Source organism: Achromobacter piechaudii NBRC 102461, assembly GCF_001571245.1.
In the GTDB taxonomy this organism is placed as follows: Bacteria; Pseudomonadota; Gammaproteobacteria; order Burkholderiales; family Burkholderiaceae_B; genus Achromobacter; species Achromobacter piechaudii.
In genome coordinates this window covers 453,931-569,273 of record NZ_BCTK01000005.1, presented here as the reverse complement: position 1 = coordinate 569,273, position 115,343 = coordinate 453,931, and the positions used below count along the sequence as shown (strand labels likewise).

The 115,343-nt window shown below is 63.2% G+C and carries 100 protein-coding genes and 3 tRNA genes (2 of these 103 only partly in view); 48 read left to right on the top strand and 55 right to left on the bottom strand.

The window, feature by feature from the left end:
* The 6 genes from API01S_RS09285 to API01S_RS28800 form a co-directional block, all read left to right on the top strand.
* A protein-coding gene (locus API01S_RS09285; RefSeq protein WP_061304238.1) for a hypothetical protein crosses the window boundary here: on the top strand, window positions 1-98 show its 3' end. Its footprint begins 268 nt before the window's first position; 98 of the gene's 366 nt are visible here — the last part of the coding sequence; its start codon lies off the left edge, out of view; its stop codon occupies window positions 96-98.
* A gap of 420 nt (window positions 99-518) precedes the next feature.
* Window positions 519-884 carry a hypothetical protein gene (locus API01S_RS09275; protein WP_061304234.1) on the top strand — a complete coding sequence of 122 codons (366 nt, stop codon included), beginning with the start codon at window positions 519-521 and terminating at the stop codon, window positions 882-884.
* A gap of 149 nt (window positions 885-1,033) precedes the next feature.
* Window positions 1,034-1,915, top strand: coding sequence for a site-specific integrase (locus API01S_RS28805; RefSeq protein WP_254609282.1), 882 nt, complete (start codon window positions 1,034-1,036; stop codon window positions 1,913-1,915).
* Window positions 1,916-2,852: 937 nt separating this feature from the next.
* Window positions 2,853-5,471, top strand: coding sequence for a PD-(D/E)XK nuclease family protein (locus tag API01S_RS09265; RefSeq protein WP_156487092.1), 2,619 nt, complete (start codon window positions 2,853-2,855; stop codon window positions 5,469-5,471).
* Entirely contained in the window at window positions 5,468-8,644 is a 3,177-nt protein-coding gene (locus API01S_RS09260) for a UvrD-helicase domain-containing protein (RefSeq protein WP_061304230.1), read from the top strand. The genes API01S_RS09265 and API01S_RS09260 overlap by 4 nt, the downstream gene beginning before the upstream one ends.
* A 370-nt stretch (window positions 8,645-9,014) precedes the next feature.
* Complete coding sequence (locus API01S_RS28800; protein WP_084802401.1) at window positions 9,015-9,392, top strand: transposase; 378 nt, start codon at window positions 9,015-9,017, stop codon at window positions 9,390-9,392.
* Window positions 9,393-9,510: 118 nt separating this feature from the next.
* Here the strand turns inward: API01S_RS28800 and API01S_RS09255 are convergent, their stop codons facing one another.
* The 13 genes from API01S_RS09255 to API01S_RS09205 all read right to left on the bottom strand — a co-directional run bounded on the left by API01S_RS09255 (window position 9,511) and on the right by API01S_RS09205 (window position 24,677).
* A complete protein-coding gene (locus API01S_RS09255) occupies window positions 9,511-10,461 on the bottom strand; it encodes a phospholipase D-like domain-containing protein (RefSeq protein ID WP_061304228.1) in 951 nt (316 codons plus the stop codon).
* A gap of 505 nt (window positions 10,462-10,966) precedes the next feature.
* A complete protein-coding gene (locus API01S_RS28795; RefSeq protein WP_084802400.1) occupies window positions 10,967-11,128 on the bottom strand; it encodes a transposase in 162 nt (53 codons plus the stop codon).
* Between the two features lie 211 nt (window positions 11,129-11,339).
* Window positions 11,340-13,145: a TIGR04141 family sporadically distributed protein gene (locus API01S_RS09250; protein ID WP_084802399.1), complete on the bottom strand. Its 1,806-nt coding sequence runs from the start codon at window positions 13,143-13,145 to the stop codon at window positions 11,340-11,342.
* A gap of 177 nt (window positions 13,146-13,322) precedes the next feature.
* The gene (locus API01S_RS09245) at window positions 13,323-15,626 is read right to left on the bottom strand and encodes a phage/plasmid primase, P4 family (RefSeq protein ID WP_061304226.1); all 2,304 of its coding nucleotides are present in this window, start codon (window positions 15,624-15,626) and stop codon (window positions 13,323-13,325) included.
* 177 nt (window positions 15,627-15,803) lie between these two features.
* Window positions 15,804-16,013 carry a helix-turn-helix transcriptional regulator gene (locus API01S_RS29640; protein ID WP_084802398.1) on the bottom strand — a complete coding sequence of 70 codons (210 nt, stop codon included), beginning with the start codon at window positions 16,011-16,013 and terminating at the stop codon, window positions 15,804-15,806.
* A gap of 362 nt (window positions 16,014-16,375) precedes the next feature.
* Window positions 16,376-17,638, bottom strand: a complete 1,263-nt coding sequence (locus tag API01S_RS09240; protein ID WP_061304627.1) for a tyrosine-type recombinase/integrase — start codon at window positions 17,636-17,638, stop codon at window positions 16,376-16,378.
* Window positions 17,639-17,803: 165 nt separating this feature from the next.
* Window positions 17,804-17,888 (bottom strand) — tRNA-Leu (locus API01S_RS09235).
* A 120-nt stretch (window positions 17,889-18,008) separates the two neighbouring features.
* The gene (locus tag API01S_RS09230; protein WP_061304225.1) at window positions 18,009-20,435 is read right to left on the bottom strand and encodes a TonB-dependent siderophore receptor; all 2,427 of its coding nucleotides are present in this window, start codon (window positions 20,433-20,435) and stop codon (window positions 18,009-18,011) included.
* 97 nt (window positions 20,436-20,532) lie between these two features.
* Window positions 20,533-21,546, bottom strand: coding sequence for a FecR domain-containing protein (locus API01S_RS09225; RefSeq protein WP_061304626.1), 1,014 nt, complete (start codon window positions 21,544-21,546; stop codon window positions 20,533-20,535).
* Between the two features lie 24 nt (window positions 21,547-21,570).
* Complete coding sequence (locus API01S_RS09220; protein WP_006217891.1) at window positions 21,571-22,071, bottom strand: sigma-70 family RNA polymerase sigma factor; 501 nt, start codon at window positions 22,069-22,071, stop codon at window positions 21,571-21,573.
* 258 nt (window positions 22,072-22,329) lie between these two features.
* Entirely contained in the window at window positions 22,330-22,803 is a 474-nt protein-coding gene (secG, locus tag API01S_RS09215) for a preprotein translocase subunit SecG (RefSeq protein ID WP_050727928.1), read from the bottom strand.
* Window positions 22,804-22,824: 21 nt separating this feature from the next.
* Window positions 22,825-23,571: a triose-phosphate isomerase gene (gene tpiA, locus API01S_RS09210; protein WP_039882871.1), complete on the bottom strand. Its 747-nt coding sequence runs from the start codon at window positions 23,569-23,571 to the stop codon at window positions 22,825-22,827.
* A 128-nt stretch (window positions 23,572-23,699) separates the two neighbouring features.
* The gene (locus tag API01S_RS09205; RefSeq protein ID WP_061304223.1) at window positions 23,700-24,677 is read right to left on the bottom strand and encodes an NAD(P)H-quinone oxidoreductase; all 978 of its coding nucleotides are present in this window, start codon (window positions 24,675-24,677) and stop codon (window positions 23,700-23,702) included.
* Between the two features lie 142 nt (window positions 24,678-24,819).
* Between API01S_RS09205 and API01S_RS09200 the strand changes: the two genes are divergently transcribed.
* Window positions 24,820-24,907, top strand: a tRNA-Ser gene (locus API01S_RS09200).
* A gap of 71 nt (window positions 24,908-24,978) precedes the next feature.
* On the opposite strand, the gene API01S_RS09195 is transcribed toward API01S_RS09200, so the two are convergent.
* The 4 genes from API01S_RS09195 to API01S_RS09180 all read right to left on the bottom strand — a co-directional run bounded on the left by API01S_RS09195 (window position 24,979) and on the right by API01S_RS09180 (window position 29,277).
* Window positions 24,979-25,896, bottom strand: coding sequence for a hydroxymethylglutaryl-CoA lyase (locus API01S_RS09195; RefSeq protein WP_061304221.1), 918 nt, complete (start codon window positions 25,894-25,896; stop codon window positions 24,979-24,981).
* 30 nt (window positions 25,897-25,926) lie between these two features.
* Window positions 25,927-26,886, bottom strand: coding sequence for a Bug family tripartite tricarboxylate transporter substrate binding protein (locus API01S_RS09190; RefSeq protein ID WP_006217886.1), 960 nt, complete (start codon window positions 26,884-26,886; stop codon window positions 25,927-25,929).
* A 72-nt stretch (window positions 26,887-26,958) separates the two neighbouring features.
* Window positions 26,959-28,140, bottom strand: coding sequence for a CaiB/BaiF CoA transferase family protein (locus tag API01S_RS09185; RefSeq protein ID WP_061304625.1), 1,182 nt, complete (start codon window positions 28,138-28,140; stop codon window positions 26,959-26,961).
* 216 nt (window positions 28,141-28,356) lie between these two features.
* Entirely contained in the window at window positions 28,357-29,277 is a 921-nt protein-coding gene (locus tag API01S_RS09180) for a LysR family transcriptional regulator (RefSeq protein ID WP_061304219.1), read from the bottom strand.
* Window positions 29,278-29,594: 317 nt separating this feature from the next.
* On the opposite strand from API01S_RS09180, the gene API01S_RS09175 reads away from it, so the two are divergent.
* The 6 genes from API01S_RS09175 to API01S_RS09155 all read left to right on the top strand — a co-directional run bounded on the left by API01S_RS09175 (window position 29,595) and on the right by API01S_RS09155 (window position 34,710).
* Window positions 29,595-30,530, top strand: coding sequence for an RDD family protein (locus tag API01S_RS09175; RefSeq protein ID WP_231689323.1), 936 nt, complete (start codon window positions 29,595-29,597; stop codon window positions 30,528-30,530).
* A gap of 44 nt (window positions 30,531-30,574) precedes the next feature.
* Entirely contained in the window at window positions 30,575-32,110 is a 1,536-nt protein-coding gene (locus API01S_RS09170) for a tetratricopeptide repeat protein (RefSeq protein WP_061304215.1), read from the top strand.
* Between the two features lie 262 nt (window positions 32,111-32,372).
* Window positions 32,373-32,738 (top strand): hypothetical protein, encoded by a 366-nt coding sequence (locus API01S_RS29175; RefSeq protein ID WP_156487091.1) that lies wholly within the window; start codon window positions 32,373-32,375, stop codon window positions 32,736-32,738.
* 98 nt (window positions 32,739-32,836) lie between these two features.
* The gene (locus API01S_RS09165) at window positions 32,837-33,307 is read left to right on the top strand and encodes a hypothetical protein (RefSeq protein ID WP_254598556.1); all 471 of its coding nucleotides are present in this window, start codon (window positions 32,837-32,839) and stop codon (window positions 33,305-33,307) included.
* Entirely contained in the window at window positions 33,304-33,912 is a 609-nt protein-coding gene (locus API01S_RS09160) for a hypothetical protein (protein WP_061304211.1), read from the top strand. The genes API01S_RS09165 and API01S_RS09160 overlap by 4 nt, the downstream gene beginning before the upstream one ends.
* Before the next feature lie 249 nt (window positions 33,913-34,161).
* On the top strand, window positions 34,162-34,710 hold the full coding sequence (locus API01S_RS09155; RefSeq protein WP_254598569.1) for a PIN domain-containing protein: 549 nt from the start codon (window positions 34,162-34,164) through the stop codon (window positions 34,708-34,710).
* 60 nt (window positions 34,711-34,770) lie between these two features.
* Here the strand turns inward: API01S_RS09155 and API01S_RS09150 are convergent, their stop codons facing one another.
* From API01S_RS09150 to rpsO, 6 genes are all read right to left on the bottom strand, one after another.
* Entirely contained in the window at window positions 34,771-36,276 is a 1,506-nt protein-coding gene (locus API01S_RS09150; protein ID WP_006217876.1) for a tripartite tricarboxylate transporter permease, read from the bottom strand.
* Window positions 36,277-36,285: 9 nt separating this feature from the next.
* Window positions 36,286-36,708 (bottom strand): tripartite tricarboxylate transporter TctB family protein, encoded by a 423-nt coding sequence (locus tag API01S_RS09145; RefSeq protein ID WP_061304207.1) that lies wholly within the window; start codon window positions 36,706-36,708, stop codon window positions 36,286-36,288.
* 485 nt (window positions 36,709-37,193) lie between these two features.
* Entirely contained in the window at window positions 37,194-38,411 is a 1,218-nt protein-coding gene (locus tag API01S_RS09140; RefSeq protein ID WP_050727938.1) for a threonine ammonia-lyase, read from the bottom strand.
* A gap of 15 nt (window positions 38,412-38,426) precedes the next feature.
* The gene (locus API01S_RS09135; RefSeq protein WP_050727939.1) at window positions 38,427-39,161 is read right to left on the bottom strand and encodes a hypothetical protein; all 735 of its coding nucleotides are present in this window, start codon (window positions 39,159-39,161) and stop codon (window positions 38,427-38,429) included.
* 182 nt (window positions 39,162-39,343) lie between these two features.
* Window positions 39,344-41,506 (bottom strand): polyribonucleotide nucleotidyltransferase, encoded by a 2,163-nt coding sequence (gene pnp / locus API01S_RS09130; RefSeq protein ID WP_006217872.1) that lies wholly within the window; start codon window positions 41,504-41,506, stop codon window positions 39,344-39,346.
* A gap of 91 nt (window positions 41,507-41,597) precedes the next feature.
* Window positions 41,598-41,867 carry a 30S ribosomal protein S15 gene (gene rpsO / locus API01S_RS09125; RefSeq protein ID WP_006223612.1) on the bottom strand — a complete coding sequence of 90 codons (270 nt, stop codon included), beginning with the start codon at window positions 41,865-41,867 and terminating at the stop codon, window positions 41,598-41,600.
* A 308-nt stretch (window positions 41,868-42,175) separates the two neighbouring features.
* Between rpsO and API01S_RS09120 the strand changes: the two genes are divergently transcribed.
* Window positions 42,176-42,694 carry a hypothetical protein gene (locus tag API01S_RS09120; protein WP_050727940.1) on the top strand — a complete coding sequence of 173 codons (519 nt, stop codon included), beginning with the start codon at window positions 42,176-42,178 and terminating at the stop codon, window positions 42,692-42,694.
* A 69-nt stretch (window positions 42,695-42,763) separates the two neighbouring features.
* On the opposite strand, the gene pssA is transcribed toward API01S_RS09120, so the two are convergent.
* The 4 genes from pssA to API01S_RS09100 form a co-directional block, all read right to left on the bottom strand.
* Entirely contained in the window at window positions 42,764-43,537 is a 774-nt protein-coding gene (gene pssA, locus API01S_RS09115) for a CDP-diacylglycerol--serine O-phosphatidyltransferase (RefSeq protein ID WP_006217870.1), read from the bottom strand.
* Between the two features lie 167 nt (window positions 43,538-43,704).
* Window positions 43,705-44,721 (bottom strand): ketol-acid reductoisomerase, encoded by a 1,017-nt coding sequence (ilvC, locus tag API01S_RS09110; protein WP_006217869.1) that lies wholly within the window; start codon window positions 44,719-44,721, stop codon window positions 43,705-43,707.
* 75 nt (window positions 44,722-44,796) lie between these two features.
* Entirely contained in the window at window positions 44,797-45,288 is a 492-nt protein-coding gene (gene ilvN / locus API01S_RS09105) for an acetolactate synthase small subunit (RefSeq protein ID WP_006217868.1), read from the bottom strand.
* A gap of 11 nt (window positions 45,289-45,299) precedes the next feature.
* Window positions 45,300-47,069 carry an acetolactate synthase 3 catalytic subunit gene (locus API01S_RS09100; RefSeq protein WP_255221298.1) on the bottom strand — a complete coding sequence of 590 codons (1,770 nt, stop codon included), beginning with the start codon at window positions 47,067-47,069 and terminating at the stop codon, window positions 45,300-45,302.
* A gap of 440 nt (window positions 47,070-47,509) precedes the next feature.
* On the opposite strand from API01S_RS09100, the gene API01S_RS09095 reads away from it, so the two are divergent.
* Window positions 47,510-49,726 carry an FUSC family protein gene (locus API01S_RS09095; RefSeq protein WP_050727941.1) on the top strand — a complete coding sequence of 739 codons (2,217 nt, stop codon included), beginning with the start codon at window positions 47,510-47,512 and terminating at the stop codon, window positions 49,724-49,726.
* Window positions 49,727-49,781: 55 nt separating this feature from the next.
* Here the strand turns inward: API01S_RS09095 and yaaA are convergent, their stop codons facing one another.
* The 3 genes from yaaA to API01S_RS09080 all read right to left on the bottom strand — a co-directional run bounded on the left by yaaA (window position 49,782) and on the right by API01S_RS09080 (window position 52,745).
* A complete protein-coding gene (gene yaaA / locus API01S_RS09090; protein ID WP_061304205.1) occupies window positions 49,782-50,555 on the bottom strand; it encodes a peroxide stress protein YaaA in 774 nt (257 codons plus the stop codon).
* Between the two features lie 14 nt (window positions 50,556-50,569).
* Window positions 50,570-51,352 carry a 3-hydroxybutyrate dehydrogenase gene (locus tag API01S_RS09085; protein ID WP_039882856.1) on the bottom strand — a complete coding sequence of 261 codons (783 nt, stop codon included), beginning with the start codon at window positions 51,350-51,352 and terminating at the stop codon, window positions 50,570-50,572.
* 103 nt (window positions 51,353-51,455) lie between these two features.
* Window positions 51,456-52,745, bottom strand: a complete 1,290-nt coding sequence (locus tag API01S_RS09080) for a cation:proton antiporter domain-containing protein (protein ID WP_084802396.1) — start codon at window positions 52,743-52,745, stop codon at window positions 51,456-51,458.
* A gap of 307 nt (window positions 52,746-53,052) precedes the next feature.
* Between API01S_RS09080 and API01S_RS09075 the strand changes: the two genes are divergently transcribed.
* A tRNA-Ser gene (locus API01S_RS09075) sits at window positions 53,053-53,143 on the top strand.
* Between the two features lie 220 nt (window positions 53,144-53,363).
* On the opposite strand, the gene API01S_RS09070 is transcribed toward API01S_RS09075, so the two are convergent.
* The 4 genes from API01S_RS09070 to API01S_RS09055 form a co-directional block, all read right to left on the bottom strand.
* Window positions 53,364-54,959: a methyl-accepting chemotaxis protein gene (locus API01S_RS09070; protein ID WP_276525948.1), complete on the bottom strand. Its 1,596-nt coding sequence runs from the start codon at window positions 54,957-54,959 to the stop codon at window positions 53,364-53,366.
* Between the two features lie 350 nt (window positions 54,960-55,309).
* The gene (locus tag API01S_RS09065; protein ID WP_050727944.1) at window positions 55,310-55,927 is read right to left on the bottom strand and encodes a flavin reductase family protein; all 618 of its coding nucleotides are present in this window, start codon (window positions 55,925-55,927) and stop codon (window positions 55,310-55,312) included.
* Window positions 55,928-55,930: 3 nt separating this feature from the next.
* Window positions 55,931-56,887 carry a carbon-nitrogen hydrolase family protein gene (locus API01S_RS09060; protein ID WP_006217852.1) on the bottom strand — a complete coding sequence of 319 codons (957 nt, stop codon included), beginning with the start codon at window positions 56,885-56,887 and terminating at the stop codon, window positions 55,931-55,933.
* A gap of 16 nt (window positions 56,888-56,903) precedes the next feature.
* Window positions 56,904-58,556, bottom strand: coding sequence for an MFS transporter (locus API01S_RS09055; RefSeq protein ID WP_050727945.1), 1,653 nt, complete (start codon window positions 58,554-58,556; stop codon window positions 56,904-56,906).
* A gap of 170 nt (window positions 58,557-58,726) precedes the next feature.
* On the opposite strand from API01S_RS09055, the gene API01S_RS09050 reads away from it, so the two are divergent.
* Window positions 58,727-59,590 carry an IclR family transcriptional regulator gene (locus API01S_RS09050; RefSeq protein ID WP_006217850.1) on the top strand — a complete coding sequence of 288 codons (864 nt, stop codon included), beginning with the start codon at window positions 58,727-58,729 and terminating at the stop codon, window positions 59,588-59,590.
* A gap of 30 nt (window positions 59,591-59,620) precedes the next feature.
* On the opposite strand, the gene API01S_RS09045 is transcribed toward API01S_RS09050, so the two are convergent.
* On the bottom strand, window positions 59,621-60,604 hold the full coding sequence (locus tag API01S_RS09045; protein ID WP_061304204.1) for a Bug family tripartite tricarboxylate transporter substrate binding protein: 984 nt from the start codon (window positions 60,602-60,604) through the stop codon (window positions 59,621-59,623).
* 73 nt (window positions 60,605-60,677) lie between these two features.
* Window positions 60,678-61,805 carry a mandelate racemase/muconate lactonizing enzyme family protein gene (locus API01S_RS09040; RefSeq protein ID WP_061304201.1) on the bottom strand — a complete coding sequence of 376 codons (1,128 nt, stop codon included), beginning with the start codon at window positions 61,803-61,805 and terminating at the stop codon, window positions 60,678-60,680.
* 159 nt (window positions 61,806-61,964) lie between these two features.
* Between API01S_RS09040 and API01S_RS09035 the strand changes: the two genes are divergently transcribed.
* Window positions 61,965-62,843 carry a LysR family transcriptional regulator gene (locus API01S_RS09035; RefSeq protein WP_061304199.1) on the top strand — a complete coding sequence of 293 codons (879 nt, stop codon included), beginning with the start codon at window positions 61,965-61,967 and terminating at the stop codon, window positions 62,841-62,843.
* A gap of 48 nt (window positions 62,844-62,891) precedes the next feature.
* On the opposite strand, the gene API01S_RS09030 is transcribed toward API01S_RS09035, so the two are convergent.
* Together API01S_RS09030 and API01S_RS28785 are read right to left on the bottom strand one after the other, a co-directional pair.
* Complete coding sequence (locus tag API01S_RS09030; protein WP_061304197.1) at window positions 62,892-64,082, bottom strand: amidohydrolase family protein; 1,191 nt, start codon at window positions 64,080-64,082, stop codon at window positions 62,892-62,894.
* Window positions 64,083-64,146: 64 nt separating this feature from the next.
* A complete protein-coding gene (locus API01S_RS28785; protein ID WP_006217845.1) occupies window positions 64,147-64,344 on the bottom strand; it encodes a hypothetical protein in 198 nt (65 codons plus the stop codon).
* A gap of 185 nt (window positions 64,345-64,529) precedes the next feature.
* Between API01S_RS28785 and API01S_RS09025 the strand changes: the two genes are divergently transcribed.
* Together API01S_RS09025 and API01S_RS28780 are read left to right on the top strand one after the other, a co-directional pair.
* Window positions 64,530-65,027, top strand: a complete 498-nt coding sequence (locus API01S_RS09025; RefSeq protein WP_061304195.1) for an ASCH domain-containing protein — start codon at window positions 64,530-64,532, stop codon at window positions 65,025-65,027.
* A gap of 272 nt (window positions 65,028-65,299) precedes the next feature.
* Window positions 65,300-65,638: a hypothetical protein gene (locus tag API01S_RS28780; protein ID WP_006217843.1), complete on the top strand. Its 339-nt coding sequence runs from the start codon at window positions 65,300-65,302 to the stop codon at window positions 65,636-65,638.
* Window positions 65,639-65,867: 229 nt separating this feature from the next.
* On the opposite strand, the gene API01S_RS28775 is transcribed toward API01S_RS28780, so the two are convergent.
* The 4 genes from API01S_RS28775 to API01S_RS09010 all read right to left on the bottom strand — a co-directional run bounded on the left by API01S_RS28775 (window position 65,868) and on the right by API01S_RS09010 (window position 69,961).
* Window positions 65,868-66,116: a hypothetical protein gene (locus tag API01S_RS28775; protein WP_006217842.1), complete on the bottom strand. Its 249-nt coding sequence runs from the start codon at window positions 66,114-66,116 to the stop codon at window positions 65,868-65,870.
* Between the two features lie 230 nt (window positions 66,117-66,346).
* Complete coding sequence (serS, locus tag API01S_RS09020; protein ID WP_061304192.1) at window positions 66,347-67,693, bottom strand: serine--tRNA ligase; 1,347 nt, start codon at window positions 67,691-67,693, stop codon at window positions 66,347-66,349.
* 45 nt (window positions 67,694-67,738) lie between these two features.
* Window positions 67,739-69,079 (bottom strand): replication-associated recombination protein A, encoded by a 1,341-nt coding sequence (locus API01S_RS09015; RefSeq protein WP_006217840.1) that lies wholly within the window; start codon window positions 69,077-69,079, stop codon window positions 67,739-67,741.
* Window positions 69,080-69,169: 90 nt separating this feature from the next.
* Window positions 69,170-69,961: a deaminated glutathione amidase gene (locus tag API01S_RS09010; protein WP_061304190.1), complete on the bottom strand. Its 792-nt coding sequence runs from the start codon at window positions 69,959-69,961 to the stop codon at window positions 69,170-69,172.
* A 168-nt stretch (window positions 69,962-70,129) separates the two neighbouring features.
* Here API01S_RS09010 and API01S_RS09005 point away from each other — a divergent pair, with 168 nt between their 5' ends.
* The 9 genes from API01S_RS09005 (at window position 70,130) to API01S_RS08965 (ending at window position 79,850) form a co-directional block, all read left to right on the top strand.
* Window positions 70,130-71,398: an amino acid deaminase gene (locus API01S_RS09005; protein WP_061304188.1), complete on the top strand. Its 1,269-nt coding sequence runs from the start codon at window positions 70,130-70,132 to the stop codon at window positions 71,396-71,398.
* A 121-nt stretch (window positions 71,399-71,519) separates the two neighbouring features.
* Entirely contained in the window at window positions 71,520-73,079 is a 1,560-nt protein-coding gene (locus API01S_RS09000) for an ABC transporter substrate-binding protein (protein WP_006217837.1), read from the top strand.
* A gap of 104 nt (window positions 73,080-73,183) precedes the next feature.
* On the top strand, window positions 73,184-74,125 hold the full coding sequence (locus tag API01S_RS08995) for an ABC transporter permease (RefSeq protein ID WP_006217836.1): 942 nt from the start codon (window positions 73,184-73,186) through the stop codon (window positions 74,123-74,125).
* A gap of 1 nt (window position 74,126) precedes the next feature.
* Window positions 74,127-75,002 carry an ABC transporter permease gene (locus API01S_RS08990; protein WP_050727950.1) on the top strand — a complete coding sequence of 292 codons (876 nt, stop codon included), beginning with the start codon at window positions 74,127-74,129 and terminating at the stop codon, window positions 75,000-75,002.
* A gap of 2 nt (window positions 75,003-75,004) precedes the next feature.
* The gene (locus API01S_RS08985) at window positions 75,005-76,012 is read left to right on the top strand and encodes an ABC transporter ATP-binding protein (RefSeq protein ID WP_006217834.1); all 1,008 of its coding nucleotides are present in this window, start codon (window positions 75,005-75,007) and stop codon (window positions 76,010-76,012) included.
* Window positions 76,009-77,010, top strand: coding sequence for an ABC transporter ATP-binding protein (locus API01S_RS08980; RefSeq protein ID WP_050727952.1), 1,002 nt, complete (start codon window positions 76,009-76,011; stop codon window positions 77,008-77,010). Before API01S_RS08985 ends, API01S_RS08980 begins: the two co-directional genes overlap by 4 nt.
* A gap of 37 nt (window positions 77,011-77,047) precedes the next feature.
* On the top strand, window positions 77,048-77,920 hold the full coding sequence (locus tag API01S_RS08975; protein WP_006217832.1) for a MurR/RpiR family transcriptional regulator: 873 nt from the start codon (window positions 77,048-77,050) through the stop codon (window positions 77,918-77,920).
* A gap of 14 nt (window positions 77,921-77,934) precedes the next feature.
* Complete coding sequence (locus tag API01S_RS08970) at window positions 77,935-79,425, top strand: N-acyl-D-amino-acid deacylase family protein (RefSeq protein ID WP_061304186.1); 1,491 nt, start codon at window positions 77,935-77,937, stop codon at window positions 79,423-79,425.
* Between the two features lie 11 nt (window positions 79,426-79,436).
* Complete coding sequence (locus API01S_RS08965) at window positions 79,437-79,850, top strand: RidA family protein (protein WP_006217830.1); 414 nt, start codon at window positions 79,437-79,439, stop codon at window positions 79,848-79,850.
* Window positions 79,851-79,897: 47 nt separating this feature from the next.
* Here the strand turns inward: API01S_RS08965 and lolA are convergent, their stop codons facing one another.
* Window positions 79,898-80,521 (bottom strand): outer membrane lipoprotein chaperone LolA, encoded by a 624-nt coding sequence (gene lolA / locus API01S_RS08960; RefSeq protein ID WP_156487104.1) that lies wholly within the window; start codon window positions 80,519-80,521, stop codon window positions 79,898-79,900.
* Window positions 80,521-82,905, bottom strand: a complete 2,385-nt coding sequence (locus API01S_RS08955) for a DNA translocase FtsK (RefSeq protein ID WP_156329813.1) — start codon at window positions 82,903-82,905, stop codon at window positions 80,521-80,523. Before API01S_RS08955 ends, lolA begins: the two co-directional genes overlap by 1 nt.
* Before the next feature lie 42 nt (window positions 82,906-82,947).
* On the opposite strand from API01S_RS08955, the gene trxB reads away from it, so the two are divergent.
* The 5 genes from trxB to API01S_RS08930 are packed head-to-tail and all read left to right on the top strand — an operon-like array spanning window position 82,948 to window position 86,637.
* Window positions 82,948-83,907 carry a thioredoxin-disulfide reductase gene (gene trxB / locus API01S_RS08950; protein ID WP_006217827.1) on the top strand — a complete coding sequence of 320 codons (960 nt, stop codon included), beginning with the start codon at window positions 82,948-82,950 and terminating at the stop codon, window positions 83,905-83,907.
* Window positions 83,894-84,562 (top strand): Smr/MutS family protein, encoded by a 669-nt coding sequence (locus API01S_RS08945; protein ID WP_061304184.1) that lies wholly within the window; start codon window positions 83,894-83,896, stop codon window positions 84,560-84,562. The genes trxB and API01S_RS08945 overlap by 14 nt, the downstream gene beginning before the upstream one ends.
* Entirely contained in the window at window positions 84,559-84,888 is a 330-nt protein-coding gene (locus tag API01S_RS08940) for a DMT family transporter (protein ID WP_061304182.1), read from the top strand. Before API01S_RS08945 ends, API01S_RS08940 begins: the two co-directional genes overlap by 4 nt.
* Window positions 84,885-85,514, top strand: coding sequence for a hypothetical protein (locus API01S_RS08935; RefSeq protein WP_061304179.1), 630 nt, complete (start codon window positions 84,885-84,887; stop codon window positions 85,512-85,514). Before API01S_RS08940 ends, API01S_RS08935 begins: the two co-directional genes overlap by 4 nt.
* The gene (locus API01S_RS08930; RefSeq protein ID WP_061304177.1) at window positions 85,501-86,637 is read left to right on the top strand and encodes a hypothetical protein; all 1,137 of its coding nucleotides are present in this window, start codon (window positions 85,501-85,503) and stop codon (window positions 86,635-86,637) included. Before API01S_RS08935 ends, API01S_RS08930 begins: the two co-directional genes overlap by 14 nt.
* Here the strand turns inward: API01S_RS08930 and API01S_RS08925 are convergent.
* Both API01S_RS08925 and API01S_RS08920 read right to left on the bottom strand, forming a co-directional pair.
* Window positions 86,634-88,739: a sodium:solute symporter family protein gene (locus API01S_RS08925; RefSeq protein ID WP_061304175.1), complete on the bottom strand. Its 2,106-nt coding sequence runs from the start codon at window positions 88,737-88,739 to the stop codon at window positions 86,634-86,636. The two genes, API01S_RS08930 and API01S_RS08925, sit on opposite strands and share 4 nt — an antisense overlap.
* Window positions 88,739-89,053 (bottom strand): DUF4212 domain-containing protein, encoded by a 315-nt coding sequence (locus API01S_RS08920; protein ID WP_006217821.1) that lies wholly within the window; start codon window positions 89,051-89,053, stop codon window positions 88,739-88,741. The genes API01S_RS08925 and API01S_RS08920 overlap by 1 nt, the downstream gene beginning before the upstream one ends.
* A 1,159-nt stretch (window positions 89,054-90,212) precedes the next feature.
* Here API01S_RS08920 and kdpF point away from each other — a divergent pair.
* The 9 genes from kdpF to API01S_RS08875 all read left to right on the top strand — a co-directional run bounded on the left by kdpF (window position 90,213) and on the right by API01S_RS08875 (window position 100,744).
* Entirely contained in the window at window positions 90,213-90,302 is a 90-nt protein-coding gene (gene kdpF / locus API01S_RS08915; protein ID WP_039882847.1) for a K(+)-transporting ATPase subunit F, read from the top strand.
* The gene (kdpA, locus tag API01S_RS08910) at window positions 90,302-92,098 is read left to right on the top strand and encodes a potassium-transporting ATPase subunit KdpA (RefSeq protein WP_006217819.1); all 1,797 of its coding nucleotides are present in this window, start codon (window positions 90,302-90,304) and stop codon (window positions 92,096-92,098) included. The genes kdpF and kdpA overlap by 1 nt, the downstream gene beginning before the upstream one ends.
* Before the next feature lie 22 nt (window positions 92,099-92,120).
* Window positions 92,121-94,280 (top strand): potassium-transporting ATPase subunit KdpB, encoded by a 2,160-nt coding sequence (kdpB, locus tag API01S_RS08905; protein ID WP_061304172.1) that lies wholly within the window; start codon window positions 92,121-92,123, stop codon window positions 94,278-94,280.
* A gap of 33 nt (window positions 94,281-94,313) precedes the next feature.
* The gene (kdpC, locus tag API01S_RS08900; RefSeq protein WP_006217817.1) at window positions 94,314-94,925 is read left to right on the top strand and encodes a potassium-transporting ATPase subunit KdpC; all 612 of its coding nucleotides are present in this window, start codon (window positions 94,314-94,316) and stop codon (window positions 94,923-94,925) included.
* A 51-nt stretch (window positions 94,926-94,976) separates the two neighbouring features.
* Window positions 94,977-97,763, top strand: a complete 2,787-nt coding sequence (locus API01S_RS08895) for a sensor histidine kinase (protein ID WP_061304170.1) — start codon at window positions 94,977-94,979, stop codon at window positions 97,761-97,763.
* 11 nt (window positions 97,764-97,774) lie between these two features.
* Complete coding sequence (gene kdpE, locus API01S_RS08890) at window positions 97,775-98,467, top strand: two-component system response regulator KdpE (RefSeq protein WP_039882845.1); 693 nt, start codon at window positions 97,775-97,777, stop codon at window positions 98,465-98,467.
* Between the two features lie 104 nt (window positions 98,468-98,571).
* Entirely contained in the window at window positions 98,572-99,378 is an 807-nt protein-coding gene (locus tag API01S_RS08885; protein WP_061304167.1) for a TorF family putative porin, read from the top strand.
* A 142-nt stretch (window positions 99,379-99,520) separates the two neighbouring features.
* Window positions 99,521-99,841 carry a hypothetical protein gene (locus API01S_RS08880; protein WP_082305944.1) on the top strand — a complete coding sequence of 107 codons (321 nt, stop codon included), beginning with the start codon at window positions 99,521-99,523 and terminating at the stop codon, window positions 99,839-99,841.
* Between the two features lie 3 nt (window positions 99,842-99,844).
* Window positions 99,845-100,744: a dihydrodipicolinate synthase family protein gene (locus API01S_RS08875; RefSeq protein ID WP_006217812.1), complete on the top strand. Its 900-nt coding sequence runs from the start codon at window positions 99,845-99,847 to the stop codon at window positions 100,742-100,744.
* Here the strand turns inward: API01S_RS08875 and API01S_RS08870 are convergent.
* The 3 genes from API01S_RS08870 to icd all read right to left on the bottom strand — a co-directional run bounded on the left by API01S_RS08870 (window position 100,677) and on the right by icd (window position 105,108).
* A complete protein-coding gene (locus tag API01S_RS08870) occupies window positions 100,677-102,263 on the bottom strand; it encodes a methyl-accepting chemotaxis protein (RefSeq protein WP_006217811.1) in 1,587 nt (528 codons plus the stop codon). The genes API01S_RS08875 and API01S_RS08870 overlap by 68 nt on opposite strands.
* 219 nt (window positions 102,264-102,482) lie before the next feature.
* Window positions 102,483-103,730: an O-antigen ligase family protein gene (locus API01S_RS08865; RefSeq protein ID WP_061304624.1), complete on the bottom strand. Its 1,248-nt coding sequence runs from the start codon at window positions 103,728-103,730 to the stop codon at window positions 102,483-102,485.
* Window positions 103,731-103,851: 121 nt separating this feature from the next.
* A complete protein-coding gene (gene icd, locus API01S_RS08860; protein WP_061304166.1) occupies window positions 103,852-105,108 on the bottom strand; it encodes an NADP-dependent isocitrate dehydrogenase in 1,257 nt (418 codons plus the stop codon).
* 203 nt (window positions 105,109-105,311) lie between these two features.
* On the opposite strand from icd, the gene API01S_RS08855 reads away from it, so the two are divergent.
* Window positions 105,312-105,737 carry a DUF1841 family protein gene (locus API01S_RS08855; protein WP_006217808.1) on the top strand — a complete coding sequence of 142 codons (426 nt, stop codon included), beginning with the start codon at window positions 105,312-105,314 and terminating at the stop codon, window positions 105,735-105,737.
* 7 nt (window positions 105,738-105,744) lie between these two features.
* On the opposite strand, the gene API01S_RS08850 is transcribed toward API01S_RS08855, so the two are convergent.
* Together API01S_RS08850 and API01S_RS08845 are read right to left on the bottom strand one after the other, a co-directional pair.
* The gene (locus tag API01S_RS08850) at window positions 105,745-106,107 is read right to left on the bottom strand and encodes a c-type cytochrome (protein WP_039882843.1); all 363 of its coding nucleotides are present in this window, start codon (window positions 106,105-106,107) and stop codon (window positions 105,745-105,747) included.
* 10 nt (window positions 106,108-106,117) lie between these two features.
* Window positions 106,118-106,471, bottom strand: coding sequence for a c-type cytochrome (locus API01S_RS08845; RefSeq protein ID WP_006217806.1), 354 nt, complete (start codon window positions 106,469-106,471; stop codon window positions 106,118-106,120).
* Window positions 106,472-106,647: 176 nt separating this feature from the next.
* Between API01S_RS08845 and API01S_RS08840 the strand changes: the two genes are divergently transcribed.
* A complete protein-coding gene (locus API01S_RS08840; protein ID WP_006217805.1) occupies window positions 106,648-107,529 on the top strand; it encodes an AAA family ATPase in 882 nt (293 codons plus the stop codon).
* 25 nt (window positions 107,530-107,554) lie between these two features.
* The gene (locus API01S_RS08835) at window positions 107,555-108,727 is read left to right on the top strand and encodes a vWA domain-containing protein (protein WP_006217804.1); all 1,173 of its coding nucleotides are present in this window, start codon (window positions 107,555-107,557) and stop codon (window positions 108,725-108,727) included.
* Between the two features lie 15 nt (window positions 108,728-108,742).
* Here API01S_RS08835 and API01S_RS08830 read toward each other — a convergent pair whose 3' ends face one another.
* The 3 genes from API01S_RS08830 to API01S_RS08820 all read right to left on the bottom strand — a co-directional run bounded on the left by API01S_RS08830 (window position 108,743) and on the right by API01S_RS08820 (window position 110,641).
* Window positions 108,743-109,300, bottom strand: a complete 558-nt coding sequence (locus API01S_RS08830; protein WP_006217803.1) for a GNAT family N-acetyltransferase — start codon at window positions 109,298-109,300, stop codon at window positions 108,743-108,745.
* A gap of 113 nt (window positions 109,301-109,413) precedes the next feature.
* A complete protein-coding gene (locus API01S_RS08825; RefSeq protein ID WP_039882841.1) occupies window positions 109,414-109,791 on the bottom strand; it encodes a hypothetical protein in 378 nt (125 codons plus the stop codon).
* A gap of 250 nt (window positions 109,792-110,041) precedes the next feature.
* The gene (locus tag API01S_RS08820) at window positions 110,042-110,641 is read right to left on the bottom strand and encodes a GNAT family N-acetyltransferase (RefSeq protein ID WP_061304164.1); all 600 of its coding nucleotides are present in this window, start codon (window positions 110,639-110,641) and stop codon (window positions 110,042-110,044) included.
* Between the two features lie 97 nt (window positions 110,642-110,738).
* Between API01S_RS08820 and API01S_RS08815 the strand changes: the two genes are divergently transcribed.
* Both API01S_RS08815 and API01S_RS08810 read left to right on the top strand, forming a co-directional pair.
* The gene (locus tag API01S_RS08815) at window positions 110,739-113,495 is read left to right on the top strand and encodes a M16 family metallopeptidase (protein ID WP_061304161.1); all 2,757 of its coding nucleotides are present in this window, start codon (window positions 110,739-110,741) and stop codon (window positions 113,493-113,495) included.
* Between the two features lie 299 nt (window positions 113,496-113,794).
* A complete protein-coding gene (locus tag API01S_RS08810; RefSeq protein WP_050727970.1) occupies window positions 113,795-114,184 on the top strand; it encodes a DUF4148 domain-containing protein in 390 nt (129 codons plus the stop codon).
* 420 nt (window positions 114,185-114,604) lie between these two features.
* On the opposite strand, the gene dnaJ is transcribed toward API01S_RS08810, so the two are convergent.
* Window positions 114,605-115,343: the 3' portion of a molecular chaperone DnaJ gene (gene dnaJ / locus API01S_RS08805; RefSeq protein WP_006217796.1), read on the bottom strand. Its footprint extends 392 nt past the window's final position; only the last 739 of its 1,131 coding nucleotides appear in the window; its start codon lies beyond the right edge, outside the window; the stop codon is at window positions 114,605-114,607.

Below are 115,343 nucleotides of genomic sequence, written 5' to 3'. Positions count from 1 at the left end.
TCTCCAATCGCGCCGTTCAAGTGACCACGAAGGGATGCGACAGCTACTGCGGCATGAACGCTGCCGGTTCTATGGCAGGCAAGTACGGTCAGAAGTAACCCTCTCGCCTAGCAGCCCCCCCGCAGGAGCCAAGGCCACACACCTTGGCTCTTTTGCATTTCTGATGCCCAACGCCTTCTTGCCAATCAAAAGCGAAAGCCCATGCAAGCATCCCACTGTGACACTTCCTCGACTACGCAGCGCCGCGGTCTACCCATTTCACTTGGTCAAGTCGTGGCGACTCCGGGCGCGTTGAACCTATTACACCGCGCGAACCTGAACCCATTCCAGATGCTGTTGCGCCACCAGTCTGGCGATTGGGGCGACGTGCAACCCGAGGATGCCTTGGCCAACGAGGCAGCGGCTATACATGGCAACCGCGTCATATCCTCGTATGAAGTAGCGGGCGGGCGGCTATGGATCATCACTGAGGCCGACAGGTCCGCTACGACGCTCCTGCTGCCAGAGGAATATTGAACATGGACTCGAACCAAAATCCTGGTAAATCAGCCACGCATAGCGCCCCATTGCGAGACCTTTGCGCGGTGCTCTGCTTGCTGCCACAGGCCGCAGATCCTCGTATCGACTTCGCAGAGGCAGATCCTGAACTCCTGCTGGCATTGGCCTCACAGCTAGACCGCACGCTCGATTGTCTGCATCAAGGCATCACAGGACTTGGCGCGCTCCTCGCCTATGTCCCACTGGATGACGCAGGCGATGCCGCCGCGCCACGACAGTCCATTGCAAGTGTTGGTGCGCTACTGGCCGATCTTGGGCAGGTACTCCTGTATATCCACGAACTCTCTATCGCTTGTCAATTCCATCTGGCTGATTACGCCCCTTGACCTTGCCCCCAGCTTCCCGACGTCAATCGTGCACTGTCCTCGAGGACTCCATTCCGACCATGAAAAGCCCAAGCAGAAATGCCGCCACGGCATCAAAAACTAATGCCTCCAAGCCCTCTCGAAGCACTCCCGCGAACACTGCCGCGTCAATGACGGCAGAGCGTTACATTGATGCAGCCCGATCAGCCGCAACCAAGAAAGCATATGCGGCTGATCTCGCTCATTTTTTGGCGAACGGTGGAAAGGTGCCGGCGACGCCACAACAACTTTGCGCATACCTGGCCAATCTCGCGGCAACTTTGGCCGTAGCGACCATAGAACGAAGACTGATCGGCATCCACCGTGCCCATCTAGATCAAAACCTGACGTCTCCCGCCATTCATGTCAGCGTGCGACAGACCATGCAAGGCATTCGTAGAACCTTGGGCATCACCCAACGTCGTGTGCGGGCGATCGTCAAAGATGATTTATTGGAGATGCTTGCCCTGGTCGACCAACAGAAGCCGATGAGAGCCGCACGGGACCGGGCACTTCTACTGATTGGCTTCGCGGGAGCGTTCCGACGCGCAGAACTTGTCGCCATTCAGTATGAAGACATCACGGCGGTAGATGAAGGCATCGAGATTCTGCTACGTCGTTCCAAGACAGACCAGGAAGGGGTAGGACGAACCGTCTTTATCCCTCGCGCCAAAGGGACTAGATGCCCCGTCGCTGCCATAGATCAGTGGACGGCAGCGAGCGGCATAGGCTCCGGCTACATATTCAGAAAGGTGACTCGCCACGACACCGTAGGAAGTCGTCCACTTACCGGTCAATCTGTTGCGCTGATTCTCAAAGCGGCATACCGACGTGCTGGTGGCAATGCGGGCCTTGTAGCGGGTCACAGTCTGCGAGCGGGGTACGTAACGGCAGCTGCGATGGCTGGGCTGCAGCCGTTTCAGATTCAGCAACAGACGGGCCATCGTTCAACGACCACCTTGGCGCGATACATTCGGCCGGTAGAGCGGCGAAAAATACCAACTCTATTATAGACGACGATAGTTTTTACGAGGGGTTTCTCGTGCAATCGGGAACCTGCATTGTCACCTTCGTGCGCTTGCGCCCGCATTCACGGCAATTTCCTAGCCAACTCTCACAACTGCTGTCGGCGGGGAGCACACATGCCAGAAGTGAAAGCTAAGAGTCAAGCGGCGGCGTGGCCCCCGCTTGACTGAGGTGTCATGCTCTCAATGCTTACTCCGGCTGGAGACTAACGGTCGTATTTGAACTTGACGTTGTAGTTTATGTACGCATTAAGCCCATCACCAGACTGAGCCAGTTGCTTCATTCTCTCAACATGGTGCTGTCCGGCCGAGGCGTAGCTATAGGTATATGGTCTCGCTGCACCATCAAACCAAACCGTTATGGACGTCGCAGAAATCTCGTAGCCGACGACACCAGAATCATTGTTTATGTCTGCATATCTTTGCATTGCTGTTTCCTTTTTTGGCAATTGGAACGCGGGCACAACATAACGCTTGGATTCAGTGACTGCCGAAAGCACGTTGGTGCAATCGCGAGTAAAAACTCTCGTGAGGAAGCTCCACGTCGCTTTCCCTGAAAGCTAATTTCATCTATAGATGAAATTAGTTACATGCACTATAACTCAGCGTCGGAAACCACCAGCAGTCGCGCACCGCACGGGCTTAGCTGAAGCGGAGGAACCTTTAAAGGCCCGATTTCGAGGGTAAGTTGGCCGTCCACCATGAGGCCATTACCGTCTAACCGTTCCCGCCTAAGGATAGAAATGCATCGGGCGCAGGCCATTGGCCTCTTTGCTGCGAGATGGACTCAATGACCTGACTTCTCCCTCGGGAACTTTCGGGAGGACGTGAATAGTTTCTTTAGGTTACTCTTGTCAACTGGAAGCAGGGACAAAACGCAACAGAACGCCTGCATTCGATAGCCTTCTGGGGAGTCAGCTTCAGCATGCACATCACCTTTGGCCTGTCATTGGACGCCCGTCAGGGCCCGTCCTCGACGAACTTCTTTAACAGCCCAATGGTCGGCCGCCTCGGCTTCCTGTCTCTACTAGAGACCTACCTCGGTCTAAGCGCACCCGGGGCGTCCACGGCTAAACGCGTGGCCGTCTACTCCGGTTTGCTTCGAATCCATGACAACAATTCGCGCTTCTATAGTGACTCCCTGAAGATTGACAGCATCGGCACGGCCGCGCGCCTCCTGGCCTGGCGTGACGAGTGGAAACTCGGCGGTTGGAACGGCAGCGCGAATCCGGAGCACCCACCGCGAGTCCGGGAACTTGCCGCCATCGAGGTTGCGGCTCTCGAAACGCTGCCGTTCGGAGAAGCTGAGCGCTTGCACTTGGTGGCGCAAGGTCTAAGTGCTTCCGGCCCCGGCCCCATTAGGTCAGTTCGTCTGGTTGACCCGATCGAGGACTTCCCGCTGCTTTGGCGGCAGGTGCTCGAGCGCCTGCCCTCAGTCGCAGTCCGCCTTCCCGAACCACAGGGAACAGGTCAACTCCGTGCGGTGCAAGAACACGCCCTAACCGTTTTGGCCGGAGGTTATGCGGGCAATTTGGCAATTCAACCCGACGGAAGTATTTTGCTAGTGCACGCTCTCGCGGCCACGACAGCCGAACATTGGTTGAGTGCGCAACACTTGCACAAGCCCGGCGACCGGCTGATCCTGGCCGAAGAGGCCGGCGACTCACTAGACGTCTCGCTGTCCGCCACCGGCGGGGTCAACTGCGGATTCGAACGCCCTAGTCAGCTCCGCCCAGCCCTCCAGGCTCTACTCCTTGCCTTGGAGATGTGCTGGGAACCAGTCGACATGAACCGAGTGCTGGATTTCCTGACCCATCCAATCGGCCCGTTCAGTCGCCCTGCCAGAAGCAAACTCGCCCGTGCTGTCGCCAAGCAGCCCGGGATCGGGGGCGAGGCCTGGACAACGGCCAAGTCCAAGATCGCTGTAAGTGACGATGCCCAAGAAATAGCAGATGAAATCACCTTCTGGCTGGAGTCAGAGCGCTGGTCCCGCACCGAAGGTGTGCCCGTCGATGCTCTCATCGCCCGCGTCGACCGTATGCAGGAGGCGATGCGGCGCCGCCTATCGGGAGAGTCCGATGATGTAGCGGGTTCTACAGCAGCGCACCGCCAATGTGCGGCCGTCCATGACGCATTGATCGAACTAGCTAGGCAGGGCTTGGCTACGGTGCTACCTCGGCAAATCGAGCAGTTGGTCGCCCACGCTACGCCTGCGGGGGTAACCAACCCCGCTGCTGTTTCCCACGTCGGCTGCATGCGCTCGGCCAGCAAGGCAGCCGCATGCATCGAAGCAGCCGATGAAGTGGTCTGGTGGATGCCGTCGTCACCTGCCCTGCCCTCGCCCCTGCCTTGGTCACCTGCCGAGGTGAACGCTCTCACCCAATTGGGTGTGCAGTTGCGAGATCCGGCGCGTGAGCTCGTGTCATTGGCACTAAAGTGGCTGCGGCCGCTACTTGCCGCACGAAGCAGATTTGTCCTCGTCTGTCCTCCCCCGGGAGCAGAAGTGCATCCAATTCTCCAGCTTCTAAAACAGCTCGTACCGGACATCGAATCCGGTTCACTCGATCTGGACTCCGCCCTCGGCTCCGCACTTCTCGGGTCGACCGCCGAAATACTTCCGTCTCTGCCGCTGCCCGCTACTCCTCGACACATCCAACTGCCGCACCCCGTCCAACTCGGCGACGCTGCACAGTCGTTCACCACACTCGACGAACTCTTCAAAAACCCCGCCCTCTTCGTTCTGAAACGAGTGGCAGACCTGGAGCCAACCTCTGTTCTGGCGGTAGATGAGGACAACCGCCTTCTGGGCATCCTTGCTCATCGCGTGTTCGAGAAGCTCTTCGCGCACGCCGACGCCTTGACTTGGTCCAACCCCGCTGCCGTCGCCTGGTTCCGCGCCGAAGCAGACTCGCTCTTGCTGACGGAGGGCGCTGTACTACTCATGCAGGGTTCGGGGGTAACGCAGCAGCATTTCCGCAAGGTTTGTGAAGGAGCCATTTGCAGTCTTCTTGACCACCTTAGGTCCGCTAGTGCACTACAGGTTCAGACCGAGGTCGAATTCGCAGGAAACCTGGGTGACGTCCCGCTGATCGGCAAGATTGATCTCCTGGTCACGCTTGGCGGCAAGCGAACCGTCGCCCTGGACATGAAGTGGCGAAGCGACAACTACTACGCCGGGTTGCTTCGGTCCGGCGAGCACCTGCAGTTGGCGCTCTACTCTAGCCTCATTGAGCAAACACTCAGCGCCCCACCCTCTGCGCTTGGCTACTTCATCCTGGAAAGCGGCGCACTGTACGTCAACGCTGCAGACACCTTCCCGAATGCGCAGGTTAGAAGACCGCCAGACGGCGTAACCGTAACCACCCTACTGGACCGGGCACGCGCCACGTGGAACTGGCGCAAGCAGCAGTTGGACGGCGGAATCATCGACGTCGTTCCGGAGGGCTCCGCCGACGAGTTCCAAGGCCCTGAGGGCACCCTTTCGGTCAACGGTCCAAGCAAATGGGACCGAGACTACCTAGTCTTGTTGGGAGGCTGGCAATGATAAACAACATCGAGTTCATCAGCGCGGGCGCCGGCAGTGGCAAGACCTACAGACTGACCGAAACGCTCGCCCAAGCCCTCGAGTCCGGCGCAGCACGCCCTCACGCCATCTTGGCCACGACCTTCACAGTGAAGGCCGCTACCGAGCTGCGAGAACGCGCCCGCTCCTGGCTCCTTGAAAAGGGACGCATCGACCTGGCCACAGCTATTGGCCAGGCCCGCTTAGGCACAGTCAACAGCGTCTGCGGCCAGATGCTCAAGCGGTTCTGCTTCGAGCTAGGTCTCTCTCCCGACCAGACCGTTCTAGGCGAAGGCCAATCCAAGCGACTGCTTAAGGCCACGCTGGCCGAGTCGATGGATGTAGACGCACAAGCAGAACTGGTTTGGCTCACCGGGCGGTTCGGCATTGAGCAGGCGGACTGGTCCAAGTCTGTTGAGGCTATCGTAAAGGCCGCGCTCGACAATGACATAGCACCTGCGGCGCTTCGCGCAATGGGTCCCCAGAACGCCGACGCAATGCTCGGGAACTGGCCTTCTCCAACTACAGGACCGGACCCGACCGAGTCGCTGGAGGCCGCATTGGCCAAGGCGAACCAAGAGGTAGCCGCCTATGTCGAACAACAACAGGCTGCCGGCGCCAGAGTTGCAGACAACCTCGTCAAAGGCCTCGAGGTGCTGCAGAAACTGGATCGTCTCTTCCGTGAAGGCCGTTGGTGCTGGCCCGACTGGATTGGTGCAGCCGGGATTGATGCCGGCGCCAAGGTAAGGGACATCCTCGCACCAGTAAAAGCCGCCGCACAAGCCCACGAGTCTCATCCCGCCTTTCATTCCGAGGTCCGCCGGTACCTTGACTTGGCGTTCAACCTAGCCGCCAACGTTCTCGACGCCTACGAGCAGGCCAAGAAGACGCTGGGTGCCGTTGACTTCAGCGACCAAGAGGTTCTGCTGCTACGAGCGTTGCGGACCAAGCCAGCGATCCGTGAAGCCTTGGCGGCAGAACTAGACCTCATCATGGTCGACGAGTTCCAAGACACTAGCCCCCTACAACTGGCTCTCTTTGTTGAGTTGGCCAAGCTCGCCAAGAGGTCGGTGTGGGTCGGCGACCCCAAGCAGGCTATCTACGGCTTCCGCGGAACTGATGCGAGTCTTATTGCCGGCGTCTTAGCCGCCATCAAGGACTGGGGCGGAATCATCGGCAAGGCCCTGGACAGCTCCAGGCGTTCCATCGAAAGTCTCGTCTCGCTCACCAACGGCGTATTCGCCTCTGCTTTCGAGCCCGACCTGACGCCTGCTCAGGTTCAATTGCAGCCGCTGCGGAAGGATATTCCTGCCCAAGCAGCGCTGCTAAATTGGAACTTCGAAAGCAGCAGAAACGACTTGGACTACCTGGGCCTTGGGCAGGCCGTCCGAGATCTGCTGGGGTCCGGGTTCAAGGTCGAAGACAAAGACACCAAAGAACTCCGTCCAATTCAGGCCGGGGATGTCGGGGTGCTGTGTCGCTACAACGACCAAGTCGAGTTTGCCGTTACGTCGCTCACGCGCTGGGGCATCCCATCTGCCAGCCCCCGCTCTGGCTTATTGGGGACTGCCGAAGCCATCTATGTCATGGCCTGCCTACGGCGTATGAATGATCCGACCGACACTGTTGCCACTGCGCTGGTTCTTACCCTGGCCGGTGACACTCCGGTCGAAACCTGGCTCGCTGACAGGCTGCAGTACCTAGCCACCGATGGGACAAAGGCACACGAGTGGATGACGAAGGGCGACAGCGCTAATCTGCTTCTCGCCCGACTTGAAGAGCTGCGTCCTACGCTCTCGGCCTTGACGCCACAGGAAGCACTGCGACTTGCAGCCGCCGAGTCCCATGTAGTGCGGCTAATCGGCCAGTGGTCTACCTCCCCCCACGAGAGCCGCAACCGTCTCTCCAATGTTGAAGCACTGATCGAGTTCGGCAAGACTTTCGAGGACGAGTGCGCTGCCGCCAAGCGGCCGGCGACCGTCAGCGGCATGCTTCGCTGGCTGGATGAACTCGCCAGCGCAGAGGATGATAACCGGGCCACCTCGGCAGACAACTCCGTCGCGGTTCTCACCTATCACGGGGCCAAGGGGCTTGAGTGGCCAGTCGTCGTGCTGACAAGCCTCGACGCGACAGCACGCAGTTCGCTTTGGGGGGTGCGCGCGAGAACAGCCGGGGACTTTGACCCGCAGCAGCCGCTCGCCAACCGTTTCGTCCACTGTTGGCTGAAGACATGGGGCAAGCGGTCCCAGCCCCAAGCATCCCTCAACGCCGAAGCCAGCACCACTGGAAAAATCATGCAGGCCGAAGCCCTCGCGGAGAACAAGCGCCTTCTATATGTGGCCCTGACCCGCGCGCGTGACATGAACGTCGCGGTGTCGTTCGTTCGCAAGTCAGGGCCAGGTCGCGCCTGGATTGGCGAAATTCAAGGCGCAACCGACCTGTTGTTCGGCGATTCAGGAACCGTGACGACTCCCCACGGCAAGCGGCTATCCAGGCTATCGAAGTCGTGGAGCAAAGATGACTGCTCGGTGGAGCCACCCGCCAAAGCATCAGAAGCCTGCCACTGGTTCATAGGCCGTGCACGTTTGCGCGCCGAGCCATTGTGGCATCGACCGAGTTCCGCTTCGGGCGGTACGTTCACTGTTGCCGAAACCGACACTGTCGGCGTCCGACTGAGCTTGGCCGGCAAACCCGATATGGAATCGCTGGGCACGGCGCTGCACCTGTGCATCGCACGCGCTGGCGTGCTTGGCTGCGTTTCAGCCCCTGAGATCGAACATATATTAAAGACCTGGACTGTGGCTCATTCAGTGGATAAGGACGCCGTTTGTGCCCAGGCCGAAGCGTTCCTGGCTTGGATAGCCCAGCGTTGGCCTGGTTGCCCCATTTACGTCGAGGTACCTATAGAGTCGGATGGCCCGAACGGCACTCGCATCCGGGGCCGCATCGACATGCTGGTTGAGATGCCAGACGGCTGGATTCTCCTGGACCACAAGTCGAACCCCGGAGGCTCAGCCAGAGACGAAGAACTGGTGGCCGAGCACGGCCCGCAGCTCGAGTCCTATGGCCACGCCCTTTTCAGCGCAACCGGCAAGCCCGTCAGTCAGCGGTGGCTTTACATGCCGGTCGCTGCAAGAGCAGTCCGCCTTTCCTAATCCTCCCAGAGCGCACTTTGCTAACTCCGACAAATGCACGAGGTACGCAGAGATAGATGCGAGGTTCGTGTTGGCATGAAGGACGCTGGCGACGTCTAAGTGCGAAATCCGGCCGACAGTAACAAACTTTTTTCGGTCACTATCGACCTTCCGTGAACTTGTTCTTTAGCTCAGAGGGGAAATAATAAACAAAGATTTCAGCCCGAAAACCGATCGACGCGACTTTTTCATGAAGTAGTGAAAACACACCATTATCGCTAGCTAGCCGAGGCTGGTTTGTACCGTGCGCGCGTGAAAACGTGCTGTAAGCGGCTGGGCGACCTGTCTTGGCTAAGTTGATGTGCGAAGCGATAGTGTGCACGAGGAGATCATGCACACTATGTCGAATGAGGTTTTAGTGAATAAGCCGCTTCGTCGGTATTACAGCGACGAGATGAAGGCCGAGTTGGTGCGGGCATGTGGCGCACCCGGTGCCTCGATAGCGGCCATTGCATTGGCGCACGGTATCAACGCGAACATCGTCCATTGTTGGGTGCGCGAACGTGGCGAGTCGATCAAACAGCCGGAGTTCTTGCCGCTGCCGATATCGCCGGCGTTATCTAGCACCGGCGATGTTACTGGGGCTGTCGTCGAGATCGAACCGCGGCGTAGCGGTGGCGTCGATACGCTGGCCCCGCAAGGTGTCAGTGCATGCGGGACGCTGCTACGAGATTGGTTGCGGCGATCCGGATCGATGCCATATGGCTAGCCGTCGACCCGATGGACATGCGTGCCAGCAGTGATACGGCGCTGGCGCGGGTGGTGAACGTATGGGGCGGCGCGCCCGCATCACGCGCACCTTTTACCCTTCCCCGGCGCGCATTCAATCACCAAGTCCAAGTTTCACCACGGATGATTTGCCCATAGCCGCCGTCTTCTGAAAGAACGTCCGGAATCGTCTTTCGGTAGTAGACATCTCTCCACTCCACCAAAATTTCATGCTCGGGCCGAAAATAGCCACCGCCGCCTCCTTTTAACTCGATAGCTTCATTTTTCATGCGCATCGTGCCATAAGCATCTATGGACATCCCGAAGCGCTTTACTATTGCATCCCTGTTACGGCTAATCGACTCGCGCTCTTTCTCAAATGCGTGCCGCATGTCCTCCCGACGAGCCGCAATCGTGTCTCCCCGACCTGTCGGTTCATCGAAGTCCTCCTGATATACCTCAAACTCGTCGTCAATATGGGGGTCACTAGAAACCAACTTGGCATGCTGGGCCCGCTCGCAGACCTGCCAGACACCAGTGGCGATGCGGGTATGTCCATCGTCTGGATACAGGACGGCTACGTAGTAAGCTTCAGAACGACAGTACGGATGCTGAGAGCACAGCTTCATTCTACGAGCACTTCCCCCCAACACATATTCCTTGACGTCTTCGAATTCGTGTTTGTACTGCTTCACGAGGTCAAAGTCATGTGTAGCAACAATGATATTTTCGAAGCCTCGCGCCGCATTTTTTGTCCAGTTATAGCTTCCGGTTATGAGCACTTCATCGTCAATAATGCAAAACTTGTGATGCATGTACGCACGGTACCCACGAGGCGTTACAGGATAAAAGCGAATCGGCGAATGGCGGAAGTGCTGCCCTAAGCGCTGATTCTGCAAAACGTCATAGTACGCAATCTCAATCTGCACACCTCTGTCAAGCAGCCCCTGGAAAACGTGAGCGAATAGAGCCGGGTTCATCCAAGCGACACACAAGCGAACGGAGTGTCGGGCCTTTGCGAGCTCATCGAGCAAGCAGTCATAGATCGATTCGAAGTGAGCTCTAATCATTGCAATTCAATCGCGGCTTAGCGAGAGATCGCGCGATGCGCGATGTTTATCGGAAGAAATACGCAGTAAAAAGACACCTAACCAATGAGGTATTACGCAGGAAACCATACCCCCCAAGCCCATTGAAGGCGTTACGCGTAGAGATGGTGCTTACGCCTAATATTTCGCCTTTAGCAATGCCGCGAATCACGCAGACGATTCACTTAAGCCTCCCTAGGACAATCCTTCCAGCTATCACGAGGACGGTTGTTGGCTAAGCATGATACATCTCAATAGAGCAAGAGGTCTGGATTTGCCCACACGCGGCACCCAACGCAATTCCTCGCCACTTTTCACGGATGAACAATCGTGTGACTACAACCGCACGCGTTCAATATGTGTTCGCCGGGCGCTAACCTCGCACGGGACCGCGCGACAGGTGAATCTCGATGTGGCGATTCGCCGCGGGCTGTGGCGACACCACAACCTGCACGAAGGGAGGAACCACGCCTGGCTGACGCTCGGCCTATCGGATCCATTTGTGCACCAGGGTCGCGTTCACGCCGTGCGACAGAGCGACGCCCGCAATCGACGTCCCGGGCTGGCTGCATTCGGCCACAATCTGCACCTTCAGGGGCTTGGGATAAGACCGGCGCTTATTCGTCAGCGTTAATTCTGTCTTCGACATGGTGTCCACCTAAAGTGGTGGACACTATCGGGGACAACGCAGATGCGGAAGATGGGTTCACCGGGCGCTTACAACGTGCTTGCCAAGGACGCCTAAAAATTAACGTGGCACAACATCTGAATGCGTACGGCCGCCTTAGAAGCCTCTGGTAGGTTGTTGGTAACATCGGAAAGCTGAATCCACAAGAAGGCTTAGGCGTCCTCGACTCTGCCTACGGCGACGCCGTGCCCGCAGAAGCCGAGGGCAGCTTTCCTCTCTTTTTCCCCACCTTCTTCGTGGCCCTTTTCTTTATGACCTTCGCTGCCACCGCTGCAAGATGCGCGGCAGACTCGGGGATATGCATCAGGCTGACTGAATACCCAAAAGCTGAGATTGACTTGGCGCAGTTCTGCAATGTCACCTTGCTAAAAAACGGGATGTCCAGCGCAGTGCCCGCCGGTCCATCTATGATTGCGTAGACAATTTCGTTTCCGTGTGCCGAAAATCTGTTTGGCAACTGTGGCAACCCTAACGTCGCCAGTTGCTTGTTGACTTCGGCCACAAACGCCCCCTCTCTGACAAGAAGGGTAGATGCCACGAGACCCTGCGAGAATAGGTGACTGAGAGTCGCGGAGCTGCGCCCACGCTTCACATGGATAAATTCGAAACCTGTTGAGGCTCCCGCCGGAGGAACCTTGGGGATGTCACAAACTTCTATTTTGTCATACGTGCCTCCAAACCTGACGAGCCGACGGTCCAACATTCCATGGGTAGATGGACTAGCAGCACAAACAGCTTCGTTATATGGTCCCTCTCCGGTGTGCTGATATTGCATAAATGGAGGCACAAACGTCTTGCGCCGTAAGGACGCGTAGTACTTCTCGACCGCACTCTGAAAGGATCCTTCAACGCGGAACCAAGTGCCAACATGCAAGATGAAGAGATCCACATGCTTCTTGATCTCGGCATAGATACACTTGAAAGCACCAAAACGCTGAGGCGGTACACCACTTGCCATGATCATCAGGATTTCTTTCCTTTTGACGGTGTCAAGAGTGGCACCCTTACGCAAGGTGGTCAGAAATCTTGCTAGGTCAAGGCTTGTCTCTATTTCCCGCTCAGATGAGGCCTGCGAATAGCTAAAGCCAGTTACCTGGCTCCAGTCGACAATGTCAGGTATTGCTAACCACATATTCTCTAAATGCCGTGAACTTAGCTGCTTCCAGACCGCCTTATCCAGTTCATCGATGAGAGCCTTATCCTTGACAGGCAATAGATTCTCAACCCATGCGAATTGGCTGTTGTTGCCCTGCGAGTCCCGCGCTAAATAGTCTTTCGACTCTGAACGCTCGAGCGAGACCCGGAGGGTCTCTGACAGATCAGAGAGCTCAACAGATAGTGAGGTTTTGAATGAGTCGATGCCGGCAATTAGTCCCCCGAGGGTCTTCTTGTACTCTGGCTTGGTGAATCCTACGAGTCCCCGCAAGAGGTCCTGCTCCGGACTGATCATGAAGTCAGAAACCGAGGAGGCCTTAATCGTTTGCACCCTGCTAATTCTCGGAGACGCGTCGAATGTTTGCCGGTCAATAGAAGCCACCTGATCCGGTGAGATGCTGTTCAAAACGACACGAATGCCGAAGCGGTCTTCGATTAGGCGAGGCTCGATCATGAATCGTCCATGTCCAAACGCCAGGACGAACTGTCTGTCATGGCATTCGACCACCAAAATGGCTGAGACACTTCGGTTCTTCAGCTTTTGAAGAGGGGAGGCATCTGTGAATCCTTTTCGCACGAAATCGAGCCATTCAGGCTCTGATTCTGTGACTGGCTTCCTGATAAATAGAGTACCTAACTCACCATCTGGGCCAAGTGGATGAACTTCGGCCCTAATCTGTGCCGCCTTGCCAGAGCTACTCACAGGGCGGGCTAAAAAGTCCTTCTGCGACCAGAGCCCCTTTGATCCGGGGTCAGCGTTTACCTTTAGAAGATACACATTCAGCGCGATTCTCTTTTTACCCGTTGCCCCCACCACAGACACCTCCGCTCCGTTTTATGTTGAACTCAAGCCGCCGTAGAATCGCACGAATTTTCACTCTAAATCACTATGACCTTACGTCGAATTCCGTTTCATTCTACGTTCTCCAGGAGCATGGCCATTAAAAATTCGCAGTTCCGCACGCACCATCTAGCACACGCGCAACGTCAAAACTAGATCCTACATCAGCTTTAGCGATATACCAGAAAACAGTCTGTTGTTGCGGTGCAGCCGGGACTTAAAGATGCAATCTAGCTTCGCCTTGAACTCCGTCTGCCTTAGGCGATCGAACTCAGGATTCAACTTTGCCCATGCCACGTAATCGTCATGGAGGGGCTTGAACTGGCTCTCCTGGTCCCCGCCTACAGTTCGCTCCTCAAGCCATGCCTCAAATCCATCTGCCAGCTTACGCTGCATCTGCCCTGCGGCGTTGACCTTTGAAGGTGCCTGCAGGCCATTTTCCAGGTAATCAGCCGTTCCGCACAACAACATATTAAGAATGCCTGGAAGCTCCATCAGCAGTTTATCTTTAAGGCCGTGATCGACCTCCTTCGGCGAAAAAGTCCGAGTGAACGGGATGATTTTTATGCGCGCCCACAGCGCCTCATCGGCAGCGTGAATCTTGGGGATGAAATTGGTGACCATGATGGGCGTGAACTCGGGCAGAAATTCAATTTCGGTCCCGTAGAGCGGCCTAGCCGTGATCCGATCCCCTCCGGTCAGTTGCTTAACAAGTCCCGCGTCCAGTTGATGCTTACCATTAGGCTCACTGATGATCACCAACCGCTTGCCTTGCAGCCTAGCCAGTGCCGACGTCGGACCGTCAGTCATCGTGCTCTTGACCATGATCGTCGCCACCCCCACTGTGCTCGAAAAGGCACCAAAAATCGCCATCAGTACTTCGACAAGTACGGACTTGCCATTGCGGCCTTGCGGTCCATGAAAGATCACGAAGATGTGATCCACTGGTTTCCCCAAAAGGATGCTACCGGCAAGCCGCAGAATAAACTTGATGACTTCCCCATCGCCTTCAAAGACCTCCTCCAAAAACCGCTTAAATCGAGGCGCCTGAGCATTTGGATCAAAGGCCACCGCACTATGACGATACGAAATAGCCCGAATCTGGTTGGGAATGAGCTGTCCGCTCAACAGGTTCAAGATGCCATTGGCGACCGGGAAATACGGATACTGCGCGGCATACAGCGAATCACTTGATGGAAGCAGAAACTCGAGCGCACTTCGTCCCAGCGAGTCCAACGTACGACCATCGCCTGCATGCTTGGCTATTGCCGTTGCGAGCGTACGCCTAGCGTCGTCGTCATCGCTAACGACTAACTTCCGGCAATAGGCTTCCACGCATTGGCGAAATGCGAAGGGGTCGATCGCCGCATACTTGCTACCATCCCACCTCAATGGATGCAATGTCGGCTTATCCTCCTGCCCAGTGCGGGCAACAGCGAAATCCTTGTGCATTACAGCCGCCAGCAATCGACCAAGGGTTCGTTCCGTAAGCGGTTCACGCGAGCTTATCTTGGGTGTACCAAAACCGGGGTTGTGCCACCCATGACGCATCGCAATATAAAAGATGGAGGCCGGGCTGACAGAGGTAATGGTCTCAACATCCCGCCATTTACTGTTAAACATGCCCTCGTCAAATTTTGGTGATTTTTTAGACCATTCCCTTGCGAGGTCATCACCGCCTGGCCCCAAGGTGCGCAGCGCAGCTAACACTTTGACCCACAGGCCGTAGTCATCGGCCGGGATATGGCGCAGGGCATCCTTCAAGTGCTCGACCCGCCTATTTTTATCTTCCTCAGATGCAGCGGCGATCGAGAGCGATTTGGTCATCATAGGAACGTCGGCTTGCAGTGTGGCGGCGACCAGATCGAAATCAAAGGCTGTAGCCAAGCGAGCGTAGTCGTACGCCCGGTCATATCTACACAATGAAGCCCTGACCAAAGTTCCATGCTTCTGATTCACAAAACCAGGCAACCGTACGGCCTGCGCTTCATGCGCAAAGCAGGGGTCTCCACCCAGTCGATAGGCAAGAGCACGGGCGGCTAGGCGATGGGTAGCGCTGTCAATCGGCTCCTTCAAGATCCACAACATGTGTTGCCGTTTGCCGGACGTGTTGATCGCAACAGTGGGCCGAAAAGGGGCATCGGTCCACAAGGACATATCAACATCGTGATCCAAGTCGACGGCAAGGGCCCAAGTTCCATCCACGTTGTTGGCCCCGAGCCCCTCGCCATCGCTCATCCCGACCATCAGGAACGGCTGCCAATATTCTGCCTTCCAAACTGGGAACTGATTGATTTGGGTGGTCAATGTGCCGTACGAGAGCTTCACATCCTCAATCCTGCCCTCGTGACCAAGCTTGATCAGCTTGATCGTGAATGACCACGTATCCCCGAACAACGCTCGGCATACGTCTATTGCTTCACTGAAGGCCGGATTCACACCGGTATTGGGTCCACTACTCATGGGAAATTTCCTCGAGCGCGAGTAGTGTGAGCGGTCACCTTATTACCTTTTTCAACGATGAAAAGGTATGAAAAATAAGTAAACAAGTACACTCACATCACTCACATTTTTTTGCAGGGAGAGAAGGGACGACCCTTCCCTCAAGAACGTGCTGGACGAGTTGTGTGCGTACTTGTTTTAGATTGCGAGTTCACTCTCCTTGATACGTTCCTGAACCCATGAGTGAACTTGGCTTGCAGAGAACAAGGTTTTGCGACCGCACTTGATAATACGGGGGAATCGCTGAGCAGCGATTAGCGCATAGACCGTGGACTTCTTGAGACCAACAATCCCGCAGACCTCACGGAGGTCGATCAACTTATCAGGTGACACGGTGTGATTTCCCATCTGTAAACGCCCGGTTGGACGAAGATGGGTAACGAGGCGCTTACCAGGCAAATGGAGCGACTTACACGAACCTTGAGGAGCCTATACCACATAGGCGCATCTTCTATGTCTCTGCCAGAGTGGCGAGAGAGCAGCAAAGGAAGACAGTCGGCTGACGCATGGTAGACCATCACACCTTACAGCTAGGAAGCTGTGGGTCAAAATCTAGCATAATGCGGCGGATGCTTCAAGCCGCAGACATATTTAAATAGCTCACACTCCTCACACAACCCTACGCAGGGCGGTGGAGTGGACGCACATCGAAATGAGCTCACATTCCTCACACACTCCATCCACAGGGGCGGCCGGGCGCAACTTCTTGATCATTGCCCTGCAGCCTGTGCATCCAAGTAATCCGCCCACTTCTGCATTGCCTCACGACGCTCATCCACAAACCCCGTTCGATCGTACGCAGCCTGGATTTGATCCCGCTTGGCGTGCGCAAGCTGCGCTTCCAGCACATCGAAATCGATCTTAAGCCGCTCGCGCGCTATGGTGCGGAGCATTGCGCGAAATCCATGGGGACTATGTTCGCCCGCAAACCCCATCAAGCGCAGCGCGCGAGAAAGCGCATCCCGGTGCAAATGTGGATTCTTAAGCTTACCAACGGCAGGAAAGACATATATATCCCCACCGGAGAACCGCTGCATGTCCATCAGCATTGCGATGGCCTGTGTCGGCAGACTGACGAGATGGTCATGCCCCGTCTTCATACGCCGAGATCCATCGGCGTTCATGCCCGAAATGTGCCACTCCGCTATTTCCAGATTTATCTCTGACCATTTTGCGCTCGCTACGACGCCGGGGCGCGATGCGGTCCAGGCCGCGAGCAGCAACGCTGAACGAACAACAATACCTTCGTAGGCCTGGATCGTCCGCATCAGTTGGCCAACTTCCTGCTGCCGGGTCACGGCCGGCACATGCCCACCCCGGTGACTAGGAAGAACGCCTTTCAGTCTGAGCACCTGATCATCCCCTCGGACACCCTCGTGGATGCAATAGTCAATGACGCCGTTCAGGTACTGCTGGGCTTTCTTGGCCAAGCTTGGAGTATTCGCCGCGATGCTTCGCAGCGCGTCGGTTACATCAGGACTACGCAGCGTGCGCATGTCTCGCTCGCCGATGGCGGGCTGAAGCAATTTCCGAACTACGTATTGGGCCTTTCGATAGCTCTCAGGAGCCCAACTGCTCTTACGGAATGCTAGCCAAGCCTCGGACAGTCGGGCGAACGAATAGCGCTTAGACTCCTCAGCCGCCTGCTGAATACGGTCCTGCTCCATAGTCAGAGCTTGAACATGCATCTTTGCCTCGGCTCGCGCCCCGACAATGGACCCGCCCGTCCTGCTAGCGTAATGGACTTCTTCCGTCTTCAGACGAGCTTCAGCGAGGCTCATGATCGGATACAAACCCAGGACCACAGTGCGCTGCTTGCCATTTGGCAGCCTGTACCTCGAAAACCAGGATTTTCGGCCGGTCGGTAGCACCTCGAGATGAAGGCCTCCTCCGTCCGCTAGGGTGTAACGCGTGTCTTTGCGCTTTGCGTTTTTGACCGCCAGATCGGTCAGTCCTTTTGCCAAGCTAGGCATAAATGGGGCCCGTTTTAAGTATGTAGCCAAAAACATACTCAAAGCCCTACTCAAACGCAATGGATGCTGATGGACAAACGGGGACGCCAGGCAACAAAAAACCCGCATCCTCATAGGAGAGATACGGGTCTTTTACACGCCCAGAAACGGCCCTGGACAAATTCTTGGTGCCGACGGCGAGACTCGAACTCGCACAGCTTTCGCCACTACCCCCTCAAGATAGCGTGTCTACCAATTTCACCACGTCGGCTTTCACCAGATTTCTGCCACTGCCCATAGGCAATGCCAGAAAGTCGAGCATTCTAGCACGGATCTGGAAAATCACGGAAGGCCCTCGAAAAACGGGGGCCAAGCCCCCGCCTCCCGTCGACTAGAACGCGTACTTCGCGCTCAGCACGACGTTCCGGGGTGCGCCATAGATGCCGCCGTACATGCTCAGGCCGCTGTAATACGCCTTATCGAACACGTTGTTCACGTTCAACGTTGCGCTGAACTGCTTGCTGAACTCGTAGCGTGCCATGGCGTTGACGACGGTGTAGCTGGATTGCTGGGCTTCGCCGACATAGCCCGAAGCACTTTGCCAATTCAGGCCACCGCCGACGGTCAGCTTGTTCAGGGCGTCGGGCAGGCGATAGGTGGTGAACAGTTTGACGCTGTGGCGCGGGATCTGGGTGATGGCGCGCTGGCCTTTGGCGTCTTCGCTGATGGAGTACGTGTAGCCGGCCGCGATGTTCCAGCCACGGCTGAGTTCGCCCGTCAGTTCCAGTTCGGCGCCCTTGGTCTGGATGCCTTGCAGCGCCACGTACGACGAGGTGGCGGCGTCGTAATTGGCCAGATTGCTCTGCCGGGTTTTGAACAGAGCCAGGCCGGCGTTCAAGCGATCTTCCAGGAAGCTGGACTTGATGCCCAGTTCATAGCTCGTGCCGCGTTCGGGATCCAGGACGGTGTTGTTGACGTCACGGGTGGACGCCGACTGCGGGCTGAAGATGCGGGTATAGCTGCCGTAGACGGTCCAGTTTTCATTCAGGTCGTGGACCAGGCCGGCGTAGGGAACGATGACACCCGTTTCGCGGGTGTCGGCGTGGGTGCTGCCCGGTACGCCGACCACGCTGGTGTCGGCCTTGCGTTCCCAGTTGATGACGCGTGCGCCCGCAATCAGGCTGGTGGGGTCGGCCAGCTTGAAGCGCGTGGTCAGGTATGCGCTGTACTGCGTCTCCTTGGTATTGGTCTGCCCGGCTTTCACGAAGTCGGGCGTGTTGGACGCGCCATCCCAATGGCGGAAGTCCGCGATCGAGCCGTCGTAGCCCGTCCACGGACCCAGCCAGCTGCCGTAGTCAGGCGTGTCCGAGCGCAGCTGCGAGAGCGAGATCCCGGCCACGACTTCATGTTGGCGTCCCAGCAGATCAAACGGGCCACTGAGCTGGGCGTCAAGCGTGGTTTGCTTGTCGTTGCTCTTCCAGCGCACTGGCCATACCGATGCGCCGCCGCCCGTGCGCTGGTCAATGGAGCCGGTCAGGAAATACAGCGCGCTGTCGTAGTTGTACTGCGTATGGGTGACTTCAACTTTGCCGTTCCAACCCTTGCCAAAGTCGTGCTTGACGGAGGCAAACAGGTTGGTCAGTTCGCTGTCGTAGTAGCTCCAGTCGGGCGCGGCATTGGTGGACCGCTTGAAATTCGTGGGCGCGCCATTGCTGTACGTAAAGGGCAGGCCCGTGCGCAGCGGGGAATCGTTTTCGTTTTTCTCGTAGCTCAAGCCCACCGTCAGCAACGTGGAACGGCTCAGGTCGAGTTCGGTAATGCCATAGACCAGGCGGTTCCGCTTTTCGTAGCGGTCGATCCAGGAATGCTGATTCTCTTCATCGACGACCAGACGGCCGCGCAGCTTGCCGTTGTCGGATAGCGGGCCAGACAGGTCGGCGCCCAGGCCATAGCGGTCCCAACTGCCGGCTTCGGCGGTGATGCTGGCCTGACCCTCGGCGGTTGGTCGCTTGCGGACCAGATTGATACTGGCGGCGGGCGTCCCCATCCCGCTCATCAGTCCGGTGGCGCCGCGCACGACTTCAATGCGGTCGTACATGGCGGTGTTGCGCCAATAGCTGGACGCGCCCAGCGAACTGGGGATGCCGTCGACCAGGAAGTTCGAAATCGTAAACCCGCGCGACCACAGGCCGCTCAGGTCGGTGCCCATGCCTTGGCGGAATGCGGTAACGCCGGTGGTGCTTTCCAACGCGTCGATGATGCTTTCCAGCTTCTGATCATCCAGGCGCTGGCGAGTGATGACGGTCACGGACTGCGGCGTTTCCTTCAGGGTCAACGCCAGGGGGGTGCCGGTCGCGCTGGGGCCGGTGGCGGTGTAGGCGCCGGTATTCTCGGTGACGGCGGGATCGCGTTCGCCCATGACCTGCACTGCGCCCAGCGTCACGACACCACCCGCCGTTTGCGGAAGCCGGCGCAAGGCCCAACTTCCGCTGCCCGTGCGCAGCAGTTCCAAACCGCTGCCTTCGATGGCGGCATGGGCGGCCTGCTCGGCGCTGTAGCGGCCGCGCACGGCGGGGGCCTGCATGCCGCGCACGAGCTCGGCGTCTACCGAAATGGCTTCGCCGCTTTCGCTGGCGATGCGGGCCAGGCTGCTGCCCAGCGCTTGCGCCGGAATGTCATAGGTGCGCAACACGTTTGCGGCGTCGACGGCGACGGGGCGGCTGCCGCCCTCGGACTGCGCCCGAACGCCCGGCGTCGAAAACAAAGCGACCAAGGCGGCGGCCAGCAGCGACAGCCGCAGATCGGTAACGGTAGACATGACGAGATTTCCCTCAAGAACGTCGTGAATCGGACTAGCTTCATGAGGGATGTGGCGCAGCGACGCAAAAGTGACAGTCGGATTCTGCTTTTATTTTTCAGCCATCGCCCGGCGCATCGATAACGACCATCATGCCGCCTGCGTAACGGCGCACGCGCACCGGCAGGGTTTCGGCGACGATGGCCAGCGTGCGGTCGGTGTCATCCAGGGGATAGGTGCCATAGACGCGCTGCCGGGCGGCAGCCGGACTGATGCGCACATAGCCACGGCGGTAGGGGCGCAATGCGGCGATCAGTTCGCCCAGCGGTTGATCGTGCAGTTGCACGACGCCCTGCTCCCACGCGCCCGCGGTGAGGGCGGGCACGGGCAAGCGCTCGACGCCTTGCTCGGTCATGCGCGCCGTTTCGCCTTCGTCCAGGGTCTCCTGCCGGCCATCCTGCGGCAACAAGACGACGCGGTGCTGCAGCATGGCCACGCGTGTGCTGCCGCTATCTTGGCGCACGGCGATACGCGTGCCGAGCGCGCGGATCGATCCCTGCGCGGTGCGGATGACAAACGGCGGCCTGGCCACCGTGCCACCGTCTGCCGGCGCCACATCGACGATCAACTCGCCTTCGCGCAAGATCACCAGCCGCAATCCATTGGAATACAGCACGTCGACCGCCGTACGCGCGTTCATCTGCAACACGCTGCCATCCGGCAAGGTAAGCGCGCGGCGCACGCCCGTGCCGGTCACGTGATCGGCCAACAGCTGGGTCAAGGGCATATTGCGCTCGGCCAGCGCCAGTGCAACCAGCGACCCGACGCCCGCCACGCTCAACGCCCCCTTGAGCCACTGGCGGCGCCCTCGTCCGGCGGCCTGGGCGCGTGACAAGGTCTGCGACAAGAGATCGGCCTGGCCAGCCTGCGGGTAATGGACGCGCACCTTGCCCAGCGGGCGGTCAACAGCATCCGTCAATCGACTCCAGGCTTGCGCGTGCGAGGGATGCGCTTGCAGCCAGACGCTGTGCTCGTCGCGATCTTCCTGCGTGGCTTCGCCTGACCGCAAAATGACCAGCCACCCCAGCGCGGCGTCGTTGGCCTGGTTATCCAGCACGGCGTGCGCATTCATGAACAGCGCCTCGGTTCCCACCCGCTAACGCACGTCATTCAGTCCTGCCATACGCCGAAACGCCTGCGCCATGTATTGGCGAACCATACTGGCGGACACGCCCAGCTTGTCGGCGATTTCGCCATAGGTCAGACCGTCCAGCTGGCTGTACAAAAAGGCCTGTTGCGCCTTGGCTGACAAGCCTTCCAGCGCGGCCGCCACGCCCTCCAGCGCCTCGATGAACAGTTGGCGCTCTTCAACCGACGGCGCCATGGCCGCGCTTTGCAAGGCCAGCGTTTCCAGATAGGCCTGCTCCAGATCGCGACGGCGCCACAGTTGGAAAATCTGCCGCTTGGCGATGGTGGTCAGGAACGCCCGGGGTTCGCGCACGGTATTCAGGCCTTGATTGCCCGCCTGGATCGCGGCCGCCTGGGAAAACGTTTCTGAAGCGACGTCTTCGGCTTCGGCCCAGTTGCGCAAATGCCGCTGCACGCGCTCCAGCAACCAGCCATGATGCCCTCGGAACCAGCTTTCCAGCACGGCCATGGCACCGGCGCCAGCAACCGGCGGACGGGCTGACTGAGCGTCGTCAAGAGAAGGGACCATAAGCGTGCAGCGTGGGAGGGGTAAAGGTGGGCGTCGAAATAGCCGGCGGATTATATCAGTCATGAGAACGATTCTCAATACCCGATATCCGATCGACGGCTTCGTGCGTCGCCCGCCCCTTTTTCACGCCCCCCGCACCACGGCGCGCACAAAAGAAAATGGCCGGCATTGCGCCGGCCATTTTGAACTTGCGGTGAATTACTTCGCGGGCGTTTCAGCCGGCTTGTCGCCCGCGGCCGGGGTTGCCGGCGCGGACGGGACCGACGCGTCAGGCTTGGCCGGCGCGGCAGGGGCTGCCGGAACCGAAGCGGCGCCAGGCACCGACGAGCTGCCAGCGCCAGGAGCGGCGGGCGCGGCGCCCGGCACTTGCGGCACCGAACGGTCCGACGGGAAGCTTTGCATCACGCCCGAGTCAACGGCGGGGCCGCTGGTGCCCTTGTGGCTGACGTAGGCCAGGCCGGCGGTCGACGCGAAGAAGACGACGGCGGCCCACTTGGTGGCGCGCGACAGGAAGTTGGCCGCGCCGGTGGCACCGAACAGGCTGCCGGAGGAGCCGCTACCGAAAGCGGACCCCATGTCGGCGCCCTTGCCCTGCTGCAGCAGGACCAGAACGATGATAGCCAGCGCCGAAAGAACTTGGACGGCCAGCAAAAGTTTAAGCATCAAGGGCATTACAGACTCCGGAACGGAAACTTAGATGGCGGCAATACGCAAAAATTCTTCAGCCACTAGCGACGCGCCGCCGACCAGGGCCCCGTCGATATCAGTCATGGCGAACAAACTGGCGGCGTTGGCAGCTTTTACGCTACCGCCGTATAAAACTTGTACTTGCGCCGCGCCCAGCGTGCGCAAGGCAGCGCGGATGGCGCCGTGAACTTCCTGCGCTTGCTCGGGGCTGGCGGTGCGGCCGGTGCCGATGGCCCAGACGGGCTCGTAGGCCAGGACCATGCGCGACACGGCTTCTGCGCCTAGTGCCAGCACGGGCTTCAACTGGCGTTCGATCACGGCCAGCGTGTTGCCGGCCTCGCGGTCGGCCAGCGATTCACCGACGCAAACCACCGGCGTCACGCCAGCGGCCAGTGCCGCCTGCGCCTTGGCGGCGACGATCTCGTCGGTTTCGCCGTGCAGCACGCGGCGCTCGGAGTGGCCGGCAAGCGCCCAGCGGCAACCAAATTCTTTCAGCATCGCACCGGAGACTTCACCGGTGTAGGCGCCCTTTTCATGAGCGCTGACGTCTTGCGCGCCCCACGACACGCTGCTTCCGGTCAGGGCCGAGCCGGCTTGCGCCAGATAGGGAAACGGAACACAGATGCCGATCTCGCAGTGGCTCGCGGCATCCGCGGCGCGCAGCTCGGTCAGCAACGCGGCGTTCTCGGCCAGGTTGCCGTGCATCTTCCAGTTGCCCAGCACGAGGCGGGCGCGGTTTTCGACTGAAGTCATGGCAGGTGTCAGAGTGGGATGAGCCCGGGCAATGATGCAACCGCCCACGGGCCTGCCTGGAAAAAATTCCAGGCGAAACCCGAGATTGTATCCTGTTGCGCGGCGATACGCCGATCGCCGCGCGATTCTTACATTGTCAGGATGATTTTGCCGATGTTTTCACCGCCTTCCATCATGGCGTGGGCCTTGGAGGCCCCGGCCAGCGGGAAGGTGGCGTGAACGATGGGCTTGATGGCCCCTTTTTCCAGCAAGGGCCAGGCCTGTTCACGCAGGGCGCGCGCGATGGCGCCCTTGAAGGCGACCGGGCGGGGACGCAACGTGGAACCAGTGATGGTCAGGCGACGGCGCATGACCTGCGAGGTGTCCACATCGGCGCGCGAGCCGCCCAGCTGGGCAATGATGACGATGCGGCCGTCATCCGCCAGGCACTGCATGTCGCGTGCGATGTAGTCGCCGGCGACCATGTCGAGAATGACGTCCACGCCACGCCCGTCGGTCGCTTCCATGACTTCCTTCACGAAATCATGGGTCTTGTAGTTGATGCCCTTCTCGGCGCCCAGCGCTTCGACGGCGCGGGCGCGGTCATCGCTGCCGACCGTGGCGAACACCCGGTTGCCCATAGCGCGCGCCAGCTGGATCGCCGTGGTGCCGATGCCGCTTGCGCCGCCGTGCACCAGCAGGATCTCGCCTTCGGACAGGCGGCCGCGATCGAACACGTTGCTCCAGACCGTGAAATACGTTTCCGGCAGACCGGCTGCTTCGATGTCGGACAAGCCCTTCGGGATGGGCAGGCATTGCGCGACCGGCGCAACGCAATACTCGGCATACCCACCGCCCGCCACCAATGCGCAGACCTTGTCGCCTACGGCAAAGCCGCTGCCGGCCACGTCGCCGCCGACGATTTCACCGGCCACTTCCAGGCCCGGCAGATCGGACACGCCGCGCGGAGGCGCGTAGTTGCCCTTGCGTTGGAACACGTCGGGGCGATTGATGCCCGCGGCGCTGACTTTGATCAGGACTTCACCCGCGCCGGCTTCGGGCGTGGGACGTTCTACGGGGACCAGGACCTCGGGGCCGCCGGGGCGGGAGATTTCTACAGCGTGCATCGCGTGCCTCCTTTGCAGCAAATAGATTATTATTGCGCCCTTTACGGCATCTCGCGGGATCGTTCGGGCAGAATGTTTGCCTGACGGCCGAATCACCGCCAGCCGTAACGCCGCGGCCTGGCCAGCGGCACAGCATCACCCCGGAAGCGTGGCAGAGTGGTCGATTGCACCGGTCTTGAAAACCGGCAACGGGCAACCGTTCGTGAGTTCGAATCTCACCGCTTCCGCCAGACCCTCAATGACAACCGCCGCCCCTTGCGGCGCGGCGGCTCATTCCTCTACCCCCATCATGCTTGGCTGCTCATGCAGTCCGAAACGTTTTCGGAATGCCGGCTGCCGCCACGCCACTGCGCAAGGCTTCTTGCGGTAGCGAATCGGCCAGCAGCGGACGGGCGGCGAGCAGGCGGGACAGGTCCACGCCCGTGCGGTAACCCATGCTTTCCAGCATGAACACCAGATCCTCGGTAACGATATTGCCGGACGCGCCCGGTGCGAACGGGCAGCCGCCCAGCCCGCCCAGGCAGGAATCGAAGGCGCGGATGCCTTCGTCCAGCCCCGCCAGCGCATTGGCCAGCCCCAGCCCCATCGTGTCGTGCAGATGCAGCTTGGTCAGGCGCGTGCCCACGGCGTCCTGCGTGGCCCGGACCACCTCGCGCACAAGTGCAGGATGGGCGTAGCCCACCGTGTCGGCCAGCGCGATCTCGTCCACGCCCGTGCGCGCGACGGCGGCGGCCACCTGGGCCACCCGATCCACGGGCACGGGGCCTTCCATCGAACAGCCGAACGCCGTGGCCACGGCCGCGTCGATCCGCATGGGACGCGCTTGCGACCGCACCCAGTCGACGATGGACGCCATCACCTCGACCTGCGCGTCGGTGCCCTTGCCCACGTTGGCGCGGCTATGCGTGTCGCTGACCGAGATGGGAAACGCCACCACGTGCGCGCCAGCCTCGTAGGCGGCGATGGCGCCTTTCAGATTGCACGCCAGCGCGCATACGGTAAGCCCGTCGATACTAAGCGCTTCCTGCAATACGCTGCCCGTGTCGGCCATCTGCGGCACCAGGCGTGGCGACACGAAACTGCCCACCTCGATTTCGCGCAAGCCCGCCTGGGCAAGCTGGCCGATCCAGCGCAGCTTGTCGGCGGTGGACATCATGCCCCGCGCCATTTGCAGCCCGTCGCGCGGACCCACTTCGCATATCCTGATTTCCTGGTTCATAGGACGTTCCGTTGTCGATGCCGTTGGCGTTTATTGCTGGACCACGATGCCCGCGCTCTTGATCGTCTGCTTGGCCTTGCCGATGTCCGACTGGATCAGCGAGGCGAATTGCGCGCTGGAAACGGGATCGGCTTCCAGCCCCTGCGCGGCCAGTGCGTCGCGCACGTCTTTCTTTGACAGCAGCTTGTTGAAGTCGGTGTTCAGCCGCTGGACGATGTCCGTGGGCGTCTTGGAAGGCGCCAGCACGCCGTAATAGGTCACCACGCTGAAATCCTTGTAGCCAAGTTCAGCCACCGTGGGCACGTCCGGCAGCGCGGCGTTGCGCTTGAGCGAAGTCACTGCCAGCGCCCGCACCTTGCCGGACTTGATCAGCGAGGCCGCCGACGAAATCGACGACCCCGCAAATTGCAGGTGCCCGCCCATCAGGTCCGCCAGCGCCGGCGCGGAGCCCTTGTACGGCACGTGCTGCATCTTGAAGCCCGCCTCGTGTTGCAGCATTTCCATCGCGATGTGCACGCCGCCCCCGGTGCCCGAGGTGCCATACGAAATCTTGTTCGGATCCTTCTTGGCGGCCTCGATCACCTCGGGCAGCGTCTTGTAGGGCGACGCTTCCGACACCAGCAGCACCATCGGCGTGGTGGCGACCAGGGCCACCGGCGTCAGGTCCTTGATCGGGTCATAGGCCACTTTCATCAGCAGCGGAATCAACGTGACGTTGTCCGACTGGCCGATCACCAGGTCATAGCCCTGCGCGGGCGCGCGCGCCGCTTCGGCCAGCCCCAACGCCGTGCCCGCGCCCGGCTTGTTCTCGGGCACCACCGCCCAGCCGTTCAGCTCGTGCAGCTTGTTGCTCATGAGCCGGCCGATATAGTCGGTGCCGCCGCCCGGCGTGGACGGGATGATGATGCGGATCGGCTTGCTGGGATAGTCTTCGGCATGCGCCGTGCAAGCGGCGGCCAGGACGGCCAGCGCGACGAGTTTGCGGATCATGTTGTCTCCTCTCTGATGGATGTCTTGGCGGTCTGACGCCGCCTCGACAGAAATCCGGGCGCTACCGCCCGGTCATGCAATGACTCCCTCGGCGCGCAGGGCTTCGATGCGCGCGGCATCCAGCCCCAGCCCCTTCAGGATGGCGTGGGTGTGGCCGCCCTGCTCGGGCGGGTCCATGCGCTTGCCGGCCTTGCGGCCGTCGAATTCCAGCGGCAATGCCGCAGCCGAAATCTCGCCGCCGTCGGGCAGGCGCGTCTTGAGCAGCGCGCCGCCGGCGATCAAATGCGCGTCGTCCAGCAAATCATGGGGCTGGCGGATCGGGCCGTAGGACAGGTTGGCCGCTTCCAGCGCGGCGCACAGCTCGTCGGTCTTCCAGGACTTGAGTATCTCGGCCACGCCCGGCACCAGCCAGGGGCGCGCGGCTTCGCGGTCGACCGCCGTGGCCAGGCGCGGGTCGGCGCCCCATTCGGGCGGCAGGAATTTCTGCGCGAAGTTGCGCCATTGCGCATCGCCCACCACCGCCACGAACACGCGGCCATCGGCGGTTTCGAATACGTCATACACGCCCCATGGCGGCTTGCGCTCGGCCCCCATGGGTTTGGGCGCGGTGCCGGTCAGCTGGAACTGCGCGATGAACTGCGCGACCAGCAAGAGATTGTTTTCGAACAGGCCCGAGCGCACGTGGCGGCCGCGTCCCGTGGCGTGGCGGTCATGCAAGGCGGCCAGCGCGCCCACGACGCCGAAGGTGCCGCCCAGGATGTCGTTGACCGAAGCCGCCACGCGCTGCGGCGTGTCGGCCCCGCCATTGATATAGGCCAGGCCACCCATCATCTGCACCACTTCATCCAGCGCCGTCCGATGCTTGTAAGGGCCGGACAGAAAACCCTTGAGCGATACATAGATCAGCCCGGGGTTTTCCGCCGACAGCGATTCATAATCCAAACCGTATTGCGCCAGGCTGCCGTCGCGGAAATTCTCCACCACCATATCGGTTTGCAGCGCCAGCTTGCGCACCAGCTCCTGGCCTTGCGCCGACTTCAGATCGATGGCCAGGCTTTGCTTGTTGCGGTTGAACACCGGAAAGTAGCCGCTGCCCGAGCCCTTGAGCCGGCGCGTGCGGTCACCATCGATGGGTTCGATCTTGATGACATCGGCCCCCAGGTCCGCCAGCGACAAACCCGCGGCCGGCCCCATGATCATGTGTGACAGTTCCAGCACCTTGATGCCGCGCAAGGGCAATTCAGAGCTGTCCATGAAAGGTGAAGGCGGTGCTGCGCTCATCGGGTGGTCCTCTTGCTGGCCGTTGGGGATGGGGCGGCGCGGCCAAGCCGGAATCAGGCAGGGCGGCACCGCGATGCAAGCATGATCGCGGGCGTACGCGCCGGGCGGGTAGCGGTCTTTCAGCACCGGGGCATTCTCGTTTCGGAACGTCCGGGTAAGCCCTGAATGCGCGCGCCCCGTCGATGGCAGTCACGCCGTAGGCAACACCCCCAGGTGCGCCAGCAATGTCCGCGCGGCGGGCGCCAACGCGTCCGGGTCGCGCACGGCGATGCACAGCGGCGTGCTGGACCACGGCCCCGTCATCGGAATGAAGCGGATGTCCAGATGCGTGTGGCGCGCTTTCAGATACAGCGGCACCACCGCCACGCCCATGCCGCGCGCGACCAGCGTGCAGATCGTTTCGTGCCCGCTCACCCGGGCGCTGATTCGCCGCGCCACGCCCATCGACTGCGCCGTTTGTTCGAACACGCTGCTGATGCCGTTGTCGCGGTTCAGTTCGATCTGCTCGAAAGGCAGCAGTTGCGCGTAGTCGAGCGTCTCGCGCTGGGCCAATACATGCTGGCCCGGCACGACGGCGGCCAGCTCGCAATGTCCGCGAGGAAAGACCTGCAAGCCGTCATGCCCGAAGTCCGACCCGGCCGCCACGTCGGCCTGCCCTTCCAGCACCGCGCGAAAGGCGGCCTGCGTGGTGTCTTCCTGAAGCAGGATGTCGATCTCGGGATGCGCCCGGCGAAACGACTGGATCTGCGCCGGCAAGTCGCCCGACAACGCCGCGACGCTAACCGCCAGGCGCACACGCCCGCGCACGCCCGTCGCAAAGCCCGCCATCTCGCGGTGCATGTGTTCCACGTCCTGCAACAGACGGCGCACGTGCGTGGCCAGCGCGTTGCCGGCGGGCGTGGCCTGCACGCCCTTGACGCCGCGTTCCAGCAGCGGCACGCCAAACGCTTCTTCCATTTCCGACATGCGCTTGCTGACGGCGGAGGGCACGATGTTTTCGCGCGCGGCGGCCCGCGCAAGACTGCCCTCTTCCAGGGCGGACAGGAACAGACGTAGCGATATCGGATCAATATCGCGGGCGGGACTGTGGGGGGATTGAGCGGGCTTCATGGCCGAAAGTGTCCCGCGTTGTCCATCGTCGCGGTGCTCCGGGTTTTCCCTAGCGCAAGACTTGAGTATCATCCGCGCTCCGGCCGTCAACGTAAGGCCCAGGCATCACCAGGATCTCAGTTTCCATGCAATGCCCCCGCTGCAATTGGCAAAACCCCGCCTCCAATACGCAATGCTTCAGTTGCCAGGCGCCATTGCCCGTCCCGGCCGCGCCGGCCCAAGCGGCCGCCGCTGGCAAATCGAAGTCTCGCGCGTCAAAAACCGCTGCGGCGAAGGCGCCCGCCCAGTCGGCCCGCGCGGGTCAGGGCAACGGGCTGGTGTTTCCCAGCATCTGGCCCCGGCTGGGCGCAAGCGCGATCGACGCGCTCGTCATGGCGGCGGGAATGATTGTGCTGATCTTCGCGGCGCAGCTGACCTACGAGGGGCTGACCGGCGACACGCCACCCTTCTGGGTCGCCTTTGCGGCGGGCCTGATCGGCTGGTTCCTGCCCGCCTTCATGGACGCCTGGGGTAACGGTTCGCCCGGCAAGCGCGCCGTGAAACTGCGCGTAGTCAATCGCAAGGGGCAGTCGCCCGGGTTGCTGCGCTCGTTCTGGCGGCACACCTTGAAGTACACGGTGAACCTGCTGCTGCCCGGCCTGTTCCACCACTTGCAGCAGATGATCTTCGGCGAACGCGCCATGCACAACGCCTTGGCCGGCACGCACGTCGTGACGCGCCAGGCGGATCCGCGCGCGGTGCAGGCGGCCGTCGCCCGCGCCCCGTCGGTCACCGGCGCGGGCAAGTTCCTGTTTGCCGTGTTCGGCATCCTGGCGCTGGTCGTGGTCGGCATCGTCATCGGCGTGAACGCCACCGGCGATAGCAAGAGCGACAACCCGCTGCACGCCGACATCATCCGTCTGGATCTGGTGTCCGACCCGGTGCGTCGGCTGGCCGAGAACCACTATCGGCGCACCCAGAAATTCCCTTCCAGCCTGGACGAACTGGGCATCAGCGCGCAATCGCTGCACGACAGCGGCTTTTCCAAGGTGGAGATGAACCCGGTCAACGGCGTTCTGCGCTTCACCATTGCCGGCGCGCCCAGCACCGACGGCACGCCCAGCCTGGCGGGCAAGCATCTGGTCTACGTGCCGGAGTTGCGCGCCGAACGCAAGGGCGGCGGCGTGCGGCGTTGGGAATGCGGCAGCGACGACATTCCCGCCAACGACCGCACCTACAGCTGCCGCCACGACGCCAGCGCCTTCGCGCGCTGAAACCTTGCGATAACCCGCCCCTGCATAACGACGGAAACCCAAGCATGTCCGCCTTGATCGAAGCCATCCACCGCGCCGAAGATGGCAGCGACCTGCCGAAAATGCTGTCGCTATGCGAGCAGGCTGTGCGCGAGCAGCCTCAATCAGCCACCTTCTGGGCGTTGCGCGCCCGCTGCCACGCCCAGCGCAAGGCGTACACGCAGCGCGACGCCGATCTGGCGCGAGCGCTGGCGCTGGATCCGCAATGCGCCGATGCCATCGCCGTGCAGGCCGTGGTTCTCTATGACGACGGCGACGAACAGCAAGCGTGGCGCGCATTGCGCGATGCCCTGCAACGCACGCCCACCCACTATGGGCTGTTGATGGCGCAAGCGTACTTGCTGATCAACGACCGCCGGCTGGACGACGCCATCGACAGTTGGACGCGCGCCTCTCGCATCCGCTCAAGCGCGGCCGCGCCCCATTGCTATATCGGCTCCAACCTGCACAACGCCGGCCGCTACGCCGACGCCCTGCCTTATCACCAACGCGCCGTCGCCCTCGCGCCCAACAACGGCGGCTTCCTGTATGACGCCGGCAACAACTACCGACGCCTGGGCGACCTGCAAAACGCCATCGCCATGTTCGACCGCGCGCGCGCCATCCTGGGCGAAGAAAACGCCATCCAGCACAACCGCGCATCGTGCCTGCAAGCACTGGACCGCCACGCCGACGCCATCGAAGAATGGACCAGCCTCTTGCAGCGCGAGCCCGATTGGGTCTGGCCGCTGCAAGGCAAGGCGCGATCCCTGCATCGTCTGGGCCGCGCCGAAGAAGCAAAACCCTTGTGGCGCCACCTGGATGCGCTGTCCGACTCGGGTTGGGAAGGCCGCAAGGAACAGGCCCGTGAATTCGTGCGCAGCCGCGAGCCCGAGCTTGCCGAAGAAGCGCTGATCGGCCTGGACCCGCTCGATAGCGGCGACCCGCAGTTGCTGTTCGTGGCGGGCAACGCCCAGCGCGATCAGCGCAACTGGGAAGCCGCACTGGCCTATTACCTGAAAGGCTACGAGCTGTCGCCCGGCGACGATTTCCTGCCCGGCAACGCGGCCGACATGCTGAACTACCTGGAACGCCACGACGAAGCGCTGCCCTTGGCGGAAGTGGCCATTTCGCTGGACCCGGACTGGCTGAAATGGCGCCGCGTCCGCATCGAAGCGCTGACGAACCTGGACCGCGCCGACGAAGCCGTGGCCTACGCCGACAACGCCCTGGAGCGCTGGTCGGACAGCGGCCCGCTGCATGCCGAGCGCATCAATGCGCTGATCGCCGCCAAACGCAATGAAGAAGGCTTGGCCTCGTGCGACCGCCTGATGGCGCTGGATCCCGACTATCGCAGCTGGGCCCTGTTCGCCCGAGGCCGGATCTTCGGCCAGATGAAGCGCCACGCGGAATCCGCGGTGGCCTACCGCCAAGCCTCGGCGTCCTACCAGCAAAACGGCAAGGCGTACTTTCAAGAACTGTCGATGGAGAACGCGCTGGAGGCGGAAGCGGCCGCCTCCAAACCTTCGGGTTTGCTGGGCCGGCTGTTCGGCCGCCGATAATCAGCGGGCGCATGGCGGGATGTTATAGTCACGCCCGCTGCCGACCCTTGCAAAGGGCCGCGCATCGCCCGAGTGGTGAAATTGGTAGACACAAGGGACTTGAATAAATTTGAGCCCTTTGGGGGAAACTCCAAAGGTGTAGCCCGTCAAACTCGGCGAATGCCCTGGACCTGTTCCGAGCCAACGCCGAGCCAAGCCCCGATTGAAAAATCGGGGAAGGTGTAGAGAGCAGACGGCGGGCACCTAAGGCCGCAAGGCTAAGGTGAAGGCGTGCTCCAGACCACGAACAGCGCCCAGCGCTGGCGGCGAAAGCCGAAGTGGTAAGAAAATCCCTCGACCGCAAGGTCGTACCGGTTCGATTCCGGTCTCGGGCACCATCGGTTTGTTCCGCTGCTTTCCAGCCATTGGAAATAACAATAAAAGCGGACGACTGAAAATTGCCGTCTACCTGCACGCGCATTATTTTGCTGCCGTTCGTTTTCGCTGGCGCTCGTCCTGCGCGTTGAATCGAATCGTCGCCATCGACTTCGCTGCAAGCCTACAACGCTTTCGCTTCATTCAAATTTCCCCGGCTCCATCATTACTTGCTCAAAGTAAAAAAATGTTAGATTCGGTTTCTTCCGAATAACAGGATGGTGGCTTGTCGTGAAAAAAGTTTTATCGGTAGCAGTCCTTTGCGCGGCAGTAAGTGGTTGTTCCGTCTATGCGCCCCCGTATCAAGCGTCCATGGACAACGTGATCGCCCTGAAGAAAGCAGGCGATTTCACCGCGAAAGTTGGGCCCGTCAAAAGCGAACCCGGCAAGGACAATGCAAATCCCATTTCATTGCGCAGCTTGAAACTGCGGTCGCCGTATGAGAACAGCTTCGCCGCCTATCTGACAGAAGCGCTCAAGCAGCAACTGACGTTGGCCGGCAGGTATTCAGACAAATCCCCCGTCGAAATTTCCGGCACGTTGTTGAAGAACGATATGTACGTGCCCATGGGCACGGGCAGCGGCATTATCGAGGCGCGCTTTCTGGTCACCAATGCCGGAGCTATCAAGTACGACCAGGTGAAGTCCGCGAAGCAGGAATGGTCGTCGTCCTTCGTCGGCACCGTCGCGGTAAACAGGGCAACTGAGCAATACCCCGGGCTGGTGGACAAGCTGGTCAGTGAGCTATTCAAAGATCCCGCCTTCCTCAACGCCGTCAAGTGAGCCTCGCCGTGCCATTCACCCAACTCTTGCGCTTCGCCGCGTTGTCCGTCGTTGTCGCGCTCGCCTCTGGTTGCGCCCACAAGATCACGGTTTCGCCGGATCTGAGCAAAATCGAAGCACCGGCCAACGCGGAGCGCCTGAACGCCAACGTGGCTTACTACATTGCCGAAGCGGATCTTGCCAAGACGGTGACGACGCCCGGCGGCGGCGGCGACAAGGTCAGCTACCAGCCCTATAAAGAACTGGAAACCGCGTTCTATAAAATGCTGACCAACGTGTTTACGAACGTCATCAAGATCAAGACGCCCGAGCCCACGGCGGCGGACAACGTCGATTATGTCGTCGTGCCCACGCTGACCACGGATTCTTCGTCGTCCAGTATCGTGACCTGGCCGCCCACGCGTTTTACGACCACCTTGATTACCAAGGTGAGCGGCACCGCAAATAATGCAAGCGCAACCATTACCGTCACGGAAGATGGCGCTGCGGAATACAGCGAGTTCAGGCGCGACTTCAGCTTGGCGGCTCGCCGTTCCACGCAGGCGGCGCTGATGAAGACCCAGGAAGCATTGCTTGCCGCTTCCGAGCTTTCGGCCAAGCGCTAGACAGCGAATCCGCCGTCATTGCCCGACAGCCTGCATAGCCTGTCGGGCGGTCAAACCCGTGCGTCGGCCCGCGGCCGACGCACGGCGGCGCAAAAACCTTTATTCTTGCGCCTCGCCTGTTTTCATTGCCGCTCCCTGGCTCGCAGCGCGACCCTGTTAAGCGATACTTCTCTGGCCACCGCGCCTGAACGCATCTTGTCTTCCAGCTCCGCCCGCCCCCCCTTCATCGTCCTGGATGCCTGCGTCCTGATGTCCGGCATCCTGCGTCGGCTGTTGCTGCGTCTTGCCGAAGCGGGCGTCTACACGCCGGTATGGACCGAGCGCATTGGCGAGGAATGGCGGCGCAACGCCGCGCGCATCTGGGATATCCCGCCCGAGGTGCTGGCCGAGTTCTGGGCCGAGATGAATGCGCGCTTTCCCGATGCCAACGAGGCCGACACCCAGGTGTATGAAGCATCGCTGCGCTACAGCGACCCGAAGGATTTCCATGTGATCGCCGCCGGGCTGGCGCGGCGCGCGCGCTGCGGTTTGCAGCAGCCGCCCGTGGTGCAGGTGCTGACCTGGAACCTGAAGGATTTCAATCGTTCGGAACTGCGCCGCCAGGGGCTGGACGTGTACAACCCGGACCGCATGCTGGTGCAATGGTGGCAGGCCGACGCCGACGCGATGCGCGCCGCCATTGCGCAGATTCCCGCCGACTATGTGGCGCTGGGCCGCGAACCCGAACCGCTGGCCACGACCCTGCACCGCGAACGCCTGTATGGCTTGAAGAGCCTGGTAGCGCGCGACGCGGGCTGATAAAAAAAGGCCTGGACGGCTTGCGCCGTGCCAGGCCGGAGCCAATCTTGTTCCCCGAAGTCAGTCGACTTCGACAAACGTTTCTTCGCGCTTCTTGCGCAGCGCCGGCAGCATCACCAGCACCAGCAGGATGGCGGCCAGGGCCAACAGCGTTGCCGACAGCGGCCGCGTAACGAACGTGCTGAATTCGCCGCGAGACAGCAACAACGCCCGCCGGAAGTTCTCTTCCATCATGGGCCCCAGAACCAGTCCCAACAACAACGGCGCACCTTCGCATCCCAGCTTGCTCCACACGTAGCCGATGACGCCGAAGATGGCGAACATGAAGATGTCGAACACGTTGTAGTTCAGCGAATACACCCCGATCGTGCAGAACACGAGGATTGCCGGGAACAGCATGCGGTAAGGCACGCGCAGCAATTTCACCCATATGCCGATCAGCGGCAGGTTGAGGATGACCAGCATCAGGTTGCCGATCCACATCGATGCGATCAAGCCCCAGAAAAGCTCGGGGTGGCTGCTCATCACTTGCGGGCCGGGCTGGATGTTGTGGATGGTCATCGCCCCGACCATCAAGGCCATCACGGCATTGCCGGGAATGCCCAAGGTCAGCAAGGGAATGAAAGAGGTCTGGGCGCCCGCGTTGTTCGCCGATTCCGGCCCGGCCAGGCCGGCCGGGTGCCCCTTGCCGAAGCGCTCGGGTTCTTTCGACAGCTTCTTCTCAAGCGTGTACGAGGCAAAGGCCGACAGTACGGAACCCCCGCCTGGCAGGATGCCCAGCGCCGAGCCCAGCGCCGTGCCTCGAACGATGGCGGGCGCGGCTTCGCGGAACTCTTGGCGGCTGGGATAGAGCGAACCGACCTTGTCGGTGATCTCGACACGGTTTTCTTTCTGCTCCAGGTTCGCCATGATTTCCGACAGGCCGAAAACGCCCATCGCGACAATCGCGAAATCGATGCCGTCCTGCAACTCGGGAATGCTGAAATCGTAGCGGGCGACGCCGGAATTCACGTCGGTTCCGACCATGCCCAGCAGCAGGCCCAGCAAGATCATGCAGATTGCCTTGGGCAGCGATCCCGATGCGAGCACGACAGCGCCGATCAGCCCCAGCGCCATCAGCGAAAAGTACTCGGCGGGCCCGAACGCGAACGCCACTTCCGCCAGCGGCGGAGCAAACGCCGCAATCAGTACGGTTGCCACGCTGCCCGCAAAGAAAGAGCCGATGGCGGCAAGCGACAGCGCGGCGCCCGCCCGGCCGTTGCGCGCCATCTGGTGGCCGTCCAGCACGGTCACCACCGCGGACGTTTCGCCAGGCAAATTCACCAGAATGGCGGTGGTCGATCCGCCGTACTGCGTGCCGTAATAAATGCCGGCCAGCATGATCAAGCCGGCGGTGGGCGGCAACACATACGTGATCGGCAGCAACATGGCGATCGTGGGAACGGGGCCCAGGCCGGGCAACACACCGACCAGCGTGCCCAGCAGGCAGCCCAGGAATGCGTAGGTGAGATTCTCGGGCGTGAACGCGACGGAAAATCCCAGCATCAGGTTTTGTAGAAGTTCCATTGCCGTCTCCTAGTTGCTCAACACGCTGGGCCACAGCGGAAAGATCAGCCCCAGGCCGCGTATGAACGCAAGGTAAGAGAACGCCACAAGGAACAGGCCGTTGCCGACGGCGACTTTCCAATTGAATTCGTGGCTGGCGACGCTGCTGATGAGAACCAGCAGGAATACCGAGATGTACAGCCCCAGATAGCGCAGGGCAAATCCGTAGAAGACCACCGAGCCGACTACCAGCAACAGGATGCGGAAGTCGAAGCGGCTGATCGTGGTGGTGTCGGCACGCTTGGACAGTGCGCTTAACAGCACGACCGCGCCCATCAACGCCAGCACGATGCCTAGCCAGAACGGGAAATATCCCGGGCCCATACGAGCCGCGCTTCCCATGGAATAGCTGGTGGCCTGCGCGGAAAAGGCCCCTCCCAGAACGATGAACATGGCGCCGGACCAAAAGTCCTGTCTGTTTCTAATCAAGCTGCGGTCTCCCTTGTTTGGCGCGCCGAAAAACCGTTGCAAGCAACGGCGCGCACATTTCTTAACGCCGTTCCGCCTGCAAAAGTCGGCGGGCGAAAAAGCGAAGGGGCGATCCTAAATCGCATCCCGACATATCGAATATCCGGATGAACCATGAGTTTTTTGGGGATATCCCTGAGCCAATTTTGGACAGAAATCCGCAGATAGGCGGGGGATTGAAGCGGGCGGATGCCTCCCGATCCGCCGTTCGCGCAGGCGTGATGGGGATGTCGGAGAAGTCGGAAAAAGTTCCAAACAGCTTTCAAAAACGACAGCTATCTTTCATCCCAAACATGCTTTTTTTTTGCAACAGCCGGCAAGATGCGCGCGCGAAACCATGCGCAAGTGCCCGCGCTGGGCGGGCACTTGCGTTGATACCTTGATGGGAAAGGCGGCCTTAGCCGCGCAGATCAGTGGTCGTGATTGCTGGCCGCGAAGCCCGCGGCGTTCAGCACGTCGATCACTTCCAGAATGTGTTCCGGTCCGCGCGTTTGCAGGACGAAATCCACTTCGACATTGCGCACGGGCAATGAGGTGAAGGCGCGCTGGTGATGCACTTCGGTGATGTTCGCCTGCGCATCGGCGATCAGCTTGGTGGCGTGCGCAAGCGCGCCCGGCAGATCGCGCAGGTCCACGCGGATGCGCGCCAGGCGGCCGGCGCGCACCATGCCGCGTTCGATGAGTTCGCCCAGCATCAGCGGGTCGATGTTGCCGCCCGTCAGCACCAAGCCGATGCGCTTGCCCTTGAAGCGGTCGCTGCCCGCCTCCTGTGCACGCAGCAGCGCCGCAAGGCCCGCCGCGCCCGCGCCTTCCACCACGGTCTTTTCAATTTCCAGCAGCACGACGATGGCGTGCTCGATATCGCTTTCGCTGACCAGCTCGATGTGATCGACCAGCTTGCTGACGATCGGCTGGGTCAGCGCGCCCGGGGATTTGACCGCGATGCCTTCCGCGATGGTGTATTGCCCCTGCGCCATCTCCACGCCCTTGACGGCGGCGTACATGGACGGGAAGCGTTCGGTCTGCACGCCCACGATCTCGATGCCGGGCTTGAGCGCCTTGGCCGCCGTGGCCATGCCGGAAATCAGCCCACCACCGCCAATGGCGATGACCAGCATATCCAGCTGCGGCTGATCTTCCAGCATTTCCAGCGCCACCGTTCCCTGTCCGGCGATCACCGCTTCGTCGTCATACGGGTGGATCATGATCAGGCCGCGCGCCTGCGCCAGTTCGTAGCCGTGCGCCTTGGCGTCATCGAACGTGTCGCCCGCCAACACCACCTCGGCGCCAAAGCGGCGCGTGTTGGCCACCTTGACCGTGGGTGTGAAGCGCGGCATCACGATCACCGCGGGCACGCCCATGCGCTGCGCATGGTAGGCCACGCCCTGCGCGTGGTTGCCGGCCGACACCGCGATGACGCCCTTGGCGCGCTCCTCGTCGGACAGGCTCAACATGCGGTTCAACGCGCCGCGTTCCTTGAACGACGCGGTGAATTGCAGGTTCTCGAACTTCAGCCAGATCTCGGCGCCGAATATATCGGACAGCGTGCGCGACAGGGTAAACGGGGTCTTCAAGACCTGGCCGCGCAGGTGTTCGCGGGCGGTCTGGATGGAAGCGATATCGATCACGATGGATGGGTCCTGTTAGCGCACAGGCAGGAAATTGAACAGCAAGAGACCTTGCGCATAGTTGATCCCGATGCGGCGGGAGTTCTCGCCAAGCAGGTTGGCGATCAGGTCCAGCCTGCCGATGATGGCGCCGAACTCGCGTTCAAAGCTCAGGTTCGTGGCATTGGGAGACATTTCATTGGCCAGCAAAAGCAGCTCGCCCTGGTTGTTGCGGCGCGATGCCAGCAACCAGGCGGCCGCCTCGACGTTCCGTGCGGCATTGTAGACCCGCTGGCCGTCCAGCGCGTCGGTGGCGTATAGCCGCGTCTTGCCGTTGTGCGCCGCGATGATGGTGTCGGCTATGCCGTAGATGAACGCACCGACCCGGTCGCCGGAGTAGTTCGGGTCGAGCGAGACGGCCAGGATCTGGATGTCGCGCAAACCGGCCAGATCGCGGGGCGGGATGCGCACTTCGATGGCGTGCTTGACGCCGTTCACGGCCGCCTTTTGATCTGCTGCACCCGTCTTGCGCCATTCGCGCGGGTTGCGCCGGTAGAGCTTGTCCAGCAGGGAATACAGGCTGGTGAGGTTGTCGCGTACTTCCAGCGTGACCGTTCGGTTGAAGTCGGTCTGGCCGAACTGATCGGCGGTCATCGCTTCGCTGTTGGGTCCGCGTTGACCCGGCCCGGGGCTGCTCATGCAGCCGGTCAGCAACGCGGCGCACAGTCCGGCGCACAGCATCGCGCCCGCGGCGGCAGGCCTGCTCATCATGCTTGGATCATCCGATTCCCCCTTTCACTCGCGCACGACTTTACAGCAAGCTCGGCGACGTTGCGAGACGTCAGCGGGGCGAAGTCGCAAGAAGATGAATCAGACCGCCGCTTGCCGCGTTGTGGCGGCGCAATAAAAAACGGCGCCTTGCGGCGCCGTTCTTCGTCAATCAGACTGCCAGCTTATTCAGCTTGCGGTTCCGATTGGGGGGCTGCATCGGCAGCGGCAGCGGGTTGCTGCGCTTCGATACCACCGATGGCCTTGATGGACAGGCGCAGGCGGCCCTTGTCGTCGGCCTCGATGACCTTGACGCGGACTTGCTGACCGACCTTGAGCACATCGTTGATGTTCGCGATGCGGTAGTTGGCGATTTCCGAGATGTGCAGCAGGCCGTCGCGGCCCGGCAGCACTTGCACGATGGCGCCGAAGTCCAGCAGACGCAGGACCGAACCTTCGTACATCTGGCCCACTTCGACGTCGGCCGTCAGTTCGACGATGCGGCGCTGGGCTTCTTTGGCCTGCGCTTCGTCGACGCTGGCGATCACGATCGTGCCGTCGTCGGAGATGTCGATCTGCGTGCCGGTCTCTTCGGTCAGCGCGCGGATGGTGGCGCCGCCCTTGCCGATCACGTCGCGGATCTTCTCGGGGTTGATCTTGATGGTCAGCATGCGCGGGGCGAAAGCCGAGAGCTCGCCACGCGAACCGTCCAGCGCTTCCTTCATCTTGGTCAGGATGTGCAGGCGGCCTTCGCGGGCTTGCGCCAGCGCCACTTGCATGATTTCCTTCGTGATGCCCTGGATCTTGATGTCCATCTGCAGTGCGGTGACGCCGTTTTCGGTGCCCGCGACCTTGAAGTCCATGTCGCCCAGGTGATCTTCGTCACCCAGAATGTCGGTCAGCACGGCGAACTTGCCGCCGTCCAGGATCAGGCCCATGGCCACGCCGGCCACGTGATCCTTGACCGGCACGCCGGCGTCCATCATTGCCAGCGAGCCGCCGCAGACCGAAGCCATCGACGACGAGCCGTTGGACTCGGTGATTTCCGACACGATGCGGATCGTGTACTGGAAGTCTTCCGGCGCCGGCAACAGCGGGATCAGCGAACGCTTGGCCAGACGGCCGTGGCCGATTTCGCGGCGCTTGGGCACACCGATGCGGCCCGTTTCGCCGGTGGCGAACGGAGGCATGTTGTAGTGCATCATGAAGCGGTCGCGGTATTCACCCATGAGCGCGTCGATGATCTGCTCATCTTGCTTGGTGCCCAGCGTGGCCACGACCAGCGCTTGCGTTTCACCACGGGTGAACAGCGCGCTGCCGTGTGCGCGGGGCAGCACGCCCAGACGCACGCTGATGGGACGAACGGTGCGGGTGTCGCGGCCGTCGATACGCGGCTCGCCGTTCAGGATCTGACCGCGAACGATGGCCGATTCCAGCGAGAACATGATGTTGTCGACGGTAACGGCGTCAGGCGCGGACTCGCCCTTTTCAGCAGCGGCGGCAGCCAGCTTGGCCGACACGTCGGCCGACACTTCGCGCAGCTTGGCGGTGCGAGCCTGCTTTTCGCGGATCTGGTAGGCGGCGTTCAGGCCTTCCTGGGCAGCCGCGGTCACGGCGGCGATCAGGGCTTCGTCCTTGGCGGGAGCTTGCCAGTCCCACTCGGGCTTGCCAGCGTCCTTGACCAGTTCGTGAATGGCGTTGATCACGGCCTGCATTTGCTCGTGGCCATAGACCACGCCGCCCAGCATGATTTCTTCGGACAGCTGTTGGGCTTCCGATTCCACCATCAGCACGGCGTTTTCCGTACCGGCGACAACCAGGTCCAGCTTGGACGACTTCAGTTGCGAGGCGGTCGGGTTCAGCGCGTATTGGCCGTCGATGTAGCCCACGCGAGCGGCGCCGATCGGGCCGTTGAACGGGATGCCCGAAATGGCCAGCGCGGCGGACGCGCCGATCATGGCGGCGATGTCGGGATCAATCTCGGGATTGACCGACAGCGTGTGGATGACCACTTGGACTTCGTTGTAGAAGTCTTCGGGGAACAGCGGACGCAGCGGACGATCGATCAGGCGCGAGGTCAGCGTTTCCTTTTCGGACGGCTTGCCTTCGCGCTTGAAGAACCCACCCGGAATACGGCCGGCGGCATAGGTCTTCTCGATGTAGTCGACGGTCAGCGGGAAAAACGTTTGACCCGGCTTGGCCTTCTTGGAAGCTACGACAGTAGCCAGGACAACGGTGTCCTCGATCGACACCACAACGGCGCCGGAGGCCTGGCGAGCGATCTCGCCAGTTTCCAGGACGACCGTGTGCTGGCCGTACTGGAACGATTTTGTCACTTTGTTGAACATGACGATTATTCCTTACAAATGAAAAACCGTGGCCGCTGCGACAATACGTCGCACCGACCACGGTTGCGTCATGGGGAGCCAGCCCCGTCGATCACTTGCGCAGACCGAGTTTTTCGATCAGAGCGCGGTACGAATCGGGATTGCGGCCCTTGAGATAGTCGAGCAGCTTGCGGCGACGGCTGACCATACGCAGCAGACCGCGGCGCGAGTGATGGTCCTTCATGTGTTCTTTGAAGTGACCGGTCAGTTCGTTGATACGGGCGGTGAGCAGAGCCACCTGAACTTCGGGGGAGCCGGTATCGCCTTGAGCGCGTTGGAACTGCGCAACGATATCGGATTTCTTGATGTCAGCTACAGACATTGATGACCTCTTCGGACATGCGACAGGGCCGAGGTGCCCTGACGTGGTTGGGAAAAAATTTGCGTAAATTCCGGCGATAAGCGTTTTTGCTTTCTCACTGCTGCTTCAATAGCTGCAAACTGACCGCTCGCTTTCGCTTTTGCTCTCGCTTTCGGTTCGCTCGCAGCCGGACTGCCGGCGCAAAACATTGGGCTTTCATTTGGTAAAGCTCAACGATTATAGCTGAAACGCTAGAATTACCCCAGAGCCGGTTTCGGCGATGGGCAGAGGCCGGCAAGCGCCAGGCAGCGCCCCAGAGGAGCAAAACCATGTCTAAATATTACAGAACCGCCCGACTGACGCTTGCCTCGCTGGCGCTGACCGGATTGGCCGCCTGCGCGAACCTGGCCCAGGTGCAACCCGGCACCCCCTACGCCGACGTGCTGACGCAGTTCGGCAAACCCAACTACACCTGCCCGCAGGCGGGCGGCGGCCAACGCGTCATCTGGACGCAACAGCCGATGGGCCAATACGCCTGGGGCACCAACGTGGGTACCGACGGGCGCGTGGGTCCGGTCGTGCCCTTGCTGACCGACACGCACTTCAAGGTGCTGGAAGTGGGTGACTGGGGCCCGGACCGCGTGCGCTGCGAGTTCGGTCCGCCTGCCCGTATCGAAGAAGCCGGCTTGGGCGAGAAGCGCGAAGTCGTGTGGTCCTATCGCTACAAGGAAAACGGCGTGTGGAATTCGCTGATGTACGTGTACATGGGCCGCGACGGCAACAAGCTGACGCACTTCCACCCCGGCCCCGATCCCATGTACGACGACGAACGGTTCATGTGGCGCTGACCCGCCGCCAGCCATGAAATGCAAAACCCGCCATTCGGCGGGTTTTGTTTGGGCGGCAAGACCGTGAAGTCAGGAAGACTGGCCGCGACGTTCTTGCGTCAGGCGGCGCGCCTTGTTCCAGCGCCACGCCCACATGACCCAGCCCGACAGTCCGTACAGCACGAACAGGCCGAACAGCACAACCGGGGGATCGCTGGAGACGAACACGAAGACGGCGACCACCAGCAAGATGCCCCAGAACGGCACGCTGCGGCCCAGGGCAAAGCTCTTGCCGCTGAAGAACGGCGCGTTCGACACCATGGTGATGCCGGCGTACATGGTCAGCGTGAAGGCCACCCAGGCCATCAGGCTGTCATGGATAGGCAGCTTGTTGTCCACGGCCAACCAGACAAAGCCGGCCACGAGCGCGGCGGCGGCCGGGCTGGGCAAGCCCTGGAAATAACGTTTGTCCACGACAGCGATGTTCGTGTTGAAGCGAGCCAGGCGCAGCGCAGCGCCCGCAACGTAGACGAAAGCAGCCAGCCAACCCCAGCGGCCCAGGTCATTCAAAATCCATTCGTACATGACCAGCGCGGGCGCGACGCCGAAGGAAGTCATGTCAGACAGCGAGTCGTATTGCTCGCCGAAGGCCGATTGCGTATTGGTCAGCCGGGCCACCCGGCCATCCATGCCGTCGAGCACCATGGCCACGAAAATGGCGATGGCGGCGACCTCGAAGCGATCGTTCATGGCCTGCACGACCGCATAAAACCCCGCGAACAGGGCCGCGGTGGTGAATGCGTTGGGCAGCAGGTAGATGCTTCGGTGGCGGTTCTCGGAATCGCGCATGGAAAAATTGGGCATGGTCTCAATAACTTACAACGGACTGTGAAAGGTTAACTCATATGGCCCCGCTTGCGTGACAGAGCAAGAGCCGTGCCTGGAGAAAAGGCAATAAAAAACGGCACGCCCTTGCGGGCATGCCGTCTTGACGGGCTGGACGCGGGAAACAACCCGCGCCCGAACGTCGATCAGTTCTTGGACTTGTCCACCAGCTTGTTCGCGGCGATCCAGGGCATCATGGCGCGCAGCTTGCCGCCCACTTGCTCGATCTGCGATTCGGCGTTGATGCGGCGACGCGAGGTCAGCGTCGGCGCGCCGGCGGTGTTTTCCAGGATGAACTTCTTGGCGTATTCGCCGGTCTGGATGTCCGTCAGGCACTGGCGCATGGCCTTGCGGGTTTCGTCGGTGACGATCTTCGGGCCCGTTTCGTACTCGCCGAATTCGGCGTTGTTCGAAATCGAGTAGTTCATGTTGGCGATACCGCCTTCATAGATCAGGTCGACGATCAGCTTCAGTTCGTGCAGGCATTCGAAGTAGGCCATTTCCGGCGCGTAGCCAGCTTCGACCAGCGTGTCGAAACCAGCCTTGATCAGTTCGACGGTACCGCCGCACAGCACGGCTTGTTCGCCGAACAGGTCGGTTTCGGTTTCTTCGCGGAAGTTGGTTTCGATGATGCCGGCACGGCCGCCGCCGTTGGCGCTGGCGTACGACAGGGCCACGTCACGCGCGGCGCCCGACTTGTCCTGGTACACGGCCACCAGGTGGGGCACGCCGCCACCTTGCTTGTACGTGTTGCGCACCGTGTGGCCGGGGGCCTTCGGGGCGATCATGATGACGTCGATGTCTTCGCGCGGCACGACTTGGCCGTAGTGGACGTTGAAGCCGTGAGCGAAAGCCAGGGCCGCGCCCGCCTTGATGTTGGCGTGCACTTCCTTGTTGTAGACCGAGGCGATGTTTTCGTCGGGCAGCAACATCATGACGATGTCGGCGGCCTTCACGGCGTCAGCCACTTCCTTGACTTCCAGGCCAGCGTTGGCGGCCTTGTTCCACGAGGCGCCGCCCTTGCGCAGGCCGACGATGACCTTCACGCCCGATTCATGCAGGTTCTGTGCGTGCGCGTGGCCTTGCGAACCGTAGCCGATGATGGCGACAGTCTTGCCTTTGATGAGGGACAGGTCGCAGTCTTTGTCGTAGAAAACTTTCATGGTTGTGCTCCAGATTCCAGTATTTGGATATTCGATTAGTTCAGATGTAGGGTGTGGCGTGGCCTGGAAGGCCGGTCAAATCTTCAAAATCCGTTCACCGCGTCCGATGCCGGACACGCCGGTGCGTACGGTTTCAAGGATGGCACTGCGGTCCAGGGCTTCCAGGAAGGCCTGTACTTTTTCCTGCACCCCGGTCAATTCGATGGTGTAGGACTTGTCGGTCACGTCGATGATGCGGCCGCGGAAGATATCCGCCATGCGCTTCATTTCTTCGCGTTCCTTGCCCACGGCGCGCACCTTCACGAGCATCAGCTCGCGCTCGATGTGGGCGCCTTCGGTCAGGTCCACCACTTTGACGACATCCACCAGGCGGTTCAGGTGCTTGGTGATCTGTTCGATGACCTCATCGGAACCGGTCGTCACGATCGTCATGCGCGACAGCGTGGCGTCCTCGGTGGGCGCCACGGTCAGGGTTTCGATGTTGTAGCCCCGCGCGGAAAACAGCCCCACCACGCGCGACAGCGCGCCGGGTTCGTTTTCGAGGAGGACGGAAATCACGTGCTTCATGGATGGCCTCCTTACAGGTCTTCAGAGCCGAGCAGCATTTCGGTCAGACCCCGGCCGGCCTTGACCATCGGCCACACGTTTTCGGTGCGGTCGGTGATGAAGTCCAGGAAGACCAGGCGTTCCTTGTGCTTGCCAAAGGCTTCGCGCAGCGCGGGTTCGACATCCGCCGGACGCTCGATGCGCAGACCCACGTGGCCATAGGCTTCCGCCACCTTGACGAAGTCGGGCAGCGAATCCATGTAGGACTCGGAATAGCGCGAGCCGTAATCGATCTGCTGCCATTGCCGGACCATGCCCAGGAAACGGTTGTTCAGGCAGACGATCTTGGGCGTCAGGCGGTATTGATGGCAGGTCGACAATTCCTGGATGTTCATCTGGATCGATGCTTCGCCGGTGATCACGGCGACGTCGTGCCCAGGGTTGGCCATCTGCACGCCCATGGCGTAGGGCAGGCCCACGCCCATCGTGCCCAGGCCGCCGGAGTTGATCCAGCGGCGCGGCTTGTCGAACTTGTAGTACTGAGCCGCCCACATCTGGTGCTGGCCCACGTCGGACGTGACGAAAGCGTCGCCGCCCGTCACTTCCCAGAGCTTTTCCACCACGTACTGCGGCTTGATGACTTCATCCGAGTTGGCGAACTTCAGGCATTCCTTGCCGCGCCAGGTCTCGACCTGCTCCCACCACTTGGTGATGGACGCGGGCTTGTGCTCGGCGGCCGCCACTTCATATTGGGCGGACAGGTCTGCCAGCACATCCTTGACGTTGCCCACGATCGGGACGTCCACGCGCACGCGCTTGGAGATCGACGACGGGTCGATATCGATATGGATGATCTTGCGGGCGTTCTGCGCAAAGTGCTTCGGGTTGCCGATCACGCGGTCATCGAAGCGGGCGCCAATGGCCAGCAGCACGTCGCAGTGCTGCATCGCCATATTGGCTTCGTAGGTGCCGTGCATGCCGGGCATGCCCACGAACTGGCCGCTGCTGGCCGGGTAGCCGCCCAGACCCATCAGGGTGCTGGTGCAAGGCGCGCCCAGCTGCGACACGAGCTTGTTCAGCTCGGGCGCGGCGTTCGACAGGATGACCCCGCCGCCCGTGTAGATCATCGGCCGCTCGGCGGCCAGCAGCATCTGCACGGCTTTCTTGATCTGTCCCTGGTGGCCCTTGTTGACGGGCGCGTAGGAACGCATCGAGATCTCGCCCTTGGGCGGCGTGTACTTGCACTGCGCGACGGTGATGTCCTTGGGGATATCGACCAGCACCGGGCCGGGGCGGCCCGTGCGCGCGATGTAGAACGCGCGGCGCATGGTTTCGGCCAGGTCCTTGACGTCACGCACCAGGAAGTTGTGCTTGACGCAGGGACGCGTGATGCCGACGGTGTCGCATTCCTGGAACGCATCTTCGCCGATGGCCGCAGTGGGCACTTGCCCGCTGATGATGACCATGGGGATGGAATCCATATAGGCGGTGGCGATGCCGGTGACGGCATTGGTCACGCCCGGGCCGCTGGTCACGAGGCAGACGCCAACCTTTTGCGACGAGCGCGAATAGGCATCGGCGGCGTGCACGGCGGCTTGCTCGTGACGAACCAGGATATGCTGAAATTTGTCTTGCTTGAAGATCGCGTCGTAGATGTAAAGCACTGCGCCGCCGGGATAGCCGAAAACGTGTTCCACGCCCTCATCGGCCAGGCAGCGCACGACGATATCGGCGCCATTCATTTCCATGTTGTATTTCCTTTCAGTACCGGCCCTGCAACCCTGACTGCTGCTCGCCCGGATACGGCGGCAACGGAACCCATACCGGCTACGACAACATGATCCGGCGCTTAGCGGCTCACGGAGCCACGCCACCCGGACACCCTGCCGACCCGGCACACGCTCGACAGAACGCAGTGCAAACGCCCCTTGGGGACGCTGGAGGTCGAAATGGAAGCTTTGGCAACACACGCTTGTGGCGCGGCCAACAGCAGGTATCACTGCGGCAGGAAGGCTGGGGAGGTGACCCTCGCCTTCCGCCTCAACGCGCCGGTATCGGATAGGCAGACCGGCGCAAGAGGTGGAATTTACCGCGTTGCGTCAAAGGTAGCAAATCGTTCGCGCGGAACCGTTGCAGCCGCGATGCAACGCCCGTTTCCAGGGAAAGTCCGGTAACCATCCGACCCCTAAAAATCCGCCAGCGTCTCTATACTTGTTGCGTCGTCCCGAACCTGCCCCGCCCCATGGATTTGCGCATTGCCAGCATTCGCCGTTTCCTCTACAGCCACTATTTCTTCGGAGGGGTGCGCCAGGGGGTCGGCATGCTGCTGCCCGTGCTGGTGCTGGGCGGCATCTTCGGCAACTACACGACCGGGCTGGTCGCGACCTTCGGCGCGCAGTGCCTGGCCATCATCGATCAGCCGGGCGGACCGCAACGGCATCGCACCAACGAAATGCTGGGCGGCGCGGCGCTGGGCACGCTGACCGTCATCATTACCGGGCTGGCGTCCACCCATCCCGTACTGATCTGGCTGGTGGTGATCGCGCAGTGCTTCGTCTATTCGATGTTCACGGTGTTCGGCAAGCGCGGGGGCCTGATCGGCTTTGCCGGCCTGCTGCTGATGACGCTGACCATGCATTCCCCGCTCGCCCCGCACGAAGTGCTGTCGCACGCCGCCGCCACCCTGGGCGGCGCGCTGTTCTACGTGGTGTTCAGCCTGGGCTTCTCGCGTCTGTTCTGGCTGCGCGAGGAACAGCAGGCCATGTCGGTCGCGCTGTTCGCCACGGCCGATTACGTCGCCGCCCGCGCCGCGTTCTACGACGAAACCTCCGACCTGGACGAAGCCTATCGCGCGCTGATTCAGCGCCAGTCAGTCATGACCGAAAAGCACCAGGCGGCGCGAGACATGGTGCTGCGCGCCCTGCCGCGCGGCAAGGGGCTGGGCGATCGCCAGCGCGTGATGATCTGGAACATGTTCGTCGATATGCTTCAGCTGCTGGACACGCTGGTGGCCACGCATACCGACTACGCGGCGCTGCGCCGCGCCCTGGCCGGCAACGATTGCCTGATGTTCATGCGCGATGCGCTGGTGAAGATGTCGCTGGAGCTGAACCGCATTGCGCTGGATGTGTCGCGCGGCCGGCCGGTGCAATATCGCAGCAGCGCCAAGGCCGAGCTGCGCGCCATCGAATACGAGATCGAACAACTCAAGCAGCAGGGCCTGGGCGAGCGCGAACCCGAAATGCTGGCGCTGATCATCCAGGTGCTGCGCCGCCTGCGCAATTCGGCGCGCATCGTGGACCGCCTGGCCGACCACACCGCCGCATCGCCCGACGCCAAGCCCACCGACGTGCTGCGCATCAACAAGTCGCTGACCCGCTTCATCTCGCGCCAGGAATTCCGCGTCGGGCTGCTGACCAGCAACCTGCGGCTGGATTCTCCGCACTTTCGCTATGCGCTGCGGGTGACGGCGGCGGCGGCCATCGCCATGACGCTGGCCAGCCGCTGGCTGTCGCCGGCGTTTTCCGCGCACAACTACTGGATCATGCTGACCATCGTCATCATCATGAAGCCGGGTTTCGCGCTGACGCGGCAACGCAACGGCTGGCGGTTGGGCGGCACGCTGATCGGCTGCATCTGCGCGCTGCTGCTGTTCAACGTGACGGACAGCCCCGAGATCCTGTTCGCCGTGCTGCTGGGCGCGTGCATCATGGGCAACAGCCTGGTGCAGCTGAACTACATGGCCAGCGCCATTTTCAACACGCTGTTCGTGGTGCTGGTCTTTCACTTCGTCTCGCCGGGCACCGTGTCGATGTCGGTGATCGGCGAACGCGCCATCGACACGCTGCTCGGATGCGCACTGGCGCTGATATGCAGCTACATCCTGCCGTGGTGGGAAGCACGCTACCTCAAGCCCCTTGCCGCGGCCGCTACGCGCGCCAATCGTGAATACCTGCTGGCCGGCCTGCGCTACGTCGAAGCCATGCAGGCGCATGGCGCGCCAAACGCCGCCGCCGACACACCCGCCGTCATCGACGCCGACCTGGCCTGGCGGCTGGCGCGCAAGAACGTGCACATTGCGTTCAGCAACTTTGCCGAGGCGTTCTATCGGATGATGAGCGAACCGAAGTCACACCAGCAGAGCGTGCCGGAATTGAACAACCTGCTGATCCAGAACCACGTGCTGGCCTCGCAGATCACGGCGGCCATTCCGATCCTGGCGGCGCTGCCCAAAACGCCCGAGGCCGTGCAACTGGCGATGAACGGCATGGTCGACCTGCTGGACGAGAAGCGCCCGCAGATCGCCACCACCCTGCCCACGCAGTTCGACACGACGGGCGAGCTGGCGGCGCTGGCCTATCCCTTGAAGCAGATGTTGAAGGCCTCGCACATGATCCGCCAGGAACTCCAGGCGCTGGCCGATCCGACGCACGCGCCCGCGATGGCGGCAGCCGCCTGATCCCGGGCGTGGGATGAAACGGATGGGGCAGGCAGCGCCTGCCCCGTCGCCGCGATCAGTCCAGCTTGCGGCGAAACACCAGCTTGTCTTCGGTCGAGGCGGACGCGTCGTACGCATAGCCTTCCAGGTCAAAGCCTTGCAGTCCTTCGGGCTTGGCGACCTTGTGCAGGATCGCATAGCGCGCCATCAATCCCCGCGCGCGCTTGGCGTGAAAGCTGATGATCTTCCAGGCGCCGTTCTTCCAGTCCTGGAACACGCATTGCACGACGCGCGCCTTCAGCGTCTTCAAGTCGACCGACTTGAAATATTCCTCGGACGCCAGGTTCACGATCACGGGCGACTTCTTGCCTTCCTGACGCTCGTTCAGGTAGTCGGCGATGGTCGAACCCCAGTACTCGTACAGATTCTTGCCCTTGGGCGTTTCCAGCCGGGTGCCCATTTCAAGGCGATACGGCTGCATCAGGTCCAGCGGCCGCAGCACGCCATACAGGCCGCTGAGGATGGCCACGTGCTCTTGCGCCCAGTCCAGCTGCTTGGCCGACAGGCTGGAAGCGTCCAGCCCTTCGTACACGTCGCCGTTGAAGGCCAGCACGGCCTGGCGCGAATTGGCCTGGGTGAAGCTGCGCTTCCAATGCGCGTAGCGCTGCGCATTCAGTTCGGACAGCGCCGGGCTCAGGCTCATGAGTTCAGCGATGTCTTCGGCGGACTTGGTCTTGAGCACCTTGATCAGGCCAGCGGCCTGATCCACGAACAGCGGCTGAGTGTGCGTCTCGATATGCAGCGGCGAGTCGTAATCCAGCTTCTTGGCGGGGGAAAGCAAAAACAACATTCGTGATTCCTTTATCAGCGCGCCGTCCAGCCGCCATCGACCGAAACGGACGTGCCCGTGATTTGTGCCGCTGCGTCCGAGGCCAGGAATACGGCGGTGCCGCCCAATTGTTCGGGCGTGACGAATTGCAGAGACGGCTGCTTCTCACCCAGCAGTTCGCGGGCGGCGGCTTCTTGATCGACGCCGTTCTTTTCCGCCAACGCGGTGATCTGCTTTTCCACCAGCGCGGTGCGCACCCAGCCCGGGCAGATCGAATTGGCGGTGATGCCCTGCCCGGCCGTCTCCAGCGCGGTGACCTTGGTGAAGCCCACCACGCCGTGCTTGGCGGCGACGTAGGCCGACTTGTTGGCCGAGCCCACCAGGCCATGGGCGGACGCGATGTTGATGATGCGGCCAAAGCCCTGCTTTTTCATGTGCGGCAAGGCGGCCGCCGTACCGTGGAACACGGCCGACAGGTTCAGCGCCAGGATCGCATCCCACTTTTCCACCGGAAAATCTTCGATCAGCGCGGTGTGCTGAATGCCGGCGTTGTTGACCAGGATGTCGATGCGGCCCAACTGGCGCACCGTGTTGTCAACCAGCGCACGCACCGCCTCGCCCTTGGACAGGTCGGCGCCGTCGTAGACGACCTTCACGCCATGCTTGTCGGCCAGCCCCGCGCGCACCTTTTCGATCTCGGCGGCGTCGCCAAAACCATTCAGGACGATGTCCGCGCCTTGTTGCGCGAAGGCGGTGGCGATACCCAGGCCGATGCCGCTGGTGGAACCGGTGACTAGGGCGACTTTTCCTTTAAGCATGAGCATTCTCCTGTGGTCTGGCATAGGGGCGAAAAGCGGAACGGCAACAAGTGTAGCCGCCCGGCACGACGGCAATCATGCCATGCCCCCACGTGGCGCGGGGTCAAGCGGATGGCGGTTTGTCGGCGGAATCGGACGCCGTGGCGGGCGGGTGTGCAGGCGGAGTTGCGGCTGAAGCTGTGGCTGGTGTCGACGCTGAGGTGGTGGACGAAGTCGGGGCAGACGTTGTGGCCGAGGCTGGGGCAGGCAGATCCGCCATGCCGCCACGGTTTTCCGGCACGCGCTCCAGCAGCTTGATCAGCACCGGCACCACGCCCATGGAAACGGCGACCACCACCGACAGCACATCGCGCTGCTCAAGATTGACCAGATGGTTGTCCCACGCTTCGTTGAAGATGGCGAAGCTGAATTCGCCGCCCTGGGCCAGCACCATCGCGAACAGCAACCGGTGATAGCGAGGCAAGCCAAGAAAGCGCGCAAACCCATACAGGACCAGCGCCTTGACCGCCAGCAAGGCGGCCACGCCCCCGATGATGAATGACCAGTGGTCGGCCACCACCTTCAAGTTGACGGACATGCCGATGGCCAGGAAGAACAGGCCCAGCAGCAAACCCTTGAAGGGTTCGATGGCGCTTTCCAGTTCGTTCCGGTAGCGCGATTCGGCCATCAGCACGCCCACCAGGAAGCCGCCCAGACCGGCCGACAGGCCCGCATAGTCGAACAACTGCGCCGCGCCCACCACCATCAACAGCGCCGCCGCCGTGAAGAGTTCCTTCAATTGCGCCTTGGCGGCCCAGCCCAACAGCCGCAGCCGATACGCCAGCGTCACCACCGCCACGGCGATCAGTGCTTCCTTGAACGACGGCGCCGACGTGCCATCCGAGCCCAGCAGGCCCGCCGCCACCAGCATCGGAATGGCCGCCATGTCCTGGAACAGCAACACGCCCAGCGCCGACCGGCCCAGCGGCGTGCGCGTCAGCATGCGTTCATCGAGCAGCCGCAACGCCACCGCCGTGGATGACAGCGCCAGCGACAACCCGCACAGCACGGCAGCCTGCCACTCCATCCCGGCCAGATGCCGCAGCGCCGCGCCAAACACCACGCCCAGCAGCAGGCCGCAGACGAGCATCTGCAAGGTCCCCAGCAGAAAGACCTCGTTGCGCATGGCCCAGAGCCGCTTGGGCGACAGTTCCAGCCCGATGATGAACAGCATCATCACCACGCCCCACTGCGACACATTGATCATGGTGTCGACATTGGTGATGAGCTTCAGGCAGGACGGCCCGATCAACACACCCGCGATCAGGTAGCCGGGAATGGCGCCCAAGCCCAGGCGCTGGGTGATGGGCACGCACAACACGGCGGCAAGCAAAAGGATAAGGATCAGGTCCATGGCGAAGGATGCCGGCTTGGAAAGGGAACGGCCTGAAAACGCGCAGCCCGAATGGGGGGAATTCTGGGCAAAGATTGCTATCGCTGAAAGAGTCGAATGCATTCTTCAACGTTTTTTTTGCACCCCCTTTACACACAGGAAAAAATTCCTGTAGAATTGCGGGCTTCGCTGCTCCAACAACGAAGATCCTTCCGACCAGGGATCTTTCTGTGATGGAACACAAAGGCTGATGAAGTAGACGCAGTTGCAATGCAAGTGCAGATGCCCGGATGCCGATGTGGACATCGCCGTTTTGGAACCCAGCCACGGAGAGGTGGCAGAGTGGTCGAATGTACCTGACTCGAAATCAGGCGTACGGTATCCCCGTACCGTGGGTTCGAATCCCACCCTCTCCGCCAGTATTCAAGAACGAAGCCCCTGAGAAATCAGGGGCTTTTTTCTTTGGGTGGCGTCGCTAAAAATGCTACGTACCAAGATGGGCTGCGCGCCACTGGCGCGCAGCCGCATGGGGCAAAGAGGAAGGCGGCATGCCTCGACCGGGATGCAGTGAGCAGCCCAGAGTTTCGTCATCTGAAAAACTCAAGGCAGGGGGTGGCCGATTTGCCCCCCCCTTTTCCTCTACCCCGCCCGCGCCAGGCTCGTACCCAGCGCCATCCGTTGCGGCGCGCGCGTCACCGCAACCACGCCGGGCAGCTTGAATGCGCTGACGGCTCGCGTCAGTTCGGCCGCCTGGTCCTGCATGGAACCGGCCGCGGCGGCGGCTTCTTCCACTAGCGCCGCGTTTTGCTGCGTCACTTCGTCCATCTGCGACACGGCGCGGTTGACCTGTTCGATGCCGTCGGCCTGTTCGGCGGAAGCGGCGGCGATTTCGCCCATGATGTCGGTCACGCGTTGCACCGAGCTGACGATTTCCTGCATCGTCGTGCCCGCGCGTTCGGCGCTGATCGAGCCCTGGCTGATCTTTTGCACCGTATCCTCGATCAACGTTTTGATTTCCTTGGCAGCTTGCGCGCTGCGTTGCGCAAGCGTGCGCACTTCGGCGGCCACCACCGCGAAGCCCTTGCCCTGTTCACCCGCGCGCGCCGCTTCCACCGCCGCGTTCAGCGCCAGGATGTTGGTCTGGAAGGCGATGCCGTCGATCACCGATACGATGTCGGCGATCTTGACCGAGCTGGACGAAATCGCGCTCATCGTGCTGACCACCTCGGAGACCGTCGCGCCTCCGCGCGAGGCCGTGTCCGACGCGGCGGCCGCCAGCTGGTTTGCCTGGCGGGCGCTGTCGGCGTTCTGCTTCACGGTCGAGGAAAGCTCTTCCATCGACGCGGCGGTTTCTTCCAGCGATGCGGCCTGCTGCTCGGTGCGCGAGGACAGGTCGGTGTTGCCGGCCGCGATCTCGCCGGAAGCGGACGCCATGCTGTCCACGCCGGTGCGGATGCTTGCGATGGTCGCCGCCAGATTGGTATTCATGGATTCAAGCGCCTGCATCAGCTGGCCGATTTCATCGCGCGATTGCACGGTGATCGTGCTGGTCAGGTCGTTGGCGGCGACAGTGCGCGCCACGCGCACGGCGTCCGCCAGCGGGCGGGTGATGCTGCGCGTCAGCAGAACGGCCAGCACCAAACCGGTGATCAGCGCGATCGAGCCGATCACGATCATCCACAGGTTGGCGGCGCCATAGGCGCTCTGGATGTCCGCCGCGCGCGCATCGATGTCCGCGCGCTGAAGGTTCGACAGCTTGTTGATCTGGTCGATGAACTGGCGCGTGGCCGGCAGGAATTCCTGCGTGAAGACGCGGTTGGCCGCGTCCACATTGCCGTCCTGCTTGGCCTTGAAGATCGCGTCGCGCGTACGCAGGTAGTCGCCGCGCGATTTGCGGATGCCTTCCCACAACTGCTTTTCTTCGTCGGTCTCGATCAGCGGCTCGATCTGCTGCTGCAATGCCGAGGAATTGCGGGTGGATGCCGCCGCCTCTTCCGTGAAAAAGCCGGCCAGGCTGGCATCGGCGCTTTTGGCGATGGCGGTCGTGCGCGTGACGCCAGTCTGGATGTTGCGGCCCCAATCGCTGATCAGCCGCTCTTTGATGAGCGAACGCTGCGTCACGGTTTCGACCGATTCGTTGATGTTGGCCAGACTGACCAGGCCAACAATGCACATGACGATGATCATCGCCAGCAAGACGGAAAAGCCACCCGCGAGACGGGTTCCAAGCTTCATGTTTTTCATACTGCCTCCAGCATCCCCCCAGGCGCGTGGATGCGGGTTTCGGCAGTTGCGGGCCAACGGACAAAATCCGCTGGTCCCTGCAAGCCAGACGCCCGCAAGCCCCTGGATGATCCGCCCCCAAAATATTGGTGTTTCGTTGTGCCAAGTAAATGCCGCCAGAGAAGTCGGATTCGAGGATTCTCTTAGCGGTCCGGCAAATGCTAGCAGTCGGGATTTGGCCGGCATCGGGCGAAATGCAGCGCTTTTTGCCACAAGCTCCCGCGTTTGCGTAACCGGCGTGAAAAGTGCGCCACGCAAAAAAAAGGCGGCCATCGCGGCCGCCTGGAGAAAGTCTCGTGCGCTTAGTCGGCCACGGTCGGCCGCGCCAGCTGGAACAGATCCGTGCTGCGCGCGTACCAGCCGCTGCCGTGCATGCGGGCAACCAGGCCCATCTCGGCCGTGTTCACGTAGCCGCGCTCCGCGTCCTGCACATAGGCGTCGGCCACATGCGCCCCAAGTACGCGGCCGATCACCACCACCTGGTGCGGCCCCGTGACGATAGTGGCCTGGCTGACGCATTCCAGCGACACCGGGCTGCCCTGGATCAGGGGCGGACGCACGTGCGCGGCCGGCAGCGCAGTCAAGCCGGCCTTGGCCAGCTCGTCCACGCCCGGGGGGTAGTCCGCGCAGGTCTGGTTCATCTGCTGCATCAGCGCTTCGGGCACCAGGTTCACGACGAATTCGCCGTTTTCAATGATGTTGGCGCTGGTGTCCTTCAATTCGCCATTGGCGCGGCGCATCAGGCCGATGGCCACGGTGGGCGGCTGGTGCCCCATGACGTTGAAGAAGCTGAACGGCGCGGCGTTGACGCACCCGTCGCCCGATATCGTGGTGACCCACGCGATCGGACGGGGGGTGACGGTCGAGGTCAGCAGCTTGTAGACCGTCTGCGAAGGCAACGCGCTGAAATCAAAATGCATGTCTTAGGGCTCCTGGCCGCCCGCGCCATGCGCGGAGACGGCCCGCTTTTCACGGGTGTCGACCTGCAGCTGGAACACGTCGGGCCGAGCATAGTGGCCGGCCACGTCGAAGTCGTACTTGCCACGCAGGATCTGGTTGGGGTTGATGTCGGCGTACAGGATGGTCTCGTCCGAGAAATCCGGGCCCGCCAGCACTTCGCCAAGGGGGTCGATGATAGCGCTGCCGCCGCGCATCAGCACGGTGTCGGGCGCATCGCCCAACGCGCATTCGAAGTCTTCCGGATAGGCCTGACGACGCAGGTGCTGGCAGGCGCTCAACACGTAGCAGCGGCCTTCCAGCGCGATGTGGCGCATGCTGGGTATCCAGCTGTCGCGGTCATCGGCCGTGGGCGCGCAGTACAGCGCCACGCCCTGGCTGTACATGTACATGCGCAGCATCGGCATGTAGTTTTCCCAGCAGATCACGGCGCCGATCTTGCCGTAAGGCGTATCGAAGACGGGCATCGTCGAGCCATCGCCAAAGCCCCAGATCAACCGCTCGCCCGCCGTGGGCATCAGCTTGCGGTGCTTGCCGACCAGGCCCTGGGCGCCATTGAAATACAGCACGGTGCAGTACAGCGTGCCGCCGTCCGCTTCGATGCAGCCCATCACCACGAAGCTGTCGGTGTCGGCCGCGGCCTGCGCCACGATGCCGACCTCGTCGCCGTCCAGCGCGATGGCCTGCTGGTGGTAGCTGGCGAACGCGTCGCGGCCTTCGGGCTTGCGCATGCCGATAGGCGCGCCAAAGGAATTGCCCTTGGGGTAGCCGCCCAGGAAGGCTTCGGGAAACACCAGCACCCGGGCGCCCTGCTCGGCCGCCTGCCGGATCAGCGACGCCGCCTTGTTGGCGCAGGCGACGCTGTCGGTCGGGATGGACGCGGCCTGGATGACGGCGGCCTTGAAACTCGCTTGCACGGACATGTTTCTCCTCGCTTTTTTAGTGGGTGGGATCTTCGTCGATGGCTTGGGCGCGGGTGTTCGGCAGGAACAGGCTGCCGATGACACCCACCACCACCATCACGACGACCGGGTACATCAATCCGCCGAAGATATTGCCGCTGGCCTGAGCCAGGTAGGTGGCGGTAAAGGGCACGATGCCGCCGAAGATGCCGGCGCCGATGTGATACGGGAAGGATAGCGCGGTGTAGCGGATGCGGGCCGGGAACAATTCGACCAGGTAAGAGGCGACCGGTCCATAGACCATGGCGACGACCGCCGTCATCAATACCAGGATCAGAATGATGGTGGCGCGATCCACACGGGCCGGGTCGGCGCGGTCGGGATAGCCGGCCTTGCCCAACGCCTGCGCGTAGGCCGCCTTGTCAAAGCCGTTGACCGTGACGCCGCCCACGCTCATGGCGATGCTTTGCCCCGGCAGCGGCGCGGCATATTCGAAGTTGACGCCCTTGGAGACCAGGAATTTCTTGGCCTGCACGCAGACCTTCTTGTGATCGGCGTGGCTGCCGATCATGGCGGCCTGCAAGCCGAAGTCGCAGGCGCCGCCGCTGGTGTCGGCATGCACGCGTACCGGCGTGCTTTGCATGGCTTGCGCCAGCGCGGGGTTACCGGCCTTGAGCAATACCTCGAACATCGAGTGGTAGCCGATGGCGGCGATGAACAGGCCGGCCATCATGATCCATTTGCGTCCGATGCGGTCGGACAGCCAGCCGAACAGCACGAAGGTGGGCGCGCCGATGATGAAGCCGATCAGGATCAGCGTGTAGACGCTGGTTTGATCCAGCTGCACCGCCTGTTGCAGGAAGATCATCACGTAGAACTGGCCGGTGAAGTAGGTGGCGCCCTGGCCGGCGGTGACGCCGATCAGCGCCAGCAGCACCAGGCGCATGCTGGACCATTGGCCGAACGTTTCCTTGATGGGGTTCTTGGACAGGCGGTTCTGCTGCTTCATGCGCGTGAAGACGGGCGATTCATGCAGCTTGGCGCGCACATAGATCGAAATGGCCAGCATCACGATCGACAGGATGAACGGCAGGCGCCATCCCCATTGGCGGAAATCGTCGGCGCTCATGGAGGCCTGCGTGCACAGGATGACCACCAGCGACAGGATCAGGCCGGCCGACGAGGTGATCTGGATCCAGCCCGTCAACAAGCCGCGCCGCTTCGGTTCGCAATGCTCGGCCACATAGATCACCGCGCCGCCGTACTCGCCGCCCACCGCCAGGCCCTGGATGACGCGCAAGGTCAGCAACAGGATCCATGACAGGTGCCCGGCCGATTGGTAGGTGGGCAGGCAGCCGATCAGCACGGTGGCCCCGCCCATCATCACGACTGTGATCAGGAAGGTGTACTTGCGGCCCCACTTGTCGCCCAGGTAGCCGAACATCACCGCGCCCAGCGGCCGGATGATGAAGCCCACCGCCAGCGCACCCAGCGCGGCCAGCAGCGCAACGGTCGGGTTGTCCTGCGGAAACAGAACCTGGCTCATGAACACGGCCAGCGTTCCGTAGATGAAAAAGTCGTACCACTCGAACAAGGTGCCCAGCGTCGAGGCCACCACCACCTGGCGTTCCTCTTTCCTGCTCAAGGCCGGCGCCGCGCCGATCCGCCCCACTGCCACGTCTGCTTGCATGCTTGCTTTCCCCTGGTTTTTTAGATTGATACTGCTGTACGCATTAACTATTATCAAACTTAAAGGAGACAGCGACAAAGCTGGGGGAAACCCGGAACCCGCGTCCGGATGGTCGAAAAGCGGCCGGAGGCCGCTGCTACACTGCCGCCAAACACATCGTGGAGGCAGTGATGGCAAGGCCCGGCAAGGTAGAAAAAGACACAGAAAAGACGCCGACCGCAGCGCGCAGGGGCATCCAGTCGATAGAAGTGGGCTTTCGCATCCTGGACCTGATCCGCAAGACGGGCCGGCCGCTGCCCTTGAAGGAAATCGCGGACGCCTGCGAGCTGACCGTGCCCAACGTGCATTACTACCTGGTCAGCTTCCAGAAGGTGGGCGTGGTGCAACAGCATGCGGACACCGGCCATTACGGCCTGGGGCCTTACGCCTTGCGGCTGGGCCTGGCGGCGCTGGAACAGTTCGACGTTTTCACCTCGGCGCGGCCGATCATGGCCGAAGTGGCCGCGGTGACCGGACACACCGTGTTCCTGGGGGTATGGGGCAACAAGGGGCCCACCATCGTCTATCGCGTGGAAGGCAGCCGCAGCCGGCCCCTGCTGGAATTGCGCGTGGGCACCGTGATGCCGCTGCTGTCATCCGCGCTGGGCCGAAATTTCCTGGCGCACTTGCCCGACGCGCTGACGCGCGATCTGCTGGAACGGGAACTGGCGTCGTCGGTGCCGGAAAGCCAGGGCGGCGCGCCGGGCAATTCCTATACCGCGAAAGACGTGCAGGCCATTCGCGACGAAGTCCAGAAGCACCACATCAGCCGCTGCCGCCACGCGCTGCTGCCGCACTTCACGTCCTTGTCCGCGCCCATTTTCGACATGCTGGGCGAAATGACGGCCGCCATCACGTTGATGGGGCCGGTGGGCGCCATCGATGACGACCTGGATTCCAGCACCGCGCGCCTCTTGCGCGAAAAGGCCCGGTCGATCTCGGCCATGGCCGGCTGGGAAGACGGCGAACCGGACCCGGCCTCGCGCGCCAACTGACACGGCAAGGCGGCCGGGCCCGCCCTCCGTTCAGCTTTCGACGACGATGTTGGCGTCCTGGATGGTCTTGGCGTATTTGCGCTGTTCCTGCGCCATGAAGTCGGCAAAGCGCTGCACGCTGCCGCCGCCCTCTTCCGCCCCCACCTGCGCCAGCTTTTCCTGCACGTCCGGCATCGCCAACACCTGATCGATGTCGCGATTCATGCGTTCGACCATCGCGGCGGGCATCTTGCCCGGTCCGACCATGCCGAACCAGATGCTGGCCTCGAAGCCGGGGTAGCCTTGTTCGGCCACGGTGGGCACGTCGGGCTGGCTCTTCGAGCGGCGTTGCAGAGTCTGCGCCAACGCCATCACCTTGCCCGATTGCAACAGCGGCGTGGCGGTGGTCATGCCTTCAAAGCAGTACTGCACGTGGCCGCCCAACAGATCGTTCATCAGCGGAGCCGATCCCTTGTAAGGCACGTGCAGCACCTCGATGCCGGCCCGCGCCTTGAAGATCTCCAGCGCAAGATGCTGCGCCGAGCCCGCGCCCGCCGATCCAAACACGATCTTGCCGGGCTGCGCGCGACACAGCTGGACCAGGTCGGCCAGCGTCTTGGCGGGCTGCGATGCGCCGCCGATCAGGATGGTGGGCGTCTTGCCGACCAGCGCAATGGGCGTGAAGTCGCGGGACACGGAATAGGCCAGCTTGGGGTGCAGGCCCGGCGCGATGCCGTGGCTGTTCACATGCGCCATCAACAGCGTGTTGCCGTCATTGGGTTGCCGCGCCACCTGCTCGGCGGCGATCACGCCCGCCGCGCCCGCGCGGTTTTCCACGATGACGGGGATGTTCCACATCACGCCCAGCTTTTGCCCCAAGAGGCGCGCCAGCACGTCGGTGCCGCCACCCGCCGGAAAGCCGACCACGATTTTCACCGGGCCTGCCGGCATGTCCTGCTGCGCTCGCGCCGTGACGGGCAGCACGAGCGCCGCCCCCAGCGCCGCCGCGCCGGTCATGAATTGCCTGCGTTGCATTGTTGTCTCCTCGTGCCGGTCCCGAAGGCCGGCAGCTTTTTTCTACAAAAGCGCCGCCTGCTTTTCGTGACGCTCAGCCCTTGACGCGTACCCACTTGCCAAATTTTTCAACCGTGCGCTCGTCGAATCCAAAGCCCAGGCCGGGCTCTTGATGCAGCACCACGCGGCCTTTCTGATGGGTCAGCTGGCGGTCGACCAGCTTGCGGAAATTAAGCACCTGGTCGTCCCAGAAGAATTCGACGTAGCGTGCATTCGACGTGGCCGCGACCAGCGGAGCATGCACGTCGTGGAACCAATGCGGGCAGACCACCACGCCGTAGCTGGCGGCAGTGGCGGCAATGCGCTTCCATTCGGTGATGCCGCCGCAGACCGCCGCATCGGTTTGCAGGATGCCTGCGGCCCCTTTGTCCAGCAGCTCCTTGTGGTACCAGCGGCCATAGCCGATTTCGGCCGTCGCGATCGGCAGATGCGTCAGGCGCGCCAGCTTGGCATGGCTGTCGATATCGTCGGGGCCGAAAGGTTCTTCAATGAAATAGGGCTCGTACTGCTCGAAGCGCCGGACGTACTGCATGGCCTGCGTGACGTCCTGCCAGGCGTTGTTGCAATCCATCATCAGTTCGACATCGGGGCCGACGGCTTCGCGCGCGGCCTTCAGCCGCGCCTCTTCCTCGCGCGGCGACAGGCGGCCTGTCTTCATCTTCACGGCGCGAAAACCCTTGTCGACGTAGCTGGCCATTTCCTCGCCCAGATGCTGGGGCGTCTTGCCATCCAGGTAGTAGCCGCCACTGGCGTAGGCCGGCACGGACTCCAGCTCGACCGCGCCCAGGAACTTGTGCAAGGGCAGGCCGGCCGTCTTGGCGTTCAGGTCCCACAGCGCAATGTCCAGCGCGCTCAATGCGCGCATCACCGTGCCCTGCCGCCCTTGCAGCAGCGCTTCCTGGTACATGGCCTGCCACAGCCCCTCGACGGCATGCGAATCGCGGCCCAGCAGCACCGGGGCCAACAAGCTTTGCACGGCCGCTTCGAAGATGGCGCCGCCGGCGCTGCCCACATAGCAAAAGCCGATGCCTTCGACGCCGTCGCTGGAACGCACCTTGACCAGCCCGTAGTGGCGGGTGGAAACGCTGCGGTTTGAAAACGAGGTGACTTTGTCCAGCGGCACGGCGGCGGCGCAAACGTCGATGGATTCAATGATGGGCACGGCAAGCTCCTTGATGGCGGGTATCGAACGCGCCGCGCTGGCGCATGTGCAACGCGCGGCTCGCTTTGAACGTATTCTTGCCGCCGCCAAACAAAACAACAATTATCTTCATCCATCTTTAGAATACGGAAAATCCATCTTTCCAAAGGGCTGGCCGTCGTGGACTCGCGTTTTCTTCAGACTTACGTGCATGTGGTGGAACTGGGGTCCATCGCGCAGGCGGCGCGCCACCAGGGCTTGACGCCGGCGACGGTGCAGCAGCGCCTGCGCGCGCTGGAGGGCGACGTGGGCAGTGCACTGATCGTGCGTTCGGGCCGTACGGTCAAACCCACGCCGGCCGGCATGCGCATCCTTGAACGCGCGCGCCATATCCTGCGCGATGTGCGCGACCTGCGTTCGGCGGCCAGCGACACCGCCCTGCCCGCCGGCCCCTTGCGCCTGGGCGCCACGCCCACGGCGCTGACTGGCATCATGCCGCCTGTATTGAGAACCTGGGTGGCAAGCCATCCGCACATCGAGATCTACATCGAGCCCGCGCCGACCACCCTGCTCTACAGCAAGGTGCTGTCCGGCGAACTGGACGGCGCGCTGCTGGTGCACCCGCTGTTTTCCTTGCCCAAGACCTGCGACTGGCGCGACCTGCGCCACGAACCGCTGGTGCTGGTCACCCCATCCGACATGAAGGTGCGCGACCCGCTGGCCGTGATCGCGCGCGAACCGTACATCTGCTATGACCGCAGCGTGGTGGGCGGCAAGATGGCCGACGACTACCTGCGCGCGCGCAATCTGCGGCCGCACGTGCGCTTTGAGCTCGACGGAATCGATTCCATCGCCAAGCTGGTCGCGGAGGGATTGGGGGTGGCGGTGCTGCCCGACTGGGCGACGACGGGCGAGCCGGCCGCGCGCGTCAAGCGCTGGCCGCTGCCCGCGCCCTGCCCGGTGCGCACGGTGGGCGCGATCTGGCTGCGCGCGGGCGTGCGGTCTGAATTGATGCGTGCGTTCGTGGCGTTGACCGAAACGCAGTTGGGCTTGAATTGATGCGCGCGCCGTGGCGTTGGCCTAAGCGCGTCTGGGCCTGAAAAGCGGCTAGGCGATCGCGTCCTGGCCGTTGCGCGCCACGATCACGCCGCCCGATATCACCAGGCGGCGCGGCTTGCGCGTGACGACGGCTTCGGCAACGCAGCTGGCGTCCACCAGGACCAGGTCGGCGCGCGCGCCCGGCACCAGGCCGTAGTGTTCAAAGCCACAGGCGCGGGCGGCGGCGGCGCTGACGCAATCAAACGCCCATTGCACTTCATCGTCGCGGCGCAGGTCGTTGCGCAAGCCGATCATCATGGCGCGCGCCAGCATGTCGGGGCTGCCGTAGGGCGTCCAGGTGTCGCGGATGCCGTCGTTGCCACCAAAGATCGTGACGCCCGCCTCGCGGCAGGCGCGCAGCGGCGGCACCGGCCGCGATGGCGGTGCGGTAGTGAGCAGCGCGACGTCCAGGGTGGCCAGGCGCTTGAGCAGTCCGTCCAGCCGCTTGGCGTCCACGCCGCCCAGACAGAACGCATGGCTGATCACCACCTTGCCTTGCATGCCCAGCGCCTGCACGCGGTCCAGGATCAGGTCCAGCGTGAACGCGCCCAATTCGCCCGGTTCGTGCAGGTGGATATCGACGGGTTTGCCGTGTTTCGTGGCCAGGCCGAACAGCACGTCCAGGGATTGCGCGGGGTCGCGGTCGATGGCGGACGGGTCCAGCCCGCCCAATACATCCGCTCCTTCGGCCAGCGCCTGGTCCAGCAGTTGCGCGGTGCCGGGCCGCACCAGCAGGCCGGATTGCGGAAACGCCACGGTCTGGATTTCCACGCGACCCGCCAATTCATCGCGGATGGCATGCACGCCGTCCAGGTGACGCAGGCCCGCGTCGGTGTCGACATCGACGTGGCTGCGGATGCGGGTCGTACCTTCGCGCAGGAAGGCCAGCGCCAGCGCGCGCGCATGGCTGGCGGCGTCGTGGCCCGAACTGGCGCGCCAGGCGCGTTCGTTGTCAATGCGGTCGGTCAGCAGCGGACCGACCTCATTCACGTACCAGGGCGAGTCCCAGTTGGTTTTGTCCAGGTGCGTGTGGCCTTCGACAAGGCCCGGCAACAGCAAGGCGCCACCGCCATCCTCGACCAGAACGTCGGCGGGCGCGTGAACGCCAGAACCGATTTGCAGGATGCGCCCGTCGCGCACTTGTACGTCAACGGCATCGGCCACCGACAGGCGGACGTTCTTAAAGAACAAATCGGTCATGGAGGTTTCCGGGACAAACGAAAGCGGCCGACCCGGCGGGTCGGCCACGTATCAGCCTGAAGGTTCAGACCAGCGGCGGTTCTATCCAGAAGAAGCGTTCGCCTTGGCGAATCATATCGGCCACGCCTTCCGCGCCGATGCGATAGTCCGAACCCATGAGCGTTGCGCCACCGTCATCATGGATGTGGATAACGGCCAGCGGGTCATTGGCCATGGTGTACCAGTAGTACCCGGGCTTGAGATTATGCAGGTCAGTAGTCATTGCTCGAGTATACAAACAACGCCACAAGACAAAAAGACAACAGAAATACAAAGCATGCCTGACAGCCTGAACACGACACGTCATACTGCGTCATCCTGATCTGGATTAGCTGGTACAGGTGTCACGCGTCAATATTGCGGCAGAGGGGATCCGCAGACGTCGGTCGATTGGAGAACAGCGAGCGCATGAAAAGGCAGTCACTTCAATTTAGCGAGCCGCTCAAGCAAGCCGTATTGGCGGGCTCGAAAGTGCAGAGCCGACGTATCCTGAAGCCGCAACCCACCAAACTCACGACGGCTTGGTATGCGGACGCAGCCGACGCTGGCCGATGGGTCGCAATGGGACCGGATCGCGATAATCCTTCCGAATTGCGCAGGACGTCCAGCTGGGTCAGATGCCCTTATGGAAAATCCGGCGAAAGCATCGTATTGACCGATGAAGCCGGCGTGCCATTCGCCCACGCCCTGGTGGTAGGCGTGCGCATTCAGCGCCTGCAAAACCTGACCGAAGCCGACGCCCGCGCCGAAGGCACCGAAGCGCTGTATCAATCGTCGGCGCTACTGCCTAGCGTGCCACTTCAAACAGCGTTTGCGCTGACGTGGTGCGAGCGTTACGGCTCGCACGCCTGGGCCGCCAATCCCTGGGTGTGGGTCGTGGAATACCGCCGCACGCAAACCTTGTAGTCCGGGCGCCACGCTGCCCCCGATTGATGGTGACGGGGTGTAACGCGGGCGACTGACTTCATCGCATTCCACTTCATTTCAATCGATTTCAGATCTGTGGCTACCAGAGCAGACGCACTAGTCCTGCACTGCAACACCGATCCTGCCGCCGCCCCCGCGTCGGTTGCGGATTGTCGCTATTGCGGCTCGCGCACTTACGAATCCGGAGCCGAAAAGTCCGAAAATAGGGGCGTCGAATAACTTTGCTGTGTCGTGCAGCAGGCAGGTGCAACATGAAAAAGTGGCTTATTGCTAGTGCTGGTGCCGCGGGTCTGCTGATCTCCAGCGTGGCCTTTGCCCGGGTGGATGTGGGTATTTCCATCGGCGTGCCCGGCGTGGTGTACCCCGCGCCGGTCTACGTCGCCCCGGCTCCCGTGTACGTCGCACCGCCGCCCCCGGTTTATTACCGCCCGGCTCCGGTCTACGTGGCGCCTCCGGTGGTTTATCCCGCTCCGGTTTATTACCGTGGCGGCCCGCACTGGCGCGGTGGTCCTCCCCCGCGTTATTACGGCCCGGGCCCTGGCTATTATCGCGGCGGACCCGGACATGGCCACGGCGACTGGCGCCGTTAATCAAACCCGAAGCATAAATACGAAGGCCACTCGAAAGAGTGGCCTTTTTTCCGTCGGGACAATGTCCGGTGCCCCGTTGGATGACTATCAGACCGCGGGGGCCTGTAGCGGTTTTTCCGCCGCAGCGGATTTTTGGGAAACCGGCGCGGGCTTGCCATCTGCCCAACGCGGCGTTTCCTGAACAAGATCAATCCATCGGCGGGGTGCGCTAGACGCCCGCCACCAACCATTATGCGGACGCATGGGCAAACTCCGGTTCACCATTAAAACGCACACCATTGATGTCTTGGAACAACTGACGGCTTTCCAATTCAGCTTCGTGCAGGTCAGAGAACGGCGCCTGTCCGGGTACCGTCCAGCATTTTTCCGGTGCGGTACCGCCAACCCGGCGGGTCCATATCTGCACGCGGTAGCCCTGTTCGTCTTCGCGAGCGACAGAGCATCTCACACGAAAATCTCCAATCATTCTTGAAGTCATGGACAACTCCTTGTTATATAAGTGAATGAAGCGTGAAGAACGCGGGTGTATTGTGCCGCAACTATCCGGCCCTTTTATTGAAAATACACAATTGCTCACATCAAATTCATGCACTCACACCGTGAGCATAATGAGCAAAAAAGACAGCAATATGTCGCTATGATAAAAAAAAACGGAGCCGCGAGGCTCCGTTTTCTTATCCGCCATATGGCCGATAGACGCGCTGGACGTCAGGGTTTCAGCACCGTCAAACCACCCATATAGGGTTGCAGCGCCTCGGGAATCACCACGCTGCCGTCGGCTTGCTGGTGGTTTTCCAACACGGCGACCAGCGCGCGGCCCACCGCCAGGCCAGAGCCATTGAGCGTATGCACGAATTCCGGCTTGCCTTGGGCATTGCGGAAACGCGCCTGCATACGGCGAGCCTGGAAGGTCTCGCAGTTGGATACCGACGAAATCTCGCGCCACGTATTTTGCGCGGGCAGCCACACTTCCAGGTCGTAGGTCTTGGCCGAGCCAAAACCCATGTCACCCGTGCACAGCAGCATGACGCGATACGGCAGGCCCAGCAGTTGCAACACGCGCTCGGCGTGCCCAACCATGTCCTCCAGCGCTTCGTACGACTGATCCGGCTGCGTGATCTGCACCATTTCGACCTTGTCGAACTGATGCTGGCGGATCATGCCACGCGTGTCGCGGCCGCCGCTGCCAGCTTCCGAACGGAAGCAAGGCGTGTGCGCGGTGAGCTTGAGCGGCAGGTCGGCGGCGGCCTGGATGGTGTCGCGCGCCACGCTGGTCAGCGTGATTTCCGACGTGGAGATCAGGTATTGGTCTTCGCGCACGTACGGATTGCCGGCGGCATCGACCTTGGGATCGTCATCGCCGCCGCCCTTGGACACGGCGAACATATCGTCCTTGAACTTGGGCAGTTGGCCCGTGCCGTTCAAGGTGGACGCGTTGACGATGTAAGGCGTATAGCACTCGGTGTAGCCGTGCGTGCCGGTTTGCAGGTCCAGCATGAACTGCGACAGCGCGCGGTGCAGGCGGGCGATGGGGCCGCGCATGAACGAGAAGCGCGCGCCGGACAGCTTGGCGGCCATGTCGAAATCCAGGCCCAGCGGCTCGCCGATGGCGACGTGGTCGCGCGCCTCGAACGCCAGCGCGGGCGGATTGCCGTCGGCGCCGGCAGCGCCGGGCAGCCAGCGCCGCACTTCGACGTTCTCGTCGGCCGATTCGCCCACCGGCACGCTGGCGTGCGGCAGGTTGGGCACCGACATCAGCAGGTCATTCAACGGAGCCTGCAAGGCGGCCAGCTCTTCTTCCAGCTGCTTCAGGCGCACGGGCACGGCCTGCGATTCGGCCATGACGGCGCTGGCGTCTTCGCCCTTGGCCTTCAACTGACCGATCTGCTTGGCCAGCGCGTTGCGGCGGGCTTGCAGGGACTCGGTTTCGGTCTGGACGGCCTTGCGGCGAGATTCCAGGTCGTTGAACCGTTCCGTGTCGAAGGACACGCCACGGCTCTTGAGGCGGTCGACGACGGTTTGCAGGTCTTTGCGCAGCAGTATCGGGTCTAGCATGTTGATGTCGGTTGAGGTTGCGTGAAGGCAGCAGGCAATGCCCGCTTACCGGTTCTTGGCGCGTTCCTGTGCGTCCAGCTCGCGCAGGAATGCCAACTTTTGCTGGATTTTAGCCTCCAGGCCGCGATCGGTCGGCCGGTAGAAGGAAGGCTTGAGTCCATCGGGGAAATATTGTTCGCCGGCGGCATAGCCGTGCGGCTCGTCGTGCGCGTAGCGATAGGCCTTGCCGTGGCCCAGCTGCTTCATCAGTTTGGTGGGCGCGTTGCGCAGGTGGATGGGCACTGGCGCGCTGCCGTGTTCCGCCGCGAACTGGCGTGCCTGGTTGTAGGCGTTGTACACCGCGTTGGACTTGGCGGCGCACGCCATGTAGACCACCGCCTGCGCCAGCGCAAGCTCGCCTTCGGGCGAACCCAGGCGCTCGTAGATGTCGGCGCCATTGACCGCCAGATCCGTCGCACGCGGGTCGGCCAGGCCGATGTCTTCGACGGCCATGCGCACCAGCCGGCGCGACAGGTATTTGGGATCGGCGCCGCCATCGATCATGCGGCAGAACCAATACAGCGCGGCGTCGGGGTTGGAGCCCCGCACCGACTTGTGCAAGGCGCTGATCTGGTCGTAGAACGCATCGCCGCCCTTGTCGAAACGGCGCAGGTTCTGCGACAGGGATATTTCCAGCCACGCGGCGTCCACCGTGTCGCGACCGGCCGACTGCGCCGATTCCGCCACCACTTCCACCGCGCTGATCAAGCGCCGCGCGTCGCCGTCGGCCCAGGCCGCCAGCTGTTCGCGCGCATCGGGTTCAATGCGTATCGCCTCGCCCTCGTCCATGCCTTCGTTCAGGGCATGCACCGCGCGGTCCACCAACTGCTGCAATTCCTCGGTGGAAAGCGATTGCAGCACGTACACCCGTGCGCGCGACAACAGCGCCGAATTGACCTCGAACGAGGGGTTTTCGGTAGTAGCCCCGATGAAGGTGAACAGCCCGCTTTCCACATACGGCAGAAACGCGTCCTGCTGGGCCTTGTTGAAGCGATGCACCTCGTCCACGAACAGAATCGTGCGCCGGCCCTGGCCTTGCGCCACTTGCGCCACCGTGACCGCCTCGCGGATGTCCTTGACGCCGCCCAGCACCGCCGAGATGGCGATGAATTGCGCATCGAAACCGTCGGCCATCAGGCGCGCCAGCGTGGTCTTTCCGACACCCGGCGGCCCCCAGAAAATCATGGAGTGCGGACGGCCGGATTCAAACGCCACGCGCAGCGGCTTGTCGGGACCCAGCAGGTGCGACTGCCCGACCACGTCGGACAAGGAGCGCGGGCGCAGGCGCTCGGCCAGGGGCACATAGGGCCGATGCGCAGGATCGGCCGCGAAGAGATCGTTGCTCATTGGCAGCAGATGGGGGAAGGCGGCAAGAAGATCAAGTCAGCATTACACCATGCCCGCCGCGCCCTTTCCGGCCACGCGGCCGGGCGGCGCTCAGGCCAGTTCAGGCGGCGCGAAACGGCGGTTGGCCAGCACGGGCAGCACCTTGCGCGCGTGCGCCAGGCGCTCAGGGTCGATATCGGCAAATACCAGCGCCGGGGCCTCGCCCGCCCGCGCCGTCACCACCCCCAGCGGGTCCACCACCATGCTGCATCCGATATTGCGTTCGCCGCATTCGCCGGTAGCCGCCACGTAGCAGGTGTTCTCCAGCGCCCGGGCCGTGACCAGCACTTCCCAGTGCATTTCCTTGAGCGGGCCCCGCACCCAGGCGGCGGGCAGCACCAGCAGGTCAGCCCCGTCCAGCGCCAGGCGGCGCGCCAGTTCGGGGAAGCGCACGTCGTAGCAGGTCATCAGCCCGACCCGCAGGCCGCCGATGTCCAACAGCGGGGGAATCTCCGCGCCCGGCGTGACGTTGGTCGACTCTTTCATGGTGAAGGCGTCGTACAGGTGCAGCTTGCGGTACTGGGTAACGATGCGACCGTCCTGCACGGTGACCAGCGTGTTCCAGACCCGCCCTTCGCCCGTCGGGACGTGCACGCACATCATGGTGGCCAGCGACGAACCCCGGCTGGCCTCCAGCAAACGGGTCATGAAAGGGCCGTCCAGCGGTTGCGCGGCTTTCAGCACGATCTGAGGATCGGTGATGTCGCGCGCCAGGATGCCTTCGGGCAAGACCAGCAAGCCTGCGCCACCGGCACGGGCGCGCTCCATCAGGTCGATGCAGACCTGCGCGTTCTCTTCCCAGACACGGCTGACGGCGAACTGGCCCAAGGCAACTTTCAACATGGCTTTTTCCTTCGTGGAGCGCGGTTTTCACGCGGATTTCCTATTGTCGCGCCAACTTGGCCAGGCCGCAGCGTTCGGGTAAGCCCTAGCTGCTTATGTAAATTTCTTTCACGATAATGAAAAAAAAGCACTTTGACGTAAATATTTTCCAGAACGAGCCGCTCCGCCATGACAAATTCCTCTTCCCCCGCCGCCCTGCTGGACGTGAATGGCAAAGGCCTGGGCGCGTTCCCCGAGTCCTGTACGACGGCCGGTGTGGCCGCCCTGAACTGGAACCTGCTGAACGAAGACGTCAGCCTGCCCGTCGCCGTGCTGTACGAGGCCCGCGTGCGCCACAACCTGCAATGGATGCAGCAGTTCATGGAGGCGTACCACGTCAAGCTGGCGCCGCATGGCAAAACCACGATGAGCCCCGCCCTTTTCAAGCGCCAGATCGATAACGGCGCCTGGGGCATCACGCTGGCCACCGCGCCGCAGGTGCTGGCGGCTTATCAACACGGCATCCGCCGCGTGCTGATGGCCAACCAATTGGTCGGACGCGCCAACATGGCCATCATTGCGCGCCTGTTGCAAGACCCGGCCTTTACCTACTTCTGCATCGTCGATTCCCCCGCCAACGCCGCCCAGCTGGGCAAGTTCTTCGGCGAACAGGGTTTGGTCCTGCCGGTGCTGATCGAACTGGGCCCCTTGGGCGGACGCACCGGCGTGCGCGACGACGCGCAACTCCAGGCGGTGGCCGACGAAATCGCCCGCTGGCCCGGGCTGGCGCTGGCCGGCATCGAAGTGTATGAAGGCGTGCTCCAGGAGGAAAGCGCGATCCGCGCCTTCCTGCGCCGCGCCACCGACACGCTGCGTGGCCTGGCCACGGCCGGCCGCCTGCGCAAGAACGGCCCGGCCATCATTTCCGGCGCGGGCTCGGCCTGGTTCGATGTAGTGGCGGAAGAGTTTTCGCAGCTGGATATCGGCACGCCGCTGGAAGTGATCCTGCGTCCTGGCTGCTATCTGTCCCATGACGTCGGCGTCTACCGCTCGGCCGCCGAACGCATCAATGCCCACAACCCCGTCGCCAAGACCATGGAGCCGGGCCTCTTGCCCGCCCTGCAGGTCTGGGCCTACGTGCAATCGCTGCCCGAACCGGGCCGCGCCATCATCGCGCTGGGCAAGCGCGACGCCGCCTTCGATGCCGGCCTGCCCACGCCCGCGCTGCATTTCCGCCCCGGTCAGGACGCGCCGGGCGCCGCGCCCCGGGCCTGGACGCTGACAGCCATGATGGACCAGCACGCCTTCATGCAGATCGCTGAGGGCGACGACATCCAGGTCGGCGACATGATCGCCTTCGACATTTCCCACCCCTGCCTGACGTTCGACAAGTGGCGCCAGGTATTGCTCGTAGACGAGCAATACCGCGTCACCGACGTCGCCGAAACCTTCTTCTGAACGCCCCCCTGGCCCGCCGCAACGCGCCGGCCCAAGGGGGTTGCAGCAAGAACCGGGACCCCGGCGCTTATCCGATCACACGCGACAACCTGTTTGTTTTTGACCCTCTGGAGAGAGAATCATGAACTTCCGACCCTCCCGGCGAGGCAGTGGGCTGACCAGCCTGCTCGCGGCCGGCGCAATTGGCTTGACCGCATTGACCTCCCCCGCCTTGAGTGCCACGCCGGTCAAGGGGGGGACGATCTCCGTCGCCACCATCGGTGAACCGCCCACGCTGGATCCGATGACCAGCACGGCCGACCTGGTCGGCATCCTGACGCAGCATTTCTTCGAAACGCTCTACACCTTCGACGCCAAGTGGAACCTGACCCCGCTGCTGGCCGAGAAGATGCCCGAGGTCACCCCGGACGGCCTGGTCTACACGATCCCGCTGCGCCAGGGCATCACGTTCCATGACGGCTCGACGATGGATTCGTCCGACGTGCTGGCCTCCTTGAAGCGCTGGACCGAAACCGCCACGCGCGGCAAGGGCGCAGCCAAGGTCATCAGCAGCATCGAGGCGCCCGACGCCCACACCATCCGCATCACGCTCAAGCAGCCGTATGCGCCGCTGACCGCGCTGCTGGCCATGAACAACGCCGCGGCCGTCATCATGCCCAAGGGCAAGATCGCGCCCGTGCTGACCGAAATTGTCGGCACCGGCCCGTACCAACTGAAGGCGCGCGTGCCCGACCAATACATCCAGCTGGTGCGTTTCGACGGCTACAAGCAGCGCGAAGGCGAGCCCGACGGTTACGGCGGCGCGCGCAAGCAATACCTGGACGAAATCCGCTTCGTGCCGGTCAGCAACGCCAACACCCGCTCGGAAGCCGCCGCGGCCGGCCAGTTCGACTACGTCGACTCGCTGCCCGTCGAAGCGCTGGCCAAGCTCAAGGGTGGCCGTTCCGATCCCGTGATGCTCAAGCCTTTCGGCTGGCCGCGTCTGGTGCTCAACACCAAGCAGGGCATCATGTCGAACCTGGCCGTGCGCCAGGCCGTGCAGTTGGCGCTGAATGAAGAAGACATGCTGTTCGCCGCGTTCGGCAACAAGGACTTCTACAAGCTGAACGGCGACCTGTACCCCGAAGGCTACCCGTGGGCCACGTCGCTGGGCGGCAAGGTCTACAACAAGGGCGACGCCGCCGCAGCCAAGAAGCTGCTGGACGGCGCCAACGTGGCCGACAAGAAGATCCGCATCCTGACCAGCCAGCAGTACGAGTTCCATTACAAGATGGCGCTGGTGGCGGCTGAATACCTGAAAGCCGCCGGCTTCACGGTGGACATGCAGGTGGTGGACTGGGCCACGCTGACGCAGCGCCGCCAGGACCCGGCCGTGTGGGACATCTTCATCACCCACAGCGTCTTCCTGCCCGAACCCGCGCTGATCGATTTCCCGTCCAAGGACGCGCCGGGCTGGTGGGATACCCCGCGCCGCGCGCAGGTCATGGACGCCTTCAACCAGGCGCGCACGCAGGAAGAACGCATCAAGCGCTGGGCCGACGTGCAGCAGGCCGTGTATGACGAAATCCCGTTCGTGAAGGTCGGCGATTTCAACGCCCAGGCCGCGCGTTCGCCGTCGCTGCAAGGCACGCAGCCCGCACCGTGGCCGTACTTCTGGAACGCCTGGAAGAGCGCCAAGTAGGACCGTGACGCGCGGCAAGGCGGTGGCGTGATCCGCCCCGCCCGCCGCGCGTAACCCCTTGTTCGTCCCGCGTGCACTGATTGCCGCTTTTCTAGGACTCTATCGTGTTGCGTTATCTTTTGAACCGGCTGGTCGGGCTGGTGGCCGTGATGTTTATCGTCGCGACCATCGTGTTCGTCATCATCCGCGTCACGCCCGGCGACCCGGCCGCAGTGATGCTCGGGCCACAGGCCAGCCAGCAGGACATCGCCGCGTTGCGCGCGCAGTTGGGGCTGGACCAGCCCATGGCGCTGCAATACGTCTCGTGGCTGGGCAAGCTGCTGCAGGGCGACCTGGGCCAGTCCATCTTCATGAACAAACCCGTGCTGTCGGCGCTGGCCGATCGCGCCGAGCCCACGATCCTGCTGACCCTGATGTCTTTGCTGATCGCCAGCGCCATTGCGCTGCCGGTCGGCATTCTGTCGGCGGTCAAACGCGGCACCACGCTGGACCAGTCGGTGCTGTCATTTTCAATGTTCACTTCCAGCGTGCCCAGCTTCTGGCTGGGGCTGCTGCTGATGCAGATTTTCTCGGTCAAGCTCGGATGGCTGCCGGTCTCGGGCTATGGCGGCCCGGACGCCTCGCTGGCCACGCGCCTGTCGCACCTGATCCTGCCCGCCGTGGTGCTGGGGCTGGTCAACTCGGCGCTGATCACCCGCTTCATCCGCGCCAGCATGCTTGACGTGCTGCGCGACGACTACGTGCGCACCGCGCGCGCCAAGGGCCTGCCGGAAAGCAAGGTCATCCTGAAGCACGCCGTGCGCAATGCGCTGATTCCGATCCTGACCGTGCTGGGCCTGACCACCGCGCTCCTGATCAGCGGCGCCGTCGTGACCGAGACCGTGTTCGGCCTGCCCGGCGTGGGCAGCCTGGTGGTCTCGGCCGTGCTGCGCCGCGACTATCCCGTCATCCAGGGCGCGCTGCTGATCATCGCGGCCATCTACGTCCTGATCAATCTGATCATCGACCTGCTGTACCTGCTGGTCGATCCGCGGGTGCGCTACTGATATGGCTATTGCAACTTCTCCCCAATCCGCCGGCGGCGCCGACCGCTGGCAGGTGCTGCGCCTGCTGGTGTCGCGCAAGACCGTCCTGTTGAGCCTGATCGTCATCATCGTGCTGGTGGCCGCCGCGCTGCTGGCGCCTTGGGTCAGCCCCTACGACCCCTTCAAGCTGTCCATCATGAACCGCCTGAAGGCGCCGGGCGCCGAGCACTGGTTCGGCACCGATGACTTCGGCCGCGACGTGTTCAGCCGCGTCATCTATGGTGGCCGCCTGTCCTTGATGGTGGGCTTTTCCGTCGTGATCGTGTCCAGCGTGCTGGGCATTGCGCTGGGCCTCATCGCCGGCTTCTTCCGCTCGGCCGACAAGTTCGTGTCGCGCCTGATCGACGCCATGATGGCGTTTCCCGACATCCTGCTGGCCATCTCGCTGGTGGCCGCGTTGGGCCCGTCGCTGATCAACGTAGTGATCGCGCTGGGCATCGTCTACACGCCCCGGCTGGCCCGCATCGTGCGCGCCTCGACGCTGGTGATCCGCGAACTGCCCTTTGTTGAGGCCGCGCGCGCGCTGGGCGTCCCCACCTGGCGCATCGTCACCGTGCACGTGCTGCGCAACCTGGTGTCGCCGATCCTGGTGCAAGGCACCTTCATCTTCGCCTACGCGATCCTGGCCGAAGCCGGCCTGTCGTTCCTGGGCGTGGGCGTTTCGCCCGACATCCCCACCTGGGGCACCATGATCAACGCCGGCCAGCAATACATGGGCTCGGCCGACTGGATCATGATCTTCCCCGGTATCGCCATCGTGCTGTCCGTGCTGTCGCTGCAATTGGTGGGCGACGGGCTACGCGACGTACTCGACCCCCGTCTGCGCAAGGAGCTGTAACCATGACGTCAAGCAACCGAGACGTCGTGCTGTCCGTGGAAGGGCTCAAGACCTGGTTCCACAGCCGCGACGGCATCGCCAAGTCCGTGGACGGCGTCACCTTCGATCTGGCGCGCGGTGAAACGCTGGCCATCGTGGGCGAATCCGGCTCCGGCAAATCCGTGACCAGCCTGTCCATCATGGGCCTGCTGCCCAAACCGGCGGGCCGCATCGAAGCCGGCAAGATCCTGTTCCGCGACCGCCAGGGCGTGCAGCATGACTTGGCCCATGCGTCCGCCGCCACGCTGCAAAAGATACGCGGCGCGGAAATCGCCATGATCTTCCAGGAGCCCATGACCAGCCTGAATCCGCTGTATACGGTCGGCGACCAGATCGCTGAAGCGGTGTTGCAGCACGAAGGCGGTTCGTATGCATCGGCCATCAAGCGCGCCCGCGAAATGCTGGAGCGCGTGGAGATTCCCGCCGCCGACCGGCGCGTCAATGAATATCCGCACCAGATGTCGGGCGGCATGCGCCAACGCGTGATGATCGCGCTGGCGCTGGCCTGCAACCCGGCGGTGCTGATTGCCGACGAACCTACCACCGCGCTGGACGTGACGGTGCAGGCGCAGATCCTGGACCTGCTGCGCCGGCTGCAGAAAGAGATGAACATGAGCATCCTGTTCATCACGCACAACCTGGGCGTGGTCGCCGAGATCGCGCACCGCGTCGCCGTCATGTATGCCGGGCGCGTCGTCGAAGACGCAGGCGTCTACGACCTGTTCGAAAAGCCCACCCACCCCTACACGCGCGGCCTCCTGTCCTGTCTGCCGACCGCCGCGCTGCTGGCCTCCGGCGAACGCCTGCGCGCCATTCCCGGCAACGTGCCCAGCGTGCTGTCGCTGCCGGCCGGTTGCACGTTCGCCCCGCGCTGCGAGCTGGCCGCCGACGATTGCCGGGCCGCCGTGCCCGAACTGATCGCCGTGCAGGCGGAACACCGCGCCCGCTGCATCAAGGTGAACCCGATATGACTAGCCCCCAAGCCACCGTGCGGGCCGAAGCCCCGCTGGTCCGCATTGAAGATCTGAAAGTCCACTTCCCGACCTCGCAAGCGCGCAACGCCCCGGTCGTGCGCGCCGTAGACGGCGTAAGTTTCGACGTACCGCGCAACACCATCGTCGGCCTGGTCGGCGAATCGGGTTCCGGCAAGACCACCACCGGGCGCGCGTTGCTGCGCCTGTTCAAGCCTACTGCCGGCCGCCTGCTGTTCGACGGCCAGGACATCACGCACCTGACCGAAAAGCAGATGCTGCCCTGGCGCCGCCGCATGCAGATCGTGTTCCAGGATCCCTACGCCAGCCTCAACCCGCGCATGACGGTGGCCGAGATCCTGGGCGAAGCGCTGGACACGCACAAGCTGGCGCAGCACCGCCGCGCCGCCCGCATCGGCGAACTGCTGGAACGCGTCGGCCTGAATGCAGACCATAGCCGTCGCTATCCGCACGAATTCTCGGGCGGGCAGCGCCAGCGCATCGGCATCGCGCGCGCGCTGGCGGTCGAGCCCGACTTCATCGTGGCCGACGAACCCGTCTCGGCGCTGGACGTGTCCGTGCAGGCGCAGGTGCTCAACCTGCTGCAAGACCTGCAACGCGACCTGGGCCTGACCATGCTGTTCGTGGCGCACGACCTGGCCGTGGTGGATTACCTCTGCGATGAAGTGGTGGTGATGTATCTGGGCCGCGTCATGGAGCGCGGGCCGACCAGCGAGGTCTATGCGCGCCCGCGCCACCCCTATACTCGTGCACTGCTGTCGGCCGCGCCCGTGCCGGATCCGCGCGCCCCGCGTTCGCGTATTCTGCTCAAGGGCGATATCCCCAGCCCGGTCAATCCGCCGTCCGGCTGCGTGTTCCGCACGCGCTGCCCGCACGCGATCGACGCCTGCGCCACCATCGAGGCGCAAGCGGTCCAGGTTGGCGAGGGCCACTTCGTGGCCTGTTCGCGCCTGGACGCCCCCGAGCTGGCGGCCTAGCGCATTGCCCGACCCGATCAGACCCAGGAAATCCCACATGAACATCATCCGCGACATCGTCTTCCAGATACGCAGTCGGCGGGACGCATTGAGCGTGACCGAGCGCAAGGTGGCCGACGCCATCCTTGACGACATCATCTGGGGCGCCAGCGCCACCGTCGATCAACTGGCCACGAAGGCCGGGGTCAGCATCGCCACGATTTCCCGCTTTGCGCGCACGGTGGGCTGCGACGACACCCGCGACCTGAAAATGAAACTGGCGCAGGCCAGCACGGTCGGCAGCCGCTTTCTGGATCCCAGCGCGCCGGCCGAGGAAAGCACCTTCTACGCGCGCATCTACGCCGACATCGAAAGCACGCTGCGCGCGCACCTGCCCACATTCACCGAACAGCTTTTCGAGCAGGCGACTTCAATCGTCGACAGCGCGCGGATGATCTACGTGTTCGGCATGGGCGGCGCGTCCGCGGTGCTGGCGCAGGAAGTGCAGTCGCGGCTGGTGCGGCTGGGCTATCCCATCGCCGTGTACAGCGATGCCGTGCTGCTGCGCATGGTGGCCGCCACGCTGGACGAACGCGACGCGGTGCTGGTGCTGTCGGCCTCGGGCCTGACGCCGGAAATCGTCGGCGCAGCGCGCATCGTGAAACAGTACCGCGCCCGCATCGTCGCCATCACCGACGCCACGTCCGAACTGGCCAAGCTGGCCGACGTGGTGCTGCCCATCCGCACGGACGAAACCGACTTTATCTACAAACCCTCGGCATCGCGCTACGCGATGATGCTGGCCATCGACCTGTTGTCGACCGAACTGGCCATGCTGAACCAAGAGGAAAACCGCGAACGCCTGCGCCGCATCAAGCTGGCGCTGGACGAGCATCGCGGCGGCCCCAACCGTTTGCCGCTGGGCGATTGAACCTGGAACCCAAGATGTACGACACCCTTATCGGCAACGTTCGTGTCCTGGACGGCACGGGCGGCCCCGAATACCGCGCCAGCGTCGCGCTGGCCGATGGCCGCATCGCCGCCATCGGCGCGCTGCCCGGCGCGCAAGCCCGCCAGATCATCGACGGCACGGACCTGGCGCTTGCGCCCGGCTTCATCGACGTGCACACGCACGACGACACCAACGTCATCCGCACGCCCGGCATGCTGCCCAAGCTGTCGCAGGGCGTGACGACCGTGGTGGTGGGCAACTGCGGCATCAGCGCCTCGCCCGTGTCGCTGCGCGCCGAGCCGCCCGACCCGATGAACCTGTTGGGCAGCCGCGAAGACTTCGCGTACCCCACGTTCGGCGACTACACGCGCGCCCTTGAAGCCGCCCGTCCGGCAGTGAACGTGGCCGCCTTGGTCGGCCATACCGCGCTGCGCAGCAATCACATGGATCGCCTGGACCGCGTGGCCACGCGCGACGAAATCCTGGCCATGCGCGAGCAACTGCGCGATGCGCTGGCGCACGGCGCCATCGGCTTGAGCACCGGCCTGGCCTACGCGTCGGCCATCGACGCGGACACGGATGAAGTCAAGCTGCTGGCCGAGGCGCTGGATGAATTCGGCGCGCTGTACACCACGCACCTGCGCTCGGAATTCGCGGCCATCCTGGACGCCATGCAGGAAGCCTTCGACATTGCCCGGCATGCCCGCGTGCCGGTGGTGGTGTCGCATCTGAAATGCGCGGGCGCGGGCAACTGGGGCCGCACGAAAGAAGTGCTGTTCACGCTGGAAAACGCCGGGCGCATGCAGCACGTGGGATGCGATTGCTATCCGTATTCCGCCAGCTCGTCCACGCTGGACCTCAAGCAGGTGACCGACGAATTCGATATCGACATCACCTGGTCGGTGCCGCACCCCGAGCAGGCGCGGCGCAAGCTGGCCGATGTTGCTGCCGACTGGGGCGTGACGCTGATTGAAGCCGCGCGCCGCCTGCAGCCGGCCGGCGCGGTCTATCACAACATGCACGAGGACGACGTGCGCCGCGTGCTGTCGCATCCGCTGACGATGGTGGGTTCGGACGGATTGCCCAACGACCCCATGCCGCATCCGCGCCTGTGGGGCGCGTTCCCGCGCGTGCTGGGCCACTACAGCCGCGACGTGGGCCTGCTGCCGCTGATCCAGGCCGTGCACAAGATGACGGGCCTGTCCGCCGCCCGCTTCGGGCTGGCCGATCGCGGCCTGGTGCGCGAGGGCTATCACGCGGACCTGGTGCTGTTCAATCCCGATACCGTCATCGACCGCGCCACCTTCGCCGAGCCCGTGCAAACGGCCGCCGGCATCGAGGCCGTCTGGGTCAACGGCGCGCTGTCCTATCAACAGGGCCAGGCCACTGGCGAACGCGCCGGCCGCTGGCTGCCGCGCAATGGCGATCTGCGCGCCAGCTTCGCGGCGGCCTCGCCCTATTCTTCCTTGCCCACTACGAATTAAGGAGCACCCTCATGAGCAACACCCCCACCCCCGATCAGAACGGCATCACCCGTTACGGCGTCGCTGGCGGCACCGGCCAGGGCGGTTCGCACATGCCGTTCGCGCGCGCCGTGGCCGCCGATGGCTGGCTGCACGTATCCGGCCAGGTGCCGATGGAAAACGGTGAAGTGATCGAAGGCGGCACGGTCGCGCAGTGCCACAAGGCGATCCAGCAATTGCTGGCCATCCTGAAAGAAGCCGGCTACGGTCCGGAACACGTCGTGCGCTGCGGCGTGTGGCTGGACGACGCGCGCGACTTCCCGTCGTTCAACAAGGTGTTCAAGGAATACTTCGGCGAAAACCCGCCCGCTCGGGCGTGTGTGCAGTCGAGCCTGATGGTCGATGCGAAGGTCGAAATCGACTGCGTGGCGTACAAGCGTCCGTAAAGACGGACCCGCGGGGCGCCGCGCAAGGCGCCCCGGTTTGAGCCTTGCTACATCTTGACGATGTCCACGCCCTTGGGCGCGGTGAATTCGAATTCCTTGGCGGGCAGGCTGGGGTTGGCGGCGATGGCCGACAGATCCACGCGCGTTGTCTGGCCAAACGAATCCAGCAGTTCCACGCGTACGGGCAGATTGTCTTTCATGCCGATGTCCACGCGCGAAAAGCCTGCGTCGGCCGTGCGCGGCTTGGCACGCAGCCAGTCCACCCCGTCCTTGGAAGGCAGCGCGGACACATCGAACGACTGTTCCAGCGAGCCCGATCCGAACAGGATCGCAGCCGGCGAGGTGCCGATGGCGGCATCGACCTTGCGTTCGGTGACCTGAGCCAGGTCCGGGTCGAACTGGAACAGCACGCGGCCGTCTGACACCACCAGTTGTTCGTAGGGCTTTTGCACCGCCCATTTGAATTTGCCCGGACGCTGGAATGAAAATACGCCAGTCTGGGCGGGCTGCGTGCGGCCCTGGTTGTTCACCGTGTACTGCGAAAACGAACCCGTGGCCGACGTCACCGTGGTCACGAACGACTTCAGTTGCTCTTGCGCGCTGGCAGCGAACGACAGCGCGGGCGCCAGGCTCAGGGCGGCGACGACGGCCAGGCGGTGAAACGTCTTCATCATGCTTCCTCTCGGGCAGCGGCAGCAGCGGGAACCAGGATCTCGCGATTGCCATTGGACTGCATCGCCGACACCATACCCGATTGCTCCATTTGCTCGAGTAACCGGGCCGCGCGGTTGTAACCAATGCGCAGGTGACGCTGCACCAGGGAAATCGATGCGCGGCGGTGCTTGAGCACCACTTCGCAAGCCTGGTCGTACATCGGGTCGGACTCGGCGTCGCCCCCCAGGCCGGTGACGCTGCTGGCGCCTTCGCCGTTATCGCCCTCAACCCCGCCTTCCAGCAGGCCTTCGATGTAGTTGGGCTCGCCCTGCGCCTTCAGGCTTTCCACCACGCGGTGTACTTCGTCATCGCTGCAGAACGCGCCGTGCACGCGCACCGGCAAACCGGTGCCCGGCGGCATGTAAAGCATGTCGCCTTGCCCAAGCAGGGTTTCCGCGCCCATCTGATCCAGAATGGTGCGCGAGTCGATCTTGGACGACACCTGGAACGCGATACGCGTCGGGATGTTGGCCTTGATCAGGCCCGTGATGACGTCCACGCTGGGACGCTGCGTGGCCAGGATCAGGTGGATGCCCGCCGCGCGCGCCTTCTGCGCCAACCGGGCGATCAGCTCTTCGATCTTCTTGCCCACCACCATCATCAGGTCGGCCAATTCGTCGATGACCACCACGATGGTGGGCAACGGCGCCAGCGGCTCGGGCTGATCGGGCGTGAGCGAGAACGGATTCGGAATGGGTTCTTCGCGCTTGATGGCGTCGCGGATCTTGGTGTTGTAGCCGGCCAGGTTGCGCACGCCCATCTTGCTCATCAGGCGATAGCGCTTTTCCATTTCGCCCACGCACCAGTTCAGCGCGTTGGCAGCCTGGCGCATGTCGGTCACCACCGGAGCCAGCAAGTGCGGGATGCCTTCGTAGACGCTCATTTCGAGCATCTTCGGATCGATCAGGATCAGGCGCGTATGCGAAGCGTCGGCCTTGTACAGCAAGGACAGGATCATGGCGTTGATCCCCACCGACTTGCCCGAACCCGTCGTGCCCGCGACCAGCAGGTGGGGCATCTTGGCCAGATCGGCCACGACCGGATTGCCGGCGATGTCCTTGCCCAGCGCCATCGTCACCACCGAATGGCTGGCGTGATAGGTCTGCGAACCCAGGATCTCGGACAGGCGCACCATCTGGCGGCGCGGGTTGGGCAGTTCCAGGCCCATCAGGTTCTTGCCGGGGATGGTTTCCACCACCCGGATGCTGACCAGGCTGAGGGCGCGGGCCAGGTCCTTGGCCAGATTGACGATCTGGCTGCCCTTGACGCCCGTGGCCGGTTCGATTTCATAGCGCGTGATGACCGGGCCCGCCTGGGCCGCCACCACGGTGACCGACACCCCGAAGTCCGCCAGCTTCTTTTCAATCAGGCGAGAGGTGAATTCGATGGTTTCGGCCGAAACCGTTTCCTGATTGGTCAGCGGGGGATCCAGCAGGCTGATCGCGGGCAGGTCGCCTTCAGCGCCGCCAGCGGGCGCGAAGAACAGCGACTGCTGCTTTTCCTTTTCAACCCGCTCGGATTTGGGCACGACGGTAATGGCGGGTTCGATCCGCACCGGTTGTTCGTGCACCAGCTTTTCCTGCTTGGCCACCACCTGTTCGGTACGCACGGCCTTGGCCACTTCGCCGACCTTGCGGTCTTCGCGGGCAGCGTAGGAATTGCGGACGCGGCGCACCAGGCCTTCCATCCAGGAGCCCACGCGCTCGGCCACGGCGAGCCAGGAAAACGAGAAGAACAGGCTCAGACCGATGGCCAGCATGACCAGGAAGGCCAGCGTGCTGCCGGTAAAGCCAATGCTGCGGCCGATGAGATCGGCCAGCGTGTGACCGATGACGCCGCCCGCGCCGCTGGCGGTTTCCGACGCGCCGGGCAGATGCGTGCCCCGGCTGGACAGCCGCAACGCTTCCATGCCCAACGAGCCCACCAGCAACAGGACAAAGCCGATGCCCTCTTCCCAATGAACGCGCGGCAGCACTTCGGGCTGCTTACTATTAGTTACCTTGAGCTGGCTGGCCAGACGCCGGTAGCCGGCGCGTACGCGGTGCAACAGCAGCACCACCCACCACCAGGCGGAGAAACCGAAGAGATAGAGCAGGATGTCGGCCAGGTAGGCGCCCAGGCGCCCGCCGTGGTTGCGCACCACGTCGCCGGGCACCGAGTGCGACCAGCCAGGGTCGGACGCGCTCCAGGTGGCCAGCACCAGAGTCAGCCAGGCCGCCAGGGCGGCAAATAGGATCCAGCGGGCTTCGCGCAGCAACGCGGAGATACGCGTCTGTAGCGGCGAAGGACCGTTGCGGGTGTTGCGCGAGGCGCGCGGGGAAGCAGTCGAGATACGCGGCATGCGGCTCATTATAATTGGGCGTTAACCTAAAGATACCCGCCCATGTCCACGCCCACGCACGCTAAAGTTTTGATACTCGGTTCCGGCCCCGCCGGTTACACGGCGGCCGTCTATGCGGCACGCGCCAACCTGAGTCCCGTCCTTGTTACAGGTCTGGCCCAAGGCGGTCAGTTGATGACGACGACCGACGTCGATAACTGGCCCGCCGACGCGGATGGCGTCCAGGGTCCGGACTTGATGCAGCGCTTCCAGAAGCACGCCGAGCGCTTCAACACCGAAATGCTGTTCGACCACATCGCGAAGGTCGATCTGTCCAAGCGTCCGTTCACGCTGACGGGCGATACGGGCAAGGTCTACACCTGCGACGCCCTCATCATCGCCACCGGCGCATCGGCCAAATACCTGGGTCTGCCGTCCGAAGAGGCCTTCATGGGCCGTGGGGTGTCCGGCTGCGCCACCTGCGACGGCTTCTTCTACCGCAACCAGGACGTGGTCGTGGTCGGCGGCGGCAACACCGCCGTCGAAGAAGCGCTGTATCTGTCCAACATCTGCCGCAAGGTCACGCTGATCCACCGCCGCGACAAGTTCCGTGCCGAACCCATCCTGGTGGACAAGCTGATGTCCAAGGTCGAGAACGGCAACATGGAACTCAAGCTGTTCCACACCCTGGAAGAAGTGCTGGGCGACAACAGCGGTGTAACTGGCGTGCGCGTACGCCACGTGGACACTGGGGCTACCGAAGACATGCCGGTGACCGGTGCGTTCATCGCCATCGGCCACCAGCCCAACACGGAAATCTTCCAGGGCCAGCTGGAAATGAAGGACGGCTACATCGTGACCAAGAGCGGCTTGTCCGGCATGGCCACGATGACCTCGGTGCCCGGCGTGTTCGCCGCCGGCGACGTGCAAGACCACGTCTATCGCCAAGCCATCACCAGCGCCGGCACGGGCTGCATGGCCGCCCTGGACGCTCAACGGTGGTTGGAGAATGCGGGGCAGTAAGGTCGGCCTGGCCGACCTGAAACGCCTGAAAAAAGACCTGCAGGCCGAGCGCGAACGCGAAGCGCTGGCCAAGCGGGTCGCCGCGATCAAGAAGCCTGAACCCGCCCCCATGGATGACATGGCGGCGTTTCAACGCACGATGAAGTCGGTCAAGCCGATCAAGCAGGCCCCGCGGGTGGAACACAAGCCCGTGGCCGAGCCCGCCCCCGCGCTGCGCCGCGCCAACGCGCTGGGCGAGACGCCGTCGCGCGCTGACGCGGGCGTGTCCGATGGCGGCGAAATCACGCACCTGCTGTCGGAAGGCGGCACCGCGTTCGTACGTAGCGATGCCGCGCCCGACACTGCTCGCAACCTGCGGCGCGGGCAATGGCGCGCGGGCGCTGAACTGGATCTGCATGGGCTGCGCGTCGAACAGGCGCGCCATGCGCTGCTTTCGTTTCTGGACGAATGCCAGGATCACGGCATCCGCTGCGTGCGGATCGTGCACGGCAAGGGCTATGGCTCGGAAGGGCTGGAACCCGTGCTGAAAGACAAGGCGCGCACCTGGCTGGTGCAGAAAAACGAGGTGCTGGCGTTCTCCGAAGCGCCCGAGCGCGAAGGCGGCGCTGGCGCGCTGCTGGTGTTGCTGCGGCAATCGGAAGGATCGCGCAAATGAAATGGGTGTACCTGGGCGTGGCGATCGTCGCCGAGATCTTCGCCACCAGCGCGCTGAAAGGCTCTGAAGGTTTCACCCGGCTGGTGCCGTCGATCATCACCGTCTTCGGCTACCTGATCTCGTTCTACTTCCTGTCGCTGACGCTGCGCGAGATTCCCGTGGGCATCGCCTATGCGATCTGGTCGGGCGTGGGCATCGTGCTGATTTCCATCGTGGGCGCCGTGTTGTTCAAGCAGCACCTGGACACGCCGGCGCTGATCGGCATCGGCCTGATCATCGCCGGGGTGGTGGTGATGAACGTGTTCTCGAAATCGGTTTCTCATTGACCGCAGCCGCCGTGCGCATCTTGCGGCTGCCGGCCAGGCTGTGCCTGCTCTGCCTGAGCTTGCTGCTGGCCGGCAACGCCATGGCACAGGACTTCAACCGTGCCGCCGAACTTGCCCGCTACCGCGTGTGGTTCAAGGACTTCACCGCCGACCTCGACGCGTTCGCCGGCATGCGCGGCCCGCTTACCGAGGCCCAGCTGGACGAGCGCTTCTCGCGCACGGTCGTGCCCGGTTCCCGAGGCGCCAGCTTCATCCGCCAGAGCTTCACGCGGCGCGACCAGGACGGTTCGTACTATCCGCAGGCCGGCTCGCGCACCATCTTCATGGGCGTACTGGCCAGCGCCATCCCGGCCGGCCAGGGCGGCGTCTATCCCGAGACCACGCCGACGCTGGATGTCGGCCCCTTGACCGTCTGGTACATGCATGTGGACGTGGGCGACATGGCCAACACCTACCTGCTGTCGCCCGACCACTTCACGCCCTACCGGCTGCCGCCGCCCGGCAAGCTGGAACGCAATGCCTATCCGTTCCTGTTGATGGACACGCGCGAGGGCGCGTTGCGCCTGGGCGGCATCAGCAGCGAACTCTGGGGCCTGATCGTCTACCTACACAATGCCGCGCTTTGACCGCCCGCTGCGCCTGCTGTGGCTGACCGGGCTGACGCTCGCGCCCGCCTGGGCGCATGCCCTGTGCCAGCCCATGGCGGCGTCGGGCCAACGCGAGACCATCGTGGCGCAGGTGCGGCTGGACGAAACCGCCACCCTGCTGGCGCTGGATGGCTCGCGCATCAAGACGTGGGAACCCGCCGTCGCCATCGCAACGGGCACGCACGCCAAACCGGTGATCTGGGCGGAAGCGGTGGACTGGTCGGTGTATTCGAGCGACCCGCCAACGACTGCCATCGGCCCCACCGTATTGCGATTCGAACGCGGCCCCGATGGCGTCCGCCATTTGTGCGGCATCGCGCAGTTCGACGAGAACACCATCGAATCGGCGCGCACGTCCGGCCGAGCCGGACTACCGAAACCCGACTTCGAGACCCGCTTCCAGTACGACGCCTCGGACCGACTCGTCGGCTACGAGATGCGCTCGCGGAATGCCCAGGGCAAGGCCAACGCCCCCGTCCAGTTCTGCTTGCGCTACGACAGCCACGGCTGGCTGGCCGAGCATGGCGCCAACGCCTGCTCCGATGCCTCGCGGCCCTTGACGCGCTATGTGCACGATGCCGCCGGACGCCTGCTGCGCACGATCAGCTACCTGGAAAACCAGGGCGACGCGGTGGAGGTCAGGCGGTTCGACGCGCAAGGCCAGCCCGGCCAGCGCTACCGCCGTCAACGCCTGGAATGGAACAACGACAAGCTGATGCTGGGTCTGCCCTATCAGGAGCTTGCGTCGGAATTTGCCGTCCTGGTGCTACCTGGCCCGAATTGGGCGGCGCCCCCGCTTCCCTCGTATCACTACGACTGGGCCATCGTGCAGCCCCAAGGCAAAGACGGCGATGTCTACCGCGCCCGGCGCGATCCGGCCGCCATGCTGGCGCAAGGCAATAGCGGGCCCGACGGGCAATTCACCTTGAGCGCGGCGCAACGCCGAAAAGTGTGGGATGCCGCAGGCAAGGCCCCAGGCGGTGTGCACTGGCTCTGGGCGCCGGGGCAGATCTACACGCTCTTGCAAGCCCTGCCCCCGGCAGTGTGGCAAGCCTGCATCGATCCCGACAACCACCAAGCCGACGCCTGCGACACACACTAGGCCTTGTCGGCGGGCGCATGCGCATCGCCGGCAGGACGCGCGCGCGGATCGCGCACATAGTCCACCAGCGCCAGCGTGGCGCTATCGGGCGGCGGCGTCAGCAGCGACACCACAATGATCGTCAGGAACGCCACCGGCGCGCCGAACACACCGGCTGCGATCGGCTGGATGCCCCACCACAAATCCACCGGCTGCGTGCGCGAAATGCCCAGCACCCATTCGCGCAGCCAGGGATGCGTGTGCGTCATGTAGGCGAAGGTCACCAGCAAGCCGGCCGCCATGCCCAGCGTGGCGCCCCACTTGTTGGCGCGGCGCCAGAACACGCCCATGACCAGCGCGGGAAAGAACGACGAGGCCGCGAACGAGAACGCGGCGGACACCATGAAGAGGATGTCGGCGGGCTTGCGCGCCGCGACCCAGGCCGCGCCGAACGCCACCACCAGCAGCAGGATCTTGGACACCATCACCCGGCGCGCGGCCGACATGCGCGGCGAGACCATCCGATACCACATGTCATGCGACAGCGAGTTGGACAGGGTCAGCAGCAGGCCATCGGCGGTGGACAGCGCGGCCGCCAGCCCACCCGCCGCGACCAGCCCAGAAATGACGTAGGGCAAGCCGCCGATCTCGGGCATCGCCAGCACCACGACGTCCGCGCCCATGCTGATCTCGCTTAACTGCACCACGCCATCGCGGTTGATATCGGTGACGTCCAGAAGGTTGCTGTCGACCGCGCTCCAGGCGTGCACCCAGTTGGGCAGGCTGAGGAAGTTCGATCCCACCACCTGTGTGTAGATTTCGTACTTGACCAGCAGCGCCAGCGCGGGCGCCATGAAGTACAGCAGCAGGATGAACAGCAGCGACCAGCACACCGACTTGCGCGCCTCGATCACCGAAGGGGTGGTGTACGAGCGCATCAGGATGTGCGGCATGCCCGCCGTACCCAGCATCAGACACAGCACCAGCGCCAGGAAATTGACGCGCATGTTGCGCTGTTCTTCGGGGTCCTTGGCGGGAAACGGCTCGGCGTGCGGCGTGGGTGGGGCGGCCCGCGCCTCGAAGGTGGCGCGGGCCTGCGACCACACGATCCGCGCGTCTTCCACGCTGGCCGGGTACGAGGCCAGCTCGCGTTCGGCGGATCGGATCTCGACCATGGGCGCTTCGGTGGCGTTCAACTGCGCGAGCCGGCTGCGCAGCTTGTCCTTTTCCAGCGTCCAGGATTCGGGCAGGGCCTGCACGCGCGCCGCCATTTCATCGGCATGCTGCTGCCAGAGCCGCCGCACTTCGATTTCCGACGGGTCGTTTTGCAGATAGATTTCTTTTTCGGTCACCTGTTGCAGCACCACGCCCGCCGACAACTGCGGCACGGGCATATTCGTATGCTTGACCGACAGCCACACCACCGGCACCAGATAAGCGATGACCAGGATGATGTACTGCCCCACCTGCGTCCACGTGACCGCGCGCATGCCGCCCAGGAACGAACAGACCAGCATGCCGCCCAGCGCCACGAAGATGCCCAGTTCGAACGAAATGCCCGTCATGCGGGTGGTGATGATGCCCACGCCGTAAATCTGCGCCACCAGATACGTGAATGAACACAGAATGGCGCAGGCCACGCCCGCCAGCCGGGGCATGTTGCCGCCATAGCGCGCACCCATGAAATCGGGAATGGTGTATTGGCCGAAGCGGCGCAGATAGGGCGCAAGCAACATGGCGACCAGCACATAGCCGCCCGTCCAGCCCATGATGTAGGCCAGCCCGCCATAGCCCGTCAGGTACAGCGTGCCTGCGACGCCGATGAAGGAAGCCACCGACATCCAGTCGGCCGCCGTCGCCATGCCGTTATAGATGGCCGGCACCCGCCGCCCCGCGACGTAGTATTCCACCTGATCCGAGGTGCGGCAGACAATCCCGATGCCGGCGTACAGGCTGACCGTCACCAGCAGGAAGACGTAGCCAATCCAGTTGCGCGGCATCCCGAGGATCTCGGCCAGCGACATCATCAGGATCATCAGCGCGAAGCCGGCGGTGTACAGCACGTAGATGCGCCGCAGACGGATCCTGAATTCCTGCGGCGTGTCTCCGGTGAAAAACGGCATCAGCGATCCCCGCCCAAGGAATCGAAGTGGCTATCGCGAGCCGCCTGGCCTTCGGCCTCGGCCGCCTCGTCAGCGCGATTCATGACCCGCGCATAAACGCCGACGATGATCAGGTAAGCCAACGGCGCGCCATAGGCCGCCATCCAGAAGGCGAACGGCCAGCCGATGAAATCAAAGCTGAGGCTGCGCGCGAAAAACGCAGGAACGAACGTCAGCGCCGCCCAGATGATGAGCAGCAACAGGATCAGCCGCAGATTGCGACGCCAATAGGAGGTGGGAACGGACGCGGAAAGAGAGGCGCGGGATTTCGGCATGGCTAGGATGTTTTCAGACCCTGCTTCAATAGCGCGAAACGCTGCGTCTGAAAAGCCCTTGCAGATGGAATCCAGGCTTTTTATGCGACAACGGCTGGCACTTCCTGGTGCCAGCCGTTGTGCGTTTTGCTTTTTTTGAGTACTGCTTTACTTTTTTTATGTACCGGTGCCGCCGGTATTTGCCCATGCAGGGCTTTGTCTCCTCACCTGCATGGGAAGAGATTCTGCACCAAGTGCGTGAACGCCACACTAGGGGAATGCCCTAAGACGGAGCATTCATTTACATATTCCACGCACCACAACAGTGCAAAATGACCGTGATGTACTAAATATTGGGATTTTTTGGCGAAAAACCCCAAATTGAGCCAAATTCAGGAATCGCCCCCATCCCGAAATATGACAGCCGCCACCCCGTAATGCCCGGAATCGGGCGCGCGATCCGCCCCGTGACCGCACCGCCCCAAGCCGGGGCAGCACCCTCGGGGGGAAAGAGCAAGCGAGCGCAGCGAAGCGCATCACCCTCACCCACTTCCACCCGCCCCGCCGCCGAACCGCCCCAAGCCGGAGCAGCCCCTCGGCGGGGAAAGCAAGCGAGCGCAGCGAAGCGCAACACCCTCACCCACTTCCACCCGCCCCGCCGCCGAACCGCCCCAAGCCGGAGCAGCCCCCTCGGGGGGCAGCAAGCGAGCGCAGCGAAGCGCAACACCCTCACCACTTCCACCCGCCCCGCCGCCGGGCCGCCCCAAGGCGGGGCAGCCCCCTCGGGGGGCAGCAAGCAAGCGCAGCGAAGCGCAACACCCTCACCACTTCCACCCGCCCCGCCGCCGGGCCGCCCCAAGGCGGGGCAGCCCCCTCGGGGGGCAGCAAGCGAGCGAAGCGAGCGCGGCGTGGGGGCCCACATTTATTTTGTATTTACACCCCCCTCTCGAACCTATATCCCGTTTTTATCCCCTGCTCCGTAACCTGCCGGTGTCCTGATTGGTCACCTGGCCTGCCCGGCGCGCATCCGCTTTTGCCGCGCAGGCCCGTCGTTCGAAGGGAGCCCTGCTCCCGGGAGGAAAAACGTGGATGCCATCTTTATCGCCGTCTTCGCCGTCATGGCCGCGCTGACGGTCGCCCTGCTCAGGTTTTGCGAAACCCTGACCTCCGGAGAGCCCTCATGAACTGGCTCTATTGGATCAGCGGCCTGACCGCCGCCCTGCTGTTCGTCTACCTGCTGGTCGCCCTGTTCAAACCGGAGAAATTCTGATGACCGCCGAATTCATCGGACTGCTGGTCCTGTACCTGGCAGTCCTGCTCGCGATCGCGCCCTTGCTCGGACGCTATATCCGTATCGCCATGGAAAACGGGCAGTCCCGCCTGACCGCCTGGGGCCGCCCGCTTGAGCGCGGCATCTACCGTCTTGGGGGCATCGACCCGCAGGCGGAAATGGGCTGGAAGCGCTACGCCCTGGCCGTGCTGGCCTTCAACATCGTCGGCGTCGTGGTCGTGTACACCCTGCAACGCGCGCAAGGCGTGCTACCGCTCAATCCCGCGGCCATGGGCCCCGTATCGCCGGACTCGGCGCTGAATACGGCTATCAGCTTCGTCACCAACACCAACTGGCAAGGCTACGGCGGCGAAGCCACGATGAGCTATCTGACCCAGATGCTGGCGCTGACGGTGCAGAACTTCGTCTCGGCCGCCACCGGCATCTCGGTGCTGTTCGCGCTGATCCGGGGCCTGGCTCGCCACGGCAGCGCCACCGTGGGAAACTTCTGGACCGACATGGTCCGCTGCACGCTCTATGTGCTGCTGCCCCTGTCGTTCGTGCTGGCATTGGCGCTGGTCAGCCAGGGAGTGATCCAGAACTTCAGCCCCTACCAGGATGTGCAGACGGTCGAGGCCCTGCATTACGACCAGCCGCGCGTGGACGCGCAAGGCCAGCCCGTGCTGGACGCCAAGGGTCAGCCCGTGACCGATCCCGCCGTCACCTCGACCCAGACGCTGGCGATGGGTCCCGTCGCCTCGCAGGAAGCGATCAAGCTGCTGGGCACCAACGGCGGCGGCTTCTTCAACGCCAACTCGGCCCATCCGTTCGAGAACCCGACGCCCTTGGCGAACTTCCTGGAGATGCTGGCCATCCTGGCGATCCCCGCCGCGCTGTGCTTCTCGTTCGGCGAAATGGTGGGCAGCCGGCGCCAGGGCATGGCGATCCTGGCGGCCATGACCGTGCTGTTTGCCGTCTTCGCGATCGGAACCGCCTACTTTGAACAGCAGGCCAACCCGATGGCCGCCCAGGCTGGCGCGGACAGCGCAGTCACCGCCTTCTCGCCGGGCGGCAACATGGAAGGCAAGGAGACGCGCTTCGGCATCGCCGCGACCTCGCTCTTTGCCACCATCACCACCGCCGCCTCCTGCGGCGCGGTCAACGGCATGCACGATTCGCTCAACGCCATGGGCGGCCTGCCGCCGATGCTGCTGATGCAACTGGGCGAAGTCGTGTTTGGCGGCGTGGGATCGGGCCTGTACGGCATGCTGGCCTTCGCCATCCTGGGCGTCTTCATCGCCGGGCTGATGATCGGCCGCACACCGGAATACCTGGGCAAGAAGATCGAAGCCTACGACATGAAGATGGTGTCCATCGTCATCCTGGCCACGCCGCTGCTGGTGTTGGGCGGCACGGCGTTGGCGGTGTCGGTATCGGCCGGACAGGCGGGCGTGCTCAATCCGGGCATCCACGGCTTCTCCGAAATCCTCTACGCCCTGTCCTCCGCCGCCAACAACAACGGCAGCGCGTTCGCCGGACTGTCCGCCAACACGCCCTTCTACAACGTCCTGTTGGGCATCGCCATGTGGTTTGGCCGCTTCGCCGTGATCGTCGCGGTGCTGGCGATGGCCGGGTCGCTGGCCGCCAAGCGCCGCCTGCCCGCAGGGGCCGGCAGCATGCCCACCACCGGACCGCTCTTCGTCGTGCTGCTGATCGGCGCGGTGCTGCTGGTGGGCGCCCTGACATATGTGCCCGCGCTGGCCTTGGGCCCGGTCGCGGAACACCTGCAACCTTGAATGCAACAGGCTAGGAAACAACATGGCCAAGATTGAAATGCCAACCTCCAGCGCGGGCGGCGGCGCCGCCCCCGCTCCCGCTGTCGCCGTGCAGGACCGTCCGTTCGGCATGTGGTCGCGCTCGCTCGTCGGGCCGGCCGTGCTGGACAGCCTGCGCAAGCTCTCGCCCGCCGCGCAGTTGAAGAACCCGGTGATGTTCGTGGTCTACGTGGGCAGCCTGCTCACCACGCTGCTGTGGGTCATGGCGCTACGCGGCCAGGCCGAAGCCCCTGCCGGCTTCATCCTGGCAATCACCGTGTGGCTGTGGTTCACCGTGCTGTTCGCCAACTTCGCCGAAGCACTGGCCGAAGGACGCGGCAAACAACAGGCGGCGACCTTGCGCGGCCTGCGCACCACCATCGATGCGCAACTGCTCAAGGGCTTTCGCGACGCCGATGCTCGCGACGCGCAGCCCGGCCAATGGCGCGACCGCGCAGTCAGCCAGCCCTCCGGCTTGCTGCGCCGTGATGATGTAGTGCTGGTCGAAGCCGGCCAGACCATTCCCGGCGACGGCCAGGTCATCGCGGGCGTGGCCTCCGTCGACGAAAGCGCCATCACCGGCGAGTCGGCCCCGGTCATCCGCGAGTCCGGCGGCGACTTCTCCTCTGTCACGGGCGGCACCCGGGTGCTGTCCGACTGGATCTTCGTGCGCATCGCGGCCGATCCCGGCGAGAGCTTCCTGGACCGCATGATCGCCATGGTGGAAGGCGCCAAGCGCCAGAAGACGCCGAACGAACTGGCGCTGACCATCCTGCTGGTCGGCTTAACGGTGGTGTTCCTGCTGGTGGTCGTGACACTGATGCCGTTCTCGATCTACGCGGTCAGCGCGGCCGGTGGCGGCGCGGTGGTCACGGTGACCGTGCTGGTGGCGCTGCTCGTCTGCCTGATCCCCACCACCATCGGCGGCCTGCTGTCGGCCATCGGCGTGGCGGGCATGAGCCGCATGATGAGCGCCAACGTCATCGCCACCTCGGGCCGCGCGGTGGAAGCCGCGGGCGACGTCGATGTGCTGTTGCTGGACAAGACCGGCACGATCACCTTCGGCAACCGCCAGGCCTCGACCTTCCTGCCCGCCCCCGGCGTGTCCCCGCGCGAACTGGCCGAGGCCGCGCGCCTGGCCTCGCTGGCCGACGAAACGCCGGAAGGCCGCAGCATCGTGGCGCTGGCCGACAAAACGCTGCACGCCCCGGCGCGCGCCACGAACGATATGGAATTCGTGCCCTTCACGGCGCAATCGCGCATGAGCGGCGTGAATCAGGCAGGACGCATGATCCGCAAGGGCGCGGTCGACGCCATCCAGGCCTGGGTCGGCTCGCAAGGCGCCACGGCGCCCGAAGCCGTCGTGCGCCTGGCTGAAGATGTGGCGCGGCGCGGCAGCACGCCCTTGCTGGTCAGCGACGGCAATCGCGCGCTGGGCGTGGTCGAACTGAAAGACATCGTCAAGCCCGGTATCCAATCGCGCTTTGCCGAGCTGCGTCGCATGGGCATCAAGACGGTGATGATTACCGGCGACAACAAGCTGACCGCCGCGTCCATTGCCGCCGAAGCCGGCGTGGACGACTTCCTGGCCGAAGCCACGCCCGAAGCCAAGTTGAAACTGATCCGCGCCTATCAGTCCGAAGGCCGGCTGGTGGCGATGACGGGCGACGGCACCAACGACGCGCCCGCGCTGGCGCAAGCCGACGTGGCCGTCGCGATGAACTCGGGCACGCAGGCCGCCAAGGAAGCCGGCAACATGGTGGATCTGGATTCCAACCCCACCAAGCTCATCGAAATCGTCGAGATCGGCAAGCAGATGCTGATGACGCGCGGCGCGCTGACCACGTTCAGCGTGGCCAACGACGTGGCCAAATACTTCGCCATCATCCCGGCCGCATTCGCCACCGTGTATCCGCAGTTGAACGTGCTGAACATCATGGGCCTGACGACGCCGGCCTCGGCCATCCTGTCAGCCGTGATCTTCAACGCGCTCATCATCGTCGTGCTGATTCCGCTGGCGCTCAAGGGCGTGCGCTATCGGCCCCTGGGCGCATCGGTGCTGCTGCGCCGCAACCTGCTCATCTATGGCCTGGGCGGCCTTTTGGTGCCGTTCGCCGGCATCAAGCTGGTCGACATGGTGCTGGCCGCCCTGGGCTGGGTCTAAGCCGCCCGCCCCACTCCTTGCAAGGAATTCATCATGAAAAACACACTGTCTTCCCCCCCCAGCGCCGGCGGCATCCTGCGCCCCGCGCTGGTGGTCTTCGCGGCCCTGTCCCTGGTGACGGGCCTGGCTTATCCCTTCCTCACGCGCGGCGTCGCGGCCGTGGTGTTCCCGCACGAAGCGGCCGGCTCGCTCATCAAAGAGGGCGACAAGATTGTCGGTTCGGCGCTGATCGGCCAGTCATTCACCTCGCCCGAGTATTTCTGGGGCAGGCCTTCGGCCACCGCGCCCATGCCTTATAACGGCGGCGCCTCGGGCGGCTCGAACCTGGGCCCGCGCAATCCCGCGCTGGCCGAGGCGATCCAGGCGCGTATCGCGGCGCTGAAAGCGGCCGACCCGCAGAATCCCCTGCCCGTGCCGGTGGACCTGATCACGGCGTCTGGCAGCGGCCTGGATCCGCACATCAGCCCGGCCGCCGCCGCTTACCAGGCGGCTCGCGTGGCCAGCGCCCGCCATCTGCCGCAAGCCCAGGTCGATGCGCTGATCAAGGCCCATACCGAGCAACCCTGGCTGGGCGTGCTGGGCGACCCGGTGGTCAACGTGCTGACGTTGAACCTGGCGCTGGATCAATTGCGCCCGGCCCGCTGATGGCCCGGCGTATAGTATCGCCAGCCTTTTCCACCCTTTACCCGCGCGTTCATGGCTGATATTGCTGGCGAGCGTCCCGATCCCGACGCGCTCTTGAAGACCCTGGACGCCGCCGCCCGCCAAGCGGTGCGTGGCAAGCTGCGCGTGTACTTCGGGTCGTCGGCCGGCGTGGGCAAGACCTACGCCATGCTGGTCGCGGCCCGCGCGCACGCCGCGCAGGGCGCCAACGTACTGGCAGGCATCGTCGAAACCCATGGCCGCCGCGAGACCGCCGCGCTGCTGGAGGGCCTGGCGGTCCTGCCGTTGAAAGACGTCGCGTATCGCGGCCACGTCCTGAAAGAGTTCGATCTGGACGGCGCGCTGGCCGCCCGTCCGTCGCTGGTGCTGGTGGACGAGCTGGCGCACTCCAACGCGCCCGGCTCGCGCCACGCCAAGCGCTGGCAGGACATCCAGGAATTGCTGGCGGCCGGCATCGACGTCTGGACCACGCTGAACGTGCAGCACCTGGACAGCTTGAACGAAGCCGTGGGCAGCATCACCGGCGTGCGGGTCTGGGAGACAGTGCCCGACGAGGTCTTCGATGCGGCCGACGAAGTCATCCTGGTGGACCTGTCGGCGGACGAGCTGCTGCGCCGCCTGAAAGAAGGCAAGGTCTATCTGCCCGAACAGGCCCGTCACGCCACGCGCAATTTCTTTCGCAAGGGCAACCTGATCGCGCTGCGCGAACTGGCGCTGCGCCGCACCGCCGATCACGTCGATGACGACGTGCAGGCCTATCGGCGCGACCGAGCCATCGAACCGGTGTGGCGCACGCGCGAAGCCGTGGTGGCCTGCATCGGGCCGGACATCGATGCCGAATACGTCATCCGCAGCGCGCACCGACTGAGCCAGCAGCTGGATTGCGATCTGCACGTCGTCACCATCGACACGCCGCGCGCCGCGCCCACGCCGCAGGCCGAGCAGGACCGCATGCAGCGCACGCTGGCGTTTGCCGACTCGCTGGGCGCGCGCACCGAAACACTAGCCGGCGGCGACATGGTCGAAGCCGTCGTGCGCTACGTGCGCCGCCACAACATCACCAAGGCCGTCATCGGCCGCACACGCGCCACCGGCCTGCACCGCTTGCGCCTGTCCATCTCGGCCCTGTTGACGGCGGCCATCACGCCCGGCTGGCTGTGGCGCCGGCATAGCTTCGCCGACATGCTGGCAGCCGGCTGCCCCGAAATCGACATCATCCGGCTGGGCGCCCCGCCGCTGCCCGCCAGCCCCGCGCCGGGCCGCGACCCGCTCACGCTGGGCCGGCGCGCGGCCCAGGGCGCCAACGAGCGCGCACCATCGCCCTGGCCCGGCTATGCCTGGGCGCTGTGCTATTGCGCCGCCGCCACGGGCCTGTCGATGCTGGCCTTCCCGGTGCTGCACCAGACCAACATCGTCATGCTGTTTCTGCTGGCGGTGGTGGGCGTGGCGCTGCGTCACGGGCGCGGTCCCGCCGCGCTGGCGTCCGTCGTCAGCGTAGGACTGTTCGATTTCTTCTTCGTGCAGCCGCTGGCCTCGTTTGCCGTGTCGGACGTGCAGTACCTGCTGACCTTCGCCGTGCTGCTGTCCGTGGGTTTGCTGATCGGGCAACTGACGGCCGGCCTGCGCTTGCAGGCGCAGGCCTCGGTCAAGCGCGAAGCCGATGCACGCAGCCTGTACGAATTCGCGCGCGAACTGTCATCGGCGCTGTTGCCCGAGCAGATCGTGGCGTCCGCCAGCGCCTTCGTGCACGCCACGTTCGGCTCACGCTGCGCGCTGTACATCCTGGGCCTGGACGACCGCCTGAAACTTGCCTCGCCCGCGCCGGACGACATGCCGCCCCTGGAATCGGCGCTGGCTCAGTGGGTCTACGATCACGGCCAGCCCGCGGGCGCGGGCACCGCCACCCTGTCCAACAGCGATTCGCTGTACCTGCCGCTCAAAGCCCCCATGCGCACGCGCGGCGTGCTGGCGCTGGCCGCGCCGCGCCGCAGCCTGTTCTCGCACCCCGACTCGCGCCGTCAGATCGAGGCCTACGCCACGCTGATCGCGATTGCGCTGGAACGCCTGCATTACGTGGAAGTGGCGCAGCAAGCGCTGGTCAGCATGGAATCCGAACGCCTGCGCAATTCGCTGCTGGCCGCCGTGTCGCACGACCTGCGCACCCCGCTCACCAGCCTGATCGGCATGACCGACACGCTGACGCGCCAGCAGGCCACGCTTGCCCCCGATGTGCAGGACACGGTGCGCGCCATGCGCGAACAGGCGCAGCGCATGCACGCGCTGGTGGTCAACCTGCTGGACATGGCGCGCCTGCAAAGCCGCGATACGCCGCTGCGCCTGGAGTGGCAATCGATTGAAGAACTGGTGGGCGCGTCGCTGGCAGCGATGCGCGAGCCGCTGTCCGCGCATCACGTCACGGTCGGCAGCCTGTCGCAACTGCCGCTGGTGGAATGCGATGGCGTGCTGATCGAACGCGTCCTGTGCAATCTGCTGGAGAACGCCGCCAAGTACACGCCTGCGGGCAGCACGCTGCATCTGCATGCGGCGGTCCACGACGACGAACTGCGCGTGGCCGTCAGCGACAATGGCCCGGGCGTGGCGCCTGGCGCGGAACGCCGCATCTTCGAGAAGTTCACGCGGGGCGAGCGCGAATCCGCCACGCCCGGCGTCGGTCTGGGCCTGGCGGTTTGCGAAGCCATCATCTCGGCCCACCATGGCCGCATCTGGGTCGAGCACACGCCGGGCCAGGCCAGCGGCGCGCAATTCGTATTCTCCCTGCCGCTGGGCACGCCCCCCGCGATGCCTCCCGAACCCCTTTGATCGACTTGCGCATGTTTGACTATCAGCCCACCGTTCTGATCATTGAAGACGACGCCAACATCCGGCGCTTCGTGCGCCAGGCGCTGGAAAGCGAAGGTTGCGCCGTCCACGAAGCCGACACCGTCAAGCGCGGCCTGATCGAAGCCGGCACGCGCCAGCCCGACGCCATCGTGCTGGACCTGGGCCTGCCCGACGAGGACGGCATGACGCTCATCCGCGAATTGCGCGCCTGGACGCAAGTGCCGGTGCTGGTGCTGTCGGCCCGCAGCGCCGAAGCGGACAAGGTGGCGGCGCTGGACGCGGGCGCGGACGACTATCTGACCAAGCCCTTTGGCGTCAGCGAACTGCTGGCGCGGCTGCGCGTGCTGCTGCGCCGGCATGCGCGCGGCGGGGCGGGCAACGCCGCTGAAATCACGTTCGGGGACGTGCGTGTGGACTTCGCGCGGCGCGTCGTCGAACGCAACGGCCAGCACGTGCACCTGACCGCCATGGAATATCGGCTGCTGGCCGCGCTGCTGGCGCACCGTGGCAAGGTCATGACGCACCGCGAGCTGCTGCGCGAGGTCTGGGGCCCCTCGCACGTGGAAAGCAATCACTACCTGCGCATCTACATGGGCCACCTGCGCCAGAAGCTGGAAGCCGATCCCGCCCAACCCGTTTTCCTGATGACGGAAATCGGCGTGGGATATCGTTTCGCCGGTTAACGCCCGCGCTTGACGCCTTCTTTACACGCGCGGCGCGAGTCTTGTCTCGCGCTTTATGCCGATCCTCCTATTGTTGCGATCCCATCGAACAGCAGGAGTTTTCCATGCCCCGCAACATCCTGGCCGCGCTTGCACTGCTTGCGCTCTCCACCGCAGTGAACGCCTCGCAAGCCGCCGCCGTCCAGACGGATGCGCCCCAGCCGGACGCGCCGCAAGCCGCCCTCGCACCAGCCGCCGCCAGCGACATCACTTTGACCGCCAACGTCACGCTGGCCAGCCAGTACCGCTATCGCGGCCTGATGCAATCCAACAACCGGCCCGCCATCCAGGGCGGCGTCGATCTGGTGCACGCCAGCGGCTTCTACCTGGGCAACTGGAACTCCAGCATCAGCTGGCTGGGAGACAGCAACAGCGCCGTCTCCGCCCCCATCGAAATGGATTTCTACGGCGGCTACAAGGGCGAACTCGCACCCGGCGTACCGGTGGATCTGGGCGTCTTGCAGTACTACTACCCCGGCGACTATCCCTCGGGCTACACCAGCCCCGACACCACCGAGCTGTACGCTGGTATCGGCTACGGCCCCGTGACGTTCAAGTATTCGATCGCACTCACCAACCTGTTCGGCTTTGCCGACAGCAAGTACAGCCAATACCTGGACCTGGGCGCCAACTTCGATACCGGCTTGTGGGGCCTGACGCTGAACGCCCACGTCGGCCGCCAGATCGTGCGCAACGTCGACAACGGGTCATACACGGACTGGAAGCTGGGCGTCACGCGCGACATGGGCCAGGGCCTGTCGGTGTCGCTGGCCTATCTGGACACCAATGCGGACCGCGCCGTCTACACCAATACGCACGGCCGCGACCTGGGCCGCGCGACGGCCCTGCTGTCGCTGACCAAGACGTTTTGATGGCGCGTGGCGTTGACGCGTTTTTTACGCGCCGCGCCCGCTTTTATCGGCACGTTTTACGAGGCGATTCCTATAGTGGAATCGTCATCAACCACCGCAAACGCGGACGGCTCCAAGCGCCGATCCGCGCCGCTCCCCGACCATGACTGCCCGACAGACCCGCCACCTTCCGATCTCTCCCGCTACTTGCCGCGCAGCATCCGCGCCCGCCTCCGAGCGCGTCGCGCTGACGGTCAGGATCGACACGCTGGATGCGTTGAAGCTGCGTCTTGCCCTGCACCGCGCGCTGGGCGAGCGCATCGGCGTCTATCTGCTGTCGGTTGACCACGCGCAGGCGCAAAGCACGCTGCAACTGCAATGCGTCCGCAGCGAACTGGATGATCTGATGCATGCCGTCATGCGCGGCTTGCCGCAGGCGGAATTCGGCGCGGTGCGCCTGGCCCCGGCCATCACGCTGCGGTGAACCATGGACATGACCGTAAAGACCGCATTCGATGGAATCTGGCTGCCGATGGTCACGCCGCTGCGCGATGGCCACGTGGATCTGGACGCGGCGCGGGCGCTGGCCCGCTACTACCGCAATGCCGGCATCGCCGGGCTGGTGCTGTTCGGCTCCACGGGGGAAGGCAATCTGCTGAGTCTGTCCGAAAAGATCGACATGGCCTCTGCCATCGCCAGCGATCCGCACGCGCTGCCGCTGGTCTTTGGCGTCGGTGGCGTCGATACGCGCGGGGTGGCGACCGCCATCCGACGGCTGGACAAGCTGGCGCCCGCGGGCTATCTGGTGCCGCCTCCCTACTACCTGGGACCCTCGCAAGCCGGCATACTCTGGCATTACCGGCAGGTCGCCTGGGCCACGCAGCGTCCGATCATTCTGTACAACATCCCCAAGCGGACCGGCGTGACGATGACCGTCGAGACGATGGAAAAGCTTGCGCTCTTGCCCGGCTTCAGCGCCGTCAAGGAATGCAACCCTGGCGTGCTGTCGACCTTGAACGCGCGGGGGCGGCTGCCGGCATTGTGCGGCGATGACCTGGCGCTGCCGGATCACTGGCTGGCCGGAGGCGCCGGCGCCATCCCGGCCGGCGCACACCTGTTTCCCGAGCACTACGTCGAAGTCATGCGGCTGGCGCGCGCCGGCCATGCCGAGGCCGCGCGCGCATGCTTTGAACCCTTGCGCGGCCTGATCCGGCTGCTGTTCTCGGAACCGAACCCAGCGCCGATCAAGCGCGCGCTGGCCATGCAAGGGCTGATCGCCGACGAGCTGCGGCTGCCCATGATGCCCGCCAGCCGCGAACTCAGCTCACGCTTGCAACGAGCACTGGGCGCGGTGCCCGGCCTGCCGGGACGCTTGCAGACAGCTTGAACACCGACACGGCGCGCGCCAGGTCGTCGGCCTGGTCGTGCAGGGTCGAGGCCGACGCGGCAAATTCTTCCACCAGCGCTGCGTTCTGCTGGGTCACGCTATCCAGATGCGTGACGGCCTGATTGATCTGTTCGATGCCCACGCTCTGTTCCGCCGACGCGGTGGCGATCTCGCCCATCAGCGGCGCGCTGGTGGCGGCCGATTCCAGCACGCTGCTCATTGTGGCGCTGGCCTGACCCACCCGTTCGCTGCCGCGCGCGACCGACTCGGACGAGGTGTCGATCAGGCCCTTGATCTCTTTGGCCGCCGTGGCCGAGCGCTGGGCCAGCGCCCGCACCTCGCCGGCCACCACCGCAAACCCCCGCCCCTGCTCACCGGCGCGCGCCGCCTCCACGGCCGCATTCAGCGCCAGGATGTTGGTCTGAAAGGCAATGCCGTCGATCACGCTGATGATCTCGCCGATGCGCTGCGAGCTTTGGGAAATCTCTCGCATCGCATCGATGGCATGCTGGGTTTCCTCGCTGCCCTGGCGCGCCAGGGTCGCCGACTGGCTGGCCAGCCCGCTCACTTGCCGCACGTGTTCCGCGCTTTGCCTGGCGGTGGCGGTGATCTCTTCGACGCTGGCCGCCGTCTGCTCCAGCGCGGCCGCCTGCTTCTCGGTGCGGTCCGACAGGTCCAGGCTGCCCGCCGCGATCTGGCGCGAGGCGGCCGCGATCGAGCCCGTGGACTGCACGATGCTGCGCAGGGCGACTTCCAGCCGAGTCTGCATGCGCGCCATGGCCTCGAACAGCCGCCCGATTTCACCCCGATGATGATTCGATACTTCGCCGGCCAGATCCCCATTGGCCACCCGTTCGCACAGCGACACGGCCTCGTCCAGCGGGCGGATCACGTGGGTGTGGAAAAACCGCAGCGCCGCCACCAGCAGCAGCGCCAGCAAACCAATGGTCACGCTGCCCTGACGCCAGAGCGTCTGGTAGAACGCCGCTTCCACATCGTCCACATACAGCCCCGTGAACAGCAGCCAGCCCCATTCCGCGTCGTAGGCCGCATAGCTGATCTTGGGCAGCGCCTCGTCCGCGCCGGGCCTTGGAAAGCGATAGCGGACATAGCCGCCCCCCGCCTTGCCATCGGCGTACAGCCGCTGGAAGATGGGCAGGCCGTCTACATCCTTGATGTCGCGCACATTGGTTCCCACCAGCTTGGGGTCGGGATGCACCAGCAGGGCGTAGTCGTCGCCGAACGCGCCGACATAGCCATCGGCCCCATACCGCAGTTGCGCCAGCCGCCGCGCGACGTTGCGCTTGGCTTCGGCCAACGGCATGCCTTCACTGACGCTTTGCTTGCCGTTGCGCAGGATGCCGGCGGACAGGTCCAAGACGTGCCGCAGCTCGGTCTTGCGATCCTCCAGCATTTCTGCCCGGCGCTGCCACGCGTCCCAGCCTCCCAGCGCGAGCACGGCGGCGCCAATCGCGAAAACGAACCACAACAACTCTCTGCGCAGACTGGAGTTCTTCACCCGATTTCCTTTATTGCCTTTCTGCCCGCATGAAACCATTAGCGGCAGAATGTGACTGTTTATATTTGCGTGGCGTCAGGATACGGACAAGATGCAGGGTTTTCACCAAGCTCCCGCAGGCGGCTTGATCTAACGCAAGCCCGAATAAAAAAACGCAAGGCGCGGGACGCCTTGCGTTCATGGTTTGCCTCAAGGCGGGCGTTGCCCGCGCGGATTGCCCTAACGCCGCTCGGACGGGCGTGGGGTGGTCAGCGCGATCAGCGTGACCACGATCAGCGAATAATTGGGCACGCTGCGCATGTTCCGGAACATCATTTCAGTCAGGCTGAACGCGCAATATCCCAGGCAGAACAGCAAGCCCAACTGCGCGCCCACGCGGATCACGCGGTCATCGCTGGCCACGCGCCTGAAAAAGACGGCGGCCGGCACCAGGTACAGGGCCAGGATCGTCATCAAACCCAGCAGGCCGTAGCCCGACAGCGCCCCCAACATGTCGTTGTGGGGTTCGCCAAAACCTTCGACCACCTCCTGGGTCACGATGCCCTGCGTCTGCAACTGGCGCAGTTCCTCGCGGAACATGCTGGGGCCCACGCCGACGATCGGGCTTTTTTCAGACATCAGCAAGGCCGCGTGCCACAGCTGCAAACGGATCCCGAAGGACGTGTCTCGATTGGACGAGGTTGCAAACCCCTGCACGTCGCCCGAGATCTCGTGCATGCGGCTGCTGAACGTCCAGATGGCGGTGGCGCTGACGGCCAGCCCCACGCACAGCGCCACCGCGCAATAGACCTTGTGGCGACGGCTCCAGTTGCGCAGGCCCAGCAGGAACACCAGCGCCAGGATCGGCAACAGCATCCAGCTGCTGCGCGTCTCGGATTTCCAGGTGGCGTAAACGGTCAGCAAGGCCACCGCCACCTTGACGGCGGTTTCCAGGCGGGGCCAGCGAGTACAGGCGCCAAAGCCCAGGGACAGCAGCGTCATGCCGCCAAACAGCAGCGTCAGGTTGGCGAACGCCACCGCGTTGTAACGCCCGCCCACGTCCACCATGCCATTGCGACCGACCGTCTCCATGGTGACGATGAGCAGCATGGCGCCCGCCAGCGCGCCCACCAGCACGCTCCATTGCACCGCCTTCAACCACGTGCGCGGCGCGCGCAGCAACAGCCACAGCACGGGCAGCGCCAAGGCAAAGCGCAACAGTTTTTCAAGCTCGGAATTGCTCCACAGACCTTGCACGGCCGAGGTGATGAACATACAGGCGAGCGGCAGCAGCAGCACCAGCGACATCGGCCACAAGGCGCGAAAGTCCATGGGCTCGTAATGCTTTATCGCGTTGACGGCCAGGGCGGTCAGCGCGATCAGGGCGCTCAGGTACAGGACGGCGGGGCCGCCCACCGGACTGGTCAGCGCCAGTGCGGGGACCAGCAATACGAGCCAGGTGGCCAGGGAAACATACAGTCGGGGCACAGCGATCAACCTGGAAAGAACAGCGTAAGCGCCAGCGCGCTTCATGCGGATAAGTTAGACAAAACCCGCCCGCCATAAAGGCGGGCGGGTTCAGCGGACCTTTCGGCGGACGAGCCGCGAATTACATATTTTCGATCATGACCTGGCCAAAGCCCGAGCACGACACCTGCGTCGCCCCTTCCAGCAGGCGGGCGAAGTCATACGTGACCTTCTTGGACAGAATGGATTTTTCCATGCTGGAGATGATCAGGTCGGCGGCTTCGGTCCAGCCCATGTGGCGCAGCATCATCTCGGCCGACAGGATCTCGGAACCGGGATTGACGTAGTCCTTGCCTGCGTACTTGGGCGCGGTGCCGTGGGTGGCCTCGAACATGGCCACCGAATCCGACAGGTTGGCGCCCGGCGCGATGCCGATGCCGCCCACTTGCGCGGCCAGCGCATCCGAGATGTAGTCGCCGTTCAGGTTCAGCGTGGCGATCACGTCGTATTCGGCCGGACGCAGCAAGATCTGTTGCAGGAAGGCATCGGCGATCACGTCCTTGACGATGATCTCGCGGCCCGTCTTGGGGTTCTTGAACTTGCACCACGGGCCGCCGTCGATCAGCTGCGCGCCAAATTCCTTTTGCAGGAGCTCGTAGCCCCAGTCGCGGAAGCCGCCTTCCGTGAACTTCATGATGTTGCCCTTGTGCACCAGCGTCAGCGACGTGCGGTCGTTGTCGATGACGTATTGCGCGGCCTTGCGCACCAGGCGTTCGGTGCCTTCGCGCGACACGGGCTTGATGCCGATGGACGACGTATTCGGGAAGCGGATCTTCTTGACGCCCAGCTTGGTTTGCAGGAACTGGATCAGTTCCTTGGCCTGCTCGCTTTCGGCCATGTATTCGATGCCCGCATAGATGTCTTCCGAGTTCTCGCGGAAGATCACCATGTTGGTCTTTTCGGGTTCGCGCACCGGCGAAGGCACGCCCTTGAAGTACGCCACCGGGCGCAGGCAGACGTACAGGTCCAGTTGCTGTCGCAGCGCCACGTTCAGCGAGCGGATGCCGCCGCCGACCGGCGTGGTCAACGGGCCTTTGATGGAGACCACGTAGTCTTTGACGACTTCCAGGGTTTCATCGGGCAGCCAGATGTCCGGGCCGTAGACCTTGGTGGCCTTTTCGCCCGCATAGACTTCCATCCAATGGATCTTGCGCTTGCCGCCGTAGGCTTTCTGCACGGCCGCGTCGACAACCTTGATCATCACCGGGGTGATGTCAGCGCCCGTGCCGTCGCCTTCGATGAAGGGAACGATGGGCTGTTCAGGCACATTCAGCGAGAAATCAGCGTTAACCGTGATTTTCTGGCCGCCAGCGGGAACCTTGATATGTTGGTAGGACATGAATGCTCCATTTGCTCCGGGTGGTTTTTCTGCACGCACCGCATCGGAAAGCGTCCGATTCCGCAGGGAACAACGCCCTGTCGGACCGCACACCGGGTAGCGGATAGCAACCAATTCTATATCGCAAAGGGCCGGGGGCAACCGGCGGTATTCGGGCGCGCGGTAAAATAATGCGTCTACAGCCCGCATTCCGTCCCCCGCCGATGTTCAATCCCTCACGCGACCAAGTCCGCGAATTCTTTATCGACACCTGGCGCAAGCACCGCGCCAACGAGGTGCTGACCCCGCTCGAGGCCATCGCACTGGACTGGATCATCGAGCATCCCGAATACCACGGCGACCTTGAAAGCCCCGAGGCGATGACCATGGAATACGCGGTGGAGAAAGGACGCACCAACCCGTTCCTGCACCTGTCCATGCACCTGGCCATCGCGGAGCAATTGTCCATCGACCATCCGCCCGGCATCCGTCTGGCCTACCAACAGCTGACGGCGCGCTCGGACGCCCACCAGGCAGCCCATGAAATCATGGAATGCCTGGGGCAAGTGGTCTGGGAAGCGCAACGACTGGGCACGCCGCTGGACAGCGACACCTACATCGACCTGATCCGCCGACGCGCCAGCCTTTAAGGCGTACTTACTTGCGCACGCCCAGGTCGCTGGGCTGGGAAGCCAGCCATGCCGACACGTTGGAAATGTCCTGGTCGGACAACTGCGTGGCAAAAGCGCCCATGATGGGGTTCTTGCGCACGTTGGCGGTGGCCGCGCTGCCGGAGGCCCCGCGCTTGTAGGCCTTGAGCGCATGCGACAGGTAGTCGGCATGCTGGCCAGCCAGCGTGGGATACGCCGGATCCACCGCGGTCTTGGCGTCTGCGCCGTGGCATGACGCGCAATTGAATTTATCGAATACGGCCTTGCCGGCCGACAGGTCCTGCGCCTGGACGGCGGCGCCCGCCATGGCGAAAGTCGCGCCCACAAGGGCAAGCATCGTGCGATTCATTGTTTGCCCCTTATTTCAGATTCGAGTAGTACGCGGCCAGATCGGCGATGTCCTGGTCGGACAGGCTGCCGGCAATGGCGTCCATCGTAGGATGGCTGCGCGCGCCTTTCTTGTACTCGTTCAGGGCGGTTTCGATGTACTTGGCGTTTTGGCCAGCAATCATCGGCACGTGATAAAGCTCGGGGAACGTCGCCTTGTAGCCTTCGATGCCGTGGCACCCGATGCACATGGAGACCTTGTCGCGGGCATTTTGGATATTACCGACAGGCGCTGCGTCAGCAGCAACAGCCTGGCCGGCGATCGCACAGGACGCCATCGCGGCCAACACGGAAACCGTGCACTTCAGAGAGGTTCGCAACTTCATTGGAATGGCTCTTCTTGGTATGGCTTAAGGACTAGGGCCTGCTCACACGTCGGCCCCCTGCAAACACGTTGCGGGTCGAACCCAACTGCAAAACCGCCTGATTGTACGATAATTGCTCAGGATTAATACCTTGCGATAGGTATTGATCACCGTCAATCCTCGGAAGCCATCAGCCCATGTCCGCAGCCCAGTCCGCACACTCCGCCTCGCCTGCCCGCTTCAACGGGACCGACAGCTATGTCGCCACCGATGACCTGAAACTGGCCGTCAACGCCGCCCTGACTTTGCAGCGCCCCTTGCTGATCAAGGGCGAGCCCGGCACCGGCAAGACCATGCTGGCAGAAGAAGTGGCGCGCGCATTGGGGCGGCCGCTGCTGCAATGGCACATCAAGTCCACCACCAAGGCGCACCAGGGCCTGTACGAATACGATGCCGTTTCGCGCCTGCGCGACTCGCAGCTGGGTGACGAAAAAGTCCGCGATATCCGCAACTACATCGTGCAAGGCACCTTGTGGCAAGCCTTCCAGGCCGACGAGCCGGTGGTGCTGCTGATCGACGAGATCGACAAGGCCGACATCGAATTCCCCAACGACCTGCTGCGTGAACTGGACCGCATGGAATTCCATGTGTACGAAACGCGCGAGACCATCTCGGCGCGTCATCGCCCGCTGGTCATCATCACGTCCAACAACGAAAAAGATCTGCCCGACGCGTTCCTGCGCCGCTGCTTCTTTCACTACATCCGCTTTCCCGACCGCGAAACGATGCGCGACATCGTGGCGGTGCACTATCCGCACTTGAAGCAGGACGTGCTGCGCGCGGCGCTGGACACGTTCTTTGCGCTGCGCGATGCGCCCGGCCTGAAGAAAAAACCGTCCACGTCCGAGCTGCTGGACTGGCTGCGCCTGCTGCTGGCCGAAAACGCCACGGCCGCGGAAATCGACGCACACACCGCCACGGCCGTGCCCCTGATGGCGGGCGCGCTTCTGAAAAACGAGCAGGACGTGCATCTGCTGGAACGCCTGGCGGCCATGACCCGCGGCGGCCAGCGCCGCTGATCTTGCAGCTACCGGTGGCCCGCACATGCTGATCGACTTCTTCTATCACCTTCGGGCGCACAAGCTGCCTGTCTCGGTCAAGGAATACCTGACCCTGGTGGACGCGCTGCGCCACGACCTGATGGCGCCCACGCTGGACGAGTTCTACTTCCTGGCGCGCGCCACGCTGGTCAAGGACGAATCGCTGTACGACCGCTACGACAAAGCGTTCGGCGCGTACTACCGGGGCATCGAGGCCGCATTGCCGGCGGGCAAGGAAATTCCGCTGGACTGGCTGATCAAGCAGTTCGAAAAGAGCCTGTCGCCAGAAGACAAGGCCGCCATCGAAAAGCACGGCTGGGACAAGCTGATGGAGATGTTCAAAGAACGCATGCAAGAGCAGAAAGAGCGTCATGCGGGCGGCAGCAAGTGGATCGGTACGGGCGGCACGTCGCCCTTTGGCAATGGCGGCTACCACCCGGAAGGCATCCGCGTGGGCGGCGAATCGGCTGGCAACCGGTCGGCCGTCAAGGTCTGGGACATGCGCCAGTTCAAGGACTACGACGATCAGGTTGAACTGGGCACGCGCAACTTCAAGGTGGCGCTGCGCCGCCTGCGCCGCTTTGCGCGCCAAGGCGCCGACCTGGAACTGGACCTGGACGACACCATCGCCAGCACGGCGCGCAACGCCGGACATCTGGACCTGCGCATGGTGCCCGAACGCCACAACACCGTGAAGGTGCTGATGCTGCTGGACGTGGGCGGCAGCATGGACGATCACATCGGCCGCGTGGAAGAACTGTTCTCGGCGGCCCGCAGCGAATTCCGCAATCTGGAAGTCTATTATTTCCACAATTGCCCGTACGAAAGCCTGTGGCAGAGCAATCGCCGGCGCCAGAACGAGCGCTTCGATACCTGGGACGTGCTGCGCAAGTACAACCCGGACTGGCGCCTCATCATCGTGGGCGACGCCACCATGAGCCCGTACGAAATCCTGCAACCGGGCGGATCGGTCGAGCACTACAACAAAGAACCCGGTGCAGAGTGGATGCGGCGTCTGTTGGACGCGTGGCCGAAATCGGTGTGGCTGAACCCGGAGCCCACCGCGTCGTGGCAATACCGCCAGTCCATCGCGCTGATGCGCGACATCATGCAGGACCGCATGTACCCCGTGACCGTCGCCGGCCTGGAACAGGCCATGCGGGTGCTTTCCAAATAACGCCGGGGCAGCGCGTCAGCCGTCCACCGGCTGCTCGGGCGTGTCCAGCGTCAACTGATAGAACGCCAGATCCAGCCAGCGGCCGAATTTGAAGCCCGCCTGGCGGATCGTGCCGGCGTGTGTGAAGCCCAGCTTCTCGTGCAGGTGGATGCTGCCCGTGTTCGACGCGTCGATACCGCCGACCAGTACGTGCACCTGGTTGGCGCGCGCCCGTTCAATCAAGACCTGCATCATCGCTATGCCCAGGCCCTGGCCGCGAAAGCGCGCATCCACGTAGACGGAATGTTCTACGGAATACTTGAACGCGGGCCACGCGCGGAACGTGCCGTAGCTGGCGAATGCCATCAGCTCGCCTGCCTCATTCTCGAAGCCGACCACCGGAAAGCCGCCCTGCTGCTTGGCCTGGAACCAGCCCTGCATCGCTTCGGGGGGCCGGGGCTTGTAATCGTAGAGCGCCGTCGAATTGACGATGGCGTCATTGAAGATGGCCAGGATCTGATCCGCATGGCGCGCATGCGTGCAGTCGACAAGGGTGGCGCCTTGTGGGGCGCGGATTTCGGCGGGCGAGTTCATGGCGGGAGTGTAATGGCGCGCCCCCTCTGAATATCCGTCGCGAAACGGCGGCGCACAAAAAAAAGACCGGCGAGTTCGCCGGTTCAATGAGGTGTTGCCGCTTCTGGCCACTCTTAGGCGGCGCGGCTCTCCACAGATCGGTTGGGGGCGGACGCATGCCGCAGACCGGGGCATTGTCGCCAGGAAAGCTCGTCCGCATCCATGTCCAGGTCAAACAGATCATTGGCGGCCGGCCAGGGATGGCTGCGCGCCGCCGCACCTTCCATTTCCAGCACATGCCCGGCAAACCCACGGGGCGAACCGCCGCACTCGGCAAAATATCTTTGTGTGTTCAGGTCCACCACATAGGTGGTCATATCGTGGGTCAGTATGGCCACGAATTGGCCGTCATCACTGGCATAGGCGTACTGAAACTGTCCTTTGATTCCGTCGCCGTTCAGGGCGCTACCGGTCAATTGGGACAAAGCACGCGTGACGATTTCGGTCAGCATGGGTCGTTCCTCCGAAAAATGCGCCGGCAGGATGCCGGCAGCGAAGGCGCGAACGACAAGCACCGGCGCCGCGCATCGAGCGGCGTCTGGCGTTGGACGGGAAGCCGGGTAGACGGCTGTCGCGCATCCCGTCGGCAACAGCTACTACGTTTGAAAAAGCTTACACCCGCAAGCCCGGTCACCTCAAATTTGCCTTGTGCGCGAAGGATGTTGCGGTGCAGCACCCTCTAGCGACGCGGCTTGCAGCCCCTTATGCGGCCGCAACCGGCATGCCGCCTGCGTCTGCGTCACCGTTATTCTGGCGGCGCCACTGGTCCCGATGCAGCCGATACAGCACGTGTTGGCGAAGCGGATGCCCTTCAGGTAGGGCGGGATGATCGAATGTCCCCTCGTCAGGCTGCATGCCCAGTCGCGCCATGACCGCGCGCGAACGCTGATTGCCCACTGCGGTGAACGCCACGATTTCGTCCAGCCCGACCTGTTCGAAGCCGACGCGCACCGCCGCTTCGGCGGCTTCGCTGGCATAGCCCCGCCCCCAATAAGGCAGAGCCAGCCGCCAACCCACTTCGACGCCCGGCGCAAACGGCAGCGTGGGCGGCATGGGTTTGATGCCGACAAAGCCGATGAAAGGCGCCACGCCGGGCGCCTCCACTGCCCACAGGCCCCAGCCATGCTCGTCTATGCCCGCCGCCAGCCGCGCCGCCAGCGCATCGCTTTGTTCGGGGGATAGCGGCAACAGGAATTCCGTGACGCGAGGATCGGCGTTCATCGCCGCGAAGGGTTTGCGGTCGTCGGCACGCCATTGCCGAAGCACAAGACGCGGCGTTTCTACTTCAAGAGATAACGACATGTCGCAGTTCCTTTTCAAGCGCCCAGGTCCATGCCCCTGAACCATCGCCAACGTATACACTCCAACGGATTCTGCCATGCGAAAGGAATTCTCTGCCATGCGCCTGTCCCTATCGAAGCTGCCGCGCCCCTTGGGTGCGCTGCTGTTCTCCTCCTTCCTGGCCTTCCAGGCCGGCGCCGCCAATCTTCCGGCCGGCGTCTCGGAGGCCGCCTCGATTGAAGGCATCACCGAATATCGTCTGGCCAATGGCCTGCGGGTGCTGCTGGTACCCGACGAATCCAAGCCCTCGACCACGGTCAACATGACTTATCTGGTCGGCTCTCGCAACGAGAACTACGGCCAGACCGGCATGGCGCACCTGCTGGAACACATGCTGTTCAAAGGCACGTCCACCACGCGCAACGCGATGGGCGAGTTTTCGCGCCGGGGCCTGCAAGCCAATGGTTCGACCTCCAGCGACCGGACGAATTATTTCGCCAGTTTCGCGGCCAACCCCGACACGCTCAAGTGGTACCTGGGCTGGCAAGCCGACGCCATGGTCAATTCCCTGATCGCCAAGGAAGACCTGGACTCGGAAATGACGGTGGTCCGCAACGAAATGGAAAGCGGCGAAAACAGCCCGTCGCGCATCCTGATGCAGAAGATGCAGGCCGCTGCCTATCAGTGGCACAGCTACGGCAAGAACACCATCGGCGCGCGCTCCGACGTCGAAAACGTGGACATCGGCCAGCTGCGCGCCTTCTATCACGAGTATTACCAGCCCGATAACGCCGTGCTGATCGTGGCGGGCAAATTCGATCCGCAGGCCACCCTGGCGGATATCGAACAGACGCTGGGCAAACTGCCCAAGCCGGACCGCAAGCTTCCTCCTGAGTACACCGTCGAACCGGTGCAGGACGGCGAACGTTCGGTCACGCTGCGACGCACCGGCGGCACGCCGCTGGTGGCCGCGATGTACCACATCCCCGCCGCGGGCAGCCCCGATTTCGTCCCGCTGGACCTGGCCACGGTGATCCTGTCGGACACGCCTTCTGGCCGTCTTTATCACGCGCTGGTCGCCACGAAGATGGCCTCGGGCGTGTTTGGTTTCACCATGGAAAACCGCGATCCGGGCCTGGCGATGTTCGGCGCGCAACTGCCGCCGGGCAAAGACCTGGACGCCGCCATGAAGACCTTGACGGGCACGCTCGAATCGCTGGGCAAGAAGCCCTTCACTCAACAAGAGCTGGACCGTGCCCGCAGCAAGTGGCTGACCGCATGGGAGCAGACCTACAGCGACCCCGAGCAGGTCGGCGTGGCGCTGTCCGAAGCTATCGCCGCTGGCGACTGGCGCTTGTTCTTCCTGCAACGCGATCGCGCCCGCAAGGCGACCCTGGCTGAAGTCCAGAAGGCCGCCACCACCTTCCTGGTGCAGAGCAACCGCATCGAAGGCCGCTACATTCCCACGGAAAAGCCCTTGCGCGCGCCGCAGACCGAGCGCGTCGACCTGACCGCCGTGTTCAAGGACTACAAGGGCGATCCGGACTTCAAGGCCGCGTCCGCCTTCGACCCCACGCCCGAGAACATCGACAAGCTGACGCAACGCAAGAAGCTGGAGCTGGCCAACGGGCCGGTCCAATTGGCGCTCTTGCCCAAGGCCACGCGCGGCAACCGCGTGCAGGCGCAGATGCTGATTCAGTTCGGCAACGAGAAAGACCTGCGCGGCCAGCGCGTGAATGCCAGCGCGGTCGCTGACCTGCTCATACGCGGCACGGCCAAGCTGTCGCGCCAGGACATCCAGGATCGTCTGGACAAGCTGCAAGCCGAACTGGGCTTTAGCGGCGGCGGCACCACGCTGAAGATCGCCATGTCGACCAAGGGCGAAAACCTGCCCGAATTGACCGCCCTGGCGCTGGACATCGTGCGCAACGCCAACTTCCCCAAAGAGCAGCTGGACGAGTACCAGCGCCAGATGGAAACGTCGATTCAAAACGCCATGACCGAACCCTCGGCATTGGCCGGACGCACCCTGGCCCGCCAGGACAATCCGTGGCCCGTCGACGATCTGCGTTACGTGCCGACGTTTGAAGAGTCGCTGGCCAGCGCCCGTGCGCTGAACCGCGACGCACTCGTGAAGTTCCACGCCAAGTTCTACGGAACCGGCAAGATCGAGTATTCCGCCGTGGGCGACTTCGAACCCGAAGCCGTCGAGAAGGCCATCAAGTCGGGCCTGGCCGGTTGGAAAAAGGCGCCGGCCTATACGCGAGTGCCCAATCCGTACCGCGACATCCCGGCCAAGCAGTTCGACATCGACACGCCCGACAAGGCCAACGCGTTCTACCTGTCGCGTATGCCGCTCAAGCTGCAAGACACCGACGCTGATTACGCGGCGCTGTATCTGGGCAACTATCTGTTCGGTGCGTCGGAAACGTCACGCCTGTGGAATCGCGTGCGTGAAACCGAGGGCCTGTCCTACAACGTGCGCAGCTCGTTGTCGGTCTCCTCGTTCGAACCGAGCGCCAGCTGGACCATGTACGCCATCTACGCACCGCAGAATCGCAAGCGCCTGGAAAAGGCGATCAGCGAAGAACTGGCGCGCGTGCTGAAAGACGGCTTTACCGACAAGGAAATCACCGATGGCATCAACGCGCTGTTGAACTACCGCAACCTGGCCCGTGCGCAAGACGACATCCTGGCCAGCACCTGGCTCGACTACCTGCAACGTGGCCGCACGTTTGAATGGTCGGCCGAGATGGACAAGAAGATCTCTGCGCTGACGCCCGATGCGGTCAACGCCGCGCTGCGCAAGTACCTGCGTCCGGATGGCTTCAGCACCGCCGTCGCGGGCGACTTCAAGAAGAAGGCCGCGCCCTGACCTGACGCACGCGGTTTTCCGCGCACAAGGCCCCTGCCTGCTGGCAGGGGCTTTTTTTTGCACCATCCTTAGTGCAGGCGCCGGTACGTATGGGGAAGAATGGCCATAACCATGCCATAAACGGGGAGATTTTCACGTATCACGACTATTACTCGGATATTTGGAAAGATGTTTTCAAGAAGCAAGGGTTTATCCCAGGTGGGATAGGGCGCAGAATTCAGTCATCGGGAACAAATAACGAACCACGACGGAGGGCCGCCGGATTCGTCCCCATCCAAGATGACTCGGAGATACCAATCATGAAAACCCTGACCACCACCCTGTTGCTATCCCTGGCGCTTGTCGGCGCAGGCGCCCAAGCTGCCGGCCTGGAACAAGCCAAGACCCGCGACCAGGTCGTGACTGAATTGCAGCAAGCCAAGGCAAGCGGCCAATACACGTTCGGCGAACTGGACTACCCGCCCGCCCAGCCCCAGGCCGCCAGCCTGAGCTCGGACGAAGTGCGCGCCCAGCTGCAACAAGCCAAGATCAGCGGCGAATACACCTTTGGCGAGCTGCAATATCCGCCCGTCATCGCGACGCAGGCCAGCGCGAAGTCCCGCGCCCAAGTCCAGCAGGAACTGGCGCAAGCCAAGGCCAGCGGTCAGTACACGTTCGGCGAGCTCGAATACCCGCCGATCACCCGGTGAGCTGCTTGCTGTAGCCCGGCCGGTCCCGGGCGGCATCATGGCCTGGGACCGGTTTTTTCCGGCACAGCGGCAACCGCAGTCGTAGCAGTACCTGTAGTTGCAGTACCTCGCAGTTGATGTACCGAGCAGTTGATGTACCGAGCAGTCGATGTACCGAGCAGTCGATGTATCAGCAGTTGCAGTACCCAGCAGTTGCAGTACCCAGCAGTCGAAGTACCAGCAGTTGCAGTACCCAGCAGTCGAAGTACCAGCAGTTGCAGTACGCAGTACTAGCAGTAAGGCCGCGGCAAGTTCTGCCGCGGCCTTTTTACGTCGGCAAGCAGGCCGCAACACCGCCCCGCCCCCGACACGAACCAAATTCCCGCCCCAAAGAAAAAGCCGCGATTCACATCGCGGCTTTTTGCGTCCCAGGGACTCTGATCAGCTGAAGAATTCCTTCACGCGATCCGTCCAGGACTTGCTTTGTGGCGAGTGACGATCGCCACCGTCGTTCAGCGAGGTCTCGAACTGGCGCAGGATGCTCTTTTGATCCTCGCTCAAGCGCACCGGCGTTTCCACCACGACGTGGCAGTACAGGTCGCCCGGATAGCTGCCACGCACGCCTCGAATGCCCTTGCCGCGCAAGCGGAAGGTCTTGCCGGATTGCGTGCCTTCGGGAATCGAGATCTCGGCCTTGCCGCCCAGCGTGGGCACCTGCAATTCACCCCCCAGTGCCGCGGTGGTGAACGGAATGGTCAGTTCGCAGTGCAGGTCGTCGCCGTCGCGCTGGAAGATCTTGTGCTGCTTGATGTGGATTTCCACATACAGGTCGCCCGGGGGCCCGCCATTGATGCCCGGCTCGCCATTGCCGCTGGAGCGGATGCGCATGCCGTCATCGATACCGGCCGGAATCTTGACCTGCAAGGTCTTGTTGCGGCGGATACGGCCCACGCCATCGCAAGACGGGCAGGGATCGGTGATTTCCTTGCCGTTGCCGTGGCAGGTGGGGCAGGTCTGCTGGACGCTGAAAAAGCCCTGCTGCATACGCACGGCGCCCGAGCCGCCGCAGGTGCGGCAGGTCTTGGGCGAAGTGCCCACCTTGGCGCCAGAGCCGTGGCAGGTATCGCAGTTTTCCCAGCTGGGAACGCGGATCTCGGTGTCGAAACCGGCGGCAGCCTGT

Coding starts and splice junctions, on each gene's coding strand:
- API01S_RS09275 (WP_061304234.1), top strand. CDS start 519: ATGGACTCGAACCAAAATCCTGGTAAATCAGCCACGCATAGCGCCCCA.
- API01S_RS28805 (WP_254609282.1), top strand. CDS start 1,034: ATGACGGCAGAGCGTTACATTGATGCAGCCCGATCAGCCGCAACCAAG.
- API01S_RS09265 (WP_156487092.1), top strand. CDS start 2,853: ATGCACATCACCTTTGGCCTGTCATTGGACGCCCGTCAGGGCCCGTCC.
- API01S_RS09260 (WP_061304230.1), top strand. CDS start 5,468: ATGATAAACAACATCGAGTTCATCAGCGCGGGCGCCGGCAGTGGCAAG.
- API01S_RS28800 (WP_084802401.1), top strand. CDS start 9,015: ATGCACACTATGTCGAATGAGGTTTTAGTGAATAAGCCGCTTCGTCGG.
- API01S_RS09255 (WP_061304228.1), bottom strand. CDS start 10,461: ATGATTAGAGCTCACTTCGAATCGATCTATGACTGCTTGCTCGATGAG.
- API01S_RS28795 (WP_084802400.1), bottom strand. CDS start 11,128: ATGTCGAAGACAGAATTAACGCTGACGAATAAGCGCCGGTCTTATCCC.
- API01S_RS09245 (WP_061304226.1), bottom strand. CDS start 15,626: ATGAGTAGTGGACCCAATACCGGTGTGAATCCGGCCTTCAGTGAAGCA.
- API01S_RS29640 (WP_084802398.1), bottom strand. CDS start 16,013: ATGGGAAATCACACCGTGTCACCTGATAAGTTGATCGACCTCCGTGAG.
- API01S_RS09240 (WP_061304627.1), bottom strand. CDS start 17,638: ATGCCTAGCTTGGCAAAAGGACTGACCGATCTGGCGGTCAAAAACGCA.
- API01S_RS09230 (WP_061304225.1), bottom strand. CDS start 20,435: ATGTCTACCGTTACCGATCTGCGGCTGTCGCTGCTGGCCGCCGCCTTG.
- API01S_RS09225 (WP_061304626.1), bottom strand. CDS start 21,546: ATGAATGCGCACGCCGTGCTGGATAACCAGGCCAACGACGCCGCGCTG.
- API01S_RS09220 (WP_006217891.1), bottom strand. CDS start 22,071: ATGGCCGTGCTGGAAAGCTGGTTCCGAGGGCATCATGGCTGGTTGCTG.
- secG (WP_050727928.1), bottom strand. CDS start 22,803: ATGCCCTTGATGCTTAAACTTTTGCTGGCCGTCCAAGTTCTTTCGGCG.
- tpiA (WP_039882871.1), bottom strand. CDS start 23,571: ATGACTTCAGTCGAAAACCGCGCCCGCCTCGTGCTGGGCAACTGGAAG.
- API01S_RS09205 (WP_061304223.1), bottom strand. CDS start 24,677: ATGCACGCTGTAGAAATCTCCCGCCCCGGCGGCCCCGAGGTCCTGGTC.
- API01S_RS09195 (WP_061304221.1), bottom strand. CDS start 25,896: ATGAACCAGGAAATCAGGATATGCGAAGTGGGTCCGCGCGACGGGCTG.
- API01S_RS09190 (WP_006217886.1), bottom strand. CDS start 26,886: ATGATCCGCAAACTCGTCGCGCTGGCCGTCCTGGCCGCCGCTTGCACG.
- API01S_RS09185 (WP_061304625.1), bottom strand. CDS start 28,140: ATGGACAGCTCTGAATTGCCCTTGCGCGGCATCAAGGTGCTGGAACTG.
- API01S_RS09180 (WP_061304219.1), bottom strand. CDS start 29,277: ATGAAGCCCGCTCAATCCCCCCACAGTCCCGCCCGCGATATTGATCCG.
- API01S_RS09170 (WP_061304215.1), top strand. CDS start 30,575: ATGTCCGCCTTGATCGAAGCCATCCACCGCGCCGAAGATGGCAGCGAC.
- API01S_RS09165 (WP_254598556.1), top strand. CDS start 32,837: ATGGACAACGTGATCGCCCTGAAGAAAGCAGGCGATTTCACCGCGAAA.
- API01S_RS09155 (WP_254598569.1), top strand. CDS start 34,162: ATGTCCGGCATCCTGCGTCGGCTGTTGCTGCGTCTTGCCGAAGCGGGC.
- API01S_RS09150 (WP_006217876.1), bottom strand. CDS start 36,276: ATGGAACTTCTACAAAACCTGATGCTGGGATTTTCCGTCGCGTTCACG.
- API01S_RS09145 (WP_061304207.1), bottom strand. CDS start 36,708: ATGTTCATCGTTCTGGGAGGGGCCTTTTCCGCGCAGGCCACCAGCTAT.
- API01S_RS09135 (WP_050727939.1), bottom strand. CDS start 39,161: ATGATGAGCAGGCCTGCCGCCGCGGGCGCGATGCTGTGCGCCGGACTG.
- pnp (WP_006217872.1), bottom strand. CDS start 41,506: ATGTTCAACAAAGTGACAAAATCGTTCCAGTACGGCCAGCACACGGTC.
- rpsO (WP_006223612.1), bottom strand. CDS start 41,867: ATGTCTGTAGCTGACATCAAGAAATCCGATATCGTTGCGCAGTTCCAA.
- API01S_RS09120 (WP_050727940.1), top strand. CDS start 42,176: ATGTCTAAATATTACAGAACCGCCCGACTGACGCTTGCCTCGCTGGCG.
- pssA (WP_006217870.1), bottom strand. CDS start 43,537: ATGCCCAATTTTTCCATGCGCGATTCCGAGAACCGCCACCGAAGCATC.
- ilvC (WP_006217869.1), bottom strand. CDS start 44,721: ATGAAAGTTTTCTACGACAAAGACTGCGACCTGTCCCTCATCAAAGGC.
- ilvN (WP_006217868.1), bottom strand. CDS start 45,288: ATGAAGCACGTGATTTCCGTCCTCCTCGAAAACGAACCCGGCGCGCTG.
- API01S_RS09095 (WP_050727941.1), top strand. CDS start 47,510: ATGGATTTGCGCATTGCCAGCATTCGCCGTTTCCTCTACAGCCACTAT.
- yaaA (WP_061304205.1), bottom strand. CDS start 50,555: ATGTTGTTTTTGCTTTCCCCCGCCAAGAAGCTGGATTACGACTCGCCG.
- API01S_RS09085 (WP_039882856.1), bottom strand. CDS start 51,352: ATGCTTAAAGGAAAAGTCGCCCTAGTCACCGGTTCCACCAGCGGCATC.
- API01S_RS09080 (WP_084802396.1), bottom strand. CDS start 52,745: ATGGACCTGATCCTTATCCTTTTGCTTGCCGCCGTGTTGTGCGTGCCC.
- API01S_RS09070 (WP_276525948.1), bottom strand. CDS start 54,959: ATGAAGCTTGGAACCCGTCTCGCGGGTGGCTTTTCCGTCTTGCTGGCG.
- API01S_RS09065 (WP_050727944.1), bottom strand. CDS start 55,927: ATGCATTTTGATTTCAGCGCGTTGCCTTCGCAGACGGTCTACAAGCTG.
- API01S_RS09060 (WP_006217852.1), bottom strand. CDS start 56,887: ATGTCCGTGCAAGCGAGTTTCAAGGCCGCCGTCATCCAGGCCGCGTCC.
- API01S_RS09055 (WP_050727945.1), bottom strand. CDS start 58,556: ATGCAAGCAGACGTGGCAGTGGGGCGGATCGGCGCGGCGCCGGCCTTG.
- API01S_RS09050 (WP_006217850.1), top strand. CDS start 58,727: ATGGCAAGGCCCGGCAAGGTAGAAAAAGACACAGAAAAGACGCCGACC.
- API01S_RS09045 (WP_061304204.1), bottom strand. CDS start 60,604: ATGCAACGCAGGCAATTCATGACCGGCGCGGCGGCGCTGGGGGCGGCG.
- API01S_RS09030 (WP_061304197.1), bottom strand. CDS start 64,082: ATGACCGATTTGTTCTTTAAGAACGTCCGCCTGTCGGTGGCCGATGCC.
- API01S_RS28785 (WP_006217845.1), bottom strand. CDS start 64,344: ATGACTACTGACCTGCATAATCTCAAGCCCGGGTACTACTGGTACACC.
- API01S_RS09025 (WP_061304195.1), top strand. CDS start 64,530: ATGAAAAGGCAGTCACTTCAATTTAGCGAGCCGCTCAAGCAAGCCGTA.
- API01S_RS28780 (WP_006217843.1), top strand. CDS start 65,300: ATGAAAAAGTGGCTTATTGCTAGTGCTGGTGCCGCGGGTCTGCTGATC.
- API01S_RS28775 (WP_006217842.1), bottom strand. CDS start 66,116: ATGACTTCAAGAATGATTGGAGATTTTCGTGTGAGATGCTCTGTCGCT.
- serS (WP_061304192.1), bottom strand. CDS start 67,693: ATGCTAGACCCGATACTGCTGCGCAAAGACCTGCAAACCGTCGTCGAC.
- API01S_RS09015 (WP_006217840.1), bottom strand. CDS start 69,079: ATGAGCAACGATCTCTTCGCGGCCGATCCTGCGCATCGGCCCTATGTG.
- API01S_RS09010 (WP_061304190.1), bottom strand. CDS start 69,961: ATGTTGAAAGTTGCCTTGGGCCAGTTCGCCGTCAGCCGTGTCTGGGAA.
- API01S_RS09005 (WP_061304188.1), top strand. CDS start 70,130: ATGACAAATTCCTCTTCCCCCGCCGCCCTGCTGGACGTGAATGGCAAA.
- API01S_RS09000 (WP_006217837.1), top strand. CDS start 71,520: ATGAACTTCCGACCCTCCCGGCGAGGCAGTGGGCTGACCAGCCTGCTC.
- API01S_RS08990 (WP_050727950.1), top strand. CDS start 74,127: ATGGCTATTGCAACTTCTCCCCAATCCGCCGGCGGCGCCGACCGCTGG.
- API01S_RS08985 (WP_006217834.1), top strand. CDS start 75,005: ATGACGTCAAGCAACCGAGACGTCGTGCTGTCCGTGGAAGGGCTCAAG.
- API01S_RS08980 (WP_050727952.1), top strand. CDS start 76,009: ATGACTAGCCCCCAAGCCACCGTGCGGGCCGAAGCCCCGCTGGTCCGC.
- API01S_RS08975 (WP_006217832.1), top strand. CDS start 77,048: ATGAACATCATCCGCGACATCGTCTTCCAGATACGCAGTCGGCGGGAC.
- API01S_RS08970 (WP_061304186.1), top strand. CDS start 77,935: ATGTACGACACCCTTATCGGCAACGTTCGTGTCCTGGACGGCACGGGC.
- API01S_RS08965 (WP_006217830.1), top strand. CDS start 79,437: ATGAGCAACACCCCCACCCCCGATCAGAACGGCATCACCCGTTACGGC.
- lolA (WP_156487104.1), bottom strand. CDS start 80,521: ATGAAGACGTTTCACCGCCTGGCCGTCGTCGCCGCCCTGAGCCTGGCG.
- API01S_RS08955 (WP_156329813.1), bottom strand. CDS start 82,905: ATGCCGCGTATCTCGACTGCTTCCCCGCGCGCCTCGCGCAACACCCGC.
- trxB (WP_006217827.1), top strand. CDS start 82,948: ATGTCCACGCCCACGCACGCTAAAGTTTTGATACTCGGTTCCGGCCCC.
- API01S_RS08945 (WP_061304184.1), top strand. CDS start 83,894: ATGCGGGGCAGTAAGGTCGGCCTGGCCGACCTGAAACGCCTGAAAAAA.
- API01S_RS08940 (WP_061304182.1), top strand. CDS start 84,559: ATGAAATGGGTGTACCTGGGCGTGGCGATCGTCGCCGAGATCTTCGCC.
- API01S_RS08930 (WP_061304177.1), top strand. CDS start 85,501: ATGCCGCGCTTTGACCGCCCGCTGCGCCTGCTGTGGCTGACCGGGCTG.
- API01S_RS08925 (WP_061304175.1), bottom strand. CDS start 88,739: ATGCCGTTTTTCACCGGAGACACGCCGCAGGAATTCAGGATCCGTCTG.
- API01S_RS08920 (WP_006217821.1), bottom strand. CDS start 89,053: ATGCCGAAATCCCGCGCCTCTCTTTCCGCGTCCGTTCCCACCTCCTAT.
- kdpF (WP_039882847.1), top strand. CDS start 90,213: ATGAACTGGCTCTATTGGATCAGCGGCCTGACCGCCGCCCTGCTGTTC.
- kdpA (WP_006217819.1), top strand. CDS start 90,302: ATGACCGCCGAATTCATCGGACTGCTGGTCCTGTACCTGGCAGTCCTG.
- kdpB (WP_061304172.1), top strand. CDS start 92,121: ATGGCCAAGATTGAAATGCCAACCTCCAGCGCGGGCGGCGGCGCCGCC.
- kdpC (WP_006217817.1), top strand. CDS start 94,314: ATGAAAAACACACTGTCTTCCCCCCCCAGCGCCGGCGGCATCCTGCGC.
- API01S_RS08895 (WP_061304170.1), top strand. CDS start 94,977: ATGGCTGATATTGCTGGCGAGCGTCCCGATCCCGACGCGCTCTTGAAG.
- kdpE (WP_039882845.1), top strand. CDS start 97,775: ATGTTTGACTATCAGCCCACCGTTCTGATCATTGAAGACGACGCCAAC.
- API01S_RS08885 (WP_061304167.1), top strand. CDS start 98,572: ATGCCCCGCAACATCCTGGCCGCGCTTGCACTGCTTGCGCTCTCCACC.
- API01S_RS08880 (WP_082305944.1), top strand. CDS start 99,521: ATGACTGCCCGACAGACCCGCCACCTTCCGATCTCTCCCGCTACTTGC.
- API01S_RS08875 (WP_006217812.1), top strand. CDS start 99,845: ATGGACATGACCGTAAAGACCGCATTCGATGGAATCTGGCTGCCGATG.
- icd (WP_061304166.1), bottom strand. CDS start 105,108: ATGTCCTACCAACATATCAAGGTTCCCGCTGGCGGCCAGAAAATCACG.
- API01S_RS08855 (WP_006217808.1), top strand. CDS start 105,312: ATGTTCAATCCCTCACGCGACCAAGTCCGCGAATTCTTTATCGACACC.
- API01S_RS08850 (WP_039882843.1), bottom strand. CDS start 106,107: ATGAATCGCACGATGCTTGCCCTTGTGGGCGCGACTTTCGCCATGGCG.
- API01S_RS08845 (WP_006217806.1), bottom strand. CDS start 106,471: ATGAAGTTGCGAACCTCTCTGAAGTGCACGGTTTCCGTGTTGGCCGCG.
- API01S_RS08840 (WP_006217805.1), top strand. CDS start 106,648: ATGTCCGCAGCCCAGTCCGCACACTCCGCCTCGCCTGCCCGCTTCAAC.
- API01S_RS08835 (WP_006217804.1), top strand. CDS start 107,555: ATGCTGATCGACTTCTTCTATCACCTTCGGGCGCACAAGCTGCCTGTC.
- API01S_RS08830 (WP_006217803.1), bottom strand. CDS start 109,300: ATGAACTCGCCCGCCGAAATCCGCGCCCCACAAGGCGCCACCCTTGTC.
- API01S_RS08825 (WP_039882841.1), bottom strand. CDS start 109,791: ATGCTGACCGAAATCGTCACGCGTGCTTTGTCCCAATTGACCGGTAGC.
- API01S_RS08820 (WP_061304164.1), bottom strand. CDS start 110,641: ATGTCGTTATCTCTTGAAGTAGAAACGCCGCGTCTTGTGCTTCGGCAA.
- API01S_RS08815 (WP_061304161.1), top strand. CDS start 110,739: ATGCGCCTGTCCCTATCGAAGCTGCCGCGCCCCTTGGGTGCGCTGCTG.
- API01S_RS08810 (WP_050727970.1), top strand. CDS start 113,795: ATGAAAACCCTGACCACCACCCTGTTGCTATCCCTGGCGCTTGTCGGC.